The sequence below is a fragment of the Pantoea agglomerans genome, from assembly GCF_021397715.1.
In the GTDB taxonomy this organism is placed as follows: domain Bacteria; phylum Pseudomonadota; class Gammaproteobacteria; order Enterobacterales; family Enterobacteriaceae; genus Pantoea; species Pantoea astica.
In genome coordinates, this window is record NZ_CP090208.1 from 1 (window position 1) to 115,343 (window position 115,343).

At 54.4% G+C, this 115,343-nt stretch carries 95 protein-coding genes, 3 pseudogenes and 1 riboswitch (1 of these 99 running past the window's edge); of the genes and pseudogenes, 45 read left to right on the forward strand and 53 right to left on the reverse strand.

The features are described 5' to 3' along the window. Positions 1-846 (forward strand): VOC family protein (locus LZU96_RS19740; RefSeq protein ID WP_233988248.1); only part of this gene is annotated, 846 nt, incomplete at its 5' end. A gap of 438 nt (positions 847-1,284) precedes the next feature. Here the strand turns inward: LZU96_RS19740 and fhuE are convergent. Further along, positions 1,285-3,501 carry a ferric-rhodotorulic acid/ferric-coprogen receptor FhuE gene (gene fhuE / locus LZU96_RS19745; protein WP_233988249.1) on the reverse strand — a complete coding sequence of 739 codons (2,217 nt, stop codon included), beginning with the start codon at positions 3,499-3,501 and terminating at the stop codon, positions 1,285-1,287. Positions 3,502-3,954: 453 nt separating this feature from the next. Here fhuE and pagP point away from each other — a divergent pair, with 453 nt between their 5' ends. Continuing rightward, positions 3,955-4,527: a lipid IV(A) palmitoyltransferase PagP gene (gene pagP, locus LZU96_RS19750; protein ID WP_233988250.1), complete on the forward strand. Its 573-nt coding sequence runs from the start codon at positions 3,955-3,957 to the stop codon at positions 4,525-4,527. 17 nt (positions 4,528-4,544) lie between these two features. On the opposite strand, the gene LZU96_RS19755 is transcribed toward pagP, so the two are convergent. Further along, positions 4,545-5,645: a tyrosine-type recombinase/integrase gene (locus LZU96_RS19755; protein WP_233988781.1), complete on the reverse strand. Its 1,101-nt coding sequence runs from the start codon at positions 5,643-5,645 to the stop codon at positions 4,545-4,547. Between the two features lie 685 nt (positions 5,646-6,330). Here LZU96_RS19755 and LZU96_RS19760 point away from each other — a divergent pair. The 4 genes from LZU96_RS19760 (at position 6,331) to LZU96_RS19775 (ending at position 8,860) form a co-directional block, all read left to right on the forward strand. Further along, positions 6,331-6,573 carry a hypothetical protein gene (locus LZU96_RS19760; RefSeq protein ID WP_233988251.1) on the forward strand — a complete coding sequence of 81 codons (243 nt, stop codon included), beginning with the start codon at positions 6,331-6,333 and terminating at the stop codon, positions 6,571-6,573. Positions 6,574-7,010: 437 nt separating this feature from the next. Next, positions 7,011-7,301 (forward strand): hypothetical protein, encoded by a 291-nt coding sequence (locus LZU96_RS19765; RefSeq protein ID WP_233988252.1) that lies wholly within the window; start codon positions 7,011-7,013, stop codon positions 7,299-7,301. A gap of 59 nt (positions 7,302-7,360) precedes the next feature. Continuing rightward, entirely contained in the window at positions 7,361-7,756 is a 396-nt protein-coding gene (gene tolA / locus LZU96_RS19770; RefSeq protein ID WP_233988253.1) for a cell envelope integrity protein TolA, read from the forward strand. A 645-nt stretch (positions 7,757-8,401) separates the two neighbouring features. After that, a complete protein-coding gene (locus LZU96_RS19775; protein ID WP_233988254.1) occupies positions 8,402-8,860 on the forward strand; it encodes an Exc2 family lipoprotein in 459 nt (152 codons plus the stop codon). A gap of 431 nt (positions 8,861-9,291) precedes the next feature. Here LZU96_RS19775 and LZU96_RS19780 read toward each other — a convergent pair whose 3' ends face one another. After that, positions 9,292-10,536 (reverse strand): MFS transporter, encoded by a 1,245-nt coding sequence (locus LZU96_RS19780; RefSeq protein WP_233988255.1) that lies wholly within the window; start codon positions 10,534-10,536, stop codon positions 9,292-9,294. Between the two features lie 1,247 nt (positions 10,537-11,783). On the opposite strand from LZU96_RS19780, the gene LZU96_RS19785 reads away from it, so the two are divergent. Next, the gene (locus LZU96_RS19785; protein WP_233988782.1) at positions 11,784-13,955 is read left to right on the forward strand and encodes a TonB-dependent siderophore receptor; all 2,172 of its coding nucleotides are present in this window, start codon (positions 11,784-11,786) and stop codon (positions 13,953-13,955) included. Between the two features lie 276 nt (positions 13,956-14,231). Here the strand turns inward: LZU96_RS19785 and LZU96_RS19790 are convergent, their stop codons facing one another. Then, positions 14,232-16,223 (reverse strand): BCCT family transporter, encoded by a 1,992-nt coding sequence (locus LZU96_RS19790; protein ID WP_233988256.1) that lies wholly within the window; start codon positions 16,221-16,223, stop codon positions 14,232-14,234. 353 nt (positions 16,224-16,576) lie between these two features. On the opposite strand from LZU96_RS19790, the gene LZU96_RS19795 reads away from it, so the two are divergent. From LZU96_RS19795 to LZU96_RS19805, 3 genes are all read left to right on the forward strand, one after another. Further along, positions 16,577-17,056 (forward strand): OsmC family protein, encoded by a 480-nt coding sequence (locus LZU96_RS19795; RefSeq protein ID WP_233988257.1) that lies wholly within the window; start codon positions 16,577-16,579, stop codon positions 17,054-17,056. A gap of 426 nt (positions 17,057-17,482) precedes the next feature. Beyond that, positions 17,483-17,848: a hypothetical protein gene (locus LZU96_RS19800; protein WP_233988258.1), complete on the forward strand. Its 366-nt coding sequence runs from the start codon at positions 17,483-17,485 to the stop codon at positions 17,846-17,848. Between the two features lie 37 nt (positions 17,849-17,885). Beyond that, positions 17,886-19,958 carry a pyrroloquinoline quinone-dependent dehydrogenase gene (locus tag LZU96_RS19805; protein ID WP_409520448.1) on the forward strand — a complete coding sequence of 691 codons (2,073 nt, stop codon included), beginning with the start codon at positions 17,886-17,888 and terminating at the stop codon, positions 19,956-19,958. Between the two features lie 731 nt (positions 19,959-20,689). Here the strand turns inward: LZU96_RS19805 and LZU96_RS19810 are convergent. Next, positions 20,690-22,048: an esterase-like activity of phytase family protein gene (locus tag LZU96_RS19810; RefSeq protein ID WP_233988260.1), complete on the reverse strand. Its 1,359-nt coding sequence runs from the start codon at positions 22,046-22,048 to the stop codon at positions 20,690-20,692. A gap of 182 nt (positions 22,049-22,230) precedes the next feature. Here LZU96_RS19810 and LZU96_RS19815 point away from each other — a divergent pair, with 182 nt between their 5' ends. The 4 genes from LZU96_RS19815 to LZU96_RS19830 all read left to right on the forward strand — a co-directional run bounded on the left by LZU96_RS19815 (position 22,231) and on the right by LZU96_RS19830 (position 26,417). Beyond that, positions 22,231-22,746 carry a GrpB family protein gene (locus LZU96_RS19815; protein ID WP_233988261.1) on the forward strand — a complete coding sequence of 172 codons (516 nt, stop codon included), beginning with the start codon at positions 22,231-22,233 and terminating at the stop codon, positions 22,744-22,746. A gap of 387 nt (positions 22,747-23,133) precedes the next feature. Next, on the forward strand, positions 23,134-24,099 hold the full coding sequence (locus LZU96_RS19820) for a lysozyme inhibitor LprI family protein (protein ID WP_233988262.1): 966 nt from the start codon (positions 23,134-23,136) through the stop codon (positions 24,097-24,099). 414 nt (positions 24,100-24,513) lie between these two features. Further along, positions 24,514-25,557 (forward strand): NAD-dependent epimerase/dehydratase family protein, encoded by a 1,044-nt coding sequence (locus LZU96_RS19825; protein ID WP_233988263.1) that lies wholly within the window; start codon positions 24,514-24,516, stop codon positions 25,555-25,557. A 278-nt stretch (positions 25,558-25,835) separates the two neighbouring features. Then, a complete protein-coding gene (locus tag LZU96_RS19830; RefSeq protein ID WP_233988264.1) occupies positions 25,836-26,417 on the forward strand; it encodes a DUF6886 family protein in 582 nt (193 codons plus the stop codon). A gap of 88 nt (positions 26,418-26,505) precedes the next feature. On the opposite strand, the gene LZU96_RS19835 is transcribed toward LZU96_RS19830, so the two are convergent. Continuing rightward, entirely contained in the window at positions 26,506-27,381 is an 876-nt protein-coding gene (locus tag LZU96_RS19835; RefSeq protein WP_233988265.1) for a LysR family transcriptional regulator, read from the reverse strand. A 131-nt stretch (positions 27,382-27,512) separates the two neighbouring features. On the opposite strand from LZU96_RS19835, the gene gstA reads away from it, so the two are divergent. The 3 genes from gstA (at position 27,513) to map (ending at position 29,330) form a co-directional block, all read left to right on the forward strand. Next, on the forward strand, positions 27,513-28,115 hold the full coding sequence (gene gstA, locus LZU96_RS19840) for a glutathione transferase GstA (protein WP_233988266.1): 603 nt from the start codon (positions 27,513-27,515) through the stop codon (positions 28,113-28,115). 187 nt (positions 28,116-28,302) lie between these two features. After that, a complete protein-coding gene (locus LZU96_RS19845) occupies positions 28,303-28,548 on the forward strand; it encodes a ParD-like family protein (RefSeq protein ID WP_233988267.1) in 246 nt (81 codons plus the stop codon). Next, positions 28,545-29,330 (forward strand): type I methionyl aminopeptidase, encoded by a 786-nt coding sequence (gene map, locus LZU96_RS19850; protein WP_233988269.1) that lies wholly within the window; start codon positions 28,545-28,547, stop codon positions 29,328-29,330. The genes LZU96_RS19845 and map overlap by 4 nt, the downstream gene beginning before the upstream one ends. A gap of 51 nt (positions 29,331-29,381) precedes the next feature. On the opposite strand, the gene LZU96_RS19855 is transcribed toward map, so the two are convergent. After that, positions 29,382-29,690, reverse strand: a complete 309-nt coding sequence (locus tag LZU96_RS19855) for a hypothetical protein (protein WP_233988271.1) — start codon at positions 29,688-29,690, stop codon at positions 29,382-29,384. 219 nt (positions 29,691-29,909) lie between these two features. On the opposite strand from LZU96_RS19855, the gene LZU96_RS19860 reads away from it, so the two are divergent. Continuing rightward, positions 29,910-30,131, forward strand: coding sequence for a hypothetical protein (locus LZU96_RS19860; RefSeq protein ID WP_233988272.1), 222 nt, complete (start codon positions 29,910-29,912; stop codon positions 30,129-30,131). Positions 30,132-30,320: 189 nt separating this feature from the next. After that, positions 30,321-31,031, forward strand: coding sequence for a hypothetical protein (locus tag LZU96_RS19865; protein WP_233988273.1), 711 nt, complete (start codon positions 30,321-30,323; stop codon positions 31,029-31,031). Positions 31,032-31,326: 295 nt separating this feature from the next. Here the strand turns inward: LZU96_RS19865 and LZU96_RS19870 are convergent, their stop codons facing one another. Next, entirely contained in the window at positions 31,327-32,376 is a 1,050-nt protein-coding gene (locus LZU96_RS19870) for an NAD(P)-dependent alcohol dehydrogenase (RefSeq protein WP_233988275.1), read from the reverse strand. A gap of 107 nt (positions 32,377-32,483) precedes the next feature. On the opposite strand from LZU96_RS19870, the gene LZU96_RS19875 reads away from it, so the two are divergent. Beyond that, positions 32,484-32,876, forward strand: a complete 393-nt coding sequence (locus tag LZU96_RS19875; protein ID WP_233988276.1) for a winged helix-turn-helix transcriptional regulator — start codon at positions 32,484-32,486, stop codon at positions 32,874-32,876. A 55-nt stretch (positions 32,877-32,931) separates the two neighbouring features. Here the strand turns inward: LZU96_RS19875 and LZU96_RS19880 are convergent, their stop codons facing one another. Continuing rightward, positions 32,932-33,753 (reverse strand): Cof-type HAD-IIB family hydrolase, encoded by an 822-nt coding sequence (locus tag LZU96_RS19880; protein ID WP_233988783.1) that lies wholly within the window; start codon positions 33,751-33,753, stop codon positions 32,932-32,934. Positions 33,754-34,008: 255 nt separating this feature from the next. On the opposite strand from LZU96_RS19880, the gene LZU96_RS19885 reads away from it, so the two are divergent. Both LZU96_RS19885 and LZU96_RS19890 read left to right on the forward strand, forming a co-directional pair. Beyond that, complete coding sequence (locus LZU96_RS19885) at positions 34,009-35,271, forward strand: DUF1479 domain-containing protein (RefSeq protein ID WP_233988277.1); 1,263 nt, start codon at positions 34,009-34,011, stop codon at positions 35,269-35,271. Positions 35,272-35,348: 77 nt separating this feature from the next. After that, positions 35,349-36,098 (forward strand): DNA-binding transcriptional regulator YciT, encoded by a 750-nt coding sequence (locus tag LZU96_RS19890; RefSeq protein ID WP_233988278.1) that lies wholly within the window; start codon positions 35,349-35,351, stop codon positions 36,096-36,098. Here LZU96_RS19890 and LZU96_RS19895 read toward each other — a convergent pair. Continuing rightward, the gene (locus LZU96_RS19895) at positions 36,095-37,114 is read right to left on the reverse strand and encodes a LacI family DNA-binding transcriptional regulator (protein WP_233988279.1); all 1,020 of its coding nucleotides are present in this window, start codon (positions 37,112-37,114) and stop codon (positions 36,095-36,097) included. The two genes, LZU96_RS19890 and LZU96_RS19895, sit on opposite strands and share 4 nt — an antisense overlap. 255 nt (positions 37,115-37,369) lie before the next feature. On the opposite strand from LZU96_RS19895, the gene ascF reads away from it, so the two are divergent. From ascF to LZU96_RS19925, 6 genes are all read left to right on the forward strand, one after another. Next, on the forward strand, positions 37,370-38,818 hold the full coding sequence (gene ascF / locus LZU96_RS19900) for a PTS cellobiose/arbutin/salicin transporter subunit IIBC (RefSeq protein ID WP_233988280.1): 1,449 nt from the start codon (positions 37,370-37,372) through the stop codon (positions 38,816-38,818). Positions 38,819-38,850: 32 nt separating this feature from the next. Next, a complete protein-coding gene (locus LZU96_RS19905; protein WP_233988281.1) occupies positions 38,851-40,281 on the forward strand; it encodes a 6-phospho-beta-glucosidase in 1,431 nt (476 codons plus the stop codon). A 106-nt stretch (positions 40,282-40,387) separates the two neighbouring features. After that, a riboswitch (TPP riboswitch) is annotated at positions 40,388-40,490 on the forward strand. A gap of 95 nt (positions 40,491-40,585) precedes the next feature. After that, positions 40,586-41,281 (forward strand): thiaminase II, encoded by a 696-nt coding sequence (gene tenA, locus LZU96_RS19910; protein ID WP_233988282.1) that lies wholly within the window; start codon positions 40,586-40,588, stop codon positions 41,279-41,281. Then, entirely contained in the window at positions 41,278-42,024 is a 747-nt protein-coding gene (locus tag LZU96_RS19915; RefSeq protein ID WP_233988283.1) for an ABC transporter ATP-binding protein, read from the forward strand. Before tenA ends, LZU96_RS19915 begins: the two co-directional genes overlap by 4 nt. After that, the gene (locus LZU96_RS19920; RefSeq protein WP_233988284.1) at positions 42,021-42,785 is read left to right on the forward strand and encodes an ABC transporter permease; all 765 of its coding nucleotides are present in this window, start codon (positions 42,021-42,023) and stop codon (positions 42,783-42,785) included. Before LZU96_RS19915 ends, LZU96_RS19920 begins: the two co-directional genes overlap by 4 nt. Positions 42,786-42,808: 23 nt before the next feature. After that, positions 42,809-43,744 (forward strand): ABC transporter substrate-binding protein, encoded by a 936-nt coding sequence (locus tag LZU96_RS19925; protein ID WP_233988286.1) that lies wholly within the window; start codon positions 42,809-42,811, stop codon positions 43,742-43,744. 36 nt (positions 43,745-43,780) lie between these two features. Here LZU96_RS19925 and LZU96_RS19930 read toward each other — a convergent pair whose 3' ends face one another. Together LZU96_RS19930 and LZU96_RS19935 are read right to left on the reverse strand one after the other, a co-directional pair. Continuing rightward, entirely contained in the window at positions 43,781-45,553 is a 1,773-nt protein-coding gene (locus LZU96_RS19930) for a GGDEF and EAL domain-containing protein (RefSeq protein WP_233988287.1), read from the reverse strand. Positions 45,554-45,717: 164 nt separating this feature from the next. Further along, on the reverse strand, positions 45,718-46,929 hold the full coding sequence (locus LZU96_RS19935; RefSeq protein ID WP_233988288.1) for an FAD-dependent oxidoreductase: 1,212 nt from the start codon (positions 46,927-46,929) through the stop codon (positions 45,718-45,720). A gap of 165 nt (positions 46,930-47,094) precedes the next feature. Between LZU96_RS19935 and LZU96_RS19940 the strand changes: the two genes are divergently transcribed. Beyond that, on the forward strand, positions 47,095-47,394 hold the full coding sequence (locus tag LZU96_RS19940) for a YicS family protein (protein WP_233988289.1): 300 nt from the start codon (positions 47,095-47,097) through the stop codon (positions 47,392-47,394). 105 nt (positions 47,395-47,499) lie between these two features. Then, positions 47,500-48,900 carry a H(+)/Cl(-) exchange transporter ClcA gene (clcA, locus tag LZU96_RS19945; protein WP_233988290.1) on the forward strand — a complete coding sequence of 467 codons (1,401 nt, stop codon included), beginning with the start codon at positions 47,500-47,502 and terminating at the stop codon, positions 48,898-48,900. Positions 48,901-48,909: 9 nt separating this feature from the next. Here the strand turns inward: clcA and LZU96_RS19950 are convergent, their stop codons facing one another. Further along, positions 48,910-49,434, reverse strand: coding sequence for a phenolic acid decarboxylase (locus tag LZU96_RS19950; RefSeq protein ID WP_262287746.1), 525 nt, complete (start codon positions 49,432-49,434; stop codon positions 48,910-48,912). 623 nt (positions 49,435-50,057) lie between these two features. Then, positions 50,058-50,573, reverse strand: coding sequence for an SRPBCC domain-containing protein (locus LZU96_RS19955; protein WP_233988785.1), 516 nt, complete (start codon positions 50,571-50,573; stop codon positions 50,058-50,060). A 170-nt stretch (positions 50,574-50,743) separates the two neighbouring features. On the opposite strand from LZU96_RS19955, the gene LZU96_RS19960 reads away from it, so the two are divergent. Continuing rightward, positions 50,744-51,685, forward strand: coding sequence for a LysR family transcriptional regulator (locus tag LZU96_RS19960; RefSeq protein WP_233988291.1), 942 nt, complete (start codon positions 50,744-50,746; stop codon positions 51,683-51,685). Positions 51,686-52,005: 320 nt separating this feature from the next. On the opposite strand, the gene LZU96_RS19965 is transcribed toward LZU96_RS19960, so the two are convergent. Together LZU96_RS19965 and LZU96_RS19970 are read right to left on the reverse strand one after the other, a co-directional pair. Next, on the reverse strand, positions 52,006-52,185 hold the full coding sequence (locus tag LZU96_RS19965) for a general stress protein (protein ID WP_233988292.1): 180 nt from the start codon (positions 52,183-52,185) through the stop codon (positions 52,006-52,008). A 1,615-nt stretch (positions 52,186-53,800) separates the two neighbouring features. Next, positions 53,801-54,481, reverse strand: a complete 681-nt coding sequence (locus tag LZU96_RS19970) for a type 1 glutamine amidotransferase domain-containing protein (RefSeq protein WP_233988293.1) — start codon at positions 54,479-54,481, stop codon at positions 53,801-53,803. Between the two features lie 159 nt (positions 54,482-54,640). Here LZU96_RS19970 and LZU96_RS19975 point away from each other — a divergent pair, with 159 nt between their 5' ends. Together LZU96_RS19975 and LZU96_RS19980 are read left to right on the forward strand one after the other, a co-directional pair. Further along, positions 54,641-55,558: a LysR substrate-binding domain-containing protein gene (locus LZU96_RS19975; RefSeq protein WP_233988294.1), complete on the forward strand. Its 918-nt coding sequence runs from the start codon at positions 54,641-54,643 to the stop codon at positions 55,556-55,558. A gap of 108 nt (positions 55,559-55,666) precedes the next feature. Continuing rightward, positions 55,667-55,882: a YdgH/BhsA/McbA-like domain containing protein gene (locus tag LZU96_RS19980; RefSeq protein ID WP_031375549.1), complete on the forward strand. Its 216-nt coding sequence runs from the start codon at positions 55,667-55,669 to the stop codon at positions 55,880-55,882. A gap of 63 nt (positions 55,883-55,945) precedes the next feature. Here LZU96_RS19980 and LZU96_RS19985 read toward each other — a convergent pair whose 3' ends face one another. The 6 genes from LZU96_RS19985 to LZU96_RS20010 form a co-directional block, all read right to left on the reverse strand. After that, the gene (locus tag LZU96_RS19985; RefSeq protein ID WP_233988295.1) at positions 55,946-57,148 is read right to left on the reverse strand and encodes an MFS transporter; all 1,203 of its coding nucleotides are present in this window, start codon (positions 57,146-57,148) and stop codon (positions 55,946-55,948) included. Positions 57,149-57,331: 183 nt separating this feature from the next. After that, positions 57,332-58,072, reverse strand: coding sequence for a nitroreductase family protein (locus tag LZU96_RS19990; RefSeq protein WP_233988296.1), 741 nt, complete (start codon positions 58,070-58,072; stop codon positions 57,332-57,334). A gap of 82 nt (positions 58,073-58,154) precedes the next feature. Beyond that, positions 58,155-59,531, reverse strand: a complete 1,377-nt coding sequence (locus LZU96_RS19995) for a glycoside hydrolase family 10 protein (RefSeq protein ID WP_233988297.1) — start codon at positions 59,529-59,531, stop codon at positions 58,155-58,157. Positions 59,532-59,651: 120 nt separating this feature from the next. After that, positions 59,652-61,787, reverse strand: coding sequence for a glycoside hydrolase family 3 C-terminal domain-containing protein (locus tag LZU96_RS20000; protein ID WP_233988298.1), 2,136 nt, complete (start codon positions 61,785-61,787; stop codon positions 59,652-59,654). Between the two features lie 65 nt (positions 61,788-61,852). Beyond that, positions 61,853-62,938 (reverse strand): aldo/keto reductase, encoded by a 1,086-nt coding sequence (locus LZU96_RS20005; protein ID WP_233988299.1) that lies wholly within the window; start codon positions 62,936-62,938, stop codon positions 61,853-61,855. A gap of 789 nt (positions 62,939-63,727) precedes the next feature. After that, entirely contained in the window at positions 63,728-64,039 is a 312-nt protein-coding gene (locus LZU96_RS20010) for a type 1 fimbrial protein (protein ID WP_233988300.1), read from the reverse strand. Positions 64,040-64,903: 864 nt separating this feature from the next. Here LZU96_RS20010 and LZU96_RS20015 point away from each other — a divergent pair. Further along, positions 64,904-65,182 carry a hypothetical protein gene (locus LZU96_RS20015; RefSeq protein WP_233988301.1) on the forward strand — a complete coding sequence of 93 codons (279 nt, stop codon included), beginning with the start codon at positions 64,904-64,906 and terminating at the stop codon, positions 65,180-65,182. A 159-nt stretch (positions 65,183-65,341) separates the two neighbouring features. Here the strand turns inward: LZU96_RS20015 and LZU96_RS20020 are convergent, their stop codons facing one another. The 3 genes and pseudogenes from LZU96_RS20020 to LZU96_RS23645 all read right to left on the reverse strand — a co-directional run. Beyond that, positions 65,342-65,761, reverse strand: a complete 420-nt coding sequence (locus LZU96_RS20020; protein ID WP_233988302.1) for a bleomycin resistance protein — start codon at positions 65,759-65,761, stop codon at positions 65,342-65,344. Between the two features lie 43 nt (positions 65,762-65,804). After that, positions 65,805-66,413, reverse strand: coding sequence for a substrate binding domain-containing protein (locus LZU96_RS20025; RefSeq protein ID WP_409520471.1), 609 nt, complete (start codon positions 66,411-66,413; stop codon positions 65,805-65,807). 102 nt (positions 66,414-66,515) lie between these two features. Continuing rightward, a pseudogene (locus tag LZU96_RS23645) lies at positions 66,516-66,725 on the reverse strand (helix-turn-helix domain-containing protein); the annotation flags it as partial. Between the two features lie 165 nt (positions 66,726-66,890). Between LZU96_RS23645 and LZU96_RS20030 the strand changes: the two are divergent. After that, positions 66,891-67,742, forward strand: a complete 852-nt coding sequence (locus tag LZU96_RS20030) for a Vmh family MBL fold metallo-hydrolase (protein WP_233988305.1) — start codon at positions 66,891-66,893, stop codon at positions 67,740-67,742. A 205-nt stretch (positions 67,743-67,947) separates the two neighbouring features. Here LZU96_RS20030 and LZU96_RS20035 read toward each other — a convergent pair whose 3' ends face one another. Further along, the gene (locus tag LZU96_RS20035) at positions 67,948-69,363 is read right to left on the reverse strand and encodes an amidase (RefSeq protein WP_233988306.1); all 1,416 of its coding nucleotides are present in this window, start codon (positions 69,361-69,363) and stop codon (positions 67,948-67,950) included. Between the two features lie 110 nt (positions 69,364-69,473). On the opposite strand from LZU96_RS20035, the gene LZU96_RS20040 reads away from it, so the two are divergent. Next, the gene (locus LZU96_RS20040) at positions 69,474-70,037 is read left to right on the forward strand and encodes a TetR/AcrR family transcriptional regulator (protein WP_233988307.1); all 564 of its coding nucleotides are present in this window, start codon (positions 69,474-69,476) and stop codon (positions 70,035-70,037) included. Positions 70,038-70,113: 76 nt separating this feature from the next. Here LZU96_RS20040 and LZU96_RS20045 read toward each other — a convergent pair whose 3' ends face one another. The 12 genes from LZU96_RS20045 to LZU96_RS20100 all read right to left on the reverse strand — a co-directional run bounded on the left by LZU96_RS20045 (position 70,114) and on the right by LZU96_RS20100 (position 90,899). After that, positions 70,114-71,301, reverse strand: a complete 1,188-nt coding sequence (locus LZU96_RS20045; RefSeq protein WP_419149900.1) for an HlyD family efflux transporter periplasmic adaptor subunit — start codon at positions 71,299-71,301, stop codon at positions 70,114-70,116. Further along, on the reverse strand, positions 71,301-73,505 hold the full coding sequence (locus LZU96_RS20050) for a type I secretion system permease/ATPase (RefSeq protein WP_233988309.1): 2,205 nt from the start codon (positions 73,503-73,505) through the stop codon (positions 71,301-71,303). The genes LZU96_RS20045 and LZU96_RS20050 overlap by 1 nt, the downstream gene beginning before the upstream one ends. Before the next feature lie 31 nt (positions 73,506-73,536). Next, positions 73,537-75,018, reverse strand: coding sequence for a TolC family outer membrane protein (locus tag LZU96_RS20055; RefSeq protein ID WP_233988310.1), 1,482 nt, complete (start codon positions 75,016-75,018; stop codon positions 73,537-73,539). Positions 75,019-75,124: 106 nt separating this feature from the next. After that, on the reverse strand, positions 75,125-81,658 hold the full coding sequence (locus LZU96_RS20060) for a BapA/Bap/LapF family large adhesin (RefSeq protein ID WP_233988786.1): 6,534 nt from the start codon (positions 81,656-81,658) through the stop codon (positions 75,125-75,127). Further along, positions 81,639-81,851, reverse strand: coding sequence for a hypothetical protein (locus LZU96_RS20065; RefSeq protein ID WP_419149895.1), 213 nt, complete (start codon positions 81,849-81,851; stop codon positions 81,639-81,641). The genes LZU96_RS20060 and LZU96_RS20065 overlap by 20 nt, the downstream gene beginning before the upstream one ends. Positions 81,852-81,859: 8 nt before the next feature. Next, positions 81,860-82,885 (reverse strand): Ig-like domain-containing protein, encoded by a 1,026-nt coding sequence (locus LZU96_RS20070; RefSeq protein WP_326491882.1) that lies wholly within the window; start codon positions 82,883-82,885, stop codon positions 81,860-81,862. Beyond that, the gene (locus tag LZU96_RS20075; RefSeq protein WP_233988312.1) at positions 82,854-83,066 is read right to left on the reverse strand and encodes a hypothetical protein; all 213 of its coding nucleotides are present in this window, start codon (positions 83,064-83,066) and stop codon (positions 82,854-82,856) included. Before LZU96_RS20075 ends, LZU96_RS20070 begins: the two co-directional genes overlap by 32 nt. Next, entirely contained in the window at positions 83,066-85,324 is a 2,259-nt protein-coding gene (locus LZU96_RS20080; protein WP_233988313.1) for a beta strand repeat-containing protein, read from the reverse strand. The genes LZU96_RS20075 and LZU96_RS20080 overlap by 1 nt, the downstream gene beginning before the upstream one ends. Next, positions 85,233-85,490: an Ig-like domain-containing protein gene (locus LZU96_RS20085; protein ID WP_233988314.1), complete on the reverse strand. Its 258-nt coding sequence runs from the start codon at positions 85,488-85,490 to the stop codon at positions 85,233-85,235. Before LZU96_RS20085 ends, LZU96_RS20080 begins: the two co-directional genes overlap by 92 nt. Continuing rightward, positions 85,487-87,826 (reverse strand): Ig-like domain-containing protein, encoded by a 2,340-nt coding sequence (locus tag LZU96_RS20090; RefSeq protein WP_233988315.1) that lies wholly within the window; start codon positions 87,824-87,826, stop codon positions 85,487-85,489. The genes LZU96_RS20085 and LZU96_RS20090 overlap by 4 nt, the downstream gene beginning before the upstream one ends. Before the next feature lie 1,350 nt (positions 87,827-89,176). Next, a complete protein-coding gene (locus LZU96_RS20095; RefSeq protein ID WP_233988316.1) occupies positions 89,177-89,848 on the reverse strand; it encodes a hypothetical protein in 672 nt (223 codons plus the stop codon). Between the two features lie 121 nt (positions 89,849-89,969). Continuing rightward, on the reverse strand, positions 89,970-90,899 hold the full coding sequence (locus LZU96_RS20100; protein ID WP_233988317.1) for a LysR family transcriptional regulator: 930 nt from the start codon (positions 90,897-90,899) through the stop codon (positions 89,970-89,972). Between the two features lie 97 nt (positions 90,900-90,996). Here LZU96_RS20100 and LZU96_RS20105 point away from each other — a divergent pair. After that, a pseudogene (locus LZU96_RS20105) lies at positions 90,997-92,054 on the forward strand (SDR family oxidoreductase). Positions 92,055-92,120: 66 nt separating this feature from the next. Here the strand turns inward: LZU96_RS20105 and rluF are convergent. The 4 genes from rluF to LZU96_RS20125 form a co-directional block, all read right to left on the reverse strand. Continuing rightward, positions 92,121-92,993 carry a 23S rRNA pseudouridine(2604) synthase RluF gene (rluF, locus tag LZU96_RS20110; RefSeq protein WP_233988318.1) on the reverse strand — a complete coding sequence of 291 codons (873 nt, stop codon included), beginning with the start codon at positions 92,991-92,993 and terminating at the stop codon, positions 92,121-92,123. A gap of 111 nt (positions 92,994-93,104) precedes the next feature. Further along, complete coding sequence (locus tag LZU96_RS20115) at positions 93,105-93,590, reverse strand: GNAT family N-acetyltransferase (protein ID WP_233988788.1); 486 nt, start codon at positions 93,588-93,590, stop codon at positions 93,105-93,107. A 77-nt stretch (positions 93,591-93,667) separates the two neighbouring features. After that, on the reverse strand, positions 93,668-95,650 hold the full coding sequence (locus LZU96_RS20120; protein WP_233988319.1) for an autotransporter outer membrane beta-barrel domain-containing protein: 1,983 nt from the start codon (positions 95,648-95,650) through the stop codon (positions 93,668-93,670). Positions 95,651-95,855: 205 nt separating this feature from the next. After that, positions 95,856-96,746, reverse strand: coding sequence for a MurR/RpiR family transcriptional regulator (locus tag LZU96_RS20125; protein ID WP_233988320.1), 891 nt, complete (start codon positions 96,744-96,746; stop codon positions 95,856-95,858). Positions 96,747-97,214: 468 nt separating this feature from the next. Between LZU96_RS20125 and LZU96_RS20130 the strand changes: the two are divergent. Continuing rightward, positions 97,215-99,344, forward strand: a pseudogene (locus LZU96_RS20130) (TonB-dependent siderophore receptor). Then, positions 99,331-100,536, forward strand: a complete 1,206-nt coding sequence (locus LZU96_RS20135; RefSeq protein WP_233988321.1) for an ABC transporter substrate-binding protein — start codon at positions 99,331-99,333, stop codon at positions 100,534-100,536. The pseudogene LZU96_RS20130 and the gene LZU96_RS20135 overlap by 14 nt, the downstream one beginning before the upstream one ends. Here the strand turns inward: LZU96_RS20135 and LZU96_RS20140 are convergent. The 5 genes from LZU96_RS20140 to LZU96_RS20160 form a co-directional block, all read right to left on the reverse strand. Next, positions 100,474-101,463: an XdhC family protein gene (locus tag LZU96_RS20140; protein ID WP_233988322.1), complete on the reverse strand. Its 990-nt coding sequence runs from the start codon at positions 101,461-101,463 to the stop codon at positions 100,474-100,476. The two genes, LZU96_RS20135 and LZU96_RS20140, sit on opposite strands and share 63 nt — an antisense overlap. Next, positions 101,460-102,026 (reverse strand): nucleotidyltransferase family protein, encoded by a 567-nt coding sequence (locus LZU96_RS20145; protein ID WP_233988324.1) that lies wholly within the window; start codon positions 102,024-102,026, stop codon positions 101,460-101,462. The genes LZU96_RS20140 and LZU96_RS20145 overlap by 4 nt, the downstream gene beginning before the upstream one ends. 103 nt (positions 102,027-102,129) lie before the next feature. Then, positions 102,130-104,454 carry a xanthine dehydrogenase family protein molybdopterin-binding subunit gene (locus LZU96_RS20150; protein ID WP_233988325.1) on the reverse strand — a complete coding sequence of 775 codons (2,325 nt, stop codon included), beginning with the start codon at positions 104,452-104,454 and terminating at the stop codon, positions 102,130-102,132. Then, positions 104,451-105,443 carry an FAD binding domain-containing protein gene (locus LZU96_RS20155; RefSeq protein WP_233988327.1) on the reverse strand — a complete coding sequence of 331 codons (993 nt, stop codon included), beginning with the start codon at positions 105,441-105,443 and terminating at the stop codon, positions 104,451-104,453. Before LZU96_RS20155 ends, LZU96_RS20150 begins: the two co-directional genes overlap by 4 nt. Next, a complete protein-coding gene (locus LZU96_RS20160) occupies positions 105,440-105,928 on the reverse strand; it encodes a (2Fe-2S)-binding protein (RefSeq protein WP_233988328.1) in 489 nt (162 codons plus the stop codon). Before LZU96_RS20160 ends, LZU96_RS20155 begins: the two co-directional genes overlap by 4 nt. A gap of 413 nt (positions 105,929-106,341) precedes the next feature. Here LZU96_RS20160 and LZU96_RS20165 point away from each other — a divergent pair, with 413 nt between their 5' ends. Next, positions 106,342-107,250: a LysR family transcriptional regulator gene (locus LZU96_RS20165; protein ID WP_233988329.1), complete on the forward strand. Its 909-nt coding sequence runs from the start codon at positions 106,342-106,344 to the stop codon at positions 107,248-107,250. 12 nt (positions 107,251-107,262) lie between these two features. Here LZU96_RS20165 and LZU96_RS20170 read toward each other — a convergent pair whose 3' ends face one another. From LZU96_RS20170 to LZU96_RS20185, 4 genes are read right to left on the reverse strand one after another with little or no spacing between them, the layout of a single operon-like run. Next, a complete protein-coding gene (locus tag LZU96_RS20170) occupies positions 107,263-108,102 on the reverse strand; it encodes a metal ABC transporter permease (protein WP_233988330.1) in 840 nt (279 codons plus the stop codon). Then, positions 108,102-108,962 carry an iron/manganese ABC transporter permease subunit SitC gene (gene sitC / locus LZU96_RS20175; RefSeq protein ID WP_233988331.1) on the reverse strand — a complete coding sequence of 287 codons (861 nt, stop codon included), beginning with the start codon at positions 108,960-108,962 and terminating at the stop codon, positions 108,102-108,104. The genes LZU96_RS20170 and sitC overlap by 1 nt, the downstream gene beginning before the upstream one ends. Before the next feature lie 2 nt (positions 108,963-108,964). Further along, positions 108,965-109,780 carry a manganese/iron ABC transporter ATP-binding protein gene (locus tag LZU96_RS20180; protein ID WP_233988332.1) on the reverse strand — a complete coding sequence of 272 codons (816 nt, stop codon included), beginning with the start codon at positions 109,778-109,780 and terminating at the stop codon, positions 108,965-108,967. Next, a complete protein-coding gene (locus tag LZU96_RS20185) occupies positions 109,777-110,691 on the reverse strand; it encodes a metal ABC transporter substrate-binding protein (RefSeq protein WP_409520453.1) in 915 nt (304 codons plus the stop codon). The genes LZU96_RS20180 and LZU96_RS20185 overlap by 4 nt, the downstream gene beginning before the upstream one ends. Before the next feature lie 460 nt (positions 110,692-111,151). Between LZU96_RS20185 and LZU96_RS20190 the strand changes: the two genes are divergently transcribed. From LZU96_RS20190 to LZU96_RS20205, 4 genes are all read left to right on the forward strand, one after another. Then, on the forward strand, positions 111,152-111,448 hold the full coding sequence (locus tag LZU96_RS20190) for a hypothetical protein (RefSeq protein WP_233988333.1): 297 nt from the start codon (positions 111,152-111,154) through the stop codon (positions 111,446-111,448). A gap of 250 nt (positions 111,449-111,698) precedes the next feature. Then, the gene (gene ycgZ / locus LZU96_RS20195; RefSeq protein WP_233988334.1) at positions 111,699-111,944 is read left to right on the forward strand and encodes a regulatory protein YcgZ; all 246 of its coding nucleotides are present in this window, start codon (positions 111,699-111,701) and stop codon (positions 111,942-111,944) included. A 181-nt stretch (positions 111,945-112,125) separates the two neighbouring features. Then, positions 112,126-112,419 carry a hypothetical protein gene (locus LZU96_RS20200; protein ID WP_233988335.1) on the forward strand — a complete coding sequence of 98 codons (294 nt, stop codon included), beginning with the start codon at positions 112,126-112,128 and terminating at the stop codon, positions 112,417-112,419. A 164-nt stretch (positions 112,420-112,583) separates the two neighbouring features. After that, complete coding sequence (locus LZU96_RS20205; protein ID WP_233988336.1) at positions 112,584-112,838, forward strand: biofilm/acid-resistance regulator YmgB/AriR; 255 nt, start codon at positions 112,584-112,586, stop codon at positions 112,836-112,838. 116 nt (positions 112,839-112,954) lie between these two features. On the opposite strand, the gene LZU96_RS20210 is transcribed toward LZU96_RS20205, so the two are convergent. Continuing rightward, on the reverse strand, positions 112,955-113,254 hold the full coding sequence (locus LZU96_RS20210) for a hypothetical protein (RefSeq protein ID WP_233988337.1): 300 nt from the start codon (positions 113,252-113,254) through the stop codon (positions 112,955-112,957). 632 nt (positions 113,255-113,886) lie between these two features. Beyond that, the gene (locus LZU96_RS20215; protein WP_233988338.1) at positions 113,887-114,081 is read right to left on the reverse strand and encodes a hypothetical protein; all 195 of its coding nucleotides are present in this window, start codon (positions 114,079-114,081) and stop codon (positions 113,887-113,889) included. Positions 114,082-114,495: 414 nt separating this feature from the next. Here LZU96_RS20215 and LZU96_RS20220 point away from each other — a divergent pair, with 414 nt between their 5' ends. Continuing rightward, positions 114,496-115,343, forward strand: the 5' portion of a protein-coding gene (locus LZU96_RS20220; RefSeq protein WP_233988339.1) for a substrate-binding domain-containing protein. It continues 169 nt past the right edge of the window; the window shows 848 of its 1,017 coding nt (coding positions 1-848); it begins with the start codon at positions 114,496-114,498; the stop codon falls past the right edge of the window.

The window sequence follows — 115,343 nt, forward strand, 5'->3', positions numbered from 1 at the left end:
ATGTCTGTGCCTGTGCCGCAACCGATTCTCGATCATGCCGTGATTAATGTTGCCGATCAGCTTGATGCCGCCCAGGCGCTGTTCCGGCGGCTCGGTTTTCAGCTGACCGAACGCGGCCATCACTCGCTGGGTTCCAGCAATCATCTGGCGGTGTTCGGCGAAAATTACCTCGAACTGCTGGGCTATGAGCCGGGCAATGCCGGTCGGCGCGCCGATCTCTGGCAATCGCCGCCCGGTCTGAGCGGCCTGGTCTGGAAGAGCAGCGATGCGGAAAGTGAATATCAGCATCTGCAGCGTCAGGATCTGGATGGCGATCCCCCTGCCAGCTTTCACCGGCCGGTTACGCTGCCCGATGGGTCGGTGAGTGAAGCGCGTTTTCGCACCGTGCGGCTGCGTCCCTCTTTAATTCCCAACGGGCGCAGCTTTTTTTGTCAGCATCTGACGCCGGAGGCTGTCTGGCAACCGGCATGGCAGTCGCATCCGAATGGCGTACGCAATATCAGTGAGTTTGTGATTGTGGCGCAGGACCCGGCTTTATCGGCGCAGGTTTATAGCCATCTGTTTGGCAGCGCAAAAATCATCGCCTGCCCGGAAGGCGCATTTGTGCTGCGTGCTGGTGCCGCCACGGTGCGTTTTGCTTCGGCAGACTATGCGCAGCAACGATTTGGTCCGCTGCCGGAAGATTACGATGGCAGCGCGCGGATGGTGGCGCTGGGTTTTGTCACCGACGATCTGAACCGGGTAAAAACGGCGCTGCAGACGGGTGACGTCAGGTTTGAACAACAATCAGCGGCGATTCTGGTTGCAGCGGGACAGGGTTTTCATCTGGCTTTACGCTTTACCTGAGGGTGACAGCGGCCAGATCACTAAAAAACGCCTCTGCAGAGTCATGCTCGTCAGTTAAGCGACAGGTGATAACGCAGGCTGGTGCCGCTCAGGGGCTGGCGGTCCTCGCGCCGCTGCGCGGTTCCTTCACGTCATTCCTCTGCCTGACGGACCGGCGGGGATGGCACATCCTGTGCCGCCCCGCCTTTCGCCCGCGTCCTGCGGGCTCTCCTGGCCGACTCATTCTGTTCAGCGCTGCGGATTGCCTGCCCCTGATCGACCCCAGCCTGCTCTGAAACTTCAGTGCGTGCTGTTAAAAAGGGCGCTCCGGCCCGCATTGCGGCATGCTCACCCAGTAAAAAGGCTGCCACGTTTGACCGTGACAGCCTTTGCACATTTAAACTTCACTGCTGAGCACTACCTCTGCAGAGGCGTTTTTTCCTTCATCAATAAAGAGAATCAGAAGGTGTAGCTGGCGGTAACCGAGACGTTACGCGGTTCGCCATAAACCACGGAGCTGGCGACGTTGGTGTCATACTCTTTATCGAACAGGTTATTCAGGTTGCCCTGCAGCGTCAGGTTTTTGTTGACCTGATAGCGGGCAAACAGATCAACCAGCGCGTAGCTTCCCTGACGGGCGCGCCAGGTGCCGTTGCTTTCCGGCGCACCGACATCATTCCAGACGTGGGTTTGCCAGTTCACCCCGCCGCCCAGCGTCAGCTGTTGCAGCGCAGGCAGGCGATAGCTGGTGAACAGGTTAAAGCTGGTCTGCGGCAGTTGCGGGTTGAAAGTGCTGCCGTCACGGTTTTCCGCAATGTAACGCGTGCCGCCAAACGTCATCTGCCAGTAATCGGTTAATGCACCGTTGACTTCAAACTCAACGCCACGGCTGACCACGCCTTTACGGCCAATGTAGGCCACGTCACCGGAACCTTTTACCGTCTGGGTGGTGGCTTCGCCCACGTTATCCAGTTCGGTGCGGAACACCGACAGTGAGGTCGTAAAACGGCTGTTCATCCAGTCCGACTTCAGACCCGCCTCGTAGTTCTTACCGATCACCGGTGCCAGATACGATCCGTTGACGTCGCGATAATCCTGCGGCTGGAACACCGAGGTGTAGCTGGCATAAGCGGACCAGTTTTCCGCGAAGTCATAGATCAGCCCGCCGTAAGGGGTAGTGTTATTCTTCTCCAGCTCGCCAGTCAGCGTTTCACGGTTCCAGTTGGTGTAACGGGCACCCACGATCAAGTGCAGCGGATCGGCAAGTGAGATGCGGGTTGCCATATAAGTCGATTTCTGACGAACCAGCTGCGTGTCACTGGCAGGCAGCCGCGGCGTCCAGTCAGACTCAGGATACTGGCCGTTGAAATCATTGAAATTCCCCAGCGACTCAGAAGAGATATTTTCGAAGGTGCTGAAATATTTGTTGTCCTGACGGCTGTAGTTCACGCCGACCATCAGTTCATGCTGGCGGCCAAACAGTTCATAAGGACCGCTGGCAAAGGCATCAACAGCATCAACTTTGCGTTTGCCGGTGTTGTAACCGGTTCCGCCCACCACCGGGTAATTCGCGTAGGAGGAGTATCCGACGCCGGTGTTCTTATCGAAGAATCCATCCAGATAGAGCTGTTTACTGTCCAGTCGCATCTCGTTGTGCACACCGTTCAGCGTGATGTTCCAGCCGTTGTCGAAGTCCTGTTTCAGGTTAACAAAGAGTTTGCGGTTCTCTTTGTCGTTATAGGCCCAGTCCGGCGCGGTATTGTAACCACGACGGCTATGAATCTGGCTACCGTCGGTGTACCAGCGAGGCGCTCCGCCCCACATGGTGGCGTCCGTATTCACCTGGCTGAACTCATAGCCCACGGACAGCGTAGTGGAGTCGGTCAGATCGGCATCAACCACGCCATAAACAAACTGTTTTTTTGCGCCGTAACGCTCAATGAAACTGTTGTTATCCTGCCAGCCAGCAATCAGACGGCCACGCACGTTGCCGGATTCGCTCAGCGGCGCGGAAAGGTCAGCGACATAACGCTGTTTGTTCCAGCTGCCGTAGCTGGCGGAGACGGTGCCGCCAAACTCTTTGCTGTCGGCGTGCTTACGCACCATATTGATTGCCGCTGAAGGATTGCCCGGCCCGGTCAGCAGGCCGGTTGCACCCCGCACCACCTCGACCCGCTCATAGAGCGCCATATCGGTTTGCGCGTCGCCCAGGTTCCAGCGTGAGGCGAACGCAGTCGGAATGCCGTCCACCATGTAGTTGTCGATCATGAAACCACGGGCATAGTAGTTGGTGCGATCCATATCACCACTGATTCCGCGGATACCGGTGGTGTTAGAGAGCACATCATTTAGCGACTGAAGCTGTTGATCTTCCATTCGCTGCTTACTGACAATGCTGACTGACTGCGGCACATCGCGAACGGTACCGAGCATTTTAGTGCCGGCACGGGTGACCGGGACGCTGTAATCGGTGGCCGGCGAGCTGTCTGTTGCGCCGTCTGCCGCGGCTGTGGCGCTGACCGTCATAGTCTGACTGTCACTGGCGGCCGGTGTGGCTGTTTCAGCGGCGTAAGCACTTGTTTGCGCCAGCGAGGTGGCGATTATCGCGGCCAGTAGTGAGATGCGCAGCGGGGCTGAGGTGCCCGCTTCCCTGGCGTGCTGAACTTGAAAAGACATCGTTAATTCCTCAAATTTATTATGTTTTTTGCTGCCACTGTTCACGACCATGCTTCCTGCGGGCATCTGTGCCCTGCTTATGGTTTGAGGAACCAGAAACCTTTCCCTGAGCGCCTGAGCGCGGGTGTGATGTTGTATTTAAAACAAATGAGAAATATACGCATTGCGATTATCATTGCAAGATTTTGTTAGCAAATGATGCGAATTTATTCAGTAATCCGTGAGAATGAAGATTGAATTGCGGCGGGATCATTGCAGGGTATGAAAATAAAAAACCGGCTTAATTATTTCAGGGCGCAGAACGACATTTATTCCGGGCGAGTGTCATTTGGGAACGAAATTGGCGCGCTGATATCTTTTCATTGACCTGAGGTTGTCGTTTTTTATGCCAGAATGCCCGGCATTACGCTTTAGTTTGGCTTTTTCACAACACCAGATTCACAGGATACTGCTATGCGGTTATTTAAAAAACCGGGCGCACTGTTGGTTATTTTAAGTCTTTGCAGCGCTGGTTCAGTTCATGCCGGGACTATTTCGCAAAACCTCAGTGCAGGCTGGGACAATTTCAGTAATAAGGTCTCGACCACCTGGCAACAGCCCGATGGCACCGACTTCTATCTGCCCGCTATCACCTGGCACAACCGGGCAACCTACGATCGAGAACATATTGAAAAATATAATGAAAGACCGTGGGGTGCAGGCGGTGGGATTTCCCGTTACGACGAAAAAGGTAACTGGAATGGCCTCTATGTGATGGCATTTAAAGACTCCTATAATAAATGGGAACCCTTTGGTGGCTATGGCTGGGTAGCGACGTGGCGACCCCTTGCGAATGATAAATTTCACTGGGGTGCCGGTTATACCGCCGGCGTTACGGCCAGGCATAACTGGAAATATATTCCGGTGCCGGCAATCCTGCCGCTGGCGTCAGTCGGATACGGCAAGCTGGATTTTCAGATGACCTATATTCCCGGCACGCATAATAACGGAAACGTCTATTTTGCCTGGTTGCGTTATCATTTCTGACAGCCGTAACGGGATATTTAGCGCGACATCGCCATAACAGAGATCTCATTCAGGTTCAGCGTTTCGCCATCAAAGCGGTGACGTAAATCGGCATAACTTTCGCATCCAATGATCTGTTCAACCGCAGCGGAATAAGCATCCATTGCGCTGCGCATCTGTGTCAGGTAGTCGTGCGTATCATAGACACGGTCGATGCCTTCCAGTGCATGATTCATAATTTTCCTGGCGACATCGTTAGGGGTGTCCAGCGCGGAAAGTTTGGAGCGGGCCGTCCGGCGTAAATCGCGCGGCGTAAAAGGCTCCAGCCCCAATCCACGCGGGGCGCGGATCATACGGCGTAAGGCCTGATTCAGCGCCCCTTTCGACAGAGGAAGTTGAGGATCGCGCGGTGCCGGAACCAGCCAGGGCGAATCGCGATCGGCCGCCTGCATCAGCGCATCAATGCACATCCGCATCATCGGTGAAATCGGCAGAATATGTTCGCGCTGAGATTTATTACGGGTCCCCTGCTTCCACAGGCCGAGCGCCAGATCAAATTCCGCTTTCTGCGCCTGTACAATTTCATCTGGTCGACGCGCGCTGACCAGACACAACCGCAGCGCCCAGCGTGCCTGCTCCGATAACGCCCAGTTATCCAGTCCATGCCAGAACACCCAGATTTCCGCATCCGTCAGCTGACGACTGCGCGGTGGCGTCGCGCGTCCGGCGACATCACGCTTTTTCATCGAGGCGATCGGGGAGTGATCAAGATAGCCCTGCATCTCTGCCCAGGCGAGGAACTGCTTGGTCAACGCAAATACCCGTCGCGCCTCCTCTTTCTTGCCGTCAGCGATCAGAATGTTATAGAGACGGTTGAGTCGTAAACGGGTGATCGATTTAAGCGGTTGCGATCCAATATTCGGCAGAACATGTTTCAGCAGTGATGAGACGGCGATTTCCGGGCGGCGGCGGCTGATCAGCAGGGATAATTTGACCCAGACCTTCATCACCTGCTCAACTGAGCCTTCATCACCAAAATTATCCAGTTCACCTAATGAGGCTGTTCTCACCTGATCAAGCCAGATCAGTACATGGCGGCCGACATGAGGTGAACGTAATTCTGTTAGCGTCACAATGATCCTTTTACTGTTCCGTGCAGGCTGCGAAGTCACACAGTTTAGCGTCAGATCATTTATGACTCCAGACCTAATAAGTCTGGAGTCACAATGACGCGTTCTGATGAATTCTGGGCGAGTGATCAAGAACTTTATCCACGTCATACAACGCGCTGCTGGGTAAAAACTCACCCGCTGCAATGGTCAAAAACCCGATCAGAAACAGTCAGGAGGCCGGTTATCCGGACAACCACGCTATGATGGACTGGCAACAACGTCGCCGGTTGCTGTCTGCTGGTCCAACGAGCTTGTTTTTTGTCTTTGTAATCCTGCGACTCTATCGGAGCCTCAAGGCATGAGATGTGCACCACCCTCGTTCAGCAGCAGATATATGTATTGCTGTTCGCTAATCAGGATTGGTCTGTTGCCTGGATAATCAGAAATTCAAACAGGCCTGGTTGCTGATTCTTCAATGTGATCAAAGCCAAACGTTACAATTGCTGGTGACATCAGCTGCACACAGCATCGGAGAGTGACAGTCATCGCAAGCTGTTCCGGTTAAATGTTTTTTGCAATATGAATATATAAAGTTAAGCATATATTATTTTTTATTTACCCATGTCTATCCCAACCACAGAATATTTATCTGTACAGAAACCCACCGCAGCATTATAGTTTTTTCTCGGATAGTTTATTTATGGAGAAACAGATGGCTGAATTTTGTTTTTATAAAAAACATAACCAGGTCGCGGTAGTGAGTAAATCGGAGACTTCAAATGCCGCTTCCCTTGTCGGCGAGGGCTGGAAGAAAATGTTTGAAGAGGTCAGAGCCGCTGATGCAGAAAGTGCACTGGCCCGGTTAGCTGAAATACGTAAGGAGGAGATGGCCACAGAACGCTTTGTGATCTCAGGAACGGCATTCAGTGAGTTTCTGACAGCGTTCCTCAAGTAGTAACAGGTTACTTCACTCAACGTAAACACGCATATTTACTGGCAGAGTCAATGACAGTTAATAAGATCGTGGGGGTTTTTTCAGGGAACTTTCAGGCTGCCATTTCTTCATCTATGTTAACAATCATAATGCCCTGCATCAGAAAATAAACACTATAGCCTGATGCTTTTCATCATGAAAGACTTCATCTTGTATTAAATTTATCCTTACATTACAACGAGTTGTGTTAGTTATTTGCTCGGGTGGCATAGTGCTTGAGTTTTGTAGTTTCTATGCGGCTCTCTATCAACACAATATAAATGGAAATGATTCATGCTGGTGCTAATAGCTGCATTGCACGTATACTTTCATTGCCCGCATCAGCGTTCTTGGTGTATTCGGGTTTTCATTGTTATTATTCTGATATAAGAGGATTTATGAGCACAAGGAAATCTGTTATGCTGGCCTTTCTGGCTTTAGTTGTCGGTGGAGTGTTAGGATATATAGTCAATAATCTGACGATATCTAAATATAACACCATTAATGCCACCTGTACTCTGCTTAATGTGGCTGTAGATAATCATATGTTAAGTCCGGAGAAGATTGTTGAACTAGGACGCCTGACCAAAGAAAAACTTGGCGATGCCCAGTCTGCAAAAGCATTCAGCCTGAGTACTAAACAGATAAATGCAGCCTCTGAATCATCAAACTGCTCTCAGTTTATGGTTGGAATGAACCAGGTTAAATGATTCCGGAAGATCATTTCCTGTGCTGCGTTTAACATTAAATTTAACAGGGAGAGTTCAGAATGGTGCCAAAGAGAATTCGACTACTTGCGCTCTTAGCCCCTTTTTTTCTGGTGGCGTGTACCCTCTCTCAGAATAATGGCGTCAGTAAAAATATGCCTGCACAGCAGGGAAATGATCTCCTTTCGATGGCCAGTCCGGCAGGCCGCTATGCCGTCGTTATTCAACGAGCCGTTGAAAAAAAAATGTATCAACCGGATGCCTGGCGGGGAAAAGTCTGCACGGTCAGAATGTCGCTCCGACGTGATGGCGTAGTCGAAAATGCAGTTGCAGAAAGCGGTGACGCCAGACTGTGTAAAATGGCTCTATCTGCCGTAAAGCGAGCTGAGATCCCTCCTGCGCCTGATGAAGCAACGTGGAAGTTATTTAGAAACGCTCCGCTGGAATTCAGGCTGTAGTGTGATCCTTATCATTCAGCCCTGAATCAGGAATCACAAAAGGCCCTTCTCGCAGTCAACACGCGACAACAGGAAAAATATCGGTATAAGGCGTATAAGCAAAAGCCCATGCGATAACAGTCTTTATAAAACGAATAAGAGGAGATAGTCTGTTTCAGAATGAGCAAGGCGCCTGGAATAACTAAATTTGCATAGAAAAAAACTCTCTATACGCAGGCTTTATCAGCAAGAAATTGTGGTTTGCGGATGTGTAAAATCAGGAGTTCAAATAAAGTTATCGCGGATGCCAGGCATTGAAGAAGGTATCTTCTTATCGCACTCAGCATAAAAAATATAAACCGATTCGGATGAGAAAATTTTAATTCATACTCTTCTCTGACGGCCCTCTGTTGTTAAGGGTATTCCTGATGCGTTATGAGAAACGCATCAGGTATTATGAAATTCTGAGCAGGTTTATTCATTGGGTCTGCAGAGATTTCTGAAACTTTGGTTAGTATCCACTATTTTTCTTTACGTCATAACCTTGCAAGCGTCATTATTCAATCTCTCTTGCTGTAAGCCGCAACACGGTTGCATATGAAGAGTAATTTCATCGAAGTCAGTAACAATCGTTGATTAAAAAGATATAAATATATGGACATAACTATGATTGATACCCGGAAACCCTTATATATCGGTCTGCTGCTGACGGCAGCTATGCTAAGCGGTTGTACGGCCGAAACCAGTCTGGAAAGAAATGCTCACCATACCGCCTCACAGATAGCTAAACTCCATTTTGACCCCAATACGCGTCCACTCACTGCTGATAATTATCGGATAGCAAAGCAGTTCCTGAGTCAGTTTTATGAGCTGGGTAAACAGGATCGTGCCGCTGGCCTGAGCGAAGAGCAGGCACAGCAGCGTGTAAATAGTTTTACGGCGGTCCGGCAAACTCAGCAGGGCGATCAGATCGATGAATCTTGTACGAGCCCTTTTAGCGCCGCCGCACAGAAAAGTAACTTCCTTAAGCAATCCTTCAGCGCAGACCGGCCGCAGAAACGGGCTGAAATAATGTTAGAAAGCGCCACAAAAAGCTACTGGGATGGCTTTAACGGACGTTTATAGTCGCAGCCAATGCGCGCGGTTGAAAAGGCCGCGCCATCATGTTTTAGCATCAGCCGCAGTCTGTTTCGATCATCCTGACGAAATCAGAAAGAAGCCTGGTTGAGGGTTTAAATATTCTCTGGCCGGGCTCCGATACTGCCGCAGGGTCATCATCATAAGGAAGGACTGAGCGGGTATAAGAGGCAGTGCTGCTGCAACTCCGCACCGGCTTAACTCTTCAATGAAGCCAGTATTGAATACCGAAGCAGCAAGATTGATTCCAGATCCTTTCTGACACTGGAAATTTTGTTTTGAACGGGCTCAGGCTTTTGGATGGCGCAATATACAGCTCAGCCAGCGAAAAGGTCGTGACGTTATCGCTGGCTGAGCTGTAATTGCGGGGTCCGTTCAATACGTAAAAGCAGCCCCGCCGGATGCTTCTCGTTGCCGGATTAATTAGCTGAAGGACGTAACGCTACCAATACCCCTTTGCCACTTAACGTAAAGACAGAGATAAAGGTAAACAACAGCGCGGTCAGCCCCAGGACCAGGTAAGCGCCGTGAAAACCCACGCGGTCATACATAAATCCAGCGAACAGCGACATGAAAATCATCGCCAACTGTTTGAAAAAACAGAAGCAGACGAGATAAATAGTGGCTGAGAACTTCACTTCAAACTGAGTAGTAATATATTTAAAGCAGCCGACGATTAAAAAAGGCACTTCAAACATATGGAGTGATTTAAGCAACACCACTTCTACTGCCGTAGTGGCAAATGACGAGCCGATAATACGTACCGACATGATCGTTCCGGCCAGCAGGAGTGCATTTTTACCGCCGATGCGGTTCACTATTAACGGGGCAAAAAACATGATGCAGGCATTGAGCAGTTCCCCCATCGTGGTGACATAACCAAACACCCTGGTTCCCTGATCGGCGCTGCTAAAAAATGAGGTGAAAAAGTTGGCAAACTGCTGATCAAATACATCGTAAGTGCAGGAAACACCCACAACGTAAAGTGTTAAGAACCATAATTTCGGTTGTCTGAACAATTGCATCACCAGACGCAGGCTGAACTGAGATTGGTTTGCGCCCAGTGAGTCGGCCACCTCTGCTGATGATTGTGCCTGAGGTCTGGAAAGAAACAGTAAAATGGCGAGGATCACCGCACATCCGGAACCGAGCCAAAAAATAAACTGGTTATTAATGGTGAACATGATACCGACAATAGACGCGCAGAGCGCCCAGCCTACACAGCCAAACAGGCGCGCACGACCAAATTCGAACTGGCTACGCCGACTGACACGCTCAATGTAGGCTTCAATCGCAGGCGCGCCAGCGTTGTAGATAAAACCGAGATAGATACCGCCGACAATTGAGCCTAACAAAATATGAGTTTGCAGTAGCGGACCAAACACGTAGATAAAGAATGGAGCAAACATCACCAGCATTCCGGTGATAATCCATAATAAATGCTTTTTCAGCCCCAGTTTGTCAGACAGTAAACCAAATACTGGCTGGAACAGTAACGAAAAGAAAGAGATTGCGGCGAAGATAATACCGGTATCGCTTTTACTGATGTGATTAATATCATGTAACCAGATAGGGAAGAACGGGAAATAGGCTCCCATGATGAAGAAGTAGAAGAAAAAGAACAGCCCGAATATCCAGAAATTATTATTCTTTAAGTAATACATGATTACATCCTTTTTTAATAACTAAAGCGTCCGGGAAATCTGCCAGCCTTGAGACCCTGGTATAAGACGGCTGATGAGGCATCCTGTTGCATGTCGGACCGGGCCTGCCCCGTGCCGAGGATGGGTTAAACGCAAAACAGGCTGTTGTGCCGGAACCGTTGGCAAAGTAACCTTCAGTACTGTGAGCGAGTAACATTTTTAAGCCATTACCTGTGTGAGTTGTGAGCGCTTCATCGTGATCCTCCTGCCAGACTCACCTTCTGTTGAGCCTGAAAACAGCCTGCTCGTGCTTGTAGCAGAGAGGTAATGGCATGCTGCCAGCACGCTTCAGAACACCAAAGCCGCTGTGATAGTGGAGATTTTTAACTCGCTTCCACCCTGTTCTGCCTGTAATGCCAGGAGATTGCTGAGATTACAGGTAAGAGACACGACGAGCCTCTGCTCAGGCTAAATACGCTGTTGCATGATGCTTTGTGCGTCGGCAACCGTGCTGCATTAAGGTAGCGTCCTCCATGATCACTGCCTTTTTCTGATTGTGATGCGCTCACATTTCTGGGGGTACAATAGAGTTTGGCTGTTATTGAAGTAAAGCGTGCTCTGGGTATTAGGTGACGAGGGTCACAGTTTAAGCCGGTTTTATACCGACATTGTTCACTGATCAGCAGAGAGCCGGGCCCGCATCTGCTCATTGGTCATTGGTCATTGGTCATTGGTCATGATCTTATTCCGCAGCACCACCTGGCCCACAACCTCATAACTTCTTGCGTGGATCATCACCGCCCTACTCGTCGGCTATACATTGTTAGCGCCTATCGAGGCGTTATCCTGTTGCCGGTTAATCCTCTCTCTTTGTCGTCACCAGAATCGGATTTTGCGGAAGTTTCACGCAGCGTTGATCGCTGGCGGTTTTCTGGTTCATTGAATAACGGCCTGCGCCAACACAGGCAGCGTGTCCGCGGCTGGCTGAAACGCCATTGCGGCAGATGTTGCCTGGCTAATCCGGAATGCGGCAGGACCACGTTGTGCGCTGGGATTACGCACTGCGTAGCCTGATTTCTGCGTGTGGTCTGGCGCGCTGAATGCTGGGATATGATTCTGCACTTCTCCTCAAGCCCTTCCCTTATGCATCGCAAGCGATAACGGAAAAGTTCCCGATTATAGTTGTAAAATGATAATCATTATCATTATTATACGCATTTGCTTACATACCTTAACGATTCAGGGAGATTTTCTAAGTGAATGTAACTATGCATGTCCGGAAGCGCCCCGTTGCGCTGCTGCTGGCGGGAATATTAAGTTCTTCCGCCTCTGCCGCGAACGACGCTGAGACAGAAATGCTGGCCGACGACCAGACTATGCTGGTCACTGCTGAACAGGAGTTAAAGCAACAGCCTGGCGTCTCGGTGATTACCGCGCAGGATATTGAAAAGAACCCGCCGGTTAATGACCTGTCCGACATCATCCGCAAAATGCCGGGTGTTAACCTCACCGGCAACAGCGCCAACGGCGTCCGCGGCAATAACCGCCAGATCGACATTCGCGGCATGGGACCGGAAAATACCCTGATTCTGATTGATGGTGTACCGACGACCTCAAGAAACTCAGTGCGTTACAGCTGGCGTGGCGAGCGGGATTCGCGCGGTGACTCTAACTGGGTACCGGCGGAAATGGTTGAGCGCATCGAAGTGATCCGTGGGCCGGCGGCTGCCCGTTATGGCTCTGGCGCTGCCGGTGGCGTGGTCAATATTATCACAAAGCGCCCGACGGATGACTGGCATGGCTCGCTGTCGCTGTTCACCAATCAGCCGGAAGATGACAAAGAAGGCGCTACCCGCCGCGCCAACTTTAATCTCAGCGGTCCGCTGGCCGGTGACGCGCTTACCATGCGGTTCTACGGCAACATCAATAAAACCGACAGTGATGCTTTTGATATCAACCAGTCGCAGAATGGTTCTGCCGCCGCCGGACGCGAAGGCGTGCGCAATAAAGATATTAATGGCGTACTCTCCTGGAAATTAACGCCGTTGCAGGTGATTGATTTCAGTTACGGTTACAGCCGTCAGGGCAATATATATGCTGGCGATACCCAATACAGCAACGGTGCGGGCAATGCTCTGATTGAATCGCTGGATGGTTCAGAAACTAACCGTCTTTATCGTCAGACCTATGGCATTGCCCACAACGGGATCTGGGATTGGGGCCAGTCGAAACTGACCTTCAATTATGAAAAAACCAACAATACCCGCCTCAACGAAGGAACCGCAGGCAGCGGTGAGGGACGAATTAACAGCACGACGTTCTCCACCAGCCGCTTCGAGAGTTACCGCGCCGGTGGCGAAGTCAGTTTCCCGCTGGAGATAGTGCGGGAACAGACGGTGACGCTGGGTGCTGAGTGGAATCGCGACGAGTTAAACGATCCCAACTCAATGAATGGCACCAGCGCACCCGGCGTCTCTATTGGTGGGATCAATGGCGATGCAGGTAGCCGCAACAGTAAAAACAGCGCGACTCTGAGTTCGCTTTATTTCGAGGATAATATTGCCGCCACCGACAGCACGGAGCTGATCCCGGGTCTGCGTTTTGATTATCACGATACCTTTGGCGCGAACTGGAGTCCGTCGCTCAATATTTCCCAGGGACTGGGCGAGAACTTCAAACTCAAGGCCGGTATTGCCCGTGCGTTTAAAGCCCCTAACCTCTATCAGTCAACGGAAGGCTATTTACTGGCGACCCGCGGCAACGGTTGCCCGATCGGTATCGGCGGGAGTTGTTATTTGCTGGGCAACGAGAACCTTGATCCTGAAGTCAGCGTAAATAAAGAGCTGGGCATTGAGTTTAGTCAGGATGGCTATATTGCCGGGATCACCTGGTTCCGTAACGATTATAAGAACAAAATCGTGGCGGGCACCGAGCGGATTGGTTTTGCCTCCAACGGCAATAATATCCTGCAGTGGAGCAACGGCGGTAAGGCAGTGGTAGAAGGTCTGGAAGGGAATATGACGATTCCGTTAGTGCGCGATGCGCTGGAATGGCGGACCAACGCGACCTATATGATTGAGTCGAAGGATAAAGAGACCGGAAATCCGCTGTCGATCATCCCGGAATACACCATCAACACGATGCTCGACTGGCAGGTGACAGAGGATTTTTCCACCAGCCTGAACTGGACGATGTATGGCCGTCAGAAACCGCGTGAAAATGCAGAATCGCGTACCGAAGCCAGTTCACTGTCGACGCGTGAAGTCGGAGCCTATTCAGTATTTGGGCTGAATCTTAACTACGACGTCACCAAAAATCTGCGTGCTAATGCCGGTATCAATAACCTGCTCGATAAGCGTATTTACCGTGAAGCCGAAGGTGCATCCACCTACAACGAGCCGGGCCGTGCCTATTACGCCGGTCTGACTCTCTCTTTCTGATCCTGATTGCGACAGGCGCTTCCATTCGGAAGCGCTTTTTCTTGCCGTAGGTCTGACTCTCTTTCCTGATTGTCTCTTCTTCAGTCTGTTCTCACCGATATCTATTAATGCACTAGCGTGACGTTGTCACCTAATTTGATACTGGAGCTGCTATGACGCGGAAATAATCTTATTGATTAAACCCGGAAAGGAAGCGCTGAAACCGCGTCGATCTGTGGAACTGAAAGGTATGAATAGAGGCAAAGACAGCCTGGCTCAGTGAGCCAGGCCCGGTGATTAACGTACCAGATGCAGGAAATGCAGGTGTTTTTCGTACTGATCAAGAATATCGTTGATAATCTGCTCCTGCGTCCAGCTCATCACATCGTAATCCTGCCCGCCCTCTTTCAGGTAGACCTCTGCACGGTAGTAGCGATGCTCTTCTTTTTTCTCATCGCCTAATCCGGCCAGGGCAAAGGTAGGCTGAATATAGGAACGAAGCCGCACTTCATAAACAAAGTTGAGTTCATTTCCCAGATCCACTTCAAAATGCACCCGATCGTCTGCACTGTCATTAATGTGAGAAACGGTACTTTGCTTCAGCAGTTCGCCGCTGACCATATGCATGGCAGGCTGAATCACTTCATTCATAAAGCGTTTCACGTTTGAACGCTTGGGGAAATAAGCAATATTCCGCAACCGGCGTTGCCACGAAATCGGGTTTCGTGAAGCTGGCGAGGCGATGGTGGTGATCTGCTTACTCTCGCGTTTGTAATAATCAATGCGCAGCGCTTTGAACAGCCCGTATATCGACGTCAGAAGTATAATGGCAAAGGGCAACGCACTGGCGATGGTCACCGTTTGCAGCGCTTTCATGCCGCCTGCCAGTAACAGCACGATGGCAACAACCCCCATCATTGATGCCCAGAAAATACGCTGCCAGACCGGCGTGTTATCGGTGCCTCCTGACGCTAAGGTATCAACCACCATCGCGCCGGAATCAGCGGACGTCACGAAAAAGACGACTACCATGGCCATAGCAATAAACGACAGTACCGAGCTGAAGGGGAAATGCTCAAGGAAGTTAAATAACGCGAGGGTCTGATCGGACTGTACGGTCTCTGCCAGATCGCGTGCTCCTTTACTCACGATCAGCCAGATCGCGCTGTTACCGAAAAATGTCATCCACAGCAAGGTGAAACCGGCTGGCACAAACAGTACGCCGGTTACGAACTCACGAATGGTGCGTCCACGCGAAACGCGGGCAATAAACATCCCGACGAAGGGCGACCAGGCCAGCCACCAGCCCCAGTAAAACAGGGTCCAGCCTCCCAGCCATTTGCTGGATTTGGGCTCATAGGCATACAGGTTAAAGGTCTTGTTCACTATTTCTGAAAGGTATCCGCCGGTATTCTCAACAAACGATTTCAGCAGCAGAACCGTTGGCCCCATCGCACCCACCAGAACCAGCAACAGCACCGCCAGCGTCAGGTTGATTTCTGAAAGTATGCGGATCCCTTTATCCAGTCCCGACACCACCGACAAGGTGGCGAGGCCGGTAATAACCACAATCAGTATGACCTGGATGGTTTGGTTAACCGGAACCCCGAAGAGGTGGTTGAGCCCGGCATTAACCTGCAAAACACCATAACCCAGCGAGGTTGCTACACCGAGCACGGTACCGATAACGGCAAAAACATCGACGGCATGCCCTATCGGCCCATAAATTTTTTCGCCAATAATCGGATAGAGTGCCGATCGCAGCGTCAGCGGCAGGCCGTGACGATAACTGAAGAAGGCCAGTATCAATGCCACGATGGCATAGATTGACCAGGCATGCAGTCCCCAGTGAAAGAACGTGATGCGGAGTGCCTCCTTGGCGGCCTCAACGCTCTCCGGCGTGCCTGACGGCGGCGCCATGTAATGCATCACCGGCTCGGCTACGCCAAAAAACATCAGTCCTATGCCCATGCCGGCTGAAAACAGCATGGCAAACCACGATAGGTAGCTGAAATCGGGTTCAGAGTGATCGGGACCTAGTTTGATGTCACCAAACCGGGACATGCCCAGATAGGCGACGCTCATGAGTATCAGGGCAACAGTCAGAATGTAAAACCAGCTGGCATTGGCGAAGATGCCGCTTTGCAGCGCGCTGAGCTGCTTGTCGGCTTGTTCAGGGAAAATGGCAGCAAAAGCAACGATGATAAAGATCAATATGGCGGAGCTGTAAAACACCGGCGGATTGATTTTACTTCGCTGAGTGTGCTCTGTTATTTTTGATTGAGACATATAACCTCTCTGCTGGTGCATTTCTGAATGTAACAGCCATTATGGCAGAGCATATTATAATTTCAGGGAAGGATCGGATTTTTATAGTTTTTTTTCCCCCTACCGACTATTCCCGACAGGAGGCGTTACCGTCACTGCGGGTCGATGCGCGGGTTAACGGCGGCTGAAAAGACCCACCTTCACGACCGCGGGCAGATGATGACAAAAGTTCCTGCTGACCCTTCACGCAGAGGAATGGCTGCAGCATTCACCGGCTTGCTTCAGGTATCGTTCATTGCGTATCAACAACAGTGGCCGATGCTTCATAGATTATCAGTCTATATCTTCATCATGCAGAGGAGTTCGGCAAAATAATGGAACACAGTTATAGATCACATATCGCGTGGACAGGTAACAGAGGCACGGGCACATCAGGCTATCACTCCTATGCGCGGACATGGGATATCGCCATAACCGGCAAGGAAATCGTTCATTGCTCTAATGACCCATTGCTGGGCGGCGATCCGGGTAAAATGAACCCTGAAGATCTCCTGTTATCCTCGCTTTCAGCCTGCCATATGCTTTGGTATCTGCATCTCGCCTCCGATGCGGGCATCACCGTCGTGGATTATGAAGATTCACCGGTAGCCACAGGTGAAGTTTTAAAAGGGGGAGCAGGCCGCTTTATTTCAGCCATACTCAGGCCAAAAATTACGGTCCTGGCGGGGACAAATATCGATGCGGCAACGGCTATTCACCATGAAATTCATAAAGTCTGTTTTATTGCCAGATCGGTGAATTTTCCTGTTTTCTACCAGCCTGAATTTATCATCACTCCTTTGCCCTCTCCTTAATACCGATCTTTCATTACGTGGATGCCGGCTCTGTAAACCGGCACCCACCAGCAGAGATGGCGGCGATGCGTCTATTATTTGCCGCAAGCGGCATGGCTGATATCCCGACTGGTTAATAACCGCCGTTTGAACTGTGGCTGTGGGTCGAGGCGTTATAATTTGATCAAAAAGGCATCATTAATACGCACAATTAAAATAGCCATGGTTGATGCTAAGTCCGGTTTGTCAGCCATCGTGAATGCGATATCCGGTTGAGTCCCCCCAATAAGAAACCATCTTCTATACTCTGTTACGTTTAGTTAACTTTGCCGCTGTTCATCGTGCTGCGTCGGTTTTTTTAATCACCGTTTTGCGCGAAAGCTGCTGCCTGAACCCTTCAATACGCCATATTTACTCTTTGTACATTTCAACGGGGGACGTCCTGATATGTCGCAATCTCAACCCTCACGCCTGGGCAGCTTACTGCTGTTGCTGGCAGCCGTGATCGGCTTCGCGGTGGCTTTATACGCGTGGCTGACACCTCTCACCGGTGTTACCGGGACTATCGGAGCTCTGGGTGTGGCCATCGCCAGCGCCGTACTGGCGTTACTGACCTTTCTTTTACGCGGCGCATCCCGCCGCGGCGCGCGCACTACGCTGATTGTTATCGTTTTTCTGATGCTATTCGCGATTGGTTTTGCAGCTGCGCTACTGCATCAGTACATCATTACGGCAGCAATGGTGGTCGGCCTGATTGGTCTGATTACGCTGAGCCGCAATTCCGTTCGTCACAATCATCGCGTCAGAGCCTGAGGAGCTGCCCGTGCATAATGATCTCTATTCTCCATTAATGAAAGTCAGCATCACGGCGCTGGCGCTGCTGTGCATACCAGTGACGCAGGCGCAGAAGCAGGATAACGCTGCTGAAGCCTCTATGGGCACCCAGGAAAAACTTAATGTGGATTCCGCTAATCAACAGGCGCCGGGAACCACTGAAACCACGGAAGAGGCGTCCACCGGCAAGCGTGACGGGCAGAAAGTCGAGTCTGCCAGTTCCGCCGCCAGCTCACTGGTGCCCTCTTCTGCCACCTGGGACAGCTTCCATGGTCAGCTCAACGCACAAAAATATAGTCCGCTGAAACAGATCACTGCGGATAACGTCAGCAATCTGAAGAAAATCTGGGAATTTCATACCGGAGATGTCTCGGATGGCAAAGGTGACATCCCTGCCACCGTCTGGTCAGCAACGCCCATTTTTGCCAACCAGACGCTCTACATTGGTACTCCGTTTGATCGCCTGATTGCGCTGGACCCCGGTACAGGTAAAGAAAAGTGGCACTATGACACCAAATCCTCGCGCAAAGCTCTGACGCAGCCGGTACTGAAGAACCGCGGCGTCTCCTACTGGCAGGCCAGACAACCGGCTGCCGGACAAGCGTGTCAGAAGATCGTCTATATGGGGACCGTAGATGGCAAGCTCTTTGCGCTGGATGCCGATTCGGGGAAACCATGCAGTAACTTTGCTGACAACGGCGTGCTGGACCTTAATCAATGGAACACGGTTAACGCTAAATACCCGCTATCTGTGCTGCAGCCGCCCACCGTCGTCGGCAACCATCTGCTTGTGGGCTGGGCTGGCAAAGACTGGGCTTATGCTGAAGCGCCTCCGGGCACTGTGTTTTCAATTAATGCGCAGACCGGCGAACGCGAATGGACTTTTGACGCTATTCCGGCCGAAATCCGCAAACGCACCGGTACCGCCAACGTCTGGACACATATGTCTGCCGATGAGGCGCATGGCCTGGTCTATCTGCCGGTCTCATCCCCGTCTCCCAACTACTGGGGCGGTAACCGCGTCGATCCGATTCCGCTCGGCACCTCTACCACCGCGCTGGACATCAACACCGGTAAAGTGGTCTGGTCGCGCCAGTGGGTGCATCACGACGTGTGGGATTACGATATCAACTCGGCACCCACGCTGATGGATATCACCGTCAACGGCAAAAAGATCCCGGCGCTGATCCAGGCGACCAAGCAGGGTTTTCTGTTTGTGGTGAACCGTCTGACGGGTGAGGATGTCTGGCCTATAGAAGAGCGTCCGGTGCCTCAGGGCGATGGTTCGGTGCAGGGCGAAGTACTTTCGCCAACACAACCATTCCCGACTAAACCTGCGCCACTGCTCGATCAATCGAAAAAGCCAGAGATCTGGAAACTGGCGGATATGGTGGGTGCCGGCCAGTGTTCACGACTGTGGGATAAGCTGACCTATGAGGGAATGTACACGCCACCCACTACCAGGGGCGAAGGGACGCTAACCTATCCGGACAGTGCCGGGGGCGTTCAGTGGGGCGGCGTGGCGTATGATCCACAAAAACAGATTGCTATCGTGAACACCTCTCACATTGTGCAGTATGTGAAGCTCTATAGCCGTGAAGATTACGACAAAGCGGATAATGGTTCCGGCAACGAGAGCGGTTTTGCCCCGCAGGAAGGCGCGCCTTATGGGCTGCGTCTGATGGTGGCGAACAACTGGCTGGGTATGCCGTGCTGGCAGCCACCCTTTGGTGAAATCGTGGCGCTGGATATGCATACGGGTGACGTAAAATGGCGTCGTCCGGTTGGCGCTTCGCAGCAGTATGGCTTCTTTATGCCAGAAAGCTGGGGCTCACCCACCATTGGCGGTCCGGCTGTGACCGCGGGTGGCGTGATCTTTATTGGTGCCTCAATGGATGCCAAAGTTCGCGCTTACTCAGTGGATAATGGTGAAGAGCTGTGGTCCGATCAGGTTGAAGCACCTGCGGTAGCGAATCCATCGGTCTATGAGTATAAAGGCCGTCAGTATGTCGCCTTTGTCGCGGGGGGGAATACTATTCTCAAGGATCAGGTGGGCGATCAGGTGGTGGTTTATGCGCTACCGGAATAGTCGTTTATAAAAATATTAATGGAAACAGAATGGGGCCTCAGCGCCTAATGCCTGTCAGTTAAGGTTAAATGTGCAAAGGCTGTCACGGTCAGACGTGGCAGCTTTTTTGTCTGGGCGAGCGTGCCGGAGTGCGGGCCTGAGCACCTCTGCTGCTGCCGGGCCGTCCTCGCGCCGCTTCGCGGTACCTTCGGCTTTGACGTCGTGCCGACGAACCGTTCGGGGATCGGCCTTCCCTGGCCGGCCCCGAACTCTCCACGCTTCCCGGCGTGGCGTTCTGGCCCAACGTCACGCCTCAGCGCTGCGGATAGCCCTTTCAGCAGCAGAGGCGCCCAGGCTTCCACTATCGTGCCCTTTTTAACAGCACGCACTGAAGTTTCAGAGCAGGCTGGGGCCGATCAGGGGCAGGCAATCCGCAGCGCTGAACATTAGCCAGGAGAGCCCGCAGGACGCGGGCGAAAGGCGGGGCGGCACAGGATGTGCCATCCCCGGCGGTCCGTCAGGCAGACGAATGAAGTGAAGGTACCGCGCAGCGGCGCGAGGACCGCCAGCCCCGGAGCGGTACCAGACTGCGTTATCACCTGTCGCTTAACTGACAGGCATTAGGCCTCAGCGCCCCATTTTTTGTACCACAAAACGGCGGGGATGATCAGTGGATAGTAAAACCGGCTGCATCCGTCTCTTTTACAGGAGGTAATGCTATGAGGGAACGCAGCCTGGATTGAGAAGAGCGCTTATTTCAGCGGGTCCGCCAGTTTTATGATCAATAACTCGCTGTCCGACTCGGGTTTCTTCAGCGGCTTCACACCGATCGTCGTGGCAACCGGCTTATCATCGACTGTAAGCGATCCTTGTTCACTGACCCGATAATCCTTGCGCTTTTTACCTTCAACCGGATTTTGCATTACCGCTTTTACGCCAAAGTCATTGTCATTGGCGACCGCCAGCGTTTGATTGTCGATCAGCGCCAGCCCTTCGGCCTTCTCCTGCTGCCAGCTAAGTTGACGTAAATCGACTACCTGCGTTTTTGCGGCCAGCTTTATGCCGCGCTGTGCCAGGCTTTTCTGGTCGTCAAACTCCGGATACTCGCCAGGCTTATCGAAAGCGGCAAGATCGCTAGCGCCGCTGAGATCCACCTTATAGATAAGGTTGCGCATCGCGTCGTTTTTGTCGCTTCCTTGTTCAATCAGCAGGATATGTTGATTATCGAGCGCCACGATATCACCAATTTTCGCGTCGCTGTTTTTAGCATAAGCCTCGCTGTCGACAGGGTATCCATACATCGCAGTTTTGCCGGTCGCCGGATCGAAGCTGACCAGGCGGGTAAAGCGCGCCTGCTTTTTACTTTTACCATCGATATCCAGCGTGCTCTGCACCGCGGCGATGATACGTCCATCCGGCATGCGGGTGAGCCCTTCAAAGCCACGATTCGGCTGGCGCCATTTAATAACGTTCGGCAGACCGCCCGCGATCGATTTCTCCCCTTCCGCGGCCTGCGGTCCGTGAATCGCCAGGATCTTGCCGCGCTGATCAACGTTAATCAGAAACGGACCATATTCATCGCAGAGCCAGTATCCGCCCTTCCCGTCCGTGGTAATGCCTTCGGTATCCAGACCACGGTTATCGCTATGCAGCATTTTCAACCTATCGCTTAGCGCGACTTCATTGGTGGAGCCGATGATGCCATCCTGTAGCGGTAATCCGTTAATATTGCCCTTATCGTCATGCAGCGGTCGGGCATCCGTGGCCACCGCTTTGCCGTTCTGCACCCGAATGGTCATCAGCAACGGGGCGAAGTCTGGCGTGACGAAAATTTTCGCCTCCTTTTTACCCACATCAGGCGAGTCAGCATTCGGCCCGCGGTCTGTGACGGTCACGAAGGTGAGCGCATCTCCCTGCTTGCCGGTAAACAGCAAACCGGAGCCGATCCCCACCGGCAAACCATTCGGAAACGCGCTGGCGAATGCGCCGTTGTAGCTTACGTGCGTACCTTCGGGAAAACTGACGATAGCGTGCTGGGTTTGTGGCTGCGCCGCCAGGGTTGGTAAAGAGAGCGCACAACCGATAACCAGAGGAATAATTTTTCTTTTCATATTGTTAGCATCCATAAAGGGAATCCAGCATCGTAAAGATTAAAAATGACAGAAAAATGATATGCCGATTAACAGTGGCAGCTAACAGGTTGATTTAACCTTGTTAAAACGCTGGCTGCTGAGGTGATGAACCTCTATCTGGCTATTATGATGAATATCTAGGGGCAAACGAGGAGGTCTCTATGCGATCAGCTACTCTGGTGCCATACGATAAGCAGTGGCCTGTGATGTTTGACGCAGAAAGCTCACGATTAAAGGCATTGTTAGGTAAGTGTGTTAAGCATGTTTATCACATCGGCAGCACCTCCGTGCCTGGCCTGTCAGCAAAGCCCGTTATCGACATACTGCTGGAAGTTTGCGATATCAATGAACTGGATAAATACAACGCTGCAATGCTCTGCGCCGGATACGTGGCGCGCGGTGAGAACGGGATTGCGGGACGTCGCTACTTCACTAAGGGTGGTGATCGGCGTAGTCATCACGTTCATGCCTTTTCAGTCGGAGATATTCAAATATTAAGACATCTTGCCTTCCGTGATTACCTCAGAAAAAACCGAGATATTGCGGCGAATTACGCCGAGATAAAGCGTGTAGCAGCATCACACTGTAACGATGCTCATCGTTACAGTGCATTCAAAGCAGACTTTATTGAGCATCATCTGCAACTGGCACTCATCGATCTGGAACGAGAAATATAAAGCCCTGTTCCAGCTACCTGCTGCTGTGGCTTTTGAATTGGTTATTTTATGAAAAGCCCTGAAAAGTGTGAGTGCGACTATGAGAAGCCGTCGCCGGACGGTTTTTTCACACCCTTCTGTTTCAGTTCGGCAAGATGGCCATGATTTACAAAAAATTAATCAGTCAGCGTTATGTGCGGTCAGGCCGGTGCTTAATCTGATTCAAATTACTGACCTGCACACTCCATTCCAGAGTGAGGAATCCCTAAAGTTCGCCTAATCAGTGCCGATATGTGCATGTTATTGACCAGTGGTTTTGAATCAGGTTATCGAGAAGAGACAGATATTGCTTCAAGGATGATCTTCTGGCCGCTATCGATCTCAGACATTTTATCCTAAAGGGAACTCATGAGACTAAAATATGCCGCTCTGTTACTCGCTATAGCGCTATCCGGTTGTGACAACAATAAGGAAGTTATTGGCTGCTCTTCTGAAATGACGCAGTCTGCTTTCGTCGATTTAATCAGGAAAGCCGCTTATGAAGGCCTGTCTCAGCAGGTCGACGAATATCCAGACGTCACCAGCCAGACCAAAAGAAGTGCTCTGGAGAAAATCAAACTGGTGCTTTCTGAAATATCTACCACGTCCAGTGACTCAGGCAGCACAATGAAAACCTGTGAAGCCACGGTATCCATGACACTGCCTGCTGATGAATATTCTCAACTCTCAGAAGCCTATCGTAAGAACTTTAACCGCAATCTGGATAAACAACTGGAAAGTCTTTCGCTTGAAAGCAACGCTAATGCGTTTTACAAGCGCATCAGTTACACAGCTCAGGCGACTGACGATCAAAAAAATGTGTTTGTTAAAGCCTCCACGACAAATCCGGTATCGATGGGAATGGGGCTGATCACGGCATTGTCCATTATCAACCCAATTGTTGAGCAACAGAAAATCCAGCAGGCTAAAGATGTCCAGCAGCGCCTGATTGAGAGCCAGAAGCAGGCGCAACAGCAGGCTCAGTACGAAGCTCAGCAGCAACTCCAGAGACAGGCTCAGCTACAGGCACAAGAGAGATCTGAGCAACAGGCCGATCAGCAATCAATTCAGCAGCCACAGCAGCAGAACGCTGATAGTCTGACCCAGTCACGAATTTTATTCGCGAATGCCGACTCTGATTTGAATACGGCCTGGTCATCGTTAACCCCCGCAATGAAGAAGGAATTATTGCCCTCTCAGCGGCAGTGGATTAAAACCAAAGATGCCATGTGCGGCAAAATATCCATGCAGGGCAATGACGAGGAGCTAAAGAAAATGATCGACTGTCAGGCGCAAATGACGGTGTCGAGAACTGATTTCATTAAAAATCAATAATCCAGCAATAGACTTATTCTTCAGCATTGACGACCTGATGTGGCCAGCCATTTCGCTGGTCACATAAACTGAAGAATCTGAACAAAGGGTGCGCCATAAACCCCAAACCGCCCTACTGATAATGCCGCATTTTACGGTTCACCAGGTCTTATCATCTCCTTTACTCATGCTTTCCTGAAAAGCCTTCCCTTGTTTTTCCAGGTTCCCTATATCCATCCTGTCAGGCGAAAAATCTGGCTATAGCGCCAGCAGATAAAGCGCGTCTGAGGCCGCTTCGCCTGCTCACCGTTGTTTGACTCATGTTGTTATATGGATCACTTTTTAATAACTGCGTTCGGCAACGGCTCTGTTTGCTGTCAGCGCCTCTGTATGTTGCCGCTAAATCTTGTTATAGGAAACCAGACGGAGAACTATATGAATGATAAGCACGTATTGCTGGTCGGTGCTGGCGGCGTAGTTGGCTTTGCCGCCCATGATTCCTTCCATAAAGCGGGCTGGCAAATCACTACCCTTGGGCGTTCGGCGCATAGCCCTCACCCTTCTCCTCATATCAGCGCTGACCTGACTTCTGCAGAAGATCTTAATCACCACCGGAAAGCGTTTGAAACCGTGACGCACATCTTTTACGCGGCATTGCGGCAGGATCCCAATCCGGGCGTGGAAGCGGATATCAATGCGCTGATGTTTGAAAATCTGATCGGCGCAGTACGATCGTCAGGTAATTCGCTGAAACATCTTCTCTTTATTCAGGGCGGAAAGGTTTACGGTGCCCATCTGGGTGTTTATCGCACTCCGGCCCGGGAAGAGGATAGCCGTCATTTTCCGCCAAACCTCTATTTCCGGCATGAAGACTATGCGAGAAAGATTGGCGATGAAGGTATCGGCTGGACTGCGCTACGTCCGGATATCGTTATCGGTCACTCATTCGGGTCGCCGATGAACCTGGGGAATTTGATCGGCGTCTACGGCACCATTTGCCGCGAAACGGCAACCGCTCTGCATTTTCCCGGCCCGGATGACGCTTATCGCAATACGCTGGTGAACGTCACTGACAGCCGCATTCTGGGTCAAAGCGCTGTCTGGGCTGCCGAAAATGCTAAATTCGGCGCGTTCAATATCACAAATGGTGATGTGTTTCGCTGGTGTCACGTCTGGCCGAAACTGGCTGACTGGTTTGGCGTTCCGGTCGGCGAGGCGCAGCCTGTCTCGCTTAGCGAACGTCTCAGCGCGTTAAAGCCTCTCTGGTCATCCATCGCCGATAAGGCGCAACTGCAAGAGCACGATATCGATAAGCTGGCGTTGGGTGGTTTTGGTGACTTTATCTTTCATGTTGAGAAAGATGCCATATTTGACGTCACCAAAGCGCGCCAGGAAGGGTTTGACGCCATGACCAGGCGCTCGGATGAGGTGTTGATTGAACATCTGGAAGCGATGCGAAGCAGCAAACTTATTCCCTGAGAGCTCAGGCAGCCTGTCGTCTGGCAGGCTGCCGATTGAACCTGCTGAAACGGCGGAATAGTACAAGCGAGGCGCGCGGGATGTGGTCTGTCTGAGCACCAGGCCGGAAAATCGTCCACTTTGTGCCAGAAGCGCACATGTCACACATCAAGCATCGCCTATGATCAGTCGCTGCCGACCTTAAAAAAATCAAACAAAGCGATCATTCATATCGGTGAAACTTTATTTACCCAAAATGATAGTTCGGAGTGTTGAGTACATTTTGAACGGAGCTCTAAGTGCGTCTTTTCCATTTCAGCGATAGACCTGATATTACTCTATTCCACCCTCGGCCAATAAGGGTTCATGTCGACCGTCCTGCAGGACAGGAGTGGCTAAACGGGCCACTGATATGGGCTACGGATGAAGCGCACGAACTACTTTATCTTTTCCCCAGAGAGTGTCCGCGCATCGTGTTTTGGCCACTACCTGACACAACCAGTGTTGACCTTGAACAATGGATGGGCAGCCAGTCCCGTGCCACTGCAATTGCCTGTATTGAGCATGAGTGGCTCTCACGCTTTCAAAGTGGAAAAGTTTACAGATATGAATTGCCTTTAGACGACTTTGAGCCAACTGGAGAGGTCGGTATGTGGGTAGCACGAACGATTGTGATCCCGACTGATTTGAAGGTGATCTCTAACCTGGATGCTGAACTTGCATTACGAAATATCACGCTTCGTGTAATGGAGAGGCTTACGCCACTCAAAAGTATATGGCTGACATCACTTCACGCTAGCGGTATCAGATTGAGAAATGCACAAGATTGGGGCAAACCAGGTTGGATGCATTCGAAACCAGGTCGCCAGTTTGTTGTATAAATTCATAACGGGATAAGTCAGGGCCATAAACAAACGTCAGGCTGCTATTCCTGGCGCGTATATTTACAAGCAAATGAAGTCATTCATCTCATCGTCCTTTTCGTAATCCTGTAAGCATGGCCTGGGTCGCACCAGACGCCTTTCCGGAAGCTGAACAAACCAGCCCGAATTCACGGTGTATAGAAGGTGTCACGGGTACCACGCGCAGATTGCGTAATTCTTCAGGCAGGGCTGATTCAGGTACAAGGGCGACACCCATGCCTTCAGCGACCAGCTTACAGGCGCTGATCCAGTCCCGTACGGTCACGCGGATGTCAGTAAGGTGCAAACCCGCCTTTTCCATCAGGCTTTTTCCATTCACCGCACATCCGCCTGTCGCCAGAATAAAGGGCTGGCCCGCCAGCTCCTCAAGCGTTATGCCATCAGCCCTGAGATGCCGTGCCTGCAGGTTACCGGCCTGCATGACCGCTACCCATGCATCCTGCCCTAAAACCACTTCTGCACGCCCCGGCACCGGGTTCATTACCACCCCCAGTTCAACCAGGTCTGCTGTAAGCCACTCCTCAACCTCCTCATCTGAGCCTTCCAGAATGACCACTTCAATGCCGGGATGCTGGCGCTTAAAGTCGCGCAGCAAACCGGGCAACCATGTCGACGTCACTGATGGAAAACTGGCCAGGCGAATGCGCCCGCTGGTCAATCCCCGGCTCTTATCAGCCAGCTCGCGGATGGCATTCAGCCCCAACAGCATATTTCTCGCCTGTTCAATAACCTGCTCCCCCAGCTCGGTGACACTGATGTATCGGCGCTCACGCGTAAAAACCGGAAAACCCAGTGAAGCCTCCAGTTGAGCAATAGCCTGGCTGGCACCAGACTGCGTCATTCCTATCTCCTCTGCCGCGCGTGAGAAGTTGCGGGCATCCGCCACGGCCACCAGTAAGCGCCAGTGCAAAAGATTCATCATGGTTATCAGTAGCTCAGCTAATAGTTGATTGCTTAATCATTAATTTTACAGCGGAAACGGCGTCAAATACAGTGAACAGAGGATCGCGCAGCAGATCGCGCGGCGGCTATGCACTTTACAGGAAGACAACAATGAAACTTTATTACGCCCCTGGCACCTGTTCTTTATCACCCCACATCGTGCTGCGCGAACTGGAGCTGGAGTTTGAACTGGTCAAAGTAGACAACAAAAGCAAGCTCACCGCTGACGGACGTGACTTCCGGCGCATTAACCCAAAAGGTTATGTCGCTGCACTTGAACTGGATGATGGGCAGATACTCACTGAAGGTCCGGCTATTGTGCAGTATCTCGCTGATCTAAAGCCGGAAAAGGATCTGGCTCCGCGAGCGGACAGTTGGGCCCGGGTGCGCCTGCAGGAATGGCTTAACTTTATTACCAGTGAGATACACGCTGGCTCGGCCCCCCTGTTCAACCCTGCGTTGCCCGAAGACGTCAAAGCAATTTTTCGTGAGAAGTTATTCCGGCAGTTCGATTACCTGGAGGTGACGCTCAGTGAAAAAAGTTATCTGACCGGGGCGTGCTTCAGCGTGGCGGATGCCTACCTTTTCACTGTGCTGGGCTGGTGTCAGTTTTTCGCCATCGAACTGAATCGCTGGCCTGCGTTGTCGGCATATATGGCAATGATCAGTGCCCGTCCCGCTGTGCAGGCTGCATTAATGGCTGAAGCATCTTAATAATGAGCAAGTTTTCGCTTAGCGATTGCATGGACAAAAGAACGGGTCAATGATCAGCCCGCGAGGAGATCAAGCCAGACAACTATCTCTGGACCGGGCAAGTTTCGGAACAGCAATTTTCCCCTTGCATACCACGCCCCTGTCAGTATCTAATATACGAAACATATACGATTCATATAAGGCTGATATGGGCATCGTTAAAATTTCCGATCTGATGCATGAGAATCTGCGGATCGCCAGCCAGGCGATGAGTCGATCGATCAATGCACAGGCAGAGCACTGGCTAAAGCTGGGGATGCTGGCTGAGTTCTATCCGCAACTGACCCAGCATCAACTGGCGCAGATGCTGGTTCGACTGGAACTGGAAGGCAGTGCAGATATCCGACATTTATTTCATCAAGAAAGGCTCACTTCACAAGGAGATGTGTCATGAACAGCGTTAAAATTCATACAGCGGCTGAAATTGAGAAGGCGCGAGCGGCCGGCCATGCCGCAGCCCAGGTGCTGGCAATGATTACCCCGCACGTACGGCCCGGGATCACCACTGAAGAGCTTGATGATATCTGCCACGACTATATTGTGAATGAGCTGAAAGTGGTTCCGGCTAACATCGGTTACCACGGTTATACCCGCACCACCTGTACCTCGGTGAACCATGTGGTTTGTCACGGTATTCCTGCCAGCAAGAAGCTGAAGGATGGCGATATTGTGAATATTGATGTGGCGATCATCAAAGACGGCTGGTACGGCGATACCAGCCGGATGTATTTCGTCGGTACGCCGTCAGTACGCGCTAAGCGCCTGGTGGATATCACCTATCAGTCGATGGTGGCCGGCATTAAAACGGTCCGTCCTGGCGCGACGCTGGGCGACATTGGTGCGGCCATTCAGCGTGTGGCGGAATCGGCAGGTTTTTCGGTGGTGCGCGAATATTGTGGTCACGGTGTGGGCGAAATCTACCATACCGATCCGCAGGTGCTGCATTACGGTACGCCAGGTGAAGGTATGCCGCTTAAAGCCGGTATGATATTCACCATCGAGCCGATGATTAATGCCGGCAAAGCGGGCACCAGCGTACTGTCTGATGGTTGGACGGTGGTGACGAAAGATCGATCTCTTTCAGCGCAATGGGAACATACCGTGGCGGTCACTGAAGAGGGATTTGATTTGTTAACGCCGTGGCCGGAAGGCACCGGCGAATATGCGCCCATCTGAGCCTGAAGCCTGAGGTGACCTCAGGCTTACCCTTTTTACGCGCAATGAGGATTATCTGCGGCCTTTTACCACTGAAGCTGCCCAGTTGAAATCACTCACTTCGCTGGCCGCCAGTGATGACGGTTTCTTTCTGCGCACGGGCTTTTTCTTATCCTTCTCTGCCTGCGCTTTCTCTTTTTCCAGCTTGCTCGACATAATCAGCTGTCGGGCTTCTGTATTGAATTCTTTCTCTTTTTTGCTATCCGGCTCTTTACCGGTCCGTTGGCGATATTTCTGCACCAGCCCATTGAACGTTTCCTCTACAGCCAGTCGTTCATCAGCGTTGAACTGATCAATCGAGATCATCTTTTTGTCGTTCATAGCATCGTGTCCAGTGGTGAATTCACCGGCCAAGTGTACCGCATCTGAAGTGGGTACAGGTGGCTGAATCGCATTTATCCGCTAACACGCGCCTTCAGCAGCAGTCAGGTGCAAAAATGCGGACTTTGTCCCTGTTGAAATTAAGGATATCTCTTAATATAAAACTCATCTTTATCAGGTTTAATAGCAGTGACCACGTATTGCCGGGGAGCTGAAGCTATGGCAAAAGAGAACGATCGACTGTCGCAGGCGCTGTTGCGACGACATGGCATTGGCGTCAAACAGAAGCGCATTCATTTTCGCGGCAAAGATTTGCTGTTTCAGCTGCACAACGCCCATTACGAGGTGTTCAACGGCAGCCAGTGCATCGCAACACTTGATACTAACAACATCAATGATGCGATTAAGCAGTTCAAATTACGTAGTTCGCAGGCGGAGTAGCGCTAGCGGGTGATTTACAGGGCGATCTGCCGACTGCGACCGGGTTCACGTCAGCGTTCTACACCACGTAAATGCCCCTATCGCTATGCGGCCGATGGGATGTCGTCGAATGCGCGGTTTAAGAAGTTTCTGTTCTTTCAGTCGAGGCTGATTAGAATAACCGGACATCCTTTCAGACACAGGTATCCGATGAAAATCACTATCCACAAAGAAGATGAGCAGTTCATGAGCAACTTCTTTGCTGCGCCCTGCCACGCTGTAGAAACAGACTCGCCGCAGGCTGCGCAAATTCAACAGTCGCTGCAACTGGCCGTTCAACAAAAAAACATCGAAGCCGAGGGTGACTGGAAGCGTACGCTGACTTTTCTGCTGCTGTTTATTTTTCTTTATGCGGCGCTGGGTGCCTCGTTAACGCTGGATCTCAGCAGCAGCACCGGCAGTCATAAAAGCATTACCTATGCGCTGGAAGCGATTCCGGTGCTGATCGCCTTTTCCGGCTTCTTCATTTCGATCCTGTTTGTATTTCTGACCCGCGCCAGCGCGCGCAAACAACGTAACTGGGAAAATACCATACGGGTGCTGGAGAAATATTCCATCGGCAACCTGTTTAAGGTGACCCATACTCAGGGCGCCGGCACCAGCAACTACTCGGTCGCTAACCTGACAATCTCCCTGGCGCTGTTTATTTGTCTGACCTGGCTGGTGATTTATAACTATCTCACCTTTACCACCAGTGGCGTGTTTGGCAGTGTGATCTCATTATTTATCAGCACTATGGTTTATGTGATTCTGGACATTCAGCTGCTCAAACCGTTCAGCCATGTCGCAGAACATGATGAAGCTGATAACGAGGATGCGGAGAAGAATCAGGCGATAAAAGAGCATAAATCCGACGAGTAACTTTCCCTGATGCAGCCTCACTACAGGCTATCCGGCACCTTAGTCGGGTAGCTTTTTTTTTTGCCTGGCGGCGGGTGATTAGAGCACAAGGGTTATATTGGATTCTGTCAGAAAGAAGATTGCACTGAAGTCAGATGAGTTGTTATCTAATCGAGTAAAAAGTATGTTGTAACTATATTAGCTGTGCATTCATCACCTCTTACCGTCTTTCTTTCCGCGAGTCTCACCTGTGATCAACTGCGCGAGCCCAATATCCGATTGTTCACGGCCTGCCCTACCGCAGGCCGTGAAACCTTTACCAGCCGGTTTTCTGCATATCAATCACAAAGCGGTATTTCACATCGCTGGTCAGCATCCGCGCGAAAGCTGTTTCAATCTCTTCGCCCGTGATCATTTCAACATCGGCTGTAATGTTGTGCTGACCGCAGAAATCGAGCATCTGCTGCGTCTCTTTTATACTGCCGATTGAGGTGCCGCTGATGCTGAGACGGCGAAACACCATTGGCGTTACGTTCGGTGATGGATGCGGTTGATCGGGAATACCGACCAGTACCAGCTGGCCGTTGGTCTTTAACGTCGCAAGGTAAGGATCAAGGTCATGAGGTGCTGCCACACAATCCAGAATAATATCGAGTGAAGTCTGACACGCCGCCATTTGTCCGGCATCGCGTGAAACCACTACCCGATGTGCACCGAGCCGCCGCGCATCGGCGCCTTTTTCTGGCGATGTGGTAAACAGCGTGACTTCGGCACCCAGCGCACTGGCCAGCTTAACCGCCATGTGCCCCAACCCACCCAGACCGACTACGCCAACTTTGTCGCCGGCTTTAACATTGAAATGGTGCAGCGGAGACCAGACGGTCACGCCCGCGCAGAGTAACGGCGCTACGGCATTCAGTGGCAGGTTATCCGGGATCGAGACCACAAAATTCTGGTCAGCAATCACCTGATCCGCATAGCCGCCATAGGTGTTGCCACCGGTATATTTATCAGTGCCGTTATAGGTCGGCGTGAAGCCGGTTTCGCAATATTGCTCTTCCTGCTGATGACAAAAATGACACTCACCGCAGGCGTCCACCATGACCCCGACACCGACAGTCTGACCCACTGCATAACGTGTGACGTTGTCACCTACTGCCGCCACCCGGCCAACTATTTCATGACCCGGAACTAAAGGATAACGGCTGACGCCCCATTCATTGCGCGCCATGTGCAGGTCTGAGTGACAGACGCCACAGTAAAGCACATTAATTCTGACGTCATCCGGCTGCAGATCGCGTAGCTCAACCTGCCCCGTGTGTAATGGTTGAGTTGCCTGTGATGCAACCAGCGCATGAATTTTCATCTGTCGCCTCTTTGTAATGGTTGGGAACGAAAGCGGCACACTATAGACATCAGGTATTCATTTTGGTAGTAGTTACCATTTGGTTACCATCAAAGGAACAACGTTTTATGCCGGTATGGGTTGAAGGAAAGCTCTGCTTCTATGCAGATTCACCGCCGCGGCGGCTGCTGGAATTGTTTGCCGTCAAATGGAGCACCATGGTGCTCCATGCGCTGTATCACTGGCCGGACAACCGCGCGCGTACCGGTGAGCTGGAGCGGAGTTTGCAGGGCATTTCAAAGAAGATGCTGATTCAGACGCTACGGGAACTGGAGCAGCGCGGGCTGGTTGCGCGTGAAGTGCATCAGGTGGTACCACCCAAAGTGGAATACAGCCTGACCGCACTGGGCCAGCGCTTTGCCGAACCGATTGAACAGATGTATCAGTGGGGTCTGGAGAATCAGGCGGCGCTGGATGAGATGGAACGCCATGCGCGTAATAAGCAGGATGTTACGGGGTGACGATCGCTTCGTCACCCGTGGCGATAATGTCGCTTTTCAGCAATGCCGGCGAAACTCAGTCGAACGGAAATTCGCGAGCCAGCAGCCGGGAGATGACATTCAGCGCGCCTTCATCATTGTTGCTCTGCGTCTGGTAGCGCGCTACAGCTGCCACAGCGTCAACCGCATTGGCCATTGAAAAACTGAAGCAGGCCTGTCGCAGCATCTCTATATCATTGGCGCTGTCGCCAATCGCCAGCACTTCACAGTCGCTGATGCCCCATTTTTCCTGCAGCAGTGCGATGCCGTGCGCCTTGTGGCAACCAGGAATGATCAGGTCGATGAAGCCAAAGCCACTGGAGACCGGATGCATGATGTTCTCCAGCTCGCCCAGCTTGTCGTGCAGTCGTTGCAGTAAGGCGTCCACGCCTTCATGCGCCAGGTTAAGCGAAAATTTGAAAATGGTGTCATCGATATCATACAAATCGTCACGCTTTTCCAGCCGGTGGTAATGATTCGCCAGCATCGCCAGCACCTCATCAGACGCGGAGGAGTGCACATAAGCGCCGTTACGTCCGCACACCACCACCGCGATATCGGGCTCATGCGCCAGAATATCGAGGATCTGATGGACTTTCTCTTTGGCTAACTCGCCGCAAAAAATTTCTTCATTGCAGTCCGAAACCCACGCACCGTTTTCCGCTACAAAGGCAATCTCATCTTTTATGTCAGGGAAATAGCGCTGTAGCTGATAATACTGATTTCCACTCGCGACCACGAAACGGATGCCCTTCTGCTTCAGCAGCGCATACTGACGTGCGAACCGCTGGACGTTGTACTGTTTGTTGTCATCCAGAAAGGTGCCATCCATATCCACCGCAATCATCTTAACCGCCATCTCGCCTGCCCCTTTACCTGCGCCGTCATTTCCTTTCGGCTGATTGATTTGATTCATAAAGCTTACTCGCTGTGTGGATTATTGAGAATGCTAATAGTGAGTTTGTTAACGGCTTTCAGAGCGTTCCGGTAGGGAACTTGTGTTACAGCGCACGTTTTTTATGGTTACAACGATGTTAATCTCAGTCGTAATTTACGAATGAAGGTTAATTAATTTTCATCCGTAACTCAACCCTGACACGTTAAGGAGCATGAGATGACAACGAATTTCCGGGCTACACCGCTTCCTGCCGACGTTAAAGCGGCAATCCGACAGATGAAACAGCAGTTACGCAGCCAGATTGGTGATGTCGAGGCGTTGTTCCGCCAGGTGTGCGAAAGAATCGAAGCGGCCATTGGCGAGGCAAAAGCGGAGGAACAGCGAACAGGTAGCGCCTGGCCCGTTGTACCGATGCAGGCCATCGCCGAAGGACGGGTTTCAGATGAAACCCGGGCGCTGATAAAACGCCGCGGCTGCGTAGTCATCAAACAACATTTTTCCCGCGATCAGGCACTGGCGTGGGATAAGTCGATGCTCGACTACCTGGAACTGAATCACTTTGATCAGCAGTATCGTGGTCCCGGCGATAATTTCTTTGGCAGTCTTGAGGCGTCACGGCCGGAAATTTATCCGATTTACTGGTCACAGGCGCAGATGCAGGCGCGTCAAAGTGATGCCATGACGCAGGCACAATCCTTTCTTAATCGCCTGTGGACCTTCGACTCACAGGGAAAACAGTGGTTCGATCCCGATGTCAGCGTGATCTATCCCGATCGAATCCGTCGTCGACTGCCAGGTACCACCTCAAAAGGATTAGGTGCGCATACCGACTCCGGCGCGCTTGAACGCTGGCTGCTGCCCGCTTATCAGCAGGTGTTTGGCAAACTTTTTAGCGGTGATTTCGACGCCTACGATCCGTGGGATGCCGCGCATCGCACCGAAGTGGATGAATATGATGTGCCCGACACCACCAAATGCTCGGTATTCCGCACCTTTCAGGGCTGGACCGCCCTGTCAGATATGATTCCAGGCCAGGGCTTGTTGCATGTGGTGCCGGTACCGGAAGCGATGGCCTATGTTCTGCTGCGTCCACTGTTAGCCGATGTGCCGGACGACGAGCTGTGCGGCGTAGAACCGGGTCGGGTATTACCGATTAATGAGAAATGGCATCCTCATCTGATTGCCGGACTCAGTTCCATCCCGGCTTTAGAAGCGGGCGATTCCGTCTGGTGGCATTGCGATGTGATTCATGCGGTGGCACCGGTAGAGAATCAGCAGGGCTGGGGCAACGTGATGTACATTCCGGCCGCGCCGATGTGCGATAAGAATCGCGCTTATGCCCGCCGGGTAGCCCAGGCGCTGGAACAGGGTCGTTCGCCCGCTGATTTCCCGCCTGAAGATTATGAAACAAACTGGCAGCAGCGTTTTACGCTGGCCGATCTGAATCAGAATGGTCGCCGGGCGCTGGATTTAGCCTGATTTATCACCGCGCCGGGGTCCGGCGCGGTCTTTTCCCTGTTAAACTGCAGCAACTGTTTTTTCTGCGAAACTGGCTTATGAATCCGCGACATCATCAGATTATTCAACTGGTTAATACCCGGGGTACCATTGCGGTCAGCGAGCTGGCACAGCTGACGGGTGTCTCTGAAGTAACGGTGCGTCAGGATCTTACTCTGCTGGAGCGCGATCGCTTACTGCGACGGGTCCATGGCTCAGCACTGGCGCTCGACAGTGACAATGTGGGCACCCGCATGAATACCCGTTATCCGGTCAAACAGGCGCTGGCTAATCATGCCGCCAGCCTGGTGGCAGCCGGTGAGTCGGTGTTTATTGAAGGCGGCAGCACCAATGCCTTACTGGCGCGCGCGCTGGCGGATCGCAGCGACATTACGCTGATTACCGTCAGTCATTACATCGCCCAGTTACTGCGTGAGGCCGCCTGTGAGGTGATTGTGCTGGGAGGCCTGCTGCAAAAAAGCAGTGAATCGATGGTCGGCCCGCTGACCCGTTACTGCATTCAGCAGATCCACTTTCATAAAGCGTTTGTCGGAATTGATGGCTGGCATCCGGAGAGCGGCTTCACCGGCCGCAATATGCTGCGCTGCGATGTGGTGGATGCGGTGCTGGCGAAGGGCGTTGATAGCTATGCGCTGACTGACAGCTCGAAGTTTGGGCAGATTCAACCCTATCCGCTGTCGCCAGGCTATCAGGTCCGGCATCTGATCACTGATGATCAACTCGATGCCCTGACCCTTCAACAACTGAAGGAACGAGACATTGATGTGATTCAGGTCAGTCCCGACTAAGCACGGCGACCGGGCCCGTCAGAGAGTGAATCACGCAGTATCAGGCTGCCGCTGAACGGAGGCCTGGGCCGCCATTCCCCGCCATCCAGCATGTTCACCAGCCGGCCAATGGTTTCGTTAATCATTTCGGTGACCGGCAGTTTTACGCTCGACAGCGAGGGTGTGATATAGGGTGCCAGCGGAATATCGTCAAAGCCCATGACTGAGACCTGTTGCGGTACCGCAATGCCGCATTCAGTCAGCCGCTTGATAGCCCCAATTGCCATCTCATCGTTGCTGGCGACTATCGCGCTGAACGCCACGCCGCGCGCCAGCAGGTGATCCACCGCAACCATGCCGCTCTGTGCGGTCCACTTCCCTGTCACAATCCGCTGCGGCTCAGCCGGAATATCTGCCGCCTTCAGCGCAGCCTGATAACCGGACAGCCGTTCCATGCCGGTCGGAGAATCCAGCGAACCGGTAATAAACGCAATATCCCGATGACCGTGAGTGACCAGATGCGTCACCGCGCTGGCGCTGGTCGCGTGCTGATCGACATAAATGCAGTAGCTGTCATTGACGCGCAGGCGGCGATTGATCACCAGAATCGGCTGGCGGTGCTGGGAAATTATGGCATCCAGCGCATCGATAGAGAGAAAACGCGGATAAATAATAATGCCGTCACAGCGCAGATCGAGCAGGAACTGGATCGCTTCCCGCTCCTGCTCAGCGGTATGTTTACCATCGGCCAGAATAAGCTGACGGCCCTGCTGTTCCATCATCCGCGCCGAATGCGCCATCAGTTCAGCAAAGTAACTGCCGCTATACAGCGTATTGGTGATCACCAGCCCAATGGTCTGGCTGGACTGGGTCGCCAGATTACGCGCCAGCAGATTAGGCCGGTAGTCGGTTTCAGCAATCGCCTGTAGCACCCGTTCGCGCTTCTCCTGACCGACATAGCCATTACCGGACAGTACCCGTGACACGGTGGCTTTCGACACACCCGCCCGAGCTGCTACATCCTGAATCGTTGCCATTTAACCTGCTCCTTTACTGCGCATGATTGCAGTCTACCTAAGCCTCTCATTGTTGGAAATATTTTCGCTGGCGTAACCGCGCCCGACTCACGATTTCGTGGTGAGCTACATCACAAAATTTAAAAGTGGTGATTTTTAGCACTTGTCGCCGTCAGTAAAGATCTTCATGATTTTGTGAAACCGGTTTCCTATTCGCCGCTGACACAGGGCAAAAAAACATAACACTGACCGATTACCCTACAGAGAAGATCCCCCATGCCCAGAAACTATGACGAGGTTTCACGCGCGATTGTCGACGCGTTAGGTGGCCTCACCAATATCGAAGCGCTTACGCATTGCATGACCCGCCTGCGCTTTGTGGTCAAAGATCAGACCCAGGTCGATTTCGTCCGGCTGAAGGCCATCGATGGCGTAATGGGCGTGGTACATAACGACACCCAATGCCAGGTGATCATTGGCAATAATGTTTCGCAGGCGTATCAGGCGGTGATGCAGCTCGGCTCGCCCTCCGCGTCCTCGTCGGCATCGGTTAAGCGTAAGCTGACGTTGAAAGGGATCGGTGCCGGCATTCTGGATGCGCTGGTCGGGACCATGTCACCGCTGATTCCCGCCATCATTGGTGGGTCGATGGTTAAGCTGCTGGCGATGATCCTCGATATGGCGGGCATGTTTGAAAAAGGCTCATCAACGCTGGTGATACTCAACGTCATTGGCGATGGCGCCTTCTTCTTCCTGCCAGTGATGGTAGCGGCCTCGGCCGCGCTGAAATTTAAAACCAACATGTCGCTGGCGATAGCCATTGCCGGCGTGCTGGTGCATCCCAACTTCATTGACCTGATGGCGAAAGCGGCTCAGGGCCAGCCGGTGGAGTTTGCCTTTATTCCGGTGACCGCCGTGAAATATACCTATACGGTGATCCCGGCACTGGTGATGACCTGGATTCTGTCGCACATTGAGCGCGGCGTGGATCGCATTACCCCAGCCGTGACCAAAAACTTCCTCAAGCCAATGCTGATTGTGCTGATTGCCGCCCCAATCGCGATTGTGCTGATTGGGCCGATTGGCATCTGGATCGGTAGCGGCATCTCAGCGCTGGTCTATACCGTTCACGGTTATCTCGGCTGGCTGTCGGTCGCCATCATGGGTGCTATCTGGCCGTTGCTGGTGATGACCGGGATGCACCGGGTTTTTACCCCAACCATCATTCAGACCATTGCAGAAACCGGTAAAGAGGGCATGGTGATGCCGTCAGAAATTGGTGCCAATCTTTCGCTGGGCGGTTCGTCGCTGGCGGTGGCATTCCGGACTAAAAATCGCGAACTGCGCCAGACCGCGCTGGCCGCAGCGGCATCAGCGATCATTGCCGGCATTTCGGAACCGGCACTGTATGGCGTAGCGGTGCGGCTAAAACGTCCGCTGATCGCCTGCTTAATCAGCGGCTTTATCTGTGGTGCGGTGGCCGGGATTGGCGGACTGGCCAGTCATTCAATGGCCTCGCCTGGCCTGTTTACCAGCGTACAATTTTTCGATCCCGCCAACCCTATGTCTATGGTCTGGGTTGCCGCCGTGATGGTGCTGTCGGTGGTACTGTCCTTTGTGCTGACGCTGATTTTAGGTTTCGAGGACATCCCTGAAACCGAACCGTCGCCCGCGCCAGCAGCAACGCCTGCATCCGAGCGCACCAACGCGATTAACGCTAACTAATGGGCCATGCTGACCCGAAACCAGAGGATGTCATGTCTGAATCAAGATTCCCGCAAGGATTTTTATGGGGCGGTGCGTTAGCCGCCAACCAGGCTGAGGGTGGCTATCGTGAAGGCGGAAAGGGCTTAACCACCGTTGATATGATCCCCCACGGCCCGCATCGGATGCCGGTGAAACTCGGGCTGGAGCGGCGTTTCACCCTGCGCGAGGATGAGTTTTACCCCAGCCATGACGCCATTGATTTCTATCATCGCTATGCGGAAGACATCGCGCTGATGGCGGAAATGGGATTCAGCGTATTTCGCACCTCCATCGCCTGGAGCCGGCTCTATCCGAATGGTGATGAACTGACGCCGAATCCGGAGGGGATTGCCTTCTACCGCGCGGTGTTTGAAGAGTGCCGGAAATACAATATCGAACCGCTGGTCACCCTGTGCCACTTTGACGTACCGATGCATCTGGTGACCGAATATGGCTCGTGGCGGAATCGCAAAATGATCGACTTTTTTGCCCGCTATGCCCGCAGCTGTTTCGAGGCCTTTGACGGTCTGGTGAAATACTGGCTGACCTTTAATGAGATCAATATCTTGCTGCACAGCCCGTTCTCCGGGGCCGGACTGGTATTTGAGGCGGATGAAAATCACGACCAGGTGAAGTACCAGGCCGCCCATCATGAACTGGTGGCCAGCGCGCTGGTGACCCGAATCGCCCATGAGACTAACCCGGCGAATCAGGTGGGCTGTATGCTGGCGGGCGGCAATTTCTATCCCTGGTCAAGCAAACCGGAAGATGTCTGGGCGGCACTGGAGAAAGATCGCGAAAACCTGTTCTTCATTGATGTGCAGGCGCGCGGATACTATCCCGCCTATGCGGCGCGGCTATTCCGTGAAAAAGGAGTCAGTCTGGAGATAGCCGACGGCGATGCGGAAATCCTGAAAAACAGCGTCGATTTTGTCTCGTTCAGTTACTACGCCTCGCGTTGCGCGTCGGCGGAGATGAACGAGCTTAACAGCAGCGCCGCCAACGTAGTGAAGTCTCTGACTAATCCCCATCTGACGCGCAGCGAATGGGGCTGGGGCATCGATCCGCTTGGGTTACGCATCACCATGAATATGATGTATGACCGCTACCAGAAGCCGCTGTTCCTGGTGGAAAATGGCCTTGGCGCACGGGATACGATTAACGCTCAGGGTGAGATTGAAGATGATTACCGCATCAGCTATCTGCGTGAGCATATCCGGGCGATGGGCGACGCCATCGCCGATGGCGTGCCGGTGCTCGGCTATACCAGCTGGGGCTGCATCGATCTGGTGGCCGCATCAACCGGTGAAATGAGTAAACGCTACGGGTTTGTCTATGTGGATCGGGACGACCTTGGCCGGGGAACGCTGGCCCGCAGTCGGAAAAAATCGTTCTGGTGGTATAAAAAGGTGATCGCCAGTAACGGTGAAGATCTTGAGTGACAACGTCACTGGCTTAGCCCGCTAAACCGCAGCGGTTTAGCGGTGCCATCGGCTGTTGCAGGCCGGCGGCGTGCCGTTGTATTCCGCTGACAATTATCGTATAACAAACGTCTCCGAGGGGTGTCCTGTTATGGGCTGAGATGGTGCAAACCGAACCCTTTGAACCTGATCTGGGTCATGCCAGCGAAGGGACGGGTCGGCAGAGTCTTCTGCAACATCTCCTGCATCATTGCCTGTTCTTCACCGTATGCCCGGATCTCCCTGAGTTAACACTTTTCGTTAACCAACAGTCACTGGAGATCCCATGTCACTTTCACTTTTTGAAACCGGCTTTTATGGCCGCCTGCGACAACGGGCTGGCGATCACTGGCACGCCTATGTCTCTCACGATTTTGTACAGCAGCTCGCTCAGGGCACGCTGCCAGCGGCCGCCTTTCGTCATTACCTTACCCAGGATTATCTGTTCCTGCTGCATTTTGCCCGCGCCTATGGGCTGCTGGTCAGCAAACTGCACGATCCGGTCGCGCTGCGAACCGCAACGGCCTCTCTCAATGCCATCGTCAATGAACTGCCGCTGCATCGGGCTTACTGCCAGCAATGGGGGATCAGCGAAGCCGCGCTGCTCAGTCAGACCGAAGCGGTTGAAACATTCAACTACACCCGCTACGTGCTGGATGTCGGCCACAGTGGAGATGCGCTGGAGCTGCTGACCGTGCTGATGCCGTGCGTTGCAGGCTATGCCGAAATCGGCCTGAGGCTGTTACAGGCTCCCGCCACGCTGTTCGACGGTAATCCTTATGCCGCCTGGATAGAGAATTATGGCGATGCCGATTATCTGGCAGGCGTCAGAGCCTCACTGGAACTGTTCGAAACGCTGGCCCGGCAGCGCGCCGGCGCAGCGCGTTTTGAACGGCTGGCAACCCTCTTCACCACCGCCACCCAACTGGAATCTGCCTTCTGGCAGATGGGGCTCAATCATCAATCCCCTTTGTCACCATGAGCGACTCAGGAGCATTACTGCCGCCCGGCATCTCAATCCGTGACCTTTGCGTCGATTTTGCCGCGCATCGGCTGTTTGACCGGCTCAGTCTGGAGATTCTCCCGGCAAGTTTCACTGCCCTGCTCGGTGCCAGCGGTATCGGAAAGAGTACCTTGATGCGCGTCATCGCTGGCCTGACGCCGCCGACATCCGGAGTGATTAGCGGCAGTGATGGCCTGCCGCTGGCTGGCCGGATCGCCTGGATGGGCCAGCAGGATTTGCTCTATCCGTGGCTGAGCATTGAGCAAAATGTCTGCCTTGCCAGCCGTCTGAAGGGTGAAAAACCGGACCGCCTCTGGGCGCAACATCTGCTGGAGCGGGTAGGTCTCCATCGTCACGCAACGGCGCGGCCCGCGACGCTCTCCGGCGGGATGCGGCAACGGGCTGCGCTGGCCCGCACGCTGTATGCGCGCAAACCGATCGTCCTGATGGATGAGCCTTTTTCCGCACTTGATGCCCTGACCCGCCATCAGATTCAGACACTGGCGGCGGAGGTGCTGGCACATCATACCGTTTTGCTGATCACCCATGATGCGGCGGAAGCCTGTCGGCTGAGCCATCAGATGCTGATACTCAGCGCCTCCGGTCTGGAATCCTGTCAGCCGTTGCCGGGCCAGCCGCCGCGCGTGCCGAACGATATCGGCGTCATAGAGAGTCAGGCAGCCCTACTGCAAAAACTGTCACTGTCAGAGGTGGCCGGATGAAACAGCTTAACGGTTTAGCCAGAATGTGGCGCGGCATCACCCTGTTTAGTGGACTGATTGCGCTGTGGTGGCTGATCACCCTGACGTCGATTCCGGCGTTTCTGCTGCCTTCGCCCGTTGCGGTGGCACAGGCGTTATGGGCGAACAAAGCCTGGCTCGGCTATCACAGCCTGATTACCCTCACCGAGATCCTCTGCGGGATGATCACCGGCATCGCGCTCGGCGCTCTGCTGGCGCTGGGCATGACGTTTTCGCCGCGTCTGCAACGCTGGATGATGCCGCTGGTCCTCACCAGCCAGGCGATTCCGGTGTTTGCGCTGGCTCCGCTGCTGGTGCTGTGGTTTGGCTTTGGCATGAGCGCCAAAGTGGCAATGGCGGTGCTGGTGATTTTCTTTCCGGTAACTTCGGCCTTTTATGATGGTCTGCGGCGCGCACCAACCGGCTATCTGGATCTGGCGCAGACGCTGGGCGCATCACGCGCATCGCAACTGCGTCACGTCCGGCTGTTAGCTGCGTTGCCTGCCTTAGCCACCGGATTACGAATGGCGGCGGCGGTGGCGCCGATTGGCGCGATCATTGGCGAATGGGTGGGTTCGGCAGAAGGTCTGGGCTATGTGATGCTGAACGCCAATGCCCGGATGCAGAGCGATATCTGTTTTGCTGCGCTGTTTATTCTGGTGCTGATGACGCTGGCGCTATGGCTGGCCGTCGATGCCCTGCTTCACCGCCTGATCGACTGGGCTCCTGAGAGTGCCTCATGACCTCTAATCTGCGAGATAAACCAATGCTAAAACCTGTTCTGTCAGCGCTGATGATCAGCGCCGCCCTCTCCAGCCCGCTGCATGCGGCGGAAAAACTGACCCTGATGCTCGACTGGTATATCAATCCGGACCATGCGCCGATTATGGTGGCGCAGCAAACCGGCGCGTTTAAAGCGGAAGGACTGGAGGTAACGATCGTGCCGCCCTCCGATCCGTCACTGCCGCCGCGACTGGTGGCGGCGAAGCAGGCGGACCTGGCCATAACCTATCAGCCGCAGCTGCACTTTTTTGCCGATCAGGGTTTGCCGCTGATGCGGGTCGGCACGCTAATCAATACCCCGCTGAATACCCTGATTACTCTGGATAAGACCGTGAAAAAACCGTCTGATTTGAAGGGAAAGCGGATTGGCTATTCGGTTAGTGGCATTGAACAGGCGACGCTCGATACCATGCTGCAGCACGACGGCGTGAAGTCCAGCGAGGTACAGCTGATCAACGTTAACTTCCAGCTGACCAGCGCGCTGCTGACCGGCAAAGTCGACGCGGTTATTGGCGGCTATCGCAATATCGAAGCGCTTGAAATCAGGCTACAGGGTAAACAGCCGGTGGTGTTTAACGTTGAGGATTATGGCGTTCCCGCCTATGACGAGCTGATTATTGTCGCTAACCGCGACAACGCGCATTCGGAGAAAATTAAGAAGTTTATGCGGGCGCTAAAACGGGGTGTGGCAGAATTAAAAGCGCATCCGGAAGCCAGCTGGCAGGCGTTTGCTGGCGCGCATCCTGAACTGAATACGCCGTTAAATCATCAGGCGTGGCGGGCCTCACTGCCGCTGTTTGCAGACGACCCGGTTAAGCTGGACCGCGCCCGTTATCAGGCCTATGAGCAATTTTTATATGATAACCATCTGATCAAGCAAATCACCCCGGTTGAGCACTACGCCATCGGCGGTGACTGACCGATGAAGCCCGCAGCGGTGGCTGCGGGCTTCACATCAGAGCGGTTTCTGATACAGCCAGTGCTCAATATCACTGGCGGGCAGCGGTTTAGAGAAGAAGTAGCCCTGAATTTGATCGCATCCGTACTCCTTCAGTAACCCCAGCGTTGCCTCAGTCTCAACCCCTTCAGCCAGCACGGTATAATTCAGCTCTTTCAGCATCTGAATAATCCGTTTGACGATGATTTTTGACGAGTCATCTTCCGCCATCCGGGAAATCAGCGACATGTCGATTTTGATCACGTCCAGCGGAATATCCTGCAGGTAGCTGATGTTACTGTAGCCGGTACCAAAGTCATCCAGCGAGATGACAAAGCCGTGCGATTTCAGCGCTTCCAGGCCATGAATAGCGATGTTATTCCCGGTGATCAGCTCATTTTCCAGACACTCTATGCCAATAACCGAGGCGGGCAGTTGCGCTGCCTGCAGTTTCGCCACCAGCGAATCGGCAAACTCTTTTTTCGAGAAATCCCGCTCGCTGACGTTAATCGACACCGGAATCAGGGTGTATTCACGGTTCCAGCGCGCCAGCTGATCGATAACATGGTCGATGACCCAGTTAGTCAGATCGGAAATCAGGTTGGTTTTGCCGGCTAAGGGGACGAACTCCGACGGGAACAGTTCGCCACGTTCTGCATGATGCCAGCGAATCAGGGCTTCCAGCCCCACCGTCTTGCCACTTTTCAGGCAGACTTTGGGCTGATAAGCCAGGTAGAGACCTTCATCTTTTTTCAGCGCCAGCGCCAGATCGTTCATGATCATGAAATCTTCAGTCCGGCGGGTATCGTAGCTCTCATCAAAAGACATTGTGCTGATACCTTCATCAATCGCTTCATGCAGCGCACTGACCGCCTGACGGACCATCTCATTGGCACTGACCTGACCGGGTACAAAATCAGTTTCGCCGGTAAAAATATCCAGATCGAGGGTGATATTTTCTGCCAGATCCGCCTTCATCCCCTGCAGCACCTCAATCATGCTGTGTGCGGTATAGCGACCTGACCAGGGCTGGATCACCGCAAAACGGCCGGGCGCGAATGAGTAAAGCGTTTCGCCCGCAGGCAAATCAAGCCGCGCAGTGACCTGCTCCGCCATCTGTCGCAGCAGTTTTTCCATCGGCGCGATGCCCACGGTGCGCGACAATTCATAGGCGCGTGGGATATCGATGCAGTCGATCAGGATCAGACGAAAGCGACTGTGGGGTGCGGTGACCGACAGTTGCTGAATATCGCGGATCAGCCGTGGCCGGTTAGGCAGATGGGTGATGACATCGGCGAAACCGGCATTGTTCCAGGCATCGAGAAACGAGGTCACCAGTCTGGCCAGCAGCTTCAGCGTGTCGAGCTTCTCTGCACAAAACGAATGCGGCTGAGTGTCAGTGACGCACAACGTACCCAGCACCGCACCGTCGAGGTTCTCAAGCGAAACCCCGGCGTAGAAACGGATATGCGGCTCACCTTCCACAAACGGGTGCACAGCAAAGCGTGAATCCAGCAGAGTGTCGAACACCACCAGATGCCCTTCGCCATCAATAACGTGGCGGCACAGGGACTCATCGCGGGTCGACTGTTTTAGGTCGAAATTGCGCGAGGCCTTAATATATTGATTATGGTCGTCAATAATCGAAATAAAACTGCCGGAGATCCCTAATACCTGGCTGGCCAGATGAACAAATTTCTCCAGCACCTGATCGCGGGTTTCATCAGGTGACAAGAGTGCTTTGACCGCCTTGAGACGTTTTTCGTCACTGCCATTTTGATCGTTATGCACTGAAATATCCCCTATACAGGCGCAAAACCGAAAATAATCTCGCTTAATAAGACTTAATTAGCGCCCAAATTTCAGACAGGTAGCGATGCAGGCTGACATTAATTTCAGCGTGAAACAGTGTCGCATGATATCTGATCGCTGTCGAAACCATTTACTTCTTTCCTTTACTTGTGCAACAGCGGCGTTTCAGTACGGAAACCCAGCCCAATCAGTCGGCCAAAGACAAAACGCAGAAACGGCAGGCGGCGGATTATCGCCGGGATTTTACTGCCCTGGGTCGATTTGCGTCTGGCCTTATTACGGCTCATTTTAATTTGCAGGAATTGCGTCGCCACCGTGGGAAATTGCCGACGCTGCTGGACCTTTTCCAGATCGCGCAGCGTCAGTTCACCGGCCAGCAGCGGCCCGGTAAGCAGATTAGCCGTCGCCACCGCGTCCTGAATCGCCAGATTGACGCCAACGCCACCAATCGGTGACATCGCATGAGCGGCATCACCAATGCATAACACGCCAGGCCGGGCCCACTTATCCAGCCGGTCAATGCGAATCGACAGCAGCTTAAACTGATCCCAGTGAGTGATTTCGTTGATGCGTCCGGCACCAAACGGCGAAATCGCCGCAACCTCAGCAAGAAAAGTCTCAAGGCCGGCGGCTTTTTTCGTCTCAAATTCGCCTTTCGGAATCGTCAGGCCGCACTGCCAGTAGTCACCGCGATCGATCACGATAAAGTTTTGCCGCGGACCTTTGTGTCCCATGCCAGACACAGGATCGTCTGGCTGTTTGCTCAGCCGGAACCAGATAACATCACGCGCAACGCCGAATGTCTGGCTGGTGAGTGCGGCTCGCGCTCTGACCTGTGAGTGACGACCATCGGCGCCGATCACCACTTTGCAGCGGATATGCAGTTGCTGGTCGCCGCGGCTGGCGATCACGCCGCTGACGCTGTCATGATCGTAGAGAAAATCTTCAAACGCCGTTGATTGCAGCAGCGTAAAACCGGGGTAGCGGGCGCTTTCTGCCGCAAGGAAATTCAGGAAATCCCACTGCGGCATAAAGGCGATAAAACGGCACTGCACCGGCAGTCGCGAGAAATCCGCCATGGTGATGTTCTGGCCCGCGATCTCCGCCTCCAGTTTTTCCGCGCGCTGATGCGGCAGCTTCAGTAAACCTTCTAATAAACCGAGCGCAGCCATGATCTCCAGCGTCGAGGGATGAATGGTGTCGCCGCGAAAATCGTGCAGGAAATCGGCGTGCTTTTCGATGACGACGACCCGAAGACCCGCACGGGCAAACAGATAGCCCAGCATTAATCCGGCCGGGCCGCCGCCGACGATACAACAATCTGCGGCGAGAATTTCAGTGGAATGTGGCTGCATCTCTGCTCCCTGTAGCGCCAGTATTGCTATGATTAGTGAGTCAATTGCGGCTCGTTGACTGCAATCCGTTAACGATATTGCTTTCAGGCTAATCACTCATCGCAATGAGTGCTAACTGAAAACGGCTGAAGACCTGCTCAGATCTGCAATCCTCCGGAGATCATCATGATTAAAGTGGTACGCACCGCCCTGATTATTTCACTGCTGTTTAGCCCGCTGGCGATGGCTAAATCGGCTTATGAAACGCTGAAGTTTGCCCTTCAGGAACAGCAGATTACCGATGATTTGCGTCAGAAATGCCAGTTGCCACCCGACCTTTCAGATGACGCCCTGCGCCAGACCTTCCTGAATGACCCGCAGGATAAAACGCCGTTAATTGCGGCAGCGCAGGCGCTTAAAAATAACGATAACTCAGCCTACCGCGAACGGATGGCCCAGGTGGTATGTCCACCGCAGGCGGGATAACCGCCAGCGCTTCAGATCGGCAAGGCATTCGCATGATGTTTTGTATTCCCGGCGTCACTCAGTACACTGTGAGGCCTGGTCTGATACAAACAAGAACCTTTCCGCATGAATGAAGAATCACCGCAGTCGGTCTATGTTCCCCGCACGCTGGCTGCGCGCAGCCGGATGTTTCGTGCTTTGCTCTATCGCGATAAAACCCCACTGGCGGTGCTGTTCTGTGCCGCGCTGGTTGGTACGCTGGTCGGTCTGGCTGGCGTGGCGTTTGCCAGCGCAGTTCAGGCGATACAGCAGTGGCGAGCTGATAACATCTCTCCGGCGCTGCTGCAGGGCGCGTCGCTCTATGCAGTCGCGTTTGCAGTCTCAGCCGTTCTGGCGATGGTCGGCTATTTTCTGGTGAAGCGTTTTGCCCCTGAAGCAGGCGGCTCAGGCATCCCTGAAATTGAAGGGGCGCTGGAGGAGTTGCGACCGGTGCGCTGGTGGCGAGTCATTCCGGTGAAATTTTTTGGCGGTCTGGGCACGCTGGGCGCCGGAATGGTGCTGGGCCGGGAAGGCCCTACCGTTCAGCTGGGCGGCAATATTGGCCGGATGGTGATTGATATCATTGGGCTGCGCAGCAACGAGACGCGTCATACGCTGCTGGCGACCGGGGCGGCGGCGGGTCTGGCAGCCGCCTTTAACGCGCCGCTGGCCGGTATCCTGTTTATTATCGAAGAGATGCGCCCTCAGTTTCGCTATAACCTGATCTCGATAAAAGCGGTGTTCACCGGGGTGATCATGGCGAGCATCGTTTATCGCTGCTTTAACGGTGAGCAGGCGGTGATCTCGGTGGGCAAACTGGCAGATGCGCCGGTACAGACGCTGTGGCTCTATCTGGTGCTGGGGATGGTGATTGGCCTGGTCGGTGTCGCATTCAATCGTCTGATATTTCTGACACAGGATCTGTTTGCCCGCCTGTATGCCGGTAAAACGGCTCGCGTCCTGCTGGCTGGCGCGCTGCTCGGTGGCGGCTGCGGTGTGATGTCACTGCTGTTTGCGCCGGGCGCGGGCGGCGGTTCAGAACTGATTCCTCAGGCGGTACATGGAATCTTTCCTCTCGCCCTGTTGCTGCTGATTTTTATCGTCCGGCTGATCACCACGCTGCTTTGCTTTGGCTCCGGTGCGCCGGGCGGCATCTTTGCGCCGATGCTGGCGCTTGGCACGCTGCTGGGTACTGCGTTTGGGGTGGTGATGACTGGGCTCTTCCCGCTCTACCAGCTCGATCCTGGTACCTTCGCTATCGCCGGTATGGGTGCGCTGTTTGCCGCATCAGTGCGTGCGCCGCTGACCGGCATTGTACTGGTGCTGGAGATGACCGATAACTACCAGCTGATTTTGCCGATGATTATTACCTGCCTGGGCGCCACGCTGCTGGCACAGTTTCTTGGCGGCAAACCTCTTTACTCCTCAATACTGGCCCGGACGCTGGCACGGCAGTCGCCGGTTACCCGCCCGCAGCAGGACGGGTAACCTTATCGCTTACTTACCGTCAAAAAAGTCGCTGGGCAACTGGCCCGGCGCTTTATTGATCACCTCATCGTTGTCTGCGCCCTCATTTTTCATATAAGTGACCTCAGCAAACTCAGGAATTATGACGTAGGGATAAGCGGGACCTTCATCGCGGAAGCGATGCATGTCTTCTATAAAATCGTTCTGATAACAAATCGTCTTCTCCGGATGCTGACCTTCGCCAGCAATCCACTGCGGGAAAAAGATGGTGCCGTGAACGATCTTACGTGACAGATCAAACAGCAGGCTGACGCAGGTTCCGGTGGGTTCGTGCCAGTCAACCTTGTAAATGCCTGGCGCAAACTGCACCGCATTCATTTTCTGATTAGTCACCCAGCGACCGCCCACCAGCCCCTGATGAATGCGGTAATCGCAGGTGGTTTCATTACGTGCATACCATTCATATTTCCAGCCGTTGTCGTAGGTGTAGACAAAGTGCGTGCCGACAAACTGAGACAAATCAGTGGAAAGCGTGTTAATGGAATCAGAGCTCATATCAGTCCCTTACATCATCAGATATTTTTAAAATAACGGGAAAGTAACAGGCATTATTCATCAGCCAGGTGATTCACCCTGGATTAATTAATATGGCTCAGGAAATTATTTTTACCATGTGAAACTGTAAAAAATGGCAAGATGCGGCTGGATGAAAGTTTCTTTTTAAAAAAACCTCAGGAACAGGACGTACTTAACACGATGATATAGATACAGTTTATATTACATATTCCAGCAGGATTTATTTACACTTCACCACAACTAATATCTTCGCTTTCATAGCACTCCTCTCTGGAAATTAACAGCCTGAAAACGATTTAATTTCAGATTACAGAGTGAGACCTGCCAAACGTTATTCCTTTAGGAATATTTTGAAGCAGGCGTCATCGTCACGCATCAGCAAAAATATTCTGACGCGACTGCGATGAGCCTTTGTCATGCTCCTGATTTTCCGTAAGTGCCGTGAGACGGATAGCCGCAGCGCAAGGCCTCTCTCCGGCAACCGATCAATCGCAACGGACGTCGATAACATGGCGGGCGCACTGTGCGGTGCGCGAACCTGCCGCTGGCTAAAGGGATGGCAGGTTTGGGTCTGAGCATGAAGGCGGATCAGCTCGTCCGGCTCAGGCTTTAGCCGATGTTGCCGCAGCCACCAGCCCATCCAGCCACTCCTGATGTCCATTGATCATCGGATTTGGTTTGGTGACGGCTAACTCGCGGGCCGGTTGTCCGTTTTGCGTCTCCTGAGTCAGAATCCGCACCCGGTTACCCGGCAGAGCTTCAATCAGCCAGGCATGCAGCACATCAAGGCGATCGGCGGCACCGGGTTCACCGGCCCAGCCATGCCAGGCCAGACGTGCGGCCTCACCTTCAGCTGGCGCCACACATTCAGTGACCTGCGCTTCTACCGGAAAGCCAAAGGTCTCGAAATAGAAGCGCACGCCCTGCTCCAGCACCGGGCCTTTATGGTCATAGAAACGAGCATTGGCTGAATTGGCATAATAATCAGACCAGCGCACCGGTTCACTCAGTAAGTGCCAGATATCTTCGACGGTCAGATCCTTCACGATCACTTCATTCGAGCAAAAGTTATCGGTGTAACCCGGGACAAAACCTTCTGGCCAGACAATTGCGTTCATTTTCATTTTTTCGACCCTCAATTAGTTTGGAAGCTGCATCGCCGGGCGTTGCAGCGGACAGGCTTAGTGTCGGGCGGGCCATGAAATAACGCCAATCGCAATAAATTATCCGTGATATTATTTTAACTAATATCATAATGCCGATGCTGGCTGGCCGGTTGTGAGGATAAATGGGCACCACACTTCAGAACGTGGATTTGAATCTGTTGAAAGCGCTGGATGCGTTACTGGATGAGCGCAGCGTGACCCGTGCCGCTGAACGCCTGTCGCTGACCCAACCTGCAGTAAGCGGCATGCTTACCCGATTGCGTGAGAGCTTTGATGATCCGCTGTTCACCCGTGCGCAGCGCGGTATTGTGCCGACGTTGCGGGCGCTGGAACTGGCTGGCCCGGTTAAAGCGATTCTGGCGGAAGTGGATGAGCTGCTCCAGCCGCAACAGTTTGATCCGTTAACCGCTGAAATGACGATCCACATCGCAGCGACAGATTATGCGCTGCGTGCAGTCGTTGTCCCGTTCATGGCTCAGCTGCGGCGCGAAGCGCCCGGAATCCGGGTTGCTGTGGTGCCGGTCAATAATGCGACATTGCAGGAGCAGTTTGTGCGCGGTGAGGTGGATATGGCCTTGCTGACGCCGGATACGACGCCACAGGAGTTGCATAGCCGGCGACTGTTCGACGAAGAATATGTGTGTCTGCTACGCGACGATCACCCACTGGCAGCAGATGGACCGCTCACCCTGGATGCCTTCTGTGCGTATGATCATGCGCTGGTTTCTTATCCCGGCGGGAGTTTTTCTGGCGTGACCGATGAGGCGCTGGCAGCGCTTGGCCGCCGCCGCCGGGTCACGCTCTCTGTCTGCAGCTTTCTGGTATTACCCGATATTCTGCGGCTGAGCGACTTAATCAGTGTGGTGCCGCGTCGCCTTGCGCTTAACGGAGCCGATCTGATCATCCTGCCGCCTCCTCTGCCTGTTGCTGGCTTTACCAAAACCCTGGCCTGGCATGAACGCACCCATCGCCATAAGGGCCATCAGTGGCTACGGCAGTTGTTAATCTCGACGGCCAGCGAGGCGACAGATTTGGTTACATCCACGACTCGCTCAGTAACATAAGCGCAACGGAACAGGATTTTTCAGCTCTGGTGGGCGTTAAAAGTGATAACAGATAAATAATGATATCGAAGGGTTTAGCGCTATGCTATTAAACCAGAGGGATTTATTGATTACAGAAGAGTGAAAAAGTCAGGAAATAACGAAACGGCGGATCTGATAACATTAAACAGAGAGCAATCAGGTTTAACTAACCGGAAAATAAGATGACGCTGCAGGTGACGGAATAATAACGAAGCGTTTTTTTTATATCGAAACGGTAAAACGACAGGCCCCGGCAGAGCGCCGGGGCTGATGGTTAAAAAGACCGTATAGTCGGCTTTTTATTCGGACTTACGTCCACCACCATGGCTGTTTTGGCCACCTTTTTTACCGGCTTCTGAAGCCTTTTCACGGTCATTAGCGAAGTTACCGCCGCTGTTATGTCCGCCTTTTTTACCTGCTTCAGATGCTTTCTCACGATCCTCTGCGAAGTTACCTGAACCACCACGATGTTCGGCCATAATTTCCTCCTGAACATATTGTCATTTGATTAATGGCAACCAGCATAATTCTATTACGCCAGCCGTTTTCGTGTTGCAGTGATAAGTCTAGCCGGGCCTCTGCGACCTGCAAGGCTATTACAAACAGCGGGGACGGATTTCTATTTAGGCGAAGCGATAGCGATATATCCTTAAGCAAAACGGGAAGCGGTTAAAAGTATATTGATGATAATGAGTTACTCGTCATCGATATAAGTTTCCCCTCTGATAGCGGGTTAACATTTTTTTACTTTTGATTAAAAAATTAAACGCGATGTAAAACGTAGCGGCTTACGACTGGCGGAACTGAACAGCAAAAAGCGGGCCTGAAAAAGCGCTCCCTGGGTCATCGAAACGTTGATCAGCTCCTCCACAGTCCGGTTATGACTGGCCGCACCCGCTGACGTGATCGCGATTGTGAAAATGAACGCATCTGTCTCAGGTCGATCAGCCAGCACGACGCATTCTGATATCCGGTTTCGCCCGACTGGAAGTGCTGATGCTGCACGTAGAAGAAGTAATAAAGAGATTCAACAGGAAGAAGATTACCAGCAACGACAGTAACGACGAGCCGATACCCGTCTATGCACGAGCAGGAGATGAAAAGGATCACTGTTGCTGAAAGGAGAATTAGCGTGCAGTCCGCAGTGTGACCGATACTTTTACCCATAACACTACCCATAACACCATGCTTTATCGTCAGCGGCTCCAATGATAAAAGCCCTGACTGAGATAGCCAGGGCTTTTAAGGTACTGCCAATTTAACATTTACCATTAACGAACTTAATTGAGACTTACTGCTTAGGTACTGCTATTTATGAACAGGTCCTGCGGATAATAACGAATACGAAATGTCACTCATTATCATTAGCGGTTTTCACCACCTGATAGTCTTTTATGAGACAAAGACAGGTCAGGCCCGGATAAACCTGCACACCCCCATCGCGATATATACTCTTTGATGCGTTGCCTTACTTTCATTACGACGTTTAAACCGCAATCGTATCCTGTCGTAACGTAAACGTTCAGAACTACGAGGCCTTACATCATCGCGACTACTTCTTACTTCAACTTCAACTTCAAGCACTTACAACAAACTTACTACAACACAACATACTGCTACAGAATCTAACGGTAACGCGATACAACAGTGCTATTAATAAATGACTCGATATAACAGGAGTGGTGACTAATTTAACTCAACCTTCAACTTACTATTTCTCTATCAGAGACGGCTTGTTTGCCTCTGATGTATCTTACTTTACGTTTTTAAATTTCAAAGTCAACACTGTTTTTAAAGACATGTTTATATCGTCAGTAGCGCCAGCGGGTCAGAAATAGCCCTTGGGAGCCAGGCATAATAAGTCGCAGCTTTTAACAACGCGGCTAAATATAGATCTCTAACCTATCAACCATTAATAATTAGCTGGGTGATTATATCATTTTGTGATGCCTATTTACTTTAGCGCTGAGCATAGCATGGAGATGACAGCAGGATGGCCTCACCAGAACACGCTGGCTACTGATATCGCAGGCAAAAAAAAGGCACCTTGACGGTGCCTGACAGGATTGATGCTGCGCACTACACGCCGTGACGTTAGCCAGCCAGATTTTTCAGCAGCAGCTGTGCGGTTTCAACCGAAGAACCTGGGTTCTGACCGGTGATCAGCAATCCATCCTGTACCGTATAAGATGACCAGTCATCTCCGCGGGAGTAGATACCGCCATGCTGTTTCAGCACGTCTTCTACCAGGAATGGCACCACATTGGTCAGACCGACACCCTCTTCTTCAGAGTTGGTAAAGCCGGTCACTTTTTTTCCTTTCACCAGCGGTTCGCCATCAGCCGTTTTGACATCACGCAGTACGCCAGGCGCATGACAGACCAGCGCAACCGGTTTACCCGCCTGCAGCGTCTGCTCAATCAAAGCGATAGAGTTTTTGTCATTGGCCAGATCCCACAGCGGACCGTGACCACCCGGATAGAAGACGGCGTCAAACGCGTCCTGAGAAACAGAGTCCAGACGGACAGTAGAGGCCAGTACCGCCTGAGTCTCTTTATCACCATGAAAACGACGAGTCTCTTCGGTCTGGAAATCCGGCTCATCACTTTTAGGATCGAGTGGCGGCTGACCGCCTTTGGGTGAGGCCAGCGTGACATCCACGCCTGCATCGGTAAAGGCATAATATGGGGCAGCGAACTCTTCCAGCCAGAAACCGGTTTTCTTGCCGGTGTTGCCGAGTTCATCATGTGAGGTCAGTACCATTAAAATTTTCATATTTGCTCCGTCTATGTGCATCGGGTCAGGCTAAGGTTAGGGTTCGGAACCGGCGACAAAACCACCGTGTCTCTGTTGACCGGACAATCATCACCTGGCTGAACATATTTCTGAAATTTATTTCTTCAATTTCAGCTATTCACGTAGCATTATAGCTCAATGAAATACGATCTGAATTTACTGCCTGTCCTGCTGGTGATGATGGAAGAGCGCAACGTCACCCGCGCTGCGGAGCGGCTCGGTATTACCCAGCCGGCGCTCTCCAATGCGCTAAACCGCCTGCGGGAAACGCTTAACGATCCGCTGTTTATTCGCGAGCGCTACGGTATGCGCCCTACCCCCAAGGCTGAGCAGCTAGCACAGGTGGTTGCGGCTTCGCTGGGCGCTATCGATCAGGTTATCCTCGATCAGCAGGATTTTGATCCGCACTCTGCGACCCGGCTTTTTACCCTGGCTCCGAATAGCTACGTTGAATTTGTCATGATGCCGACCATCGTATCGCGGCTGCGGACTATCGCGCCGGGTATTCGCCTGCGGCTGACGCCGTTTGGCAACGACGTGACGGAAACCGGCGTGATATCAGGTAACACCGATATGGTGCTGGGACGCATCATTGATCCGCCTGATAATCTGGTGGTGCAGCACCTGATGAGTGAGGGGCTGGCGTGCGTAGTGCGTGCCGATCATCCCGACGTCACTGACCGGCTGACTGCGGAACAGTATGAAGAGCTCAGGCACGTTAACGTGCTGCCACCTGGCCGGATGCGGGCCGGCTTATACCAGGCGCTTGAACAGCGCGGTCTGCGCCGTCAGGTTGCCGTTTCAGTCACCCATTTTCTGGCGGTGCCGGAAATGATTGCGGTAACTGATTATTGTGCAACGCTGCCGCGCCTTATCTGCCAGCATCTGGCAAAAGATCCGCGGCTGAAAGTTCTGCCTGCGCCGGTCGATCTCGGCACATTTCCGGTCGAGATGGGCTGGCACGCGCGTTACCGCGACGATCCGGCGCACCGCTGGCTGCGTCATTTAATGACGGAAGTCGCGCAGAGCCTGGCAGAAGGCTCCGCAAGTAGTTAGCGCGATCATCATTACCGCACTAATTGTCACTATTGATATGGTAACCTGGGTTATTATTCTTCCCATCGGAGGCCAACAACCTCCTCACTAACCCAAAGGAAGATGACCATGAAAACCATTAAAGCTACTTCGATTGCCGCCCTTGCCGCTCTTTCACTGATCTCCTTCGGCAGCTTCGCTCAGAGCGTGTCTGTCACCTCATCAACCCTGGATGGCGCGGAAGCTAAAATCGCTGCCCAGGCTCAGGAACAGGGCGCGCAATATAAAATTACGGAAGCGAACACCAACAACCGTGTTCACATGACCGCAGAACTGTATAAATAACGGATGGTCGCAAACGGATTTGCCAGAAACGGCTGCCCAATGGGCAGCCTTTTTTGTTTCTGCTCAGGCGAGACGGATGGCGCGTGCAGGCCCGCTGCGCCACCACAGGATAACCGCGGCGAGTGCAATGGCACCCAGTACGTAGAAAGCGATGCTGTAAGAATAACGTGCGGCAATGACACCGGTCATCGCCGGACTGAGTGCAGCGCCCGCGCCCTGCATCAGCATAATCACGCTCTGACCGGCATTCACATGGCCGGTACCGCGCAATAACGCAACGATATAACCGGGCACCGCTACTCCCAGTATGCCGGCCGCCATGCCGTCCAGCATCTGCACCGGAATCACAAATATCGGTTCGGCGAAGCCGGCGGCTATCAGTGCCCGCAACGGTAAAATCAACAGCGCCACCATAATCAGCCGGCGATAGCCCTGCTGACCAATCCGTTTTGACACCCAAAGCGCTACCGGTATCATCACCGCTTGCGATATCACCACCGTTGCTGCCGCGTACAGGCCAGGGCTGACCGCCGATTGCGCGCCCGCTGCAGCCACACGCATACTCAGCATCGGCAGTAATGCGGCATTGGCAAGATGAAACAGCAGCAGCGTAATGCCGGCTATCAGTAGCGCTGGCTGGCGCATCAGCGTTGTTATTCCCGTGGTCGGGTCAGACTGTTGATCCTTTTCATATCCCCGCGCTACCTGATGATCAATTTCATCACCGCGAATGGCCAGCGTCGCTACCGCAGCAAAAATCGCCATCAGCGTCATCAGAATAAATACCGCACCCATTCCCCAGTACCAGGCGGAGAAACCTGCCAGCAGTGCAGCGACGGTATTGCCGCCATGGTTGAAAGCTTCATTGCGGCCCATCTGCTGATTAAATCCCTGCTGACCGGTTAATCCGAGTGTGATACCCGAGACCGTCGGGCCGATAAAAGCCGCTGCAACGCCCGCCACAACCTGCGACACCATGGCGGTCCAGCTCTGATTGCTGTACCACAGCAGCAGTGTCGCAATGGTAATCACCAGGCAACCCAGCAGAACGATCAGCTTCTTCTGCCGGGTGGCGTCCGCTGCGATCCCGGCAGGCAAGGTGGCAAGCAGCCCGGCGATACCGCCACAGGTCATCACCAGGCCGATTTCGTCGGCCCGCCAATGCCGTTCGGTCAGAAAAATGCCTAAAAACGGGCCCAGACCATCCCGGACATCGGCCAGAAAAAAACTCATCAGGCAAAGTGCTGAGAGAGAACGCTGTGACATTGGATTTCCCTTCAGAGCGCGGCGCAAAGCCTTAGCGCTTCGGTTAAAAGGGAAATTATGGGTGACACCGCGTAAAGTCACGGAGCGTTATAGTAACAAAATGAAAAAAGGCCATCCGTAATCGCTGTTACGGATGGCCCTGAGTGCGGCAGATATCAGACTGTCAGCGTTATAGCCCGGCCATTACTTATCGTTGCCAAAACCCTGTTTAAGCAATGCAGGCAACACGTTCGGGAAATAGATGTTTTTATAGTAACCGCTGACGCTTTCGCTCCAGCTTTCACCGTCACTGCGACCGATGTTTTTCCAGTGCTGTACCATTTCGTCGTTATAGGCGGCAATGTGCTGCGACATGTGCTCCGTGCGATAGGTCTCTTCATGGCGGAAGGTCGCCATAGGAAGACGCGGTTTCTGATGCGCAGGCTGATCAACGTGACCGATGACCACACCGGCAATCGGGAAGGTCAGAGGTGGCAGTTCCAGCAGCGAAATCATCGCCTGTGGATCGCGACGGATACCGCCAATCGGGACAATCCCCAGACCTTCCGCCCGCGCGGCGGCCATCACCGAGCCGAGCGCAATGCCGATATCAGTCGATCCGGAAACGATGCTTTCAATGCTCTGATGAGCAATCTGCTGCTGATCGATGGCCGATATCGCCAGATCCGATTTATGCATATCGAGCACAAAGGTAATGAACACCGGTGCTTTAGCAATCCACGGCTGACCGCCGGCTATTTCGGCGATCTGCGCGCGCCGGCTGGCGTCACGGGTGACCACCACGGAGACCTGCTGCGAGTTAACCGATGTCGGTGCGCGATACGCGGTACTGATAATACGATCCAGTACGGCATCATCGACAGGTTGTTCTGTAAAACTGCGTTCACTTTTGTGGCTGGTAAAAATATCGATCAGGTCGCTCATAGTTCCCCCATATAAAACATGAGAATAGCAGTATTCACAGTAAGAAAACTTAACCGCACTGGTCATCCGGTTGCGCCCGATGTTAGCGACCCCAGCGGCTTCTGAGATATCCGACCGCCTGCTGGGTTTGCGGCTGGTTGAGATAATTTTCCCGGAACAAAATGGTGCCATCGATATTCGGGTTGGATTCATTCAGATCAAGCTGCTTTTTCAGTTCAGGCACGCCGCCCTGCCGCGTCCAGTCAGGCTCAATTTTCGACGGCTCGCCCACTTTATACAGCGCCAGACCAATATAGAGTCGGGTTTTAGTCGGCTTCACCACCTCAGCCCACCAGTTAGCTAATACATCGTAACGGGCCGCCTGGCGTGAAAACGGCCAGTAGAGCTGGGGAGCAATGTAATCCAGCAGCCCCTGCTGAACCCAGCGACGGGTATCCGCATAAGCTTCGTCGTACGCCGCCGCCCCGCGCGTGTCCGAACCGGCAGGATCGTGGGACAGGTTGCGCCAGACGCCAGCCGGGCTGACGCCAAATTCGACATCCGGCTTCAGTTGCTTAATGGTGCGGGAAACCTGCTCGATCAGCTGCTGCGTATTGTGGCGGCGCCAGTCGGCTTTAGAGGCAAAACCCTGGCCCCAGCGGCGGAATGTCTGGCTGTCATTGAGCATCGAACCGGGCGATTCGGCATAAAAGTAATCATCAAACTGCACGCCATCTACCGGATAATGAGCGACTACTTCCGCCACAATGCTGGTGATCCAGTCACGTACAGCCGGAATGCCGGGATCAAGCACGTAACGATCCCCGGCGGTGCGAATCCAGTCAGGATGCAGCACGAATACGCTGGCCGGATGCAGCGACAGAGTACGATTCAGCGCGCTGACGGTTGAAGGTTTGGTATTCACTGACACGCGGTAGGGATTGAACCAGGCGTGTACCTTAATGCCGCGTTTATGCGCCTCATCCAGCATAAACTGCAGCGGATCGTAGCCGGGATCTTCACCGATTTTGCCGGTCAGCAAATCTGACCACGGCAGAATTTTTGATGGCCAGAGCGCGGTTGCATCGGGTTTTACCTGAAAGAACACCGTATTGATGCCGAGACTTTTCAGGTTATCCAGCTTAGCGATTAGCGCCCGCTGCTGCTGACTGATGCGCTGGGCGGCCGGAATGCCGTTGACCGATTCCACCGGCGGCCAGTCGAGACGCGAAACGGTGGCTAACCAGACGCCGCGCACCGGTTGTTTTATCTGCGGCTGAGGAGGCTGAGGCGTGACTGGCTGCGGTGACTTTGTCACTGGCGGAAAAGGCGTAACCAGCGAACGTGGTGGTTGAGAGGCGCAGCTGACCAGCAGCAGTGCAGCAGCCAGCGCTGCGCCTCGCCTGATCAAGGTCCCGGTCAGGCCGGGACGGGAATAAACGGCAATGATGAACTCCAGTAAAATCTGGTCAGGTCGCAAAAGGGACATTCTCGGCGAGCGGGATTAAAAGTCAATGCGTTAGCACAAAACCACCGGTGAAACAGCCACTGCCACCGTCCCGCTCTGTCTTTCAGCGCCCTGCCGCCTCACTTGGCGCTGTCACGCCGTCACCGTCAGGGTGAGGCTGATGCCTTCATCAAGCGCATTGTCAGCCAGCCTGAACTGATAGTCACCTGTCATCTGCTGCCAGTCCCGGCTGCTGACGTCGAACGCGGCGAGACAACGGGGTTCAATTCCAATCGGTATCGTCCGCTCTTCGCCCGCTTCAAGCATCACTTTCTGAAAGCCTGCCAGTCGCCACGTCTGGCTGGGATCACTGATGCGTCGGCCGTAGAGCTGTGCCACCGTTGCGCCAGCCCGATCGCCCCTGTTTTTGATCACGACGCTGGCGTGCAGTCGCGCATCCTGCTGGGTGATCTGCAGGCTGTGGGCGGTAAAGTGGGTATAGGAAAGACCATAACCAAAGGGAAACAGCGGATTCAGTTTCTCCCGTTCAAACCAGCGGTAGCCCACATCTGCGCCTTCAATGTTGTAATCGACATGAAACACGCCACCGCGCAGCGGCTCGCCGGGATTGGAGGTGGTGGTAGTCGGATCGGTCATCGCCGGGCGCGGCAGTTGATTTTCATCTTGCGGGAAGGTTACCGGCAGCCGTCCGGATGGATTCACCCGCCCAGACAGCACGCCGGCAATCGCCTCGCCGCCACCGGAACCGGGATAAAACGCCGCCAGCACCGCGCCGACTTCATCCAGCCACGGCATTTTAACCGGGCCACCCGACTCTGCCACCACAATGGTGCGGGGATTAGCCCGTGCCGCGGCATAGATCAGTTGATCCTGTTGGTCTGGCAGCGTCAGATCGGCCAGATCCTGCCCTTCAGTATTCCACGACTCAACAAACACTATCACTGCATCAGCGGCGGCGGCCTGGCTGGCAACGGCGTCGTGATCGTGGCCTTCCAGATATTCCACCTGTGCGGCACCCAATTCACAGCGGATGGCGTGTAGCGGAGATGAGGGATGATAAACTTTTGGCACCGCCACGCCCATGATAGCGGCCCCTTGTTCGGCATAATGTCCAATCGGCGTAACCGAAGAGGAACCACCGCCGGATAACACCCCTTTGTCCGCATGGCCGCCCACCACCAGCAGACGCGGCAGATTCAGCGCCAGCGGCAGGCAGCGATCTCTGTTTTTCAGCAGTACGATGCCGTTTTCCGCCGACCGCTGGGCGATCAGCCGATGGGCACTGTAATCAATCGGCACGCCCGGCGTGGCGGGAAAGTCTATCGCCCCGACGGCAAACAGGCTTCTTAACTGCCGTCTGACCATCTCATCCAGTCGCTCAGCCGGAATCCGTCCCTGTTCCACCGCCTGCCTGAGTGGATCGCCAAAGAAGGGCTCCGGGTCCATGTTGCTGCCGGACTGTACATCCAGCCCGGCCAGCGCGGCCTTGTCGGTGGAATGGGTTGCGCCCCAGTCCGACATCACCCAGCCTTTAAAGCCCCACTCCGTTTTCAATACCTGCTGCAACAGGTGACGGTTTTCACTGGCCCATTCGCCGTTGACCAGGTTATAACCCGGCATCACGGCACCCGGCTCGCCCAGTTCAATGGCGATCCGGAACGCCAGCAGATCCGACTGTTGCATCGCCTGTTCATCAATATCGGAACTGGCCAGCACGCGCCCGGTTTCCTGCGCATTCAGCGCAAAATGTTTCACGGTGGAAACTACATGCTGTGACTGAATGCCTTTCACCGAATGGCCAGCTATGATCCCGGTCAGCAGCGGATCTTCTGAGATATATTCAAAGTTGCGGCCACCTCGCGGTTCGCGGATCAGATTGGCACCGCCTGCCAGCTGCACATTAAAACCTTTGGCATGGGCTTCTCGCCCCAGCATGTTGCCGGTGGTTTCGGCCATCGCCGGGTCAAACCCCGCGCCCAGCAGTAGCGATGAGGGCAGCGCCGTGGCATTGTCACCAGGCCGCACGTTCGCCAGGTTCCCGACGCCCAGGCTGGCGTCCGATTGTTGCATTGCCGGAATACCCAGCCGCTCAATCGCCGGATAGCAGGCCGCTGACCCTAAAGCTCCCGGAACCGGGGCTTCACCCGGCGCCGGGATCGCCATCGGTCCGCTGAGCCAGCGCATTTTTTCGTCGAGGGTCATCTGTTCCAGAACGCTTTCGGCGCGTTCATCTGCGCTCAGCGACCGGTCCTGCCAGCGGAAAGTCATGGTTTTGCTCCCTGAAGTGGGTGGTGGACAGTAAAAAGGCCACCTGACGAGGTGGCCTGTGGACATTATTTGCGGGCCTGATCCTGACGTTCATCCAGCGTCTGACGGTACTCATCCAGGAAAACCTGCTCCGCGGGATCAAGACGATCCATACCGCTGGTAAACCGATGCCAGTAAGGATACTGCGGTGCCGGGCGCGTCACCTTTTCAATGCGCTGCCGCTGCGCCTCGCTGAGCTGAAGGTCAAAAGCGGCCAGGTTCTCGCGCAGGTGCGCTTCTGTCCGGTTACCGACAATCAGCGAGGTAATCGCCGGTCGGGTCGCCAGCCACGCGAGGCAAACCTGCGATATCGAAGCGTTAAGCTCTGCGCCCACCCCGGCGAGCACGTCGATAATGTCATATGCCCGATCCATGTCATGCACATAGGGCTCAGGCCAGCCGCTTCCCTGCCGCGTTGTTGCAGGTGCTTTGCTGTGGCGGTTCACGGCACCGGTTAACAGTCCTTCTCCCAGCGGTCCCCACACCAGCGTGCCAATATCCTGATCCAGCGCCATCGGCAGCAGTTCGTACTCCGCTTCGCGCGACTCCGGCGTGTAGTAAATTTGCTGGCTGATGGGCTTCATCAGCTGGTTAACTTCGGCGCTGCCCAGCGTTTTCATCATCTGCCATGCCGTGTAGTTCGAAGTGCCGAAGTAACGAATCTTGCCGCTTTTCACCAAATCTTCCAGTGCGCGTAACGTCTCTTCAACCGGCGTAATGCCATCCCAGTTGTGAATCTGGTAGAGATCGATGTGATCGGTTCTCAGACGTCGCAGGCTGGCTTCGCAGGCTCTGATCAGATGATAGCGGCTGGCACCGCTCTGGTTCGGCCCGTCGCCCAGCGGGCTGCGAGCTTTGCTGGCGATAATCAGCCGATCGCGCTTGTCGCCCAGCGCTTCACCGACCACTTCTTCGGCCCCACCCATCGAATAGAGATCGGCGGTATCAATCATATTGACGCCGTGATCCAGGGCGATATCGATGAAGCGTCGTGCTTCAGCGGCATTCACATTGCCGGTTTTTTCAAAGCCCGCTTTTCCGCCGAAAGGCACCGTACCCAGTACAAAGCGCGAAACCTGTAATCCGGAATGACCCAGTTTTCTATAGTGCATTTACCTTCCTCCTTTACCGCTTACAAAGGCGAACGTATTCGCAATATTGAGCTTCTGCCCGCACTGGCGCAGGCAGAATTTATTCTGCTGTCAGCGCGATCGAACCGTGTCTGACCGTTTTCGCTCTGCCACACAGAATAGCACTTTTGAAATATATTAATTTAATCAAGGGCTTAAAGTAATTGTTCCTGACGTGGCCTGCTGCCAGCCCGCGCTTCCGTCAGCAACAGGAGGCGGCAGTTTTTCAGAAGGCGCATGAATACCATCCCGGCGGCGGCCAGACAGGCCTTCAGCGGACCGAACGCGTCCTGAAACGGCCAATCGTTGACGCAGGCATAGCCGGGTAGCCGTCCGCGTTGCTGCGGTGGACGCATATCATATTGCGATAAGGGCCGGAGTTTGACGCCCCGCGCCAGCGAACCATTCAGCCAATCCGTAATACCGGATAAAGCGTTGTGTTAAAGGTGCCCAGGGGTTGAGGGATAACAGACTGCCTTCTTCCTGCAACGGCCGGTTAGTCGGGCAGGTCAACGCAGCGTGAGCCAGTTATTAATCCTGGATTTGAAATCCATTCGATATTAACCCTGACTTCAGCATGGCTTTATTGGGTGCCGTGTTAAAAAGCAGAATGGCGGCGGTAATCTCCTCGCGATAAATTAATTAGCAGGCAATCAATCACGCTTCTTATTTCTTAATTCATTCTATCTGGCTTGCGTCTATCAGCGGCAAATAAGCCGCTGATATCGTTGCCGGGCCGCATTTTACTCTTTCAGGAGGAAATAAAGGGGATCAGAGGTAGGTAACTGTAACCATGCCCTGCCGTTTAGCGGCATCAAGCCATTTCGTTTCGACTGTGAATGGCAATTGACCCATCTTTTGCGATTTCGTCATATCCAGGGTGCTGACTACCATTTTACCGGTCATCGGATCGGTACACTGAAGCGCCGCCGGATTCTGCATCACATTCATATCACAGGAGCCATTAACAATCGCTCCGCTGAAGCTAATAGTGCCGGAGGAAGACAAACTTTCTGCGCTGGCACTCTGTCCAAACAATGTAAAAAGCAGTGTGGCTAAGCAGGCGTTTAACGATAATTTCATTGCGCATTCTCCTGAGTGTGTCAGACCGTTATCGGCATTCACCGCGGTATATTGAGGCCAGCGATAAGAAAAAGAGGTAAGGAAACCCTCAGCGTGATGACTACCCTGCTGAATGCGTCATTACAGGGCGTTAAATAGCCGAATGTGACTTGACTGAATAAATTAAGACGTAGATGAGTATAGCTCAGCCGCTGGGCTTTGAGATTTTTCTTAGCATTTTTATTTAACGTCTCTGCTGGTCGTGATCAGCGATCAAGACTCAGGCTGGTGATTATCATTAAAGCGCTAACCATTTTTTTTCGTCAGCCTCATCATTTCGCTGCTGGACATCAAATGAATATATCGCGGTGCAACGCCGTTCCCTTTCAGCCAGGCACAGACCGGGTTACCAACGGCTGTGCTGAGCCTGCCGCACAGCGGCAGGTTTGCTGGTTATGTTGTTGACGGACGAAACGGGTTGAGTCGCGGCCAGAATCTGCCGTTTACACTTTTTTAGAGCGAGCCGATTGAGGATCGTGCGTAACGCACTTTACGTTTAAAAAAACATTGCGTAACGCCGCACTTCTGCTCATTGCTCCATGCCCTACGTTTTTTTTAATGGTTAATTTTTTAGCGCTGGAAATTAACAACATATTTTAAAAGATCTATTTTCCGAAACAGATTCAGCACTGAATAATTGTGCTTCCATAGAGCCCCTATCGAGTCAATCGAATAAAATCCATACTTCAAATGCCGGCCTGAATTTTAAATTAGCTTATGGCAATACTCGCCTTCGATTGATGACTCGCTGGCCTCAATACTTTGCTGCTAGAATTAGCACGCTGTTAATTTTAGCCGCACAACCTAAGTAATAAGGACGTTAAAATGCGTAAGTTAAATGTTGCAGAGATGAATGCCGTCAGCGGTGCAGATATTGGCTATGCCAGCCTGATGGGCATGTGGAATGATGCTGGCCTGAACTCAGGCATTTTTAATTACAATCGCGCCGCCAAAAGCATTAATGAAATTGGCCTGGCCAGCGCGACAGAGAATAAAAGCTGGGAAAACTCCGCCATCGGAGAAGCTGGCTGGACCCTCAACGGTTATGGTGAGAAAGTAACCTGGTTTAACAACGGTATGTTTATGGCCTTTCAAATCGGATAATATCATTCCGGGCAGAGAGTAAACCGACCTGCATTAAAGTAAAGGCCTCAGGCAATGCTTAATAACGAGGCCTTTAACCAGAAATATTATTCCGTCACAATATTCACCACCTGACCAGATCAGTAACCCGCTACGATTGTTTCTCAGTCACTCTTTGGATCAGGAGATAAACTGACTGAAACGCAGTAGATAACCATCCGGGTCCTGCACCAGACACTCTCGCTGACACGCCGTTGTCTCGCCGATAACATAATAATTATCCTGCAACGGCCGGAATAGCGGAATGCCATTCAGTTTCAGGCTCGATACTATCGGTTTAATATCATCAACCTCGATCTGAAAGTTAACGCCACGTCCAAACGGTCTTTCCAGTGCCCCCGTTTTCCAGCCCTCTGCGTGATATTGCTCAATCATTAACTGTGCGTCGCCGATGCTGAGATAAGCGAAGGGGGGATCTTTGCGCTGGTTCATCAGTTCAAAGCCGAGTATCTCGACATAGAAATGTAATGAAGCCGCGAAATCAGAGACGGTCAGCTCAGGCACCATAGGGTTCCAGTAGGTCGGTTGTTCATGACTCATTTTCAGCACCTTTTATGCTGTCAGTTAAGATCAGCGATGGGTCTTATCCGCTTACCTGAGCGATGGTTTTCTTCAGTTCATCCAGAAACAGCCGCAGTGCGGCGGACTGATGTTCGCGCGACAAATAGAGCCCCCAGATGCCGAACGTCTGCGGCTGATAATCTGGCAAGATCTGAACCAGCTTGCCGCTCTCCAGGCTGCTGCGCGCTTCCTGCTCCGGTACCATCGCCACGCCACAATCGGCGATAGCAGCGTCACACAGCAGCGATGAAATACCGGCACTGAAATTCCCGCGCACGGCAACGGCGATCTTTTCACCCTGCGGTGCGGTAAAATGCCAGCTTTGGCCGGCAAAACGACTGTAATAGAGACAGTTGTGAACCGCTAGCTCTTCTGGCGTCTGCGGCGTTCCCTGTTTTGCAAGATAGGCCGGTGAAGCACACAGCACCGAACGGCACTCACCCAGACCGCGTGCGATGGCACCCTTCTCCGGCGCATCGGTGATGCGGATGGCCAGATCGATCCGTTCACCAATCAGGCTGACCGGCTGATTGTTAATTTCCAGTTCAATACGCAGCGCCGGATAACGGGCCAGAAAGTCAGGAATAGCCGGGCCGACAAGATGCGTCGCAGTAAAATGCGCACAGGCAATGCGCAATGTACCGGCAGGTGAAGCCTGCGTCGTCTCCTGCTCTATCTCTTCCGAAAGTCGCGCCAGTTGACGGGTTCTCAGCAGGATAGCTTCGCCAGCCGGAGTCAGGGTTAAACGACGCGATGAGCGGTGCAGCAGACGGGTACCGGCCCACTTTTCCATCTCCTCCAGATAGCGGCTGACCATTGGTCGTGAGATCCCCAGCGCCCGTGACGCCGCACTTAAACTGCCCAGCTCACATATCCGGTTAAACACTGCCGCTGCAGTCACGCGATCCATCTCATCACCTGTACGATTTATGAAACTCAGCATCTCTGATTGCGGGAATTCTACCAGATAACAAAACCGGTAAAATAGCGCGCTCTCTCCCGCAGATAAAAAACACCAGTGGCTGAGCCATCAGCGACGCCTGCGGACTCTCCCGGCGCGGCGCTGAAATTTGTCAGGCAAGCACGCCCGCAACATGAAGGATAAATAATGAAAAAGACGCTGTTACCGTTCACCCTGATTCTGACCGCCACTGCGGCCACTGCGGCCCCGCTTCATTTCGACACCTATAACCCGCAGCACAACGGGGTTTTTGCCGTCTCCTCCACGCTGGTCAGCGGCCCGAAAGAAGCCATTCTGTTCGATGCGCAGTTCAGCACTCTCGACGGTGAAAAATTGGTTGAGATGATTAAACGTAGCGGGAAAACGCTGAAGGAGATTGTGATCACCTCTGGCGATCCTGATTTCTATTTTGGTCTGGAACCGATCGTGAAGGCCTATCCTGACGTGAAGGTGGTTGCGACGCCCGGCGTGGTAAAGCACATTCAGCAGACACATCAGGCCAAGCTGGCCTGGTGGGGACCTCAGATGAAACAAGGAGCGCCGGATAAGCTGACGCTGCCTGTCGTCACCCATCAGACCCGTTTCAGCATCGATGGTGAAGTGCTGGAGCTACGTCATCCTGATGAATATGCCGCTTACGTCTGGGTTCCGTCTGAAAAGACCATCCTGGGTGGGACGGCGATTTCATCCGGCATTCATGTCTGGACCGCCGATACGCAATCGGTGCAAAGCCGCACCGCCTGGCGCAACGTGCTGACTGAAATGCAGGGACTGCAGGCGAAAAACGTCATTCCTGGCCACTACCTCGGCGAACGTCCTGCCGGTAGTCAGGCTATCGATTTTACGCTGAAGTATCTTCAGAGTTTTGACGCGGCGCTGGCGCAATATAAAACCTCACCGCAGGTTATTCACGCGCTGAAAGCCGCCTGGCCGCAACTGGCCGAAGAAGGTTCACTGGCGCTGAGTGCCAAAGTGAATACCGGCGAAATGACCTGGTAAGCTGAAACGGTTTTTACTGTCGGCTCTTTTCGGAAACGACGGATCATCAGCGCCACAGGCAAACCGATCATCATCTGAACCCGGCCCGGCAACACAACGCGGATACACAGGCTGAGAGGAAATCTGACCGGGTGCGCAGGCGGTAAATAATCAGGAAGAGCCAGCTAGCCACACTTCCGCTCGCTGGCTTGATTAAGATTTAACTTTATCCCGGCAGTCCGGGATGCAGTCCCTTAACCGGACTTAGCATTTCCAGCCGGGTAGCAGCATCAAAAATCGTCGCTTCATCATGCCACCTGCCGGTAATCTGAATGTTGATCGGCAGACCCTCACGACTTCGGCCAAAAGGCAATGCGATGCCGGGTAAGCCGGTGACGTTGAGCGGGACGGTTGCGCCTTGCAGCCAGGTTGCGTCGACGGTCTGACCCTCTATCACCAGTTGCCCGATATCATGCTTGTGGGCCGGAATCGGTAATACCTGGGTAATCAGCGCATCGTAGCGCGAGAAGTAATCTGCATAACCATCACGAATCCGCTCTGCGGCCTGTTCCGCTTCGATGTAGTCATGCAGCGGTGTATCGGGCAGCGACAGCATAGTTCTGGCCATTTTATAGATCTCACTCTGATCCCGACCCGCAACCGCGGCGGCAAAAGCGGGCTTCATCTCCATCACATGCAGGCGATTGAATACCTCCAGCGCAAAATCCCGTTCCAGTGCCGGAATACTCACCGGCTCAACCTGAACGCCAGTCTGCTCAAGGGCGCTGGCAGCAGCTTTTACCACCGCGGCCACGTCGGCATCAACCGGTCCAAAGCCTGGCCCGGTCATCCAGCCAATGCGCAGTGGACGATCGTTCTGCCCCGTCCTGCCTGGCCCTTTTTGTCCGGCAAGGCTGGAAAAGGCATCCTGCCCATCCGGACCCGTCAGCAAGGAGAATGCGAGCGCAATATCACGAACTGAACGGGCCATCGGTCCGACATGCCAGAAACGGCGCGGAGCCCGTGGCCAGATGCCGGTCATCGGTATGCTGCCGTGAGTTGCTTTGATCGAGGTGATACCGGTTTGTGACGCCGGACCCCGGACGGAAATGGCCAGATCGGTACCCAGTCCGAGCGGAGACATGCCGGCAGCAATGGCAGCCGATTCACCGCCGCTTGAGCCACCGGGTGTGCGGCTCAGGTCCCAGGGATTATTGGTGCGGCCGCTGAGTAAATTGTCACTCTCAATCCAGTAGGAAAATTCGGGTAAGTTGGTTTTCGCCAGCAGAATAGCTCCGGCCTGTTTAAGCCGCGCCACGCTGGTAGCATCCTGGGCCGGCAGACGATGTTTAAAAATCGGTGAACCACGCTGGGTCATCACGCCAGCCGTATCGATGGAGTCTTTCACGGTAAAGGGCACACCGTGAAGCGGGCCCAGCGGCTGGCCTACGCGAACCGCCTGCTCAGCCAGTTTGGCCGCTTTCAGCGCATCCCCTGCCAGCGTTACGATCGCGTTTATCTGCGGATTCGTTTGTTCAATTCGATCAAGGTGAGCGTTAACCACCTCAACCGGTGAGACGTCACCGTTGCGAATCAGTTCAGCCAGCGCGGTGGCATCGTTAAAGAAGAGTTCGTTTTGCATTTTTACTTACCTACCTGTCAGTTGGTAGGGAAACAATGGATCGGCTATTTTCTGCTGTCAACAACTACCTGCCAGATGGTAGGATGAGATTATTGCCGCAGGAGGAACCGATGAGTAAGAATGCAAAAGAAGCGATTTTGTCTGCCGCACGCAAAAGTGCGCAGGCGCACGGCTATGTGGGCCTCAATTTTCGCGAACTGGCGAGTGAAGTGGGAATCAAAGCAGCCAGCATCTATCACCATTTTCCTGGCAAAGCGGAATTAGGGGCTGCCGTCGCCAGACGCTACTGGGAAGACACCGCCGCCGATCTTGAGGCGCTTCGTGAATCGAACCCGGATGCGCTGGCCTGTCTGCGGCACTATCCGCATATTTTCCGCCGTTCCCTGGAAAGCGAAAATCGCCTCTGCATGGGCAGTTTTATGTCAGCCGAATATGACGATCTCCCGGAGGCGGTGAAAACCGAAGTGCAGCATTTTGCGGATATCAATGTGGCGTGGCTCGCCTCGCGATTGCAGGAAGCGGGCGCGACCCCGGCGGAACAGAGCCTGCCGCGGGCGCGGGCCATCTTCGCCGCGGTGGCCGGAGCCCAGCTGATGGCCCGCAGCCGTTCCGACATTGCGCTGTTTGATCAGCTGATCGCGGATTATCAGGCTGCCGGCCTGTTACCCGCTTAAATCACGGCGCCGCGAACCGCCATCGCGCGCTTTCCCGGCCAAAAAAAACCACCTCCGGGGAGGTGGTTCGGGGCGATTATCGTTCGCGCAATGCTTCGCGGGCGCGATTAAGCGGTTTGAGCAGATATTCCATGATCGTTTTGCTGCCGGTATGGATTTCACCCATCGCGATCATCCCTGGATAAACCGGAAACTTTTTACCTTTTTTGTTCACCAGATAATCTTTATCGGTGCGGATATAGACACGGTAAAAATATTGATCGCGATGAACCTCATCCTGAATGGTGTCAGGCGATATCGAGGCGACTTTGCCTTCCAGCCCGCCGTAGATGTTGAAGTCATAGGCAGTCAGCTTAACCACAGCGCGCTGTCCGGGCGTGATAAAGGCGACATCGCGGGGCGCAATCTGCGCCTCAATGATCAATTGCTCATCCAGCGGTACGATCTCCATCAGGTTACCGCGTTGCGGAATAACGCCACCCACGGTTGTCACTTCGATATCTTTAACAATGCCTCTTACCGGTGCGACCACCACGGTGCGTTTCAGTGAGTCGGCGCGGCCGATGATAATGGAACGCTGCGAGGCGGCTTCAGCATTCGCTTTTGCCAGTTCCTCACGCGCCCGGACGATATACTGATTCTCGGCATCGCTGAGTTTGTTATTCAGCTCATTCGCCTGCCTTTTCAGCCGCAGCACCTCCACGTTACTGGCGGCCCCTCTTGAAACCAGAGAAGAGGTCAGCTGCAGTTCACGATTCACCAGACTTAACGCTTCGCGAAGCCCGCTTACCGTCTTTTCCAGGTTTTCACGGCGCGATTGATACAGTGCCGTTTCTGCCGCCACCAGCGCCGGATCTTCCAGCACCTCTGGCGGAAATATCAGCGCGGTGCCTGCCGTTTCAGCCTGTAATCGCGCAGAAGTTGCCAGCGCTGCCCGCAGCCGCCCGGTACTCTCCTGCAAACCGGAATCGATCTGGGTCGGGTCCAGCAGCGCCAGCACCTGACCCGCTTCCACCACATCCCCTTCGTGCACCTTGAGTTCTTTCAGTATTCCGCCTTCCAGCGACTGAATAATCTGCTCATGCGAACTGGGGATCACTTTACCCACGCCCACCGTCACTTCATCCAGCTCAAAATTTGATGCCCAGAAGAAGAACAGCAGCAGCATCACCATCACGGACATCACGATCAATCCGCCAGATGAGAAACCCCGCCGAGCAGACTGACGCTTCTTTTTCTTAATAACAGTGTGTAGAGAGGTCATCATTTTGCGGCTCCCTGAGTGCTAAGGTTGACTCTGCCCTGATGTGGCGCAGGCGTCGGTGAACGGGATACCAGCATCTCTTCTTTGGTGCCATCCCGGACGATTTTGCCGCTGTCGATCAGCAGAATACGATCGACCAGTTGCAGCGCAGCCGGGCGATGGGTGGCAATGATCAGCGTGCGATTACCCATCCAGGCTTTGAGTTTTTCAATCAGGTGCTTCTCTACCCCGTCATCCAGCCAGGCTGTCGGCTCATCCAGCAGCAGCACGCTGGGCTGACGCAGAATGGCGCGCGCCAGTAAAAGCTGCTGCCGCTGCCCGCCCGATAACCCTTTTCCTCCCTCCTGTAACGGATAATCCATGCCTTCCGGCAGCTGACGAATAAACTCAATGGCTCCGCTGATCTCCAGCGCCTGTAACATCTCCTCTTCCGTCGCCAGCGGCATCCCTAAACGAAGATTCTCGCGGATCGTGCCGAAGAACAGGGAGGATGTCTGGCTGACCAGCCCCACATCGCGACGCACATCCAGCGGATCAATCGAAGAGAGACGCACGCCGTCGAGCAACAGTGCACCTTCACCAGGCCGCAACAGACCCGCCATCATTTGCAACAGCGTGGATTTACCGGAGCCGTTGCGCCCCAGCAGCGCCACTTTTTCGCCCGCCGAAATCAGCAGCTTATCCACGGTGATCACCGCATTGGGTGATTGGGGATCGTAGCGATAACTGATGTCCGAGAAGCTGAACTCGCCGTAAATACGTGGCCGATGGATCTGAATGCTGCGTTCAGGCTGATCAACTTCGCTTTTCAGCAGGTTTTCAAGCCCCTCGCGGGCGACTTTAGCTTGCTGCCAGCGACTGAAAATCATCGTCAGTTGCCCCAGCGGCGCCATCATGCGTGACGCCAGCATCGAGCAGCCAATCAGCACACCGGTGGAAAGGTCACCGTTCATGGCAAAGAAAGCCCCCACCAGTACCACGCCGACATAGGCTACCGTCTGGACTTCACTGGTCCAGCTCATCAGCAGGCTACTAATAAAGCGCTGTTTTTTAGACGATTTACTGATCGCCTCATTCAGATGATTCCACTGATTCTGAAAATAGGGCTCAGCGCGCAGCAGTTTGATGTCATCCATGCCCTGGACCGCTTCGACCAGCATGGCATTGCGAACCGCGGACTCACGCATCGTGGCTTTTGAAAGTTTCGCCAGCGAAGACTGCGCCAGCAGACCAGGGATAATAATCAACGGCAGCGCCGCCAGCGGCACCAGCACCAGCCATCCGCCCAGCAGCCAGAGAATAAACAGAAAGATGATCAGAAAAGGCAGATCTGCGATAGCGGAAATCGTGGTTGAGGTAATCAGTTCACGGATCTGCTCCAGCTCGCGGATTTGCGCAATAAAAGAACCGGTCGATTTAGGTCGCAGGTCATTACGGATACGTAACGCATGGCCAAAGACCCGATCGGATATCCGCAAATCGGCGCTTTTCCCTGCCATGTCCGAAATATGGGTCCGGACAATTCGCATGATAAAGACAAAGGTCAGGGCGATCATCACGCCACCGAACAGCACCCACAGTGAAGGGATCGACTGCGACGGAATCACCCTGTCGTAGACCTGCATGGTAAATAACATCGCCGAGAGGCCGAGCACGTTGGAGATCAACGAGGCAAACATGACGTTAACGTAAGCCGGCCACTCTTTCAGAATGGTTTGCCACAGCCAGTCAGCACGGTGCGGTTTGATATAGTCATCGACACGCGCATCCGGCACCGAGGTTTCCGGCTTGGCCAGCAGCACCCGCTGCGCATGCTCCGCCAGTTCCTCTACGCTGAGCACCGTCTGAAGCTGGTTTTCACCACTCAGCATCAGGCTGACTTTGCCCTCTTCGCCGAGCGTGGTGATCACGCCGACGCCGCGCGGACCAAAATCCACGATTAACGGCAGCCGCCACGGATCGAGCAGGTCAGGATGAAAATCATCAAAAATAACTAACAGACCGAGCTGACGGGCCATATTTTCGATCAGTTGTTCCTGAGTGACCTGGTGCAACTGCCATTCAGCTTCGCCTTTAACCCGCTCCGGGGAACCGTCCAGACGATAATGTTTTGCCACCAGCAACAGCGCTTCAAGCCAGGGCGTAAAGGATTTCTTAGTTTCCCCGGCGGAGGAAACATCATCCTTGCGATCGGTATTTACCATAATAGTCTTCTCTTATTCTTAATAAGGCGTATTACGAGGTGATACGCAAACCCTGGACAAGCTGGTCATTAAAATTAAATGCCTCACGGGCCATTCCTGCCAGCACAACATAATTCACTGACGAAGCCCATAAATCGCAGCGCGCATTAATCAAATCCTGTTCGGCGCGGCTGATCTCCTGCTCGGCATTGAGTAAGTCGAGTACATTACGCGTACCCAGCGATAAATATTGCTCACGATACAACGAGCGCGTCTCCATAATGGTTTTCATTCTGCGCGTCAGCAGTGAAATATTGCGCTGCAAACCACTTACGCTCTGAAAATAATTACGCTGCTGATCGGTAATTTCGAGCTTTTTACTGGCAATCGCCGATCTTGCGGCCTCCAGCGCCCGGGCGCTGGCACTTTCCTGTGCCACTAATGCACCGCCCTGATAGAGCGTACTGTTTACAGAGATATAGACGTTCTGATACTGGCTATGACGCTGACTGTTCGCAATATCGCCCATATATTTATTGGTATTCGCTTCCAGCGACACCGTTGGATAACGCTGCGCTTTATAGTTACGTAATTCAGCCTGCGCGACCGCCGCATCCGCCTGGGCAATAAGAATTGCTGGATTGCGATTCAGATCGATATGGTTACGCTGGCGTTCAATTAACGGTAACAGCGACATCGGAGCAGAGATGCGGGTTGAGCCAACCGGCTGACCCAGCAACGACTGCAGATGATACTTCTGCTGTTGCAGTTTAATTTCGATATCCTGCTGCTGCGCCAGGGCGGCTTCAACACGCGCCTGGGCCTGCACCGGATCAACCCGCGTGCTGGCACCCGCTTCGGCCCGCATCTGCGTCAGGGCCAGAATATCCCGCAGCGCTTTCACTTCTTTTTTAGCGTTATCAAGCAGCTGAGAGTATCGATACACTTCATTCAGTGCCAGTGCGGTCTGCTGAATGATGGTGTCAACCTGTGCCAGTACGGTCGCCTGCTGGCGCAGATACTTCGCGCTTGCCTGGTCAACCGCACTGCCTGTTTTACCGAAGTCGTACAGCATCTGAGAGAGACCAACGGTTGCTATCTGCCCGTTGCCTTCGTCATCCTGACGACCCGAGGTGATTCCCGCTTTTATTGCCGGAAGATAACCGGCACTGGCAGCGTTAATCGAAAATCCGGCAGATTCCAGCGTCGCGATGCTGCTGCCAATTGAGGGATGATAATTTACCGCAAGGTGGATAGCCTGCTGCCAGTCAGCCGGTAATGATTTATTCCCGCTGCTCTGCACATTTTCACCCGGCTCCATCTCGACCTTAACGGGTTTAATTTGTAATTTGTCAGCCAGTGCGGTACTACCCGCTGGCGTTTTTGTGGCTTCAGGCGTATCAGAAAAAGCGCCCCAAAAACCTGCCGGTGCTTCCTTTATTTCAGACTGAGCAAAAGGATTGGCATTCTTTTCGGCGGCAAATACCGAAGGCAGCGTTATTACACAGCAAAGGGTAATAAGTAATTTTTTCATGATGTTCTGAAGCTCTCTGGTGTGAATGAATCAAACGTTACTTAAAAAATTGATAAATAGCAGGCTGAAATATATTCAGCCTGCTATGACTATCACTTACTTTTTATTAACCAATATTTACATCATCTTCAACATAGAGTTGCACGACAGAACCATCGACGGTGGCACTGGTATACTGGTGATAATTCACACCATTAACCAATATATCGCCTGCCTGTTCCCAACTCCCATTCAGCGTGACGGTATCACCGTCAGCCCCTCTGACATAAAGCGTATTATTGTCATCGGTGACTTTCAGTAAACTTTCCGCACTGATTACGAGTTTGTCGTTTTCACTATCTTTCAGCAGATCGATGGTTTCAATATTATCGACTTTCGAAGAAATATCGCTGAGGTTCAACGGTGCGCTGCCATGCCAGGCCAGCGTATCGTTACCTTCCGCACCATTAATTGAGGTGAAGCTGGTATCGTAAACCTCAAATATGTCTCCGCCTTTGGTGCCGGTGAAGAGGATCTCTCCGCCTGCACTGCCATCAACATCAATGCCCAGGTTAAAACTCAGGGAAGCACTGGTGCCATCAGACAGGCTGTAGGTAAAGGTATCAGTGACACCACTTTGCGCATGATCTGCATCCGCAACATAGTTGTAATGTCCTTCACCGTCGATAACCAAAGTGCCGTAGGCGCCTTTGAAACTCACCGCGTCGTCAGCAATGGTCATCACTTCACCATTCTGGCTGACCGACACTACCGAAGGATCCGCCGCATCATCAGAAACCGATCCGGTGATACCGTCAGCGACTTCGTTAAAGGTCAGTCCCTGCTGCACATAGAGCTTGATTGGCGTGCCATCAAGCGCCGTGCTGGTGTAAAGGGTGTAGGCGATGTTATTGAGCGTTTCAACGCCATTAACCTGCCAGACCCCCTGCAGTGAGAGTGAGTCTTCACTGCCGCCACGCACATACAGCACATTGTTGGCGTCGGTGATCTCTTTGATATCATCTGCATTCAGCAGCAGTACCGTGGCTACCGCGTTGCTCTGCAAATCAAGGATTTCGATGTTGCTTACCTTGTCTGCAATCTCGCTTAACTGCAGCTCACCTGAACCGCTCCAGACCAGCGTATCCTGACCCGATTTACCATCCACCGAGGTGAAGTGGGTATCGTGAATCGTGAAGCTGTCATTGCCTACTGTGCCGGCAAAAATCAGCGCTCCGCCTTCAGAACCGTCCACCGATACGCCCAGCGTCATCACCAGGTTTTTAACCGTCCCGTCAGCCAGCACATAGGTAAATGTGTCTTCACTGCCGGAGAGTTTAATCACCGAGTCACTGTTCAGCTGATAGGTGTAACTGCCGTCAGTGTGAATCGTCAGCGTACCGTATGCCCCGGCGATAGTGGTACCCGCCGCTGCGATCAACGTGTAGCTGGCCGCGCCGGAGACGATACCGGCAGCGATCGATTTCACCAGAACCGAGCTATCACTGGCGCTGTCACTGGTAAAGACAGATCCCGTTACGCTTGAGTTGGTGGCCACTTTGTAATCGGTGGTGCTGACGATATTCGCCGCCACCCGCACGGTCAGTACATCGTAGTTGGTTGACCATAACAGTCCTGAATAACCGGACTGCGTGCTGTCCACCACCAGACGGTAAGTGCCCGCCGGCTGCCCTTCCAGCGAAACGTCGAGCGCATTGCTGGCCGTTATCGCCTGGGTACCGGTGGTCACATCGTCCCAGCGTAAGGTCTGGCTGTTGTAGACCTGCAGTGACCAGTTCACCGACACGCTGTTACCGGCATGAATCGCCGATCCGGCTACGCTGATGCTGATATCCTGAAGGTCACTGATGCTGTTGACCGTAAAGCTCTCACTGGTAAAGCTGCTGGTGGCGGTATTCATCGTCGTGGTCTGATCGATGCTATCGCTCAGCAGAGAAACCTCACCGGTTACGTCAGCCGCATTATATTCAGCCGGCAGAACAGTGCTGCTCTGCTTGATATCACTATCCACATAGAGATTAACGGTCTGGCCGTCATCCGTGGTACTGACGTAGTGAACATAATCGATGTTATTAAAGACTTCGTGACCGGCCAGCGTCCAGCTGCCTGACAGGGTCAGGTTGTCGGTGGCAAAGCCCTTAACAAACAGCGTGTTATTAACATCGGTGATATCCGCCACGTTCTGCGCAGTTACCACCAGATTGTTCACACTGCTGTCATTAACAAAGTCAATCTCTTCGATATTGCTGATCTTACTGGCCATATCACTCAGCGTGATGGTGCCTCTGCCGCTCCAGACCAGCGTATCCAGACCTTCACCGCCATCAATGCTGTCAAAGCCCGTGGTGTTGAGATTGAAAGTGTCATCGCTGTCGGTACCGGCCACCTCTGCCGACGCAACCACGTCATACTCGGTGCCGTTCTCGCTGTTCTGATAAACCGTTGAGGAAAGGGTCAGCCCTTTCTGCACGTATATATCAACCGCCGAACCGTCTGTCGCAGTGCTGGTGTAGTGGGTATAGTAAACACTGTCCACCACCACAGTCCCGCTGTTCACCCAGGTGCCTTCCAGCGTGACGTGATCACCGGCAACCCCCTTGATGTACAACGCGTTGGCATCGTTAGTCACGTCTGCGACGCTTTGCGCATCCACCACCAGATTGTCGCTTCCGGTTACGGAGGTCAGCTTGATGGATTCGATATCATTGACCTTACTGGCGATGCTGCTCAGTACCAGTTGGCCATTACCGCTCCATGCCAGCGTATCGCTGCCTTCGCCACCGTCCACAGAGGCGAAATCGGTATCGAAGATAGCGAAAACATCATCCGCTTCAGTGCCGTGGAACACCAGCGCACCGCCGTTGCTGCCATCCACTTCCACACCCAGATGGATAGTAACCGTTGCAGTGACGACTTCACCGTTAGCGCCTTTGAGGGCATAGGTAAAGACATCTTCAGAACCGGCTGGCAACGTCGTGGTACCCGGCGTATAGGTGTAAGCGCCGTTGTTGTAAACCACCAGGGTGCCGTACTGACCGGTAATGGTGACGCCGCTCTCAGTCACGTAGGTATAGCTGTCATCAATCGCCTGATCGCTGCTGCTGTCACCGGCTTTCGCATAGATTCGGGTGTAAATTGAGCTCAGTTTATCTGCGCTGCCATCCGTACCTTCATCCGTAAGAATGTTGCCTGTCGCGACATCCTTGGTGGTGATCACATACTCGGTCGTGCTGACTGTCTGAACAGCCATGTTGAGTTTCAACACGTTATCTGCACCGGTGGTACTGATTGCCACACGGTACGTGCCTTCGCCTAATCCACTGAGCAGATCGGACATCGCCACATTCTGAATAACTTCTTCATTATGTTCACCGGCAGCGACTACCGCATTCTGGGTTTTGACCGTGGTCCAGCTACCATCTTCGTTCTGCATCTGAACGTCGTAAGTGATGTTCAGATCGGTTGAGAAGCGGTTGCCCAGTAATCCCCATTCGGTAGTCAGCGTCAGCGATCCGGTTACCAGATCGTCAGCGCCGGTTTTGGTGAACGTAGAAGTATAATTCTCCGCCCCGCCTGCGGTCAGTTTAACGTCGGTGTTGCTGGCGCTGGAGGTTTCATACGTCACCGTGACGCTGGCATTCGCTTCGTTATTCGAGGCGATATCCGTTACCGCATTGGCGTCCGGATTGGTGGCATCCCAGCTGAGCTTCAGCGCATCGTTGGTGGTACCAATCTGCACATGCAACTCTGCTGACGAGGTTTTACCGGTTGCCGAATCGGTCAGGGTATAGGTAAAGGAGTCTACTTTACCGATGCTGTCCATCGACGAGGCTGGCGTGTATTCATAGCTACCATCCGCGTTGATCACCAGCGTACCGTACTGGCCCGTCAGGGTAGTCTTAGGCGAAGCCTCGCTCAGGTCAGCAGTGGATACTGATCCATCACTGTTGGTGACGCTCACCGACGTGACTGAGGTATAGGCGCTGTGCGGAATACCATCAGAACCATAGGCGCTGTCGACGTCAGTCATGACGTTACCAATTGCCGTGGTGTAGTCGGTTGGCGTGCCCTGATCGGCCAGGGTGTAAACCGTCTTCGCCGCTGAAAGATCAATGCCAACACCAAGATTGATCCCCGCCGTGGAGTAAACCAGCTGATAGGTACCCGCGGTGAGTCCGGTCAGGCTAATCGTCGACGTCGTCGCGCCCAGACCAAACATACCGAACAGGTTACTGCTGTCATCCTCGGATACCGTATACCACTCGCCAGTAGAAGAATCGTACTTCTGCAGCAATAACGTCGCGTTGCTCGCTACGTTCAGGAATGCCGATGAAGTCGCGGTAACATCAAGGGTAATGATGGTACCGTCGGCGACAACAATAGGATCGCTCGTGATGGTATTTCCAAACGAAATCAATCCACCATCGCTCAGTACGGTTCCCAGATCCTGGGTGACATCGACCGGATAATCGAAGCCTACCGCAGCCCCTGAACTGATGTTATCTGATGCCGTCAGTTCAATAGCCTGAACCTCAAGAGCCAGTGTTGCCGACGGTTCACTGCTGTTGCCAGCCGCATCGGTGACAACAAAAGTCAGTTCATGGCTTCCGTCATACAGTCCCTCTTCCGCGGTGAACTGCCAGCTTCCGTCATCTGCAACGGTGGTTTCACCCACAACCTGCCCTTTGTCGTAGATCGTGACGGTGGCACCGGCTTCGAGATCGCTGCCGCTGAAGGTCAGCTGATTATCGCTCTGCGTGTTCGCCGGGCTGACAACATCGCCTGCTTCATCGGTGATCACCAGCGCGCTGACGTTGACACCTTCAGGCGCAACCGAGTCGACGATATAGTCCACCGGAGCAGATTCACCGCTGCTGTTGCCTGCGTCATCAACCGTCTCAAAGGTAAAGCTGTGCTCGCCGTCACTCAGCGCCGCTTCCGGCGTGAAGGACCAGTTTCCACTTTCATCAACCACGGCTTCACCCAGCACGGTGCCATTATCACGAACGATAACGGTTGATCCCGCTTCAAGACCTGCGGCGCTGAAGGTTGGTGTGGTATCCGCAATCTCGCTGCCTGCGACCAGTACGTTACCTGCATCGTCGGTCAGGGTGATCGTTGCGGGATCAACCAGATCCGGAGCGACGGTGTCAATGACCACGTTTATGGTATCGCTGCCTGAATTACCCTGATGATCTTCAATGGTTACAGTCAGCGCATGATCGCCTTCGCTCAATGCTGCTTCTGGGGTATAGCTCCAGCTACCATCTTCGCCCACTTCGACGGTTGCCAGCACGGTCTCGCCGTCGGCGATCGTTACGGTAGAGCCCGGTAACTGATCTTTGCCGCTAAAGGTTGGCGTGCTGTCGTTGATGATTTCGCCATCGGTGATGATATTGCCTTCATCATTGCTCACCACCACGCCGGTGTTGATGCCCTTATTCACCGAAATCGCCAGATCCAGCGCATCGGAAATTCCGCTGCTGTTGCCTGCCTGATCCGTGACTTCAAAGGTGAAGCTGTGGTCGCCATCGTCAAGAGTTTCTGACGGTGTAAAGCTCCAGCTTCCGTCTTCACTTACGGTGGTTTCACCCAATACCGTGTCACCATCGCGAACAATGACGGTTGCCCCTGCTTCAAGGCCTTCGCCGCTGAAGGTTGGCGTATTATCCGCGGTAGCACCGGTCGGGATTACGGCTTCGCCATTATCATCGACAAGGTTGATGCCTGCGATATCAACGCCTTCTGGCGGTGTGGTATCGACAACAACGTTAAAGCTACCCTGATTGGTCACGCCCTGCGGATCGGTCACAGTCACGTTAATCGTGTGTTCACCTTCGCTCAGCGGTGACTCTGGGGTATAGCTCCAGCTGCCATCTGCACCAACGTCTACGGATGTCAGTTCGGTCTCGCCATCAGCGATCACAATCGTTGATCCCGGCTCAAAGCCTTTGCCGCTGATTGTCGGATCGTTGTCATTGACCGTATCGCCGTTCTGGATAACGTTACCGTTATCATCAGTGATCTCAACAACCGGTACGTCAGGCGTATCAACAATGACACTCACTTCGTCGCTGACCGCGTTGCCGTCTGCGTCAGTGCCGTCAACCACGATAGCGTGCTCGCCGTCTGCCAGCGGCGCGTCCGGCGTGAAGGTCCACTTGCCGTCGTCGTCCGCCGTCACTTCACCGATTACCGTTTCACCGTCGGTGATGGTCACGGTTGAGCCCGGCTGCATGCCTTCGCCACCGAAGGTCGGCGTGCTGTCATCAGTGGTGCTGCCGTCGGCGATCGGATTACCCGCATCGTCGGTCATCACCGGTGCGGTGGTGCCTTCGTCTGCGCCGGTATCGGAACCTGCATCACCTTCTGCATCAACAATAATGCTGACTTCGTCGCTGACCGCGTTGCCGTCTGCGTCAGTGCCGTCAACCACGATAGCGTGCTCGCCGTCTGCCAGCGGCGCGTCCGGCGTGAAGGTCCACTTGCCGTCGTCGTCCGCCGTCACTTCACCGATTACCGTTTCACCGTCGGTGATGGTCACGGTTGAGCCAGGCTGCATGCCTTCGCCACCGAAGGTCGGCGTGCTGTCGTTTGTGGTGCTGCCGTCGGCGATCGGATTACCCGCATCGTCGGTCATCACCGGTGCGGTGCGCCTTCGTCTGCGCCGGTATCGGAACCTGCATCACCTTCTGCATCAACAATAATGCTGACTTCGTCGCTGACCGCGTTGCCGTCTGCGTCAGTGCCGTCAACCACGATAGCGTGTGCTCGCCGTCTGCCAGCGGCGCGTCCGGCGTGAAGGTCCACTTGCCGTCGTCGTCCGCCGTCACTTCACCGATTACCGTTTCGTTTCACCGTCGGTGATGGTCACGGTTGAGCCAGGCTGCATGCCTTCGCCACCGAAGGTCGGCGTGCTGTCGTTTGTGGTGCTGCCGTCCGCGATCGGATTACCCGCATCGTCGGTCATCACCGGTGCGGTGGTGCCTTCGTCTGCGCCGGTGTCGGAACCGGTGTCTGAACCTGCGCCGCCTTCAGAACCGGTATCGGAACCGTCCGCATCAACGATGATGCTGACGTCGCCGCTGACCGCGTTGCCGTCTGCGTCAGTGCCGTCAACCACAATGGCGTGCTCGCCGTCTGCCAGCGCTTCGTCCGGCGTGAAGGTCCACTTGCCGTCGTCGTCTGCGGTCACTTCACCGATCACCGTTTCACCGTCGGTGATGGTCACGGTTGAGCCAGGCTGCATGCCGTCGCCGCCGATAGTCGGGGTGCTGTCGTTAGTGGTGCTGCCGTCCGCGATCGGGTTGCCCGCGTCGTCGGTCATTACCGGTGCGGTGGTGCCTTCGTCTGCGCCGGTGTCGGAACCTGCGTCACCTTCAGAACCGGTATCTGATCCTGCGCCGCCTTCTGCATCAACAATAATGCTGACTTCGTCGCTGACCGCGTTGCCGTCTGCGTCAGTGCCGTCAACAACAATGGCGTGCTCGCCGTCTGCCAGCGCTTCGTCCGGCGTGAAGGTCCACTTGCCGTCGTCGTCCGCCGTCACTTCACCGATTACCGTTTCACCGTCGGTGATGATGGTCACGGTTGAGCCAGGCTGCATGCCGTCACCGCCGATTGTCGGCGTGCTGTCGCTTGTGGTGCTGCCGTCCGCGATTGGGTTGCCCGCGTCGTCGGTCATCACCACCGGTGCGGTGGTGCCTTCGTCTGCGCCGGTGTCGGAACCGGTGTCTGAACCTGCGCCGCCTTCAGAACCGGTATCGGAACCGTCCGCATCATCAACGATGATGCTGACGTCGCCGCTGACCGCGTTGCCGTCTGCGTCAGTGCCGTCAACCACAATGGCGTGCTCGCCGTCTGCCAGCGCTTCGTCCGGCGTGAAGGTCCACTTGCCCGTCGTCGTCCGCCGTCACTTCACCGATTACCGTTTCACCGTCGGTGATGGTCACGGTTGAGCCAGGCTGCATGCCTTCGCCACCGAAGGTCGGCGTGCTGTCGTTAGTGGTGGTGCCGTCCGCGATCGGATTGCCCGCGTCATCGGTCATCACCGTGTGCGGTGGTGCCTTCGTCTGCGCCGGTGTCGGAACCTGCGCCGCCTTCTGCCGGTATCGGAGCCGTCCGCATCAACGATGATGCTCACGTCGCCGCTGACCGCATTGCCGTCTGCGCCGGTGCCGTCAACCACGATGGCGTGCTCGCCGTCCGCCAGAGGCTCGTCCGGCGTGAAGGTCCACTTGCCGTCGTCGTCCGCCGTCACTTCACCGATTACCGTTTCACCGTCGGTGATGGTCACGGTTGAGCCCGGCTGCATGCCTTCGCCACCGAAGGTCGGCGTGCTGTCATCAGTGGTGCTGCCGTCGGCGATCGGATTACCCGCATCGTCGGTCATCACCGGTGCGGTGGTGCCTTCGTCTGCGCCGGTATCGGAACCTGCATCACCTTCTGCATCAACAATAATGCTGACTTCGTCGCTGACCGCGTTGCCGTCTGCGTCAGTGCCGTCAACCACGATGGCGTGCTCGCCGTCTGCCAGCGCTTCGTCCGGCGTGAAGGTCCACTTGCCGTCGTCGTCTGCGGTCACTTCACCGATCACCGTGTCGCCATCCGTGATGGTCACGGTTGAGCCCGGCTGCATGCCGTCACCGCCGATTGTCGGGGTGCTGTCGTTAGTGGTGCTGCCGTCCGCGATCGGATTGCCCGCGTCGTCGGTCATTACCGGTGCGGTGGTGCCTTCGTCTGCGCCGGTGTCGGAACCGTCGTCTGATCCTGCGCCGCCTTCTGAGCCGGTATCGGAACCGTCATCTGATCCTGCGCCGCCTTCTGAGCCGGTGTCGGAACCGTCGTCTGAACCTGTGCCGCCTTCTGAGCCGGTGTCTGATCCGTCAGCATCAACGATGATGCTGACGCCGTCGCTGACCGCGTTGCCGTCTGCGCCGGTACCGTCAACCACGATGGCGTGCTCGCCGTCCGCCAGCGCTTCGCCCGGCGTGAAGCTCCACTTGCCGTCGTCGTCTGCGGTCACTTCACCGATTACCGTTTCACCGTCGGTGATGGTCACGGTTGAGCCCGGCTGCATGCCGTCACCGCCGAAGGTCGGGGTGCTGTCGTTTGTGGTGCTGCCGTCCGCGATCGGATTGCTCGCGTCGTCGGTCATCACCGGTGCGGTGGTGCCTTCGTCTGCGCCGGTGTCGGAACCGGTGTCACCTTCAGAACCGGTGTCGGAACCATCGTCTGAACCTGTGCCGCCTTCAGAACCGGTATCGGAACCGTCATCTGATCCTGCGCCGCCTTCTGAACCGGTGTCGGAACCGTCGTCTGAACCTGTGCCGCCTTCTGAGCCGGTATCGGAACCGTCGTCTGAACCTGTGCCGCCTTCTGAGCCGGTATCAGATCCATCCGCATCAACGATGATGCTGACGTCGCCGCTGACCGCGTTGCCGTCTGCGCCGGTACCGTCAACCACGATGGCGTGCTCGCCGTCCGCCAGAGGCGCGTCCGGCGTGAAGCTCCACTTGCCGTCGTCGTCTGCGGTCACTTCACCGATCACCGTGTCGCCATCCGTGATGGTCACAGTTGAGCCCGGCTGCATGCCGTCACCGCCGATAGTCGGGGTGCTGTCGTTTGTGGTGCTGCCGTCCGCGATCGGATTGCCCGCGTCGTCGGTCATCACCGGTGCGGTGGTGCCTTCGTCTGCGCCGGTGTCGGAACCTGCGTCACCTTCAGAACCGGTATCGGAACCGTCGTCTGAACCTGCGCCGCCTTCTGAATCGGTGTCGGAACCTTCATCTGAACCTGCGCCGCCTTCTGAGCCGGTGTCGGAACCGTCCGCATCAACGATGATGCTGACGTCGCCGCTGACCGCGTTGCCGTCTGCGCCGGTGCCGTCAACCACGATGGCGTGCTCGCCGTCCGCCAGAGGTGCGTCCGGCGTGAAGCTCCACTTGCCGTCGTCGTCTGCGGTCACTTCGCCGATCACCGTGTCGCCATCAGTGATGACCACGGTTGAGCCCGGCTGCATGCCGTCGCCGCCGATAGTCGGGGTGCTGTCGTTAGTGGTGCTGCCGTTCGCGATCGGATTGCCCGCGTCGTCGGTCATCACCGGTGCGGTGGTGCCTTCGTCTGCGCCGGTGTCGGAACCTGCGTCACCTTCAGAACCGGTGTCAGAACCGTCGTCTGAACCAGTGCCGCCTTCTGAACCGGTATCGGAACCGTCATCCGATCCTGCGCCACCTTCTGAGCCGGTGTCGGAACCATCGTCTGAACCTGTGCCGCCTTCTGAGCCGGTCAGAACCGTCCGCCTCAACGATGATGCTGACGTCGCCGCTGACCGCGTTGCCGTCTGCGCCGGTACCGTCAACCACGATGGCGTGCTCGCCGTCTGCCAGCGGCGCGTCCGGCGTGAAGGTCCACTTGCCGTCGTCGTCTGCGGTCACTTCGCCGATCACCGTGTCGCCATCAGTGATGGTCACGGTTGAGCCGGCTGCATGCCGTCACCGCCGATAGTCGGGGTGCTGCTGTCGTTAGTGGTGCTGCCGTCGGCGATCGGGTTGCCCGCGTCGTCGGTCATCACCGGTGCGGTGGTGCCTTCGTCTGCGCCGGTGTCGGAACCGTCGTCTGAACCTGCTCCACCTTCAGAACCGGTGTCGGAACCGTCGTCTGAACCTGTGCCGCCTTCTGAGCCGGTATCGGAGCCGTCCGCATCAACGATGATGCTCACGTCGCCGCTGACCGCGTTGCCGTCTGCGCCGGTACCGTCAACCACGATGGCGTGCTCGCCGTCCGCCAGCGCTTCGTCCGGCGTGAAGGTCCACTTGCCGTCGTCGTCCGCCGTCACTTCACCGATCACCGTTTCACCGTCGGAGATGGTCACGGTTGAGCCAGGCTGCATGCCGTCGCCGCCGATTGTCGGGGTATTGTCATTAGTGGTGTTGCCGTCGGCGATCGGATTGCCCGCGTCGTCGGTCATCACCGGTGCGGTGGTGCCTTCGTCTGCGCCGGTGTCGGAACCGGTGTCACCTTCAGAACCGGTATCTGAACCTGCGCCACCTTCTGAGCCGGTATCGGAACCGTCGTCTGAACCTGTGCCGCCTTCTGAGCCGGTGTCTGAACCGTCATCTGATCCTGCGCCACCTTCTGAACCGGTGTCGGAACCGTCATCTGATCCTGCACCACCTTCAGAGCCGGTGTCGGAACCGTCGTCTGAACCTGTGCCGCCTTCAGAACCGGTGTCGGAACCATCGTCTGAACCTGCGCCGCCTTCAGAGCCGGTGTCTGAACCGTCATCTGATCCTGCGCCACCTTCTGAACCGGTGTCGGAACCGTCATCTGATCCTGCACCACCTTCAGAGCCGGTGTCGGAACCGTCATCTGATCCTGTGCCGCCTTCTGAGCCGGTGTCAGAACCGTCCGCATCAACGATGATGCTGACGTCGCCGCTGACCGCGTTGCCGTCTGCGCCGGTGCCGTCAACCACGATGGCGTGCTCGCCGTCTGCCAGCGGCGCATCCGGCGTGAAGCTCCATTTGCCGTCGTCATCTGCGGTCACTTCGCCGATCACCGTGTCGCCATCAGTGATGACCACGGTTGAGCCCGGCTGCATGCCGTCGCCGCCGATTGTCGGGGTATTGTCATTAGTGGTGTTGCCGTCGGCGATCGGATTGCCCGCGTCGTCGGTCATCACCGGTGCGGTGGTGCCTTCGTCTGCGCCGGTGTCGGAACCGGTGTCGGAACCGTTGTCTGAACCTGCGCCACCTTCTGAGCCGGTGTCGGAACCATTGTCTGAACCTGCGCCACCTTCTGAACCGGTGTCTGAACCATTGTCAGAACCAGCGCTACCTTCAGAACCGGTATCGGAACCGTTGTCGGAACCAGCGCCGCCTTCAGAACCGGTATCGGAACCGTCATCTGATCCTGCGCTACCTTCAGAACCGGTATCGGAACCGGCACCGCCTTCTGAGCCAGCCTCTGTTCCGTCTGCGTCAACAATAATGCTGACGCCGTCGCTGACCGCATTGCCGTCTGCGTCGGTACCGTCAACCACGATGGCGTGCTCGCCATCGGCCAGCGCTTCGCCTGGCGTAAAGGTCCACTTACCGTTCTCATCCGCCGTCACTTCACCGATCACTTTTTCGCCATCGCTGATGATCACGGTAGAGCCAGGCGCCATGCCTTCACCGCCGATAGTTGGCGTGTTGTCAGTGGTAGGCGCGCCGTTGCTGATTGGGTTACCCGCGCTGTCAGTCACCACGGGTAAAGAGGCAACCGGATTGCTGGTTTGATTGTCATCGGTCACAACCCCGGTTTCGGCACCGGTGCTGTTATCGGGATTGGCCGCTGATTGTGAGGAAGAAGAACGGTGATGCGAACTGCCTGAGCCAGAGGAAAAGGCAATACCGGCTATCGCAGCAGCACCCGCGAGCGCGCCGCCAGCGATCAGCCAGTTATCAACAACCGGGGTTTCGACGGTATTGGCAGTCAGCGTAAACATCCCGCCCGCTACGTCATATTCATAGGCATAAACGACGCCGTCCGGACCTGAAGCAAACATGACCGGCGGTTCTGTCTGGCTCACGTTCTCGACAATAATGTCGTAATGTTCGCCTGTGACGTCGTCCTGAAGTTCAAAATGAAGTTCATCATTGACCTTAGTGGCCTTGATCTTCTTTGGTGGCTTTCCGTCACTGCTGTGAACTTCATAGGACGCAGCCTGCTGAGGCACGTTAAGTACAAGGGGATGATGAGAATTTAAGGCATTTTTCGTGATGACATCGCCTTTGATGTCTTTGATTATTAATTGTAAGCTCATTGTTCACCAATTAAATTTGTTAGGTTCCGGCTAATAGGCGGAACAAGCTGTGTTACACCTTAAAAAAGATATTAAAAAGTTTAATTAACCCTCAAGCATATAGCGCCACCTGAACTCAGGCTTATGCATACTATTTACCAGATTTATCGGAGCCAGCAATTCAGCTCGCGCCTTCCAAATAAAGCCAAAAGAAGAATTGAAGTCATACAGTTTATTGACACTGAACCCTTCCGATAAGCCGGTAAATTCAGTTGAAGCATGGGTTATCGGAAGTTATTGAGAACTTTATTACAAACCCCGCTTAAAGGGAAGGTTAATAGCCGTGTCAGCAAAGCCGCCGTGGCTTTACAAAAAACTAAGAAAAACAACACACGAAAAGATAAAAAAAACTCACCATACGAAAGCCACACGTTAAGACAAAACCAATGAAAACAGACGCATAATAAAACATCCATATGTGAAAACGATCTGAAATCTGGTTATCAAATTCAACATAATCCGGAACTGGTTAACTATAAAAAGCCGAAGGGTTAGCGTTATTAAAACATGTATAGTCATATGACAACAATTAAATGACCACTTAGTCTCGCAGCTCACACCTTAATTTCAGGCATGACAAAAATGCCTCAAAGCCCGATACCTTCATCCAAAAACAACCCGGAAAAGATAATTCCAGAATGAATATGCATGTTATTTAAAATGAGCTGCTCTTATTTTATTCCAGATCTCAGTTAGAGATGGTTATATATCCTCAAAAATGCCATTGCCAAATGACAACAATTTTAATTAGCTAAACGTTGACTTTATTGATCCCTCATATGTTTCTTTGTTATCTAACACGCCTTCATTTTTTTCAAAACGGCTTTACCAATCAGTAACGCGATATTATTAACCACTCTCAGCGTGCTCCCGGATGGATGTTTACTGCTTCAGGCAGTTAAGAGTGTCTGATGCCAAAAGGACACTCGATTGCCATCCTGACAGGCTATCTGCATAACCCTGAACGCTCTGCATACAGCGTTGTTCGTCAACAGGTAAACCATAAGGCCAGCGTGCAACTCTGCGCCGGCAACCAGCAAGCCCCAGGAATGGCGCAGCGGATAGCGTTTATCCGTGAAGGCTTAGTTCCATCACGCTAAACGCCTGAGGAGGTCAGGACCAGATGTGAGGCTGCGAGGCTGCGAGGCTGTGAGGCTGTGAGGCTGCTAGACCGTGAGGCTGTGAGGCTGTGAGGCTGTGAGACTGTGAGACTGTGAGACTGTGAGACTGTGAGAAAGCGAGAAAGCGAGAAAGCGAGAAAGCGAGAAAGCGAGAAAATAAGGCTGCGAGAAAACGACAACGCGATAAAGGTCAGTTTTTACTCAGATAGCGCCGGTCATCTCGCGCCTGGAGCCGCGCGGCGGCCGGTGTCGGAAAGATATAGCTGAAGAGATCGCGATAAAAGTTCAGATGCTTTACCAGTCCGTCGTGAATGGTTTTGCTGATATCTTTGGTCAGGAAGTCATGAGTGGTCGCGAAGCTGGCGGGGGTGAAAAAGGTTTTATCAAAGACGTTAACCATGCCTTCCCACTTCATCACTCGCTCTTCCTGCGAGGCGTCGCCAGAAGCAACGAAAATCGCCTTGTGCGATTTTACCCCGTGATTACTGACATAGGTTACGGATGAATCGTAGCCGCGCTTACTGCGCCAGCGGCAAAATTCGTAGGGCACATCATAACGCGGCAGAACGAAGTCCGGGCAGCGGAAGTGGTCATCACAGACTAAGCCCTCCAGCGTAACCTCAACATGGAGAAAATCCTGCATAAAGTCGAACTGTCGGGTTTTGCTGCAGCTGACGTTGATGTTGAAATGACCAGACTGCACATACCAGTAGTTGGTAAATCCGGTCACCAGAATACAAAATACCTGCCAGTCACTGAGTCTGCGATCGCCCGCCAGGCCTCTGAAGCGGCTGATCATCATCCGCGATTTCGGATGCTGATACGCTTTCAGTAGCGGATCGTTCATACCTTTCAGTAACATCAGGCCTACTCCTTAATATTTTGCGTTTATCCTGCCACGCCGCCCTGCCCCTGAAAAGCGCACTTCTTCTGATTGTGCAGTGCTTAACAAAGATGGACGAGCGGCTGGCACCTCACCGCCCTCAGGCTGGCTCACCGGCGCCGTTCGCCGGCGGTGTGGCTTTGGACAGGGAAACCAGCATCTGCTCAAACAGCGTCACCAGTTGCCGTACCTTGTCAGGAATGAAGCGAGCATCGGGAAAAATCGCGTAGAGATAACGATCCGGCAACCGGTAATCCGGCAAAATTCTGACCAGCCGACCGGCTGCCAGCGCATCAGCGCCCATAAGCGTCTGTATCGCGCCAATCCCCAGGCCTGCTTCAATCGCCGCTGTCAGCGAGTGACTATTATTGGAACGAAACACCGACTCCACCGCGAGCGACACCGCTTCCTCTGCTGATACCAGCCGTAACGGCGCATCGGGCTGAAGGCCGCTGAAGCGAATATGCGGATACCGCTGTAAATCAGCGGGCGTTCGTGGCTCGCCGTGACGGGCGATCCAGTCAGCCGAAGCCACCAGCACCGTTTCGACGGTGGTCAGCGTGCGAGCGGCCAGGCTGGCAGGCGGCGCTTCGCTGAGACGAATAGCAACATCAACTCCTTCTGCCACCACATCGGCCAGGCGATCGTCCAGCGCCACCTCCAGCCGCAGAGCCGGATGCTGCTGCTGGAACCGTAACAGATGCGGCATAAAGCGCTGGCCCAGACCGCTCGGCAACTGGATGTGCAGTTTTCCCTGTAGCGACGGCGATTCAGGCCTTATTTGCTGCTCCAGCTCTTCCATTGCGTACAACAGTTGTCTGACCTGACTCAGGTAACGCTGGCCCGCTTCAGTCAGCGCCATCGCGCGCGTGGTTCGGTGCAATAGCACCACGCCCAGTTCCGCTTCCAGCGCGGCGACCTGCTGACTCATCGCCGACTGCTTCATCCCGTGCTGACGTGCAGCGGCTGAAAACGATCCCGCCTCGGCGACACGGATGAAAGTCTGCATCGCATTCAGTTTGTTTTGCATTTATTGATTTTCTTAATAGGTGTCATCGGATTAAGGGGGATTTATTCAGCAAGAATAGCAGGTGACACTGCGATCTCATTCAGTGAGGAGCGTAACGATGAATAACAGGCAGAAAAATAGGGTTGCACTGGTGGCGGGCGCCACCGGCATTGTCGGTCAGCAACTTATTCGGGCGCTAATGGCGCAGCACTGGCGGTCACAGGACTGACTCGCCAGCCACGTCCAGACAACCATTCAGGCAATCTGTTATCGGTCGATCTTCTCGATCGCTCACAGAGTCAGCAGGTACTCTCATCACTGACTGAGGTCACACACATTTTCTACAGCGCATGGCTGGATGCGCCCGACTGGGCCGCGATGGTGAAACCTAACGTAACGATGCTGCAAAACCTGGTGAGTGGCGTGGAGCAGGTTGCCCCACTGCAGCACGTCAGTCTGATGCAGGGTTACAAAGTTTACGGCGCCCATCTTGGCCCGTTTAAGACGCCCGCCCGGGAGAGTGATGCCGGTGTTCCGGGCGCCGAATTTAATGCCAGCCAGCAGCGCTGGCTAAGCGCACAACAGCAGGGTAAAGCCTGGCACTGGAGCGCATTGCGTCCCGGCGTAGTGGGAAGTGACAGGCCAGGCAACAGCATGAACCTGGCACTCAGCCTGGCAATCTATGCGTCGATTTGCCATGCCGAAGCGTTGCCGCTGCGTTTTCCTGGCTCGCTGGAAACCTGGCACAGCCTGGTGGATTTTACGGATGCGGAATTACTGGCCGATGCGACGCTCTGGGCGGCAGAGGCCGCTGAGGTGCATAATCAGGCGTTTAATATTAACAACGGCGATCTGTGGCGCTGGAGCGAGCTGTGGCCGGTGATCGCGGACTGGTTCGGGCTCGACATTGCGCCGCCGGTTTCATTATCCCTGCAGCAGCTGTTTCACGATTACCGGCAAACCTGGCATGAACTCGCCGCCGCCAGGACGCTGGTGCAGCCCGATATTCTGGCGCTCAGTGACGGCCGCTTTGCTGATTTCGTCTTCGGCTGGCGTTACGATATGTTTGGCGACGGCAGTAAGATCCGTCAGGCGGGATTTCATCATTTCCGGGCAACCGACACGATGCTTTGCGATCTGTTTGCCCGTTTTCGTGCCGCCCGAATCATTCCCTGAGCAGCCCGGCCAGCGCTCAGGAGAGAGAGCGATGCCAGCCAGCCGCACTCTCCGATCATCGCGGCGTTAGCGCCCTTTTTTCTTCCGTCCCGGCTGTACAAAGCGCTTGCGTGAGGCGCTATCAGGCTCCGCTTTCCCGGCCGGTCTGGCGGGACTTTTCTGCGGTTTCTTAGCCGCAGCGGATTTTGCTGGCGCTTTCTTCGCGGGCTTATCTTCTGAAGAGGAGTTCTCCAGCAGTTTAAACAGTTCGATCAGTTCATCATCCGTCAGATCGCGCCACTCGCCCAGCGGCAGGCCTTTCAGATTGACGTTCATGATGCGGGTGCGCTCCAGCTTCGTGACTTCAAAGCCAAAGTGCTTACACATCCGGCGAATCTGGCGATTCAGCCCCTGCACCAGCGTGATGCGAAACACGAAAGGCGCTTCTTTTTTGACTTTGCACTTTTTGGTCACGGTGCCCAGCATCGGCACGCCCGCACTCATTCCGGCAATGAACTCGTCGGTAATCGGCTTATCGACGGTGACGACATACTCTTTTTCGTGATTATTGCCGGCACGCAGAATTTTATTGACCAGATCACCGTGGTTAGTCAGGAAAATCAGCCCCTGCGAATCTTTATCCAGACGGCCAATCGGGAATACCCGCTTACTGTGGTTGACGAAATCGCTGATGTTATCGCGTTCACCCTCTTCCATGGTGGTGATAATGCCAACCGGCTTGTTCAGGGCAATCAGCACCAGATCGTCTTCGTCACGCGGTTCGATAAGCTGACCATTTACTTTCACCACATCGCCTGCAAATACCTGTGCGCCGACAGCGGCGCGCTTGCCGTTGATGAAAACGTTGCCCTGCTCGATGTAACGATCGGCGTCGCGACGAGAACAGATTCCGCTCTCACTGATGTATTTATTGAGACGAGTCGATGAATGAGTCAGCATGGTTCCTCCAAAAAACGCGGACTATACCTTACCGGCGTGGGCTTGCGAAGTGTTTGCGCATGAAACTTTGCGGCGGGTAAAGCGGCGCTGTCGATAGCGCCATCCGGCTAATCAGTCAGAGGACGGCAACAGCTCGATTGCCATCTCCATACAGCGTAATCCGCCACCGGCCAGCTTCGAAGGATAAAGGCTTTCACCCAGCAACGTGAAGCCATGCTGCTGATAAAAGCTGGCGGCATTAGGCGTAGACAAAAGCGTCAGACGCCGGTAGCCACGGCGCAGCGCGTCCGCTTTGATGGTAGCAATGATCTCGCCAGCCAGCCCCTGGCCGGTATAGCCGGGCAGCGTGAATATCGCCTCAACGCTGCCGGCAGCCAGGTCGAGCGAACCGGTTGCTATCGGTCGTCCGTCAGGACCATCGATGACGAAAAAGGGATTCTCGCGGATCATCGCCGGGAAACTGGCAGGCATTCGGTCCGGTGTCCAGGCTGCAATCACCTCGGGCGTATAGGCTGTCTGACAGCCATGGCGGATCGCCTGATTGCGGATAGTCCACAATAGCATCGCCTCTTCAGGTAATGCCCGTCTGACATTCATCATCCCCTCCTGCCTGAACTTTTCGGATCGTACCGCTACGTTATCACACCGCTTCCCTGCCGTGCGATTAACGCCGATCAGAAGCGGGCATTGAGCCCGATGTTCCAGGTCACCTGATGATATTGAGTGTTGCCCGCCACCGCAGAAACGCCCGCAAACGCATTCACTGCGCTACCCAGCGGCACGCTGGCACCGACCGCCATATCCAGCCAGTTGTCATCGCCTGAGTCGCTGGTGCGGGTAAACGCCGTGCGGGTTGATTTCAGCCCGGCGGTTACCGCTGAATCACTGTCGCCAAACTGATGGTTGTAGCTGACCTGCGCCCACGGATTAATCAACAGCTGCCTGCTGTCGATGCGCCAGCCTACAGAACCCACCTGCGAATGCAGCGTCTGATCGCCAAAGCGCATGGCGCTACTGCGGTTACCCTGCTCCCGATAGCCGTCTACCTGACTGTAATCCAGCGCGTAACTGGCAACCGGACCGGTGGACACATACTGCCCCAGCGGCAGATCCCAGCCGGTTTCAATCCGCATTCCCAGCAGTTTCCCTTCGGTGCTGCCCTGCTCGGTACGGGTGGCCGGTCCCAGTCTGACCTGACGGTCAATATCGTCGAAATCGAGATCGGCATAGTGCAGATCGGCATTAATCCAGCCCTGATCAAACAGCCGCAACTGACTCCACAGCGCCACCAGATTGCCGCGCAGACGGTAATCGAAACGTGATGACGGGTCCTGACGCTGGGTGGTCGCCGAAAACATCGCCCCGGCCTGCCAGCTGTCGGTCAGCTGATAACCGATACCGATCGCGCCATTGGCACTGGTGGCATCACCCTCTGCATCACTGTCGCCGCGAAAATCTCGTGACTGACCCGCATAGCCGCCGAACACCGTGAACTGTCCGGCGTCAGCAGGCTGCTGACGTTGCTGCTGTAAATGCCCATCCAGCGTATTTCTCGCGTCCCGCACCAGCATCAGGGGGGACTGATTCAGCGCCGCGACCTGCAACGGGGCATCCAGGATCGACTCGATATAGTCAGCGATCAGCGCATGTACCGCCGGGCTGGGATGCAGACGATCAGCGAACAGATACTGTTGCGCCTGCGAGAAGCCTGGCGTTGACGAGGTGCAATCCATCGCCGAGACGCCCGGCGGACAGGCCATGCCGGCGCTGTTGCTGATGCCGTACAGGCCCGGATTATCGATCACCTCGCTGAACAGTCCGTTAATATCGACCCGCGCGATATTGCCGCCGCTGGCCACCAGCCCCTGCTCCTCCAGCTGGTTATAGCGGTCGGTCAGCGTCGCCGCGGTGTCGCTCAACAGCTGCCAGGCGGCAAACAGCTGCTGTGCGATCGCTTCACGCACCAGCGGAATGGCTGGGATCTGATCGGCCGCCGCATGCAGCGCCGTTTCGATAGCCTGCTCACGCGCTGCCCGGTCAGGTGTAGTAACAGTGCTCAGCGACTGAAACAGCGCCGCCATCGCCGGTTCTGCGACCGGGCCCAGCGGTTGCAGAATCGCCTGTAACAGCGCCGGTGTCGCCCCGACGTCAGGCACCGTCGGGACAATCACCGTACCGGCCCCGGCCGCCAGCAACCGACTGACCTGGTCGGACGCCGCACGGGCACTGTTATCAATCAACTGCACCGCATTCAGCGGATTTGCCGCGGCGGCGGCCAGGTCGTTGCCGCCGATCCAGTGAATATAGAGGCCATTGCCATCGGCACGGCCGCCATTAGCGGTGAGGTAGCGATCGACCTGATCCTGCGTGTTGAACTGCGGATTCAGCAGCGGCACGGCCACCGCACCGCCAGCGGCATAGTTGCTGCCGCCCTGGGATGAGGGCAGCAGGGTCTCATTCAGATGTTGCGCTACTCTCTCGTCATACAAAGGATGGGAAGCCGCATCGTAGGTGAAGCGGCCGACGTTACCGCCGTCGCTCAGGCTATCGCCAAAAACGGTGAGCTGGCTCCAGGCCGCTGCCGGCAACGGAGAGAGCATACCGAGACTGGTCATTGCCGCACCGGCGAGCAGGTGTCGCGCGTGAAAGGATTTCATCGTCAGCTCCGCACAAGGTCACAAGGATTAAAGAAAGGAAAAACAGGGCTCAACACCCCGAAGCAAAATAAGCGTAGTCGGCAGCGGAGAAGGGTTGCAGAAAAGGCGCGATCGGGATCTCAAAGCGGGAAAATTTGATTTAAGTATCGTCGGTGACCGGCAAAAACCGTGCTTGCCGGTGCTGTAGTAAACCTGAAGGCTGGCGCTACTTTTTACCGGCCGGTTTCAGGCCGCGATAGAGATCCTGTAACCGCTTCATGGTTTTGACGGTGCGCTGCGGTAGCGTAGAGGCCACCGACAGGATCAGCATCTCCAGACAGACCATAATGGTGCCATGTAGCGGAATGCGGCCCTTTTCACCGCCGCGTGGCACGTCGATCACCACCTCCGCCTCGCGGGCAAAAAATGAGTCGGTCGCATGGGTCAGCAGAATAATCGGGATGCCGAGCCGTTTCGCCTCGCGGACCACCGTCGTCCCTTCCCGGTGGGCTGATTGCTGCGCCATCATCACCAGCACATCACCGCGCTGCAGCGCCAGCATCTGCTCCGCCAGCGCAATGCCGGCACGATTGAGGGAAAATGCCGGAAGTCCGATACGATTCAACAGGCGAACGCTGTAATCCGCCAGAATGCCGGAGGCGTTGATACCAAAAATCGCCACCTGACGCGCTTCACTCAGCAGCGCTACCGCATCGGCAACCGCGACACGGTTTTGCGGTTGTGACATGACCTCACAGGCGCGCCGGTGTCCCTCCAGCACAAAATCGATCGCGCTGTTTACATCGCTGGTCACTTCACTGACGGTGGTGATCATCTTATCTTCGGAGGTCAGCGACGGCCCAAACCCTGCCTGCAGCGTCTGCTTCAGATCGCGCAGCCCACTGAAGCCCAGCGCCTGAACCGCGCGGATCACCGTTGCATCGGAGGTCTGATTAGCCAGCGCAATCTCCATCGCGGTACTCTCCAGCACCGTTTCCCGCTGTTGGTCGATATAGCGAGCCACCGCCAGCAAGCGAGGCGACAGCTGTTTTTCCCGCGAGCGCAGACGTTCGCCGAAGACATCTACCCGATTTTTACCTGTTCTGACCTGTTTCATTAAGGGACCTGCGCTGGCTATGACGTGCCTGTCGCAACCGACGGCACGGAAAGTGCGCTGATTCTAACCTCAGGCCTGTAGTGAGCAAAAATAATTAACGCTGATTCACCTGTTTATTCTGCGGGATTAATCGTTAAACAGACCAGCACTTTTATTTTTAACGCTTATTATTCAATGATTAAATTTGATCGCAGCGCTCTGATAACCTGAAAAATCACGCCGAAAAAAATGTAGTGAATATTTCTTTAATTATGTTTACTACTACAATCACCAATGGTTGAATGATTCTCAATTACAGATGAGAAGAATTGTCGTCACCGTGGTCTGTTGCCCTTCTGAGCCGCATCGCTGCGGCAGTCTGCTCACTGTTTACTCTCTGCACTTTGCAGAATACCGCCAGGACGTTCGGCGATAGCTGCGGCTGCGTTGAACCCTAAGCCTCTCTCGCTTCAGACACGAAAAGTAGAAATGAATAACCGTTCAGATAAAAGTAAAAATCCGACACGCCTGTCGGCGCTGACGATGGCCACGTGTAGCGCGCTGTTAATGATGCAGGCACAGGCAGCCAGCGATGCCGACTCGCCGGATATCACCGTGACCGGCGACGGCAACCCGGAAACGGGTTACAGCCATAACCAGAGCAGCATTGGCAGCAAAATGCCTACTGCGCGCCTGGACGAAGCGCAATCGATCAGCACCGTCACTCAGCAGCAGCTGGAGGATTATCAGGTCAGTTCGCTGTCGGAGGCGATGCGCTTTGTCAGTGGCGTGTCTGAAGCCAACACGCTGGCCGGCACCGAGGATGGTTTTGTCCGGCGCGGGTTCGGCAGCAACGGGGATGGTTCGATCTATCGTGATGGCATCCGCAGCAGTCAGGGGCTGAATGTTGACGCCACCACCGAGCGGGTTGAGGTGCTGAAAGGCTCAGCCTCGCTGCTGTACGGCATTCAGAATCCGGGTGGCGTGATTAACGTGGTCAGTAAGAAACCGCAGTATCAGTGGCATAGCAAAATCAGTGGCCGTTACGCCAGCGAAGGCGGCGGCGCGGGGACGCTGGATGTGACCGGCCCGTTGGGAAACGGCTTCGCCTTTCGACTGATCGCTGAAAAACAGCACCAGGATTACTGGCGCAATTTTGGCAGCGAGCAACATACTCTGCTGGCCCCGTCTTTGCAGTGGTATGGCGAACAGGCGAGTTTTCTGATCGGTTATGCTGATTACCGCTATGACATCCCTTACGATCGCGGCACCGCGTTTATCAACAACAAGCCGATCGCCATTGGCTACAAGGATCGGCTTGACGACACCGCTAACCACGCCTGGGGCCACAATTAAACCCTGAACGCCAGCTACGAATGGCAGTTCAACGAGGCGTGGCGCACCCGCTTTACGCTGGGCTGGAACCAGCGTCGCTATGACAATAACGAAGTGCGGGTGACGGCGGTTAATACCACCACCGGCGCGGTGACCCGTCGCGCTGATGCCAATCGTGGCTTCAACCACAAGACTCACTACCTGAGCTGGGATCTGCTGGGAAACCCGGAGATCGCCGGGATGTCGCACGCGCTGGTGCTGGGTACCGATTATGAGATGAACCAGACTTATCGCGCTCATCAGTATCAGGGTAAGGCGACCAGTCGTTTTAACTTCTTCCAGCCCGAATATAATCAGCTGTCACCGCTGACCGACAGCAGCACCGAAAACAGCGCTAACGCCAACAACCTGAACCGCATTCATAGTCGTTCGATCTACGCGAAAGATAGCGTGACGTTGTCACCTGACTGGATTGTGGTCGTCGGCGGCCGCTACCAGCATTATGAGCAGCGCGCCTCAAAAGGCTTCGATCCGCAGGTTGAAACGCTCAACGACGAGGGCAATAAGTTTCTGCCGCAGGCCGGGATCATCTACAAACTCACGCCCGCTTTATCGTTTTATACCAGCGTGAGTCAATCTTTTACCCCGTCGACTAACGTGGAGGACGATGGCAGCGTTGGCAAACCTGAGCAGGGAACCAGTTGGGAGATTGGCAGCAAATGGCAGCTCACCCCCAATCTGTTTGCCTCGCTCGCCCTCTATCGTATCGATGAAAAATCGATGTCGCTCAGCATTAACGGCACGACGCGCGCGATTGATAAAGCGCGCTCCAGCGGGGCTGAATTTGAACTGAATGGCGAAATTGCGCCAGGCTGGGATCTGAGTGCTAATTACAGCTACGACCAGGCGGAAATCGTTGAGGATCGGGTGAATCCGGATAACAACGGTAACCGGCTGCAAAATGCGCCGCGTCATGCTGGCGCGCTCTATCTGAGCCATGAACTGCAACTCAGCGGCCTGCCCGGCAGCGTCCGGCTCGGCGGCGGCGCGCGCTATGTTGGCAGCCGTGCCGGCGATCCGGAGAACAGTTTTACCCTGCCGGATTATGTCGTAGCCGATAGCTTTATCGCCTGGAATCATCGACTGTTCGGTGAGAAAACGCAGTTGCGGCTTAATCTCAACAACCTGTTCGATAAACACTATTACAGCTCTAGCGGCGGCAACCTGCGCGTCCGCGAAGGCGAAACCCGTAACCTGATGGTACAAGCCAGTGTTGAATTTTAAGCCACTTCGCGCTCTGCTGCGCCAGAGCCTGCTGCTGCTGAGCCTGCTCTGCGTCACGCTGCCTGCCGGCGCGCGTACCCTGATCGATATCACCGGGCAACGCATCAGCGTGCCGGATCGTCCTCAGCGGATTGTGCTGGGTGAGAGCCGGATGTTGTATAGCATTGCGCTGCTGTCGTCCGGTAATCCGCTGCAGCATATTGTCGGCTGGCCGCAGGATCTGAAGAAATACGATCCGCAGACCTGGCAGATTTTTGCCCGCCGGTTTCCGCAGATGCTGGAGATTCCGGCGCTCGGCCTGGATGGCGTCAATGACATCAATCCCGAGCAGGTTATCGCGCTGAAGCCCGATCTGGTGATATTGCCGCAGCTGGCACGCAACAGTGATAGCGGCCTGCAACTGGAAGCGATGCTCAACGCGGCGCATATTCCGGTACTTAGGGTTGATCTGCGGGTTAACCTGCTGAAAAACAGTGAGCGCAGCATGACGCTACTCGGCGAGGTATTCAGCCAGCCGCAGCGGGCGGCCGATTTTAATCGCTTTTACCGTTTCCACATGCAGCGCATTGCCAGCCGGCTGGCCAGCTATCATGGCCCGAGGCCCTCCGTACTGCTGCAGTTGCATCTGGGACGACGCAGTGAATGTTGCGTCACCTCAGTCAATGGCAGTCTCGGTGAGTTGCTTAGCTTTGCTGGCGGCGACAACATTGCCCGCCAGCAGGTTAAAGGGGTATTCGGACGATTAAGTGAAGAGCAGGTGATCGCTGCCCAGCCAGACTATTACTTCGCCACCGGCACGGCTGGGCCGGATGAGGTGGCTGCGCTGAAGCTGGGGCCGGCCATCTCCGCAGCGCAGACCCGCGACAGCCTGCTCACCCTGACCCAACAGCAAAACGGACTGAAACAGCTGCGGGCGCTGCGTAACGGCCACAGCGGTGCGCTGTGGCACAACTTCTACCTCAGCCCGTGGCATGTGGTGGCCACCGAATTTTTTGCGACCACGCTCTATCCTGAGCTGTTCCACGATGTCGATCCGCAGCAGACGCTGAGGCAACTGTTCCATGACTTTTTGCCGATTCCACTGTCGGGCAGCTACCTCTACCGGCTCTCTCCGGCCGGGCCTGCACCTTCAGGCAGCGGGTCGCGACCGCCCGAGGTTCTTCACCCGGACAATGTCGGCCATCACCGATAGCGCAATCTCCGCCGGGGTTTTACTGCCAATCGGCAGGCCAATCGGGGCATGGATGCGGTCCAGTTCGCCGCGATCCATGCCGGCGATCTGCTGGAGCCGCGCCCGCCGCTTCTCGCTGTTTTTCACCGAGCCCATAATGCCGATATAGAAAGCTGGCGTGGCGATCGCTTCCATCATCGTCAGGTCGTCAATACGCGGATCGTGGGTCAGCGCCACAATCGCCACGGCCGCATGCGCCCCGTTCAGTTCCAGCCAGCGCGCCGGATGCTGCCGCACCAGCGTAACGTTATCCGCTGCGCCGTAGTGGCTCTCCAGTTCGGCAAGCATCTCGGGACGATGTTCACACACCCGCACATGAAACCCCAGCATCTGCCCCAGCCGGATGCATTCAAACGCCACGCTGGAGTAACCCGCCACCAGCAACTCCGGGATCGCGCCGACCGGCAGCACCAGTTGCTGTTCACTGACGCTCAGCGCCGGCAAACTCCGATCCGCCGCCACCTTTTCCCAGTGCGCACGTTCACCGGGGCGGATCAGCTTCACCATCGGCTGCTGACCGCTGAGCGCCCGCTGCATCGCGGTTAACAGCGCCAGGCTGGCCGCATCGGGCGGCAGAAACTCAATCACAATCTCCAGACTGCCGCCGCACGGCAGGCTGACCGTCGGGCGCATACCGCCTTCCCCATATCGCACCTGCTGGCTGCTGGCACGATAGGCACCGCTGGCCAGCTGGGCTAAAAAATCTTCTTCTATACAACCGCCTGACAGCGAACCGCAGTAAGCGCCCGCTTCGTTCACCGTCATCAGCGTGCCCGGCGCGCGCGGCGACGAGCCGTAAGTACGCAGCACGGTACAGAGCCAGACAGCCTGCCCCGCCTGGCAGCTACTTAACGCCGCATTAATCACACGTTGGTCCAGCGTAATCATGAAAATTCCTTTATCCGCTGCAAATCGCCCGGCAGATCAATGTCATAAAGACAGCCGCGATCGCTGAGAGGCAGGCGAATCGCATCACGCTTTACGATGGCCTGCGCACCCGTATCACCCTGTAATGCGGTTAATGACCGGTAATAGTGACGCCGAAAACCGACCGGATGGCCCGGCGTACCGTTGATCCAGGGTCTGACCACCGGCGCATCGGCCAGCGCGGCAGCAACCGCCCGATAGCTCCCGGCAGAGATAAACGGCATATCTCCCAGCGCAATCAGCCAGCCGTCATAATCCCGGCTGGCCTCAACGCCAGCGGCGATAGATTCGCCCAGCCCGTTGCTGTCGCAAAGTACGCGGGAAGCGGGCGGGATCAGCGCCTGGATAGCCGTCTGGTCCGGACGGGTTACCACGAACAGATCCAGGCCACTGGCGGCCGCCTGTTGTAGCTGGTGCTGCAACACCGGTTTGCCATTGATCAAAGCCAGCAATTTATGTTCGCCGGTCTGCTGACGGAAACGGCGGCTGAAGCCCGCCGCCATCACCACAAGCGCTATCTTCAAAGCATCCTCTCCTGCTGGTCGCGAAAACGGGCGCAGGATGGATTCTGCGCCCGACACCTGTTGCCTGCCCGGTTCACCGCAGCAGGTAAGCTGTTCGCCCCGATCAGATGATTTTATCGAGGGTGATCGGCAGGTCGCGTACCCGCTTGCCGGTGGCATGGAACACCGCATTACTGATCGCCGCCGCCACGCCAACGATGCCCAGCTCACCCACCGCTTTACCGCCCATGGTGGTCGCCTCAAAATCCGGCTCACCGACGTTGATGGTGGTAATGCTGGGGATGTCACCGTTAACCGGCACCAGGTAATCGGCCAGATTATTATTAATCACCCGACCGTTACGCGGATCGATAATTCCCTCTTCCATCAGCGCCTGACCGACCCCCATGATCATTCCGCCAATCCACTGGCTGCGCGCCAGTTTAGGGTTGTAGAGCCGACCGCTGTCGAGCGCCGCCACCATCCGTTTCACCCGAATGGTGCCGAAATCTTCATCGACCCGCACTTCAACAAACTGCGCGCTCCAGCTATGGGCGGAATAAGCCTCCGGCCGGCTCATATCATTCAGATTACGCACGATTTTATCGCGTTCGCTTTGCGGCATGTCATCAGGGAAAGTCCCACCTTTTACCATCAGGTTCTCGGCAGAGACCAGCGTCGCCAGCTCGACGAAAGAGAGAGCGGAACCGCCGTGCTGCTGAATGGCGGCATCCTTCAGGCTCAGCTGCGAAACAGGTACGCCGTTAAGTGGCGACGCGGGCAGCTCGCTGGCCAGCGCCAGCAGACGTTCGCGCATTTTCTTCGCGGTATCGTTCACCGCCGCCGTCAGGTTACCCGCCAGCTGTGATCCCCCGGCAACGCCTGCGCGCGGCAGCGTGGTGTCGCCGAGCTGAACGTCGATCGTTTCCGATGAGACGCCAAGATGATCTGCCGCCGTTTGCGCCAGGATGGTGTATGTACCGGTGCCGATATCTGCGCCAGCACACTGCACCACGAAGTGGCCCTGTGGCGTCAGCATAATTTTCGCCTCCGCCGGCAGACGATTGACCGGATAGGTGCCGGACGCCATGCCCCAGCCAATCAGCTCGCGCCCTTCGCGCATTGAGCGCGGCGTCATGATGCGTTTATCCCAGCCGAACGCTTCTGCTCCCTTCTGATACGCCTCTTTCAGACGGCGCGAACTCCACGGCAGGTCGAGCTGGTAATCCTTATCCGCCCAGTTACGCAGGCGCAGCTCCAGCGGATCGATACCCAGTTCATAGGCCATCTCATCCATCGCCACTTCAAGGCCAAATGCGCTGGGATTCTCGCCCGGCGCGCGCATCCAGCCCGGCGTAACGGTGTTAATCGGTCTGACCTGATGCCGGGCCGAGACGTTGCTGACCGCGTACATTCTGGCGGTCACTTTGCTGCAGTTCTCAGCAAAGACATCAATCAGAGAGGTTTCGCTGAAGCTGCGCTGGATAATCGCTTCGATTTTGCCGTCACGCGATGCCCCCAGCTCCAGCTGCTGTGAGGTTGCCGGACGGCCACCCAGACCGGTAAATATCTGCGGCCGGGTCAGTGAAACTTTCACCGGACGATTCAGGGCGCGCGACGCCACGCTGGCTAACGCGACGTGGGTATAAGGCACCGGCTTGGAACCGAAACCGCCGCCGACATAAGGCGAGATAATCCGGACGTGTTCGGGCTCAATACCCAGCCATTCAGCGATCTCCACCTGCGCGCCCGTTACCCACTGGCTCGGCTCCCAGACCGTGATCTGACCGTCGTGCCAGTGCGCGATGCAGGCGTGTGGCTCCATCGGCATGTTGTATTCCCGCGGCGTGGTATAGCGCTGATTAATGCGCACCGCCGCGCTGTGCATCGCGGTCTGCGCGTCGCCTAAATCGATATCCTGGGCCGACATCGGTTTTGGCTCGACACCGTCATCGGTGGCGAAAACCCGCGCTGGCGTGGTCTCGTATTCAATCTCAACCAGCGAGGCAGCATAAGTGGCCTGCTCGAAGGTCTCAGCAACCACCAGTCCGATGTTCTGGCCGTTATGAATAATCACATCGTCCTGAATCGGGGTGTAGGTAGACTGCGCCGCGCCGCCATCCGCAATCGCGGTCGGTTTGTTGATCTTTAACGGATTGAGATGGGTATAGACCGCCAGCACGCCTTCAGCCTGCTGCGCTTTGTCGGCGGAAAGACGGGAAATACGGCCGCTGGCCACGGTAGACTGCAGCACCACGCCATACAGCGGATTCTCCGGCTGATGTTCGATGGCATAACGTGCTTCACCCGTCACCTTAACCCGGCCGTCACCCCGCGTTCGCGCCGCGCCCAGCCCGCTGATTGGGTTGCTGGCGGGATGTTCTGCGGTCGCCGGGTCGCTGGTGGCACTGAGTAAATCCCGGCGCGCGTTGTCATTTACCTCGCTCATGCGATCTCTCCTGCTGCCATCAGCGCGCGCGCAATCACGCGCGGCGCCAGTTTCACTTTGTATTGGTTATGGGCCAGCGCCTGCGTTTCCTGATTAATCAGTTCTGCGGCCTGGAAGACGGTTTCTTCGTTGAAGGGCTGTCCTTCCAGGGCCTGCTCAACCCGCGTCGCTCGCCAGGGTTTGGTGGCTACGCCGCCCAGCGCGATATGGACCTGACGCATCACCCCATTTTCCAGCGTGAATCCGACGGCCGCGCTGGCGGCAGCGAACTCATAGGAACTGCGATCGCGAACCTTGAGATAGTGAGAGCGTTTCAGGGAAGCGGTTTGCGGCACTTCGATCGCAACGATGATCTCGTCATCACCCAGGTCATGTTCCCGATCCGGCGTGTCGCCCGGCAGCAGGAAGAAATCATCAATCGCCACACGGCGACTCTCGCCCTGCTGATTCAGCAGCACCACCACCGCATCAAACGCCACCAGCGCGACCGCCAGATCGCCCGGATAGACGGCGATACAGCTCTCGCTGGCTCCCAGAATCGCATGGTTACTGTTAACACCATCGCGTGCGGCACAGCCAGAGCCCGGATTGCGTTTGTTACAGGCGGAAAACGTGGCCGGATCGCGGTAGTAGGCGCAGCGGGTTCGCTGACGTAAATTCCCACCCAGCGTCGCCATATTGCGGATTTGAGGCGAAGCTGCCTGCCATAAGCTGCCATAGATGGCGGGCGCATTTTGCTGGCAGGCAGGATGATCGGCCAGCTGGCTCATGGTGGTGAGCGCCCCGGCGCTGATTTTGTCTTCGTCAAAACGCAGGCTGCGAAGTTCGTTTAATCCGTTAATGCCAATCAGCTGCGGCGGATTAAATACGCCACACTTCATCAGATCGAGTTGGGTGGTGCCGCCCGCCAGTAGCTGACTACCGGACTGCTGTTTCAACCCTGCCGCTTCGGTAGCCGAATGGGCAACTTTCCAGCTGAACTCATTCATGCGGACTCCTTCGCCATCTCAGCAGCGGCCTGTTTGATCGCGTCGACGATGTGGGGATAAGCGCCGCAGCGACAGAGGTTGCCGCTCATATATTCACGAATTTCGTCGTCCGATCCGGCGTGACCCTCTTTGATACAGGCCACGGCGGACATGATCTGGCCCGGCGTGCAGTAACCACACTGGAACGCATCGTTTTCGACAAAGCAGCGCTGCACCGGATGCAGTTCACCGCTGGCCGATTCCAGCCCTTCGATACTGGTCACCTCGGCACCGTCAGCCTGAACCGCCAGCGTCAGACAACTCAGGACCCGCTGACCGTTAATCAGTACCGTACAGGCACCGCACTGTCCCTGATCGCAGCCCTTTTTGGTGCCGGTGAGATTCAAGTGCTCACGTAACGCATCCAGTAACGTTACGCGGGGATCGATCTGCATCGTCTGTGGCTGCCCATTGACCTGCAGTGTTAGCGATATTTTTTCTGACATTGTCTGCTTCCCATTGTTGGGGGCTAAAAAGTGGTTTTTTTATTAGTCTGTTTCGGACGGGATATAAATCGGGGAGAATCCTGATAACCCTAATCTTTGCACGCGTATGCACGTCTTTAGGTTTAGCAGCTTTTTAGCGGTCCGGCGGTGGAGCCGGTGAAAAGGCGTATCAGGCCGGGCCAGTCAAATCGCGACTTTTGTCTGATATCTGAACGAAAATAAACGTAATGCATTGAATTACTTCAGCTAATTTCAAATGACACTTATTAATCATTTTCACAAACTTAATGCGCAGATTTCATCAATCATCCACTGCTAAGTGAAATATTCTGTTGCCAGCTCAACGAGGTCGGACACCTTTCAGGAGATCGACCGCCAGACGCTGCGGCGACAGGTTAACGGGACAGAAAAGTATGCTTAGAGAGAATTTTAACGATTTGATGTATCTGGTGGTGGTGGCGGAAGAGCGCAGCTTTACCCGCGCGGCAGCCAAACTCGGCGTGTCGCAGTCAGCGCTCAGCCACGCCATTCGTGGACTGGAGGAGCGTCTCAGCACCCGGTTACTGACCCGAACCACCCGCAGCGTGGCCCCGACAGAAGCCGGTGAGCGGCTGATTGACACTATCGCGCCCCTGTTCAGCGAGATTGAATCTGAATTGGTCAGCATCACTGACACTCAGGGAAAAACCGCTGGCAATATTCGCATTACGGCGGGCGAACATGCGCTGACCTCAACGCTGTGGCCGCTGGTTAAGCCCTTTCTGCAGCGTTATCCCGAGGTCAACATCGAATTTTCGGTGGATAACACCCTGACCGATATTGTCAGCGGCCGCTTTGATGCGGGCGTGCGGCTGGGTGAACAGGTGGAAAAGGATATGGTGGCGGTGCGCATCGGCCCGGACTGGAATATGTGCGTGGTGGCCTCGCCCGATTATTTTGAGCAGCACGGCGTACCGGCAACCCCTTACGATTTGCAAAACCATAACTGCATCAATCTGCGCTTACCAACGCTGGGCGGACTCTATCACTGGGAGTTTATGCGCGATAACAAGGAGGTCAGAGTCAGGGTGGAAGGTCAGCTGATTTTTAATCATCTCGCTTCACGCATCGAGGCGGCGCTCAGCGGCATGGGCATCTGCTACGTGCCGCAGGACAGTGTGGCTGCGCATATTGCGGCCGGCCGACTGGTGCAGGTGCTGGCCGACTGGTGCGACCCTTTTCCTGGCTACTACCTCTACTATCCCAGCCGTAAACAGCATACCCGCGCGTTCGCCCGTCTGATTGAGGCGGTACGCTATAGCGGCGCGTCAACGCCGCTATAGCCGCGCGGTGGCTCACGAAGCCGCAATCCGCTGGCGTTCCAGCCGCCGGGCTTTCTGCCCGGAGACGATCATCGCGACAATAAACACCAGCGCGAACAGCACCACGATGGTCGGCGCCGGTGCGCTGTCGATAAAGAAAGAGAGATAAACGCCACTCAGCGACACCAGCACGGAAACCGCAACCGCCACCAGCAACGCATGGGAAAAACGTTGGGTCAGCAACAGCGCAATGGCACCCGGCGCGATCAGTAACGAGATCGACAGGATAATGCCCACCGCTTTCAGCGTCGCGACAATGGTCAGCGAGACCATGCAGAGCAGACCATAATGCATCAGCCGCGCGGGCAAACCACACACCTGCGCCTGTTGCGGATCGAAGCTGAACAGCATCAGATCACGCCACTTCACCGCAATGACCGCGACAATCAGTGCCGCGATCAGCAGCGTCTGGATCAGATCGGCACCGGTGATGCCCAGCATGTCGCCAAACAAAATATGGTCGAGATGGACTTCAGGCTTCACGGCGATATAGAGAATCAGCCCGACCGCAAACATGCCGGAGAAGACGATGCCCAGCACCGTGTCCTGCTTGATGCGGCTGTTATCCTGTAAAAAACCACTGGCAACTGCACAAAACAGCCCGGCGGCAAAGGCCCCAATCGCCAGCGGAATGCCCAGCATCCACGCCAGCACAATGCCGGGAAAGACCGCGTGGCTCATCGCATCACCCATCAGCGCCCAGCCTTTCAGTACCAGAAATACCGACAACAAGGCGCAAGGGATCGCCACCACCAGCGCAATCAATAGCGCATTCTGCATAAACGCGAACTGGAAAGGTTCAAAAATCCACATTAACCTGGCTCCTTCTCAGCATCACTGCGGGCACGACGACGGTTCGCCAGCAGGCCATGTTTTGGCGCGAAGACAAACGCCAGCAGGAATAACAGCGTCTGCGCTACGACGATAATGCCGCCGGTCGCGCCATCGAGATAGTAACTCGCCCAGGCACCAAGGAAGCTGGTGACGCTGCCTATGGTTACCGCAATCATCAGCAGGCGCGGAAAGCGATCGGTGAGCAACCAGGCTGTCGCGCCTGGCGTCACCACCAGACAGATCACCAGAAAGGCCCCTACCGTTTGTAACGCCGCCACGGTTGACACCGCCAGCAGCGTAAAAAACAGAATCTTTAACCGTTCAGGTCGCAGACCGATGGCCCGCGCGTGATTCTCGTCAAAAAAGGTCACCATCAGGTCTTTCCACTTAAACAGCAGAATGATGATCGAAACCCCGCCAATCAGCGCCAGTTGCAGAATATCGGCAGGGGCAATCGCCAGGATGTTGCCGAGCACAATCGTCTGGATGTTCACCGCGGTCGGATTGAGCGACACCATAAACAGCCCGAGGCCAAAAAAAGAGGAGAAGATCAGACCGATGATCGCATCTTCTTTTAACCGGGTCCGCTGATTGAGCAACAGCATACTGCCCGCCGCCAGCCCGCCCGACAGAAAAGCGCCCAGCGCAAACGGCAGGCCCAGCATGTAAGCGCCCGCAACGCCGGGCACAATGGAGTGCGACAGCGCATCTCCCATCAGCGACCAGCCCTTGAGCATCAGGTAGCAGGAGAGAAACGCGCACAGTCCGCCGACCATGGCAGAAACCCACATCGCGTTGAGCATGTAATGGTATCCGAACGGCTCCAGCAGCAGATTCATGGTCAGTCTCCGTCGTGAAGTGCGCTGCGCGGTGCGATAAACGGGCGTTCATCATCGGTGATGATGTGATCGTCCAGTCCGCTGACGGCGACATGACGTAGCACACCGCTGAACGCCCGCTCAAGATTGGCGGCGGTAAAGGTAGTGCGGGTAGGACCGCTGGCGAGGATGGTGCCCTTAACCATCACGGTGTAGTCACAAAATTCGGTCACCGATCCCAGATTGTGCGTTGAGACCAGCATGGTTTTCCCTTCATCACGCAGCTCGCCCAGCAGGCTGATGATTTTCGCCTCGGTCTGAACGTCGACGCCGGTAAACGGCTCATCAAGCAGGATGACGCTGCCCTGCTGCGCAATGGCGCGGGCCAGAAATACCCGTTTCTTCTGGCCGCCGGAGAGTTCACCGATCTGCCGATGGCGATAAGCCAGCATATCGACCCGTGCCAGCGCATCATTCACCCTGTCGTGATCCTGCGGTTTTGGCCGCCGTAACAGCCCCATATGGCCATAGCGGCCCATCATCACCACATCCTCGACCAGCACCGGAAATGACCAGTCAACCTCTTCCGACTGCGGCACATAAGCCACCAGACTCTGGCGCAGCGCCTGACGGGTTGGCATGCCCAGCACCGAAATCGTGCCACCGGAGAGCCGGACAAACCCCATCAGAGCCTTAAATAACGTTGATTTACCAGAACCGTTTACCCCCACCAGCGCGGCGATGGAACCGCCAGGAATGCTGAAGCTGGCATCGCGCAGCGCCGTGTGACCGTTACGGTAGGTGACACTGACATTGGAAACCACAATGGTGTCGGTCATGGCGCTTTCCTCCCGGCGTTAATGCCGTTGACCAGCGTCTGAGTGGTGACACGGAGCAGATCAAGATAGGTCGGTACCGGCCCCTGAGCCTGGCTTAGCGAGTCAACGTATAAGACGCCGCCGTAGTGGGCGCCGGTTTCACGCGCCACCTGACGGGCAGGCTTGTCAGAGACGGTGCTTTCGCTGAACACAGCCGGAATCGCCTCCTTTCTGACCTGATCGATTACTTTTCTCACCTGCTGCGGCGTGCCTTGCTGGTCAGCATTGATCGGCCAGAGGTAAAGCTCTTTCATCCCGAGGTCACGAGCCAGATAGGAGAACGCACCTTCACTGGTCACCATCCAGCGCTGGTTTTCAGGGATGGCGGCGATTTGCTGGCGCAACGGCTCAAGCGCAGCGTTGATTTTCTGCTTATAGCTGGCGGCATTCTGACGATAGGTTTCAGCGTTGGCCGGGTCATACTTCACCAGCGCATCACGGATATTATCCACATAAATCAGCGCATTATCCGGCGACATCCAGGCATGTGGATTGGGCTTGCCGTTATAGGGCCCTTCGCCAATGCCGATCGGTTTCACCCCCTGCGACACCACCACTTCCGGCACGCCTTCCAGATGCTGATAAAAGCGCTGGAACCAGCGTTCAAGATTCAGCCCGTTGGCCATGATCAGCTGCGCGCCCTGGGCGCGTTTAATGTCGCCGGGCGTCGGCTGATACTCATGGATTTCTGCACCCGGTTTGGTGATTGAAGTGACCTCAGCGGCATCACCCGCGACGTTCTTTGCCATATCGGCAATCACCGTAAAGGTGGTGACGACCTTAAATTTTTCTGCAGCATAGCTGCTGGTTGTCATTATCGCCGTCAGCAGCAGGCTGCCCAGCAGCGTTGCGGTTTTCTTTGTCGGGACCATCGCAGGATCTCCAGAGGTGATTAAAAATAACACTAAATTAGCCAGTGCTATTTTTTATAGCACAGGCTATACCTTTGCGACAGCCCGCTTTTGTGAAGTTTCTTCAGCAGCAGCGCCGTTATGACAAGTTGTGTAAGTATTTTTATTTAGTGATTGATTCATAATGCGTTATAAAAAGTCAGGGTTCTTCGATAATCTCTTTCGCGCAGAGGCTGATACTAAAACTTCTGATCGTCGCCCGATTTGACAGCGCGGTTGAAGGCTGATGTCTGGTGTGAAATCGGGGTAAGGCGCGGTGGAACCCATTGGCCGGCGATCGACCGTCAGACAGGATTTTCCGTCATGGTCGTTAAACTGCTCCAATCAATAAATGGTTATTGATAGGCATGTTTTATTAAATTTAGTGAATTTTTTTGCTACAGTGAATGTTACTTACCGTAATAAAACCAGGGAGGATAATTTGTATTTTTCAAACGACGAAAAAGCGAATGTCATCATTGGCGAAGCAGCAATGAACCTGATCGATGCAGGTCAGGAAGTGAATGTCGAGATGCTGATGGGTGAGTTGCAGGCTATGTCTGCCTCAGAAGTGGATGAGAAACGTCTGGACCAGTTGCATCAGGTACGACAGTGGTTGATGGGTTTTAAAACCATCGGCGCTCGCAACAATAAACAGGCCGGATGGTTATCGAAGCCGCTTAGCGCAGACAAAACTAGCACCACCGAATCCGCTGATGATATATTCTTTAAACGCTGAACGATTGGTTCTGCCTGACTGTCGGCCTGTGCAGCAGTTGTACAGGCCGGAAGGGCAAATGGCTTAATCCGCCATCACTCAGCCGTTTTTACCCCGCATTAAACACTTCGTAACATACTGATTATCTTTAAATAGCATTTTTTGCACAAAAAAATCTTCTCAGGAAATTCAAAATTCTGTACAAGTTTTTGAAAGATGTATAACTTGCGCATCCAGAGCGCGATACATTTAACCATCTGAGGACACTACTATGCGTCAGAACGGACATGCACCGGAAGCCATCAGCGACATTGCCCGTTACTTCAATCAAGCCAGTCAGCCTTCACAGCAGGAAACGCTGGGAGAGATTGTGGTTGAAATTCTGCGCGCAGGTCAAAATTTGAGTCGTAAAGCGATTTGCAGCAAATTGTTGCGTCGACTGGAACTTGCCTCTACGCCAGAGGATGAAAGTCATCTGCATGAACTGATCGGGCTCCTTTTCCGTCGGGAAGAGTAATACGGATCCCCGGCGTTATGGAGATGCAGTACGTCTCAGCTCACAGCAATTCTGATCGGACTATTTTTCGCATTAACGAAGCCCAGTGTTGCTGTCCCGTTTCAGGCGCCCCGTCACCGGCGCCTGTTTCTACATCAGGAGCCGCAACGTGGCCATTAATTCGTAAATCAGAGAAGCCAGTATGTACAGAAGTGATGATGAGAAACTGACAGATGTCATGATCGGCGAAGCCGTACTGACACTACTCAAGTCAGACAAACCGGTGTCGAGTCATGCCCTGATCAATCAGCTGGAGCTTATGGCCGCAGAGACGGACGAAGACGCGAAGGTGATGACGATCCGCAAAGCGATTACCGAAGTGCGCAATGGCATGGTGGCCGCCCGTAAGCGGGCTGGCAGTGCGCTTCCCGATCGTGAAAATGTGTCACACCGTCTGAATAACGATGGCCCACCTGAAGGTTCGAAAAAACACTAATCGATCCGTTTTTTGCGTGACTTCTGACAATAATTAAAGCATCTCCCGAGGTGAACGCGGCACTGAAAATGTCCCTTCACGCCGGGCAAAACGTCGCAACGAGGAGACTCGTTTCTGGCCTTATTCGATGCACCTAACGAATTTTCTGCAGAGAAAGAAAAATCATGCAACGCTCTTCTTCAGATCCAACCATCATTGAGTTTTTTCGCAGTGCCGGCGATCAGCTTGCTTCAGAAACCGAACTGCTGGGCGGCATCATCCGGAACATCGTCGCCGATCAGGGACGCGTAACCAATAAAGCCATCATTCTTTATCTGATTGCGGAACTGGAGACGACCTCAGACGTGGTCAGACTGGATGTGTTACGCAAAACGCTGGAGATCGTAGTGGGCCGGACGCCGGACGACGCCGGTATCTGATCCCCACGCCTGCGCGCTCAACGGCGCGCAGGAAGCCCTCTTGTGGAATAGTTTCTTTGCCCCAGCCTTACTCCGCTTGCTTTCAATTCCTGCCTCAACGGATGCGCCTGACGGGATTAATCCAGTGAATCCCGATGCTGCTGACACTTCACCAGCACATGACCACTGAAGGTGGTGGGCATACGGTTTCTGACAACCGACGCCGAACCGATATTATTTTCCAGATTGAAATCATCGCGGGTGATGATCAACGTCGTTACTTCAGAGAAATAGTCACGCTGCGTATTGTTGTGATGTTTATTATCAATCACTTTTACCACGTAGGTATCATCATCGGTCTTGATAATGTCATATCTGACCAGCCGACTGTCCTGATTGCTGCTGATGTAGTGCGTTTCAACATCCGAGAAGATCATGTTTTTATCCTTAATGGCGCTGGCCCCGATTCATCACCCCGGCGCGGGTTAACCGGCAACAGCGGAATGCAGCCTGTTCTGGTTCCGTGCTGTTTCTGGTCCGCGTCTTTCTGGCCTGCTTCAGGGCCTGTCAGGATGGTTTACCCCTGCGAAGGATCTTTATAGCGCGTTGCGGACGGCATTGAAACATTTTCACCGCTGCAGCCCGCTTTTGTCGCTGTTTCCGCCGGCCCGCACCTCAAAGCCCCGACCAGCGCACTGACGAGGTTAACGCAACCGCTCCGTTACGGGTGATGACGAATACGCATGGCTCCACCTGAACAACAGAGCCAGCTGGCGTGAAATAGATTTCAGGTAACAGACGCCTTATCCGAACAGATACTGTTCAATAACAGCAGGCTTATCCGAAACGGATAAAAACGCGGCAGTTTTAGGATGACGATTCCTGTCGGGATATTAACTCTGCTGGCGGCAAGAGGTCATACCCTCGCTCATCCCGCCACAATAATCAGACTCCCCTGCTTAATCAGAGTGCAAAAAAATCACGGGGAAAATATCCATTATGTCTGACAGGATTAATTAAGGGGAACCGATTTCAATGATGCTGACGTTTATTCGCAACGCCATCATTCTTAGTGCATCTTGCGGGTAAAAAAGCCGATCGCTTCATGGCACAGCGCTTTCAATCGGTTATCTCGCGTCTCTTCACTCAGGCGAAACAGCGCATTGGTAATATCATGAAAATGCACAGGCTGCCCGTTCTTAATCAGATCGCTAACTATTGCGCCAACCAGCGCGCGAATATCTTTTTCTTCGTCGTACTTCACACGACCTCCAGACGGTGTATGCATATACAGTTTAGCATCGTTGGAAGTCAAAAAACAAAAGGGCCGCGTTCAGGAAAATATAAGCGAAGCGGCAGAAAAGGTTATTATTCGAACAGCCTCAGAATAATATCTGGCACTATTTCGTCAGCGGGGCTACGCGAAAGATATAACCGCCAGATAACACGGGGTAACTGCGGTAATATATTTATCCCGACCTGAAACCTCGGCTTAATGCTATTCATATTATGATACAGATCCGCTGATCTGGCGGTGTGAAACGTTCATCCGGTTTAACTTAACAGAGCCACTTTTCTGCGGCGGCGATATCGTTGAAACCGGACGGCTAAATCAGGCAAGGTTTAGCACCCGCAGTGTGATAAAACGAGTGATAACCCCTCGCCTTCAGAGTGACGCATGGCTAAATTCACCTTAAAACAGATAGCCGCTCAGTCCGGTCTGAGCCTGGCAACCATTGATCGGGCGCTGCATCAGCGCGGCAGGGTGCATCCGCAAACGCAGCATCGCATTCAGCAGGCGATAGCCGACCTGGAATTACTACAGAAAACGGCGCGGGCAAAAGGCAGAACGCTGTGGTTCGATGTGATTATGCATACACCCGATCGCTTTCGTGAGCTGGTGCGTGAAGCATTCAGCAGTCAGATTGCCAGCTTTACCCGGTTTAAACTGCAGCTGCGATTTCACTTCAGCGAGAACTTAACCGCAGAGCAGGTCAATGCGCTTCTGAACAAAAATGCGCTCCACAGCCACGGGATTATTCTCAAAGCGGCCCACTCGGCACTGCTGAATCCGACCATCGATACCCTGCTGAAACAACGTGTGCCGGTGGTGACGGTGATGAGCGATCTGCCGGGCAGTGCGCGCCTGCGCTATATCGGCATGGATAATTACGACGCCGGGAAGGTTGCCGCGTTTTTAATGTCAAAATGGCTGCGGTCTGAGCAATCCCACATTGTGGCGATCACCGGCAGCAGAGACTTTATCGGGGAGCAGGAGCGGATTGAGGGTTTCGAACGCGCCATTCAGCAGTTTGCGCCGCAGCATCGGGTCAGCGTGGTGGCGGGTGGTTATGGCATCGATCCGTTGATGTACCAGTCACTTAAACATTTTCTGCAGGCGCACCCGGACACGGACGCGGTCTACACGGTCGGCGGCGGTAATCCGGGTATCTTACGGGCTTTTGACGAGCTTAACCGGCCGGTTAACGCCTTTATCGGACACGATCTTGATCGGGAAAACCGCGC

Coding starts and splice junctions, on each gene's coding strand:
- fhuE (WP_233988249.1), bottom strand. CDS start 3,501: ATGTCTTTTCAAGTTCAGCACGCCAGGGAAGCGGGCACCTCAGCCCCG.
- pagP (WP_233988250.1), top strand. CDS start 3,955: ATGCGGTTATTTAAAAAACCGGGCGCACTGTTGGTTATTTTAAGTCTT.
- LZU96_RS19760 (WP_233988251.1), top strand. CDS start 6,331: ATGGCTGAATTTTGTTTTTATAAAAAACATAACCAGGTCGCGGTAGTG.
- LZU96_RS19765 (WP_233988252.1), top strand. CDS start 7,011: ATGCTGGCCTTTCTGGCTTTAGTTGTCGGTGGAGTGTTAGGATATATA.
- tolA (WP_233988253.1), top strand. CDS start 7,361: ATGGTGCCAAAGAGAATTCGACTACTTGCGCTCTTAGCCCCTTTTTTT.
- LZU96_RS19775 (WP_233988254.1), top strand. CDS start 8,402: ATGATTGATACCCGGAAACCCTTATATATCGGTCTGCTGCTGACGGCA.
- LZU96_RS19780 (WP_233988255.1), bottom strand. CDS start 10,536: ATGTATTACTTAAAGAATAATAATTTCTGGATATTCGGGCTGTTCTTT.
- LZU96_RS19785 (WP_233988782.1), top strand. CDS start 11,784: ATGCATGTCCGGAAGCGCCCCGTTGCGCTGCTGCTGGCGGGAATATTA.
- LZU96_RS19790 (WP_233988256.1), bottom strand. CDS start 16,223: ATGTCTCAATCAAAAATAACAGAGCACACTCAGCGAAGTAAAATCAAT.
- LZU96_RS19795 (WP_233988257.1), top strand. CDS start 16,577: ATGGAACACAGTTATAGATCACATATCGCGTGGACAGGTAACAGAGGC.
- LZU96_RS19800 (WP_233988258.1), top strand. CDS start 17,483: ATGTCGCAATCTCAACCCTCACGCCTGGGCAGCTTACTGCTGTTGCTG.
- LZU96_RS19805 (WP_409520448.1), top strand. CDS start 17,886: ATGAAAGTCAGCATCACGGCGCTGGCGCTGCTGTGCATACCAGTGACG.
- LZU96_RS19810 (WP_233988260.1), bottom strand. CDS start 22,048: ATGAAAAGAAAAATTATTCCTCTGGTTATCGGTTGTGCGCTCTCTTTA.
- LZU96_RS19815 (WP_233988261.1), top strand. CDS start 22,231: ATGCGATCAGCTACTCTGGTGCCATACGATAAGCAGTGGCCTGTGATG.
- LZU96_RS19820 (WP_233988262.1), top strand. CDS start 23,134: ATGAGACTAAAATATGCCGCTCTGTTACTCGCTATAGCGCTATCCGGT.
- LZU96_RS19825 (WP_233988263.1), top strand. CDS start 24,514: ATGAATGATAAGCACGTATTGCTGGTCGGTGCTGGCGGCGTAGTTGGC.
- LZU96_RS19835 (WP_233988265.1), bottom strand. CDS start 27,381: ATGATGAATCTTTTGCACTGGCGCTTACTGGTGGCCGTGGCGGATGCC.
- gstA (WP_233988266.1), top strand. CDS start 27,513: ATGAAACTTTATTACGCCCCTGGCACCTGTTCTTTATCACCCCACATC.
- LZU96_RS19845 (WP_233988267.1), top strand. CDS start 28,303: ATGGGCATCGTTAAAATTTCCGATCTGATGCATGAGAATCTGCGGATC.
- map (WP_233988269.1), top strand. CDS start 28,545: ATGAACAGCGTTAAAATTCATACAGCGGCTGAAATTGAGAAGGCGCGA.
- LZU96_RS19855 (WP_233988271.1), bottom strand. CDS start 29,690: ATGAACGACAAAAAGATGATCTCGATTGATCAGTTCAACGCTGATGAA.
- LZU96_RS19860 (WP_233988272.1), top strand. CDS start 29,910: ATGGCAAAAGAGAACGATCGACTGTCGCAGGCGCTGTTGCGACGACAT.
- LZU96_RS19865 (WP_233988273.1), top strand. CDS start 30,321: ATGAAAATCACTATCCACAAAGAAGATGAGCAGTTCATGAGCAACTTC.
- LZU96_RS19870 (WP_233988275.1), bottom strand. CDS start 32,376: ATGAAAATTCATGCGCTGGTTGCATCACAGGCAACTCAACCATTACAC.
- LZU96_RS19875 (WP_233988276.1), top strand. CDS start 32,484: ATGCCGGTATGGGTTGAAGGAAAGCTCTGCTTCTATGCAGATTCACCG.
- LZU96_RS19880 (WP_233988783.1), bottom strand. CDS start 33,753: ATGGCGGTTAAGATGATTGCGGTGGATATGGATGGCACCTTTCTGGAT.
- LZU96_RS19885 (WP_233988277.1), top strand. CDS start 34,009: ATGACAACGAATTTCCGGGCTACACCGCTTCCTGCCGACGTTAAAGCG.
- LZU96_RS19890 (WP_233988278.1), top strand. CDS start 35,349: ATGAATCCGCGACATCATCAGATTATTCAACTGGTTAATACCCGGGGT.
- LZU96_RS19895 (WP_233988279.1), bottom strand. CDS start 37,114: ATGGCAACGATTCAGGATGTAGCAGCTCGGGCGGGTGTGTCGAAAGCC.
- ascF (WP_233988280.1), top strand. CDS start 37,370: ATGCCCAGAAACTATGACGAGGTTTCACGCGCGATTGTCGACGCGTTA.
- LZU96_RS19905 (WP_233988281.1), top strand. CDS start 38,851: ATGTCTGAATCAAGATTCCCGCAAGGATTTTTATGGGGCGGTGCGTTA.
- tenA (WP_233988282.1), top strand. CDS start 40,586: ATGTCACTTTCACTTTTTGAAACCGGCTTTTATGGCCGCCTGCGACAA.
- LZU96_RS19915 (WP_233988283.1), top strand. CDS start 41,278: ATGAGCGACTCAGGAGCATTACTGCCGCCCGGCATCTCAATCCGTGAC.
- LZU96_RS19920 (WP_233988284.1), top strand. CDS start 42,021: ATGAAACAGCTTAACGGTTTAGCCAGAATGTGGCGCGGCATCACCCTG.
- LZU96_RS19925 (WP_233988286.1), top strand. CDS start 42,809: ATGCTAAAACCTGTTCTGTCAGCGCTGATGATCAGCGCCGCCCTCTCC.
- LZU96_RS19935 (WP_233988288.1), bottom strand. CDS start 46,929: ATGCAGCCACATTCCACTGAAATTCTCGCCGCAGATTGTTGTATCGTC.
- LZU96_RS19940 (WP_233988289.1), top strand. CDS start 47,095: ATGATTAAAGTGGTACGCACCGCCCTGATTATTTCACTGCTGTTTAGC.
- clcA (WP_233988290.1), top strand. CDS start 47,500: ATGAATGAAGAATCACCGCAGTCGGTCTATGTTCCCCGCACGCTGGCT.
- LZU96_RS19950 (WP_262287746.1), bottom strand. CDS start 49,434: ATGAGCTCTGATTCCATTAACACGCTTTCCACTGATTTGTCTCAGTTT.
- LZU96_RS19955 (WP_233988785.1), bottom strand. CDS start 50,573: ATGAACGCAATTGTCTGGCCAGAAGGTTTTGTCCCGGGTTACACCGAT.
- LZU96_RS19960 (WP_233988291.1), top strand. CDS start 50,744: ATGGGCACCACACTTCAGAACGTGGATTTGAATCTGTTGAAAGCGCTG.
- LZU96_RS19965 (WP_233988292.1), bottom strand. CDS start 52,185: ATGGCCGAACATCGTGGTGGTTCAGGTAACTTCGCAGAGGATCGTGAG.
- LZU96_RS19970 (WP_233988293.1), bottom strand. CDS start 54,481: ATGAAAATTTTAATGGTACTGACCTCACATGATGAACTCGGCAACACC.
- LZU96_RS19975 (WP_233988294.1), top strand. CDS start 54,641: ATGAAATACGATCTGAATTTACTGCCTGTCCTGCTGGTGATGATGGAA.
- LZU96_RS19980 (WP_031375549.1), top strand. CDS start 55,667: ATGAAAACCATTAAAGCTACTTCGATTGCCGCCCTTGCCGCTCTTTCA.
- LZU96_RS19985 (WP_233988295.1), bottom strand. CDS start 57,148: ATGTCACAGCGTTCTCTCTCAGCACTTTGCCTGATGAGTTTTTTTCTG.
- LZU96_RS19990 (WP_233988296.1), bottom strand. CDS start 58,072: ATGAGCGACCTGATCGATATTTTTACCAGCCACAAAAGTGAACGCAGT.
- LZU96_RS20000 (WP_233988298.1), bottom strand. CDS start 61,787: ATGACTTTCCGCTGGCAGGACCGGTCGCTGAGCGCAGATGAACGCGCC.
- LZU96_RS20005 (WP_233988299.1), bottom strand. CDS start 62,938: ATGCACTATAGAAAACTGGGTCATTCCGGATTACAGGTTTCGCGCTTT.
- LZU96_RS20010 (WP_233988300.1), bottom strand. CDS start 64,039: ATGAAATTATCGTTAAACGCCTGCTTAGCCACACTGCTTTTTACATTG.
- LZU96_RS20015 (WP_233988301.1), top strand. CDS start 64,904: ATGCGTAAGTTAAATGTTGCAGAGATGAATGCCGTCAGCGGTGCAGAT.
- LZU96_RS20020 (WP_233988302.1), bottom strand. CDS start 65,761: ATGAGTCATGAACAACCGACCTACTGGAACCCTATGGTGCCTGAGCTG.
- LZU96_RS20030 (WP_233988305.1), top strand. CDS start 66,891: ATGAAAAAGACGCTGTTACCGTTCACCCTGATTCTGACCGCCACTGCG.
- LZU96_RS20035 (WP_233988306.1), bottom strand. CDS start 69,363: ATGCAAAACGAACTCTTCTTTAACGATGCCACCGCGCTGGCTGAACTG.
- LZU96_RS20040 (WP_233988307.1), top strand. CDS start 69,474: ATGAGTAAGAATGCAAAAGAAGCGATTTTGTCTGCCGCACGCAAAAGT.
- LZU96_RS20045 (WP_419149900.1), bottom strand. CDS start 71,301: ATGACCTCTCTACACACTGTTATTAAGAAAAAGAAGCGTCAGTCTGCT.
- LZU96_RS20050 (WP_233988309.1), bottom strand. CDS start 73,505: ATGGTAAATACCGATCGCAAGGATGATGTTTCCTCCGCCGGGGAAACT.
- LZU96_RS20055 (WP_233988310.1), bottom strand. CDS start 75,018: ATGAAAAAATTACTTATTACCCTTTGCTGTGTAATAACGCTGCCTTCG.
- LZU96_RS20060 (WP_233988786.1), bottom strand. CDS start 81,658: ATGACCGACGATGCGGGTAATCCGATCGCCGACGGCAGCACCACAAAC.
- LZU96_RS20075 (WP_233988312.1), bottom strand. CDS start 83,066: ATGACCGATGACGCGGGCAATCCGATCGCGGACGGCACCACCACTAAC.
- LZU96_RS20090 (WP_233988315.1), bottom strand. CDS start 87,826: ATGAGCTTACAATTAATAATCAAAGACATCAAAGGCGATGTCATCACG.
- LZU96_RS20095 (WP_233988316.1), bottom strand. CDS start 89,848: ATGTTACTGAAAGGTATGAACGATCCGCTACTGAAAGCGTATCAGCAT.
- LZU96_RS20100 (WP_233988317.1), bottom strand. CDS start 90,899: ATGCAAAACAAACTGAATGCGATGCAGACTTTCATCCGTGTCGCCGAG.
- rluF (WP_233988318.1), bottom strand. CDS start 92,993: ATGCTGACTCATTCATCGACTCGTCTCAATAAATACATCAGTGAGAGC.
- LZU96_RS20115 (WP_233988788.1), bottom strand. CDS start 93,590: ATGAATGTCAGACGGGCATTACCTGAAGAGGCGATGCTATTGTGGACT.
- LZU96_RS20120 (WP_233988319.1), bottom strand. CDS start 95,650: ATGAAATCCTTTCACGCGCGACACCTGCTCGCCGGTGCGGCAATGACC.
- LZU96_RS20125 (WP_233988320.1), bottom strand. CDS start 96,746: ATGAAACAGGTCAGAACAGGTAAAAATCGGGTAGATGTCTTCGGCGAA.
- LZU96_RS20140 (WP_233988322.1), bottom strand. CDS start 101,463: ATGATTACGCTGGACCAACGTGTGATTAATGCGGCGTTAAGTAGCTGC.
- LZU96_RS20150 (WP_233988325.1), bottom strand. CDS start 104,454: ATGAGCGAGGTAAATGACAACGCGCGCCGGGATTTACTCAGTGCCACC.
- LZU96_RS20155 (WP_233988327.1), bottom strand. CDS start 105,443: ATGAATGAGTTCAGCTGGAAAGTTGCCCATTCGGCTACCGAAGCGGCA.
- LZU96_RS20160 (WP_233988328.1), bottom strand. CDS start 105,928: ATGTCAGAAAAAATATCGCTAACACTGCAGGTCAATGGGCAGCCACAG.
- LZU96_RS20165 (WP_233988329.1), top strand. CDS start 106,342: ATGCTTAGAGAGAATTTTAACGATTTGATGTATCTGGTGGTGGTGGCG.
- LZU96_RS20170 (WP_233988330.1), bottom strand. CDS start 108,102: ATGTGGATTTTTGAACCTTTCCAGTTCGCGTTTATGCAGAATGCGCTA.
- sitC (WP_233988331.1), bottom strand. CDS start 108,962: ATGAATCTGCTGCTGGAGCCGTTCGGATACCATTACATGCTCAACGCG.
- LZU96_RS20180 (WP_233988332.1), bottom strand. CDS start 109,780: ATGACCGACACCATTGTGGTTTCCAATGTCAGTGTCACCTACCGTAAC.
- LZU96_RS20185 (WP_409520453.1), bottom strand. CDS start 110,691: ATGGTCCCGACAAAGAAAACCGCAACGCTGCTGGGCAGCCTGCTGCTG.
- ycgZ (WP_233988334.1), top strand. CDS start 111,699: ATGCGTCAGAACGGACATGCACCGGAAGCCATCAGCGACATTGCCCGT.
- LZU96_RS20200 (WP_233988335.1), top strand. CDS start 112,126: ATGTACAGAAGTGATGATGAGAAACTGACAGATGTCATGATCGGCGAA.
- LZU96_RS20205 (WP_233988336.1), top strand. CDS start 112,584: ATGCAACGCTCTTCTTCAGATCCAACCATCATTGAGTTTTTTCGCAGT.
- LZU96_RS20210 (WP_233988337.1), bottom strand. CDS start 113,254: ATGATCTTCTCGGATGTTGAAACGCACTACATCAGCAGCAATCAGGAC.